Origin of the sequence: Arsenicicoccus sp. UBA6765, assembly GCF_002453335.1 — a bacterium.
In the GTDB taxonomy this organism is placed as follows: domain Bacteria; phylum Actinomycetota; class Actinomycetes; order Actinomycetales; family Dermatophilaceae; genus Arsenicicoccus; species Arsenicicoccus bolidensis.
Map to the genome: position 1 here is coordinate 112,768 of NZ_DKGR01000063.1, position 107,783 is coordinate 220,550.

Annotated in this window: 94 protein-coding genes, 4 tRNA genes, 2 pseudogenes and 2 riboswitches (1 of these 102 running past the window's edge); of the genes and pseudogenes, 33 read left to right on the forward strand and 67 right to left on the reverse strand. The window is 72.3% G+C overall.

The genetic code is table 11. From position 1 onward, the window contains the following. From B4K29_RS17475 to B4K29_RS17535, 13 genes are all read left to right on the forward strand, one after another. On the forward strand, window positions 1-458 hold the 3' portion of the coding sequence (locus B4K29_RS17475) for a peptidoglycan DD-metalloendopeptidase family protein (RefSeq protein WP_211346236.1). It extends 1,165 nt beyond the left edge of the window; the window shows 458 of its 1,623 coding nt (coding positions 1,166-1,623); its start codon lies off the left edge, out of view; it ends in the stop codon at window positions 456-458. Between the two features lie 2 nt (window positions 459-460). Then, entirely contained in the window at window positions 461-727 is a 267-nt protein-coding gene (locus tag B4K29_RS17480; protein ID WP_144317194.1) for a DUF6112 family protein, read from the forward strand. 78 nt (window positions 728-805) lie between these two features. Then, window positions 806-1,075 carry a DUF6112 family protein gene (locus B4K29_RS17485; RefSeq protein WP_062764860.1) on the forward strand — a complete coding sequence of 90 codons (270 nt, stop codon included), beginning with the start codon at window positions 806-808 and terminating at the stop codon, window positions 1,073-1,075. Between the two features lie 40 nt (window positions 1,076-1,115). Next, window positions 1,116-2,621, forward strand: coding sequence for a conjugal transfer protein TrbL (locus B4K29_RS17490; protein WP_286968377.1), 1,506 nt, complete (start codon window positions 1,116-1,118; stop codon window positions 2,619-2,621). 6 nt (window positions 2,622-2,627) lie between these two features. Then, entirely contained in the window at window positions 2,628-4,094 is a 1,467-nt protein-coding gene (locus B4K29_RS17495) for an SCO6880 family protein (RefSeq protein ID WP_144317196.1), read from the forward strand. Between the two features lie 52 nt (window positions 4,095-4,146). After that, complete coding sequence (locus B4K29_RS18485; protein WP_211346237.1) at window positions 4,147-5,340, forward strand: hypothetical protein; 1,194 nt, start codon at window positions 4,147-4,149, stop codon at window positions 5,338-5,340. Then, a complete protein-coding gene (locus B4K29_RS17505) occupies window positions 5,337-6,896 on the forward strand; it encodes an ATP-binding protein (RefSeq protein WP_259804122.1) in 1,560 nt (519 codons plus the stop codon). The genes B4K29_RS18485 and B4K29_RS17505 overlap by 4 nt, the downstream gene beginning before the upstream one ends. A 29-nt stretch (window positions 6,897-6,925) precedes the next feature. Further along, a complete protein-coding gene (locus tag B4K29_RS17510) occupies window positions 6,926-7,453 on the forward strand; it encodes a hypothetical protein (protein WP_144317198.1) in 528 nt (175 codons plus the stop codon). Continuing rightward, complete coding sequence (locus tag B4K29_RS17515; protein WP_144317199.1) at window positions 7,450-9,246, forward strand: type IV secretory system conjugative DNA transfer family protein; 1,797 nt, start codon at window positions 7,450-7,452, stop codon at window positions 9,244-9,246. The genes B4K29_RS17510 and B4K29_RS17515 overlap by 4 nt, the downstream gene beginning before the upstream one ends. A gap of 58 nt (window positions 9,247-9,304) precedes the next feature. Further along, window positions 9,305-9,760, forward strand: a complete 456-nt coding sequence (locus B4K29_RS17520) for a single-stranded DNA-binding protein (RefSeq protein WP_259804123.1) — start codon at window positions 9,305-9,307, stop codon at window positions 9,758-9,760. A gap of 12 nt (window positions 9,761-9,772) precedes the next feature. Next, window positions 9,773-10,357: a hypothetical protein gene (locus tag B4K29_RS17525; RefSeq protein ID WP_211346259.1), complete on the forward strand. Its 585-nt coding sequence runs from the start codon at window positions 9,773-9,775 to the stop codon at window positions 10,355-10,357. Then, window positions 10,357-10,575, forward strand: coding sequence for a hypothetical protein (locus B4K29_RS17530; protein WP_144317201.1), 219 nt, complete (start codon window positions 10,357-10,359; stop codon window positions 10,573-10,575). Before B4K29_RS17525 ends, B4K29_RS17530 begins: the two co-directional genes overlap by 1 nt. A gap of 182 nt (window positions 10,576-10,757) precedes the next feature. Then, window positions 10,758-12,461, forward strand: coding sequence for a recombinase family protein (locus tag B4K29_RS17535; protein WP_286968419.1), 1,704 nt, complete (start codon window positions 10,758-10,760; stop codon window positions 12,459-12,461). Here the strand turns inward: B4K29_RS17535 and B4K29_RS17540 are convergent. Then, window positions 12,421-12,493, reverse strand: a tRNA-Leu gene (locus tag B4K29_RS17540). The two genes, B4K29_RS17535 and B4K29_RS17540, sit on opposite strands and share 41 nt — an antisense overlap. 138 nt (window positions 12,494-12,631) lie before the next feature. After that, entirely contained in the window at window positions 12,632-14,311 is a 1,680-nt protein-coding gene (pgi, locus tag B4K29_RS17545; protein ID WP_286968378.1) for a glucose-6-phosphate isomerase, read from the reverse strand. A gap of 424 nt (window positions 14,312-14,735) precedes the next feature. On the opposite strand from pgi, the gene B4K29_RS17550 reads away from it, so the two are divergent. Then, window positions 14,736-16,166: a tyrosine phenol-lyase gene (locus tag B4K29_RS17550; protein WP_239264383.1), complete on the forward strand. Its 1,431-nt coding sequence runs from the start codon at window positions 14,736-14,738 to the stop codon at window positions 16,164-16,166. A gap of 62 nt (window positions 16,167-16,228) precedes the next feature. Here the strand turns inward: B4K29_RS17550 and B4K29_RS17555 are convergent, their stop codons facing one another. The 22 genes from B4K29_RS17555 to B4K29_RS17660 form a co-directional block, all read right to left on the reverse strand. Next, a complete protein-coding gene (locus B4K29_RS17555; protein ID WP_376786842.1) occupies window positions 16,229-16,927 on the reverse strand; it encodes a uracil-DNA glycosylase in 699 nt (232 codons plus the stop codon). Window positions 16,928-17,167: 240 nt separating this feature from the next. Continuing rightward, a complete protein-coding gene (locus tag B4K29_RS17560; protein WP_286959184.1) occupies window positions 17,168-17,884 on the reverse strand; it encodes a hypothetical protein in 717 nt (238 codons plus the stop codon). Further along, window positions 17,854-18,312, reverse strand: a complete 459-nt coding sequence (locus B4K29_RS17565) for an HAAS signaling domain-containing protein (RefSeq protein ID WP_286957886.1) — start codon at window positions 18,310-18,312, stop codon at window positions 17,854-17,856. The genes B4K29_RS17560 and B4K29_RS17565 overlap by 31 nt, the downstream gene beginning before the upstream one ends. Continuing rightward, window positions 18,309-18,641 (reverse strand): PadR family transcriptional regulator, encoded by a 333-nt coding sequence (locus tag B4K29_RS17570; RefSeq protein ID WP_019285481.1) that lies wholly within the window; start codon window positions 18,639-18,641, stop codon window positions 18,309-18,311. The genes B4K29_RS17565 and B4K29_RS17570 overlap by 4 nt, the downstream gene beginning before the upstream one ends. Before the next feature lie 233 nt (window positions 18,642-18,874). Further along, a complete protein-coding gene (locus B4K29_RS17575; protein ID WP_286968380.1) occupies window positions 18,875-19,366 on the reverse strand; it encodes a hypothetical protein in 492 nt (163 codons plus the stop codon). Next, window positions 19,335-20,396 carry an ABC transporter substrate-binding protein gene (locus tag B4K29_RS17580; RefSeq protein WP_029211345.1) on the reverse strand — a complete coding sequence of 354 codons (1,062 nt, stop codon included), beginning with the start codon at window positions 20,394-20,396 and terminating at the stop codon, window positions 19,335-19,337. The genes B4K29_RS17575 and B4K29_RS17580 overlap by 32 nt, the downstream gene beginning before the upstream one ends. 64 nt (window positions 20,397-20,460) lie before the next feature. Further along, window positions 20,461-21,240: an ABC transporter permease gene (locus B4K29_RS17585; protein ID WP_037213368.1), complete on the reverse strand. Its 780-nt coding sequence runs from the start codon at window positions 21,238-21,240 to the stop codon at window positions 20,461-20,463. A 127-nt stretch (window positions 21,241-21,367) separates the two neighbouring features. Further along, window positions 21,368-21,499: riboswitch (FMN riboswitch) on the reverse strand. A 37-nt stretch (window positions 21,500-21,536) separates the two neighbouring features. Beyond that, a complete protein-coding gene (locus B4K29_RS17590) occupies window positions 21,537-22,550 on the reverse strand; it encodes a Ppx/GppA phosphatase family protein (protein ID WP_286968383.1) in 1,014 nt (337 codons plus the stop codon). Next, complete coding sequence (locus B4K29_RS17595; RefSeq protein WP_019285477.1) at window positions 22,547-23,086, reverse strand: DUF501 domain-containing protein; 540 nt, start codon at window positions 23,084-23,086, stop codon at window positions 22,547-22,549. Before B4K29_RS17595 ends, B4K29_RS17590 begins: the two co-directional genes overlap by 4 nt. A gap of 47 nt (window positions 23,087-23,133) precedes the next feature. Then, complete coding sequence (locus B4K29_RS17600) at window positions 23,134-23,664, reverse strand: FtsB family cell division protein (RefSeq protein WP_286957876.1); 531 nt, start codon at window positions 23,662-23,664, stop codon at window positions 23,134-23,136. Between the two features lie 241 nt (window positions 23,665-23,905). After that, window positions 23,906-25,195 carry a phosphopyruvate hydratase gene (eno, locus tag B4K29_RS17605; protein WP_286957874.1) on the reverse strand — a complete coding sequence of 430 codons (1,290 nt, stop codon included), beginning with the start codon at window positions 25,193-25,195 and terminating at the stop codon, window positions 23,906-23,908. A 162-nt stretch (window positions 25,196-25,357) separates the two neighbouring features. After that, a complete protein-coding gene (locus tag B4K29_RS17610; protein ID WP_019285474.1) occupies window positions 25,358-26,020 on the reverse strand; it encodes a MazG family protein in 663 nt (220 codons plus the stop codon). 1 nt (window position 26,021) lies between these two features. Next, on the reverse strand, window positions 26,022-26,567 hold the full coding sequence (locus B4K29_RS17615; protein WP_286968386.1) for a hypothetical protein: 546 nt from the start codon (window positions 26,565-26,567) through the stop codon (window positions 26,022-26,024). A gap of 69 nt (window positions 26,568-26,636) precedes the next feature. Further along, window positions 26,637-28,985, reverse strand: a complete 2,349-nt coding sequence (locus B4K29_RS17620) for a glycosyl hydrolase 2 galactose-binding domain-containing protein (RefSeq protein WP_029211340.1) — start codon at window positions 28,983-28,985, stop codon at window positions 26,637-26,639. Then, the gene (locus tag B4K29_RS17625) at window positions 28,982-29,989 is read right to left on the reverse strand and encodes a DUF1839 family protein (RefSeq protein WP_286959180.1); all 1,008 of its coding nucleotides are present in this window, start codon (window positions 29,987-29,989) and stop codon (window positions 28,982-28,984) included. The genes B4K29_RS17620 and B4K29_RS17625 overlap by 4 nt, the downstream gene beginning before the upstream one ends. A 6-nt stretch (window positions 29,990-29,995) precedes the next feature. Further along, a complete protein-coding gene (locus B4K29_RS17630) occupies window positions 29,996-30,925 on the reverse strand; it encodes a hypothetical protein (protein ID WP_286957866.1) in 930 nt (309 codons plus the stop codon). Window positions 30,926-30,937: 12 nt separating this feature from the next. Then, the gene (locus B4K29_RS17635; RefSeq protein ID WP_029211338.1) at window positions 30,938-32,146 is read right to left on the reverse strand and encodes an acyl-CoA dehydrogenase family protein; all 1,209 of its coding nucleotides are present in this window, start codon (window positions 32,144-32,146) and stop codon (window positions 30,938-30,940) included. Further along, the gene (locus tag B4K29_RS17640; protein ID WP_019285468.1) at window positions 32,146-32,400 is read right to left on the reverse strand and encodes an acyl carrier protein; all 255 of its coding nucleotides are present in this window, start codon (window positions 32,398-32,400) and stop codon (window positions 32,146-32,148) included. Before B4K29_RS17640 ends, B4K29_RS17635 begins: the two co-directional genes overlap by 1 nt. Window positions 32,401-32,586: 186 nt before the next feature. Further along, window positions 32,587-36,186, reverse strand: coding sequence for a transcription-repair coupling factor (gene mfd / locus B4K29_RS17645; protein ID WP_286959178.1), 3,600 nt, complete (start codon window positions 36,184-36,186; stop codon window positions 32,587-32,589). A gap of 118 nt (window positions 36,187-36,304) precedes the next feature. After that, window positions 36,305-36,904, reverse strand: a complete 600-nt coding sequence (pth, locus tag B4K29_RS17650) for an aminoacyl-tRNA hydrolase (protein ID WP_286959176.1) — start codon at window positions 36,902-36,904, stop codon at window positions 36,305-36,307. A 117-nt stretch (window positions 36,905-37,021) separates the two neighbouring features. Continuing rightward, complete coding sequence (locus B4K29_RS17655) at window positions 37,022-37,717, reverse strand: 50S ribosomal protein L25/general stress protein Ctc (protein WP_019285465.1); 696 nt, start codon at window positions 37,715-37,717, stop codon at window positions 37,022-37,024. 206 nt (window positions 37,718-37,923) lie between these two features. After that, entirely contained in the window at window positions 37,924-39,264 is a 1,341-nt protein-coding gene (locus B4K29_RS17660) for a UDP-glucose dehydrogenase family protein (protein WP_037213343.1), read from the reverse strand. A gap of 218 nt (window positions 39,265-39,482) precedes the next feature. Between B4K29_RS17660 and B4K29_RS17665 the strand changes: the two genes are divergently transcribed. The 3 genes from B4K29_RS17665 to B4K29_RS17675 are packed head-to-tail and all read left to right on the forward strand — an operon-like array spanning window position 39,483 to window position 41,247. Further along, window positions 39,483-39,989: a holo-ACP synthase gene (locus tag B4K29_RS17665; RefSeq protein ID WP_029211333.1), complete on the forward strand. Its 507-nt coding sequence runs from the start codon at window positions 39,483-39,485 to the stop codon at window positions 39,987-39,989. Next, window positions 39,986-40,234 carry an acyl carrier protein gene (locus B4K29_RS17670; RefSeq protein ID WP_019285461.1) on the forward strand — a complete coding sequence of 83 codons (249 nt, stop codon included), beginning with the start codon at window positions 39,986-39,988 and terminating at the stop codon, window positions 40,232-40,234. The genes B4K29_RS17665 and B4K29_RS17670 overlap by 4 nt, the downstream gene beginning before the upstream one ends. After that, a complete protein-coding gene (locus B4K29_RS17675) occupies window positions 40,234-41,247 on the forward strand; it encodes a hypothetical protein (protein ID WP_286959174.1) in 1,014 nt (337 codons plus the stop codon). The genes B4K29_RS17670 and B4K29_RS17675 overlap by 1 nt, the downstream gene beginning before the upstream one ends. A 70-nt stretch (window positions 41,248-41,317) precedes the next feature. Here the strand turns inward: B4K29_RS17675 and B4K29_RS17680 are convergent, their stop codons facing one another. The 6 genes and pseudogenes from B4K29_RS17680 to B4K29_RS18380 form a co-directional block, all read right to left on the reverse strand. Continuing rightward, window positions 41,318-42,310 carry a ribose-phosphate diphosphokinase gene (locus B4K29_RS17680; RefSeq protein WP_019285459.1) on the reverse strand — a complete coding sequence of 331 codons (993 nt, stop codon included), beginning with the start codon at window positions 42,308-42,310 and terminating at the stop codon, window positions 41,318-41,320. Next, window positions 42,307-43,773 (reverse strand): bifunctional UDP-N-acetylglucosamine diphosphorylase/glucosamine-1-phosphate N-acetyltransferase GlmU, encoded by a 1,467-nt coding sequence (glmU, locus tag B4K29_RS17685; protein WP_286957859.1) that lies wholly within the window; start codon window positions 43,771-43,773, stop codon window positions 42,307-42,309. The genes B4K29_RS17680 and glmU overlap by 4 nt, the downstream gene beginning before the upstream one ends. Window positions 43,774-43,904: 131 nt before the next feature. Next, window positions 43,905-43,983, reverse strand: a tRNA-Gln gene (locus tag B4K29_RS17690). A gap of 25 nt (window positions 43,984-44,008) precedes the next feature. Then, on the reverse strand, window positions 44,009-44,494 hold the full coding sequence (locus tag B4K29_RS17695) for an HNH endonuclease signature motif containing protein (protein WP_286968389.1): 486 nt from the start codon (window positions 44,492-44,494) through the stop codon (window positions 44,009-44,011). A 44-nt stretch (window positions 44,495-44,538) separates the two neighbouring features. Then, window positions 44,539-45,477, reverse strand: a pseudogene (locus B4K29_RS18490) (DUF222 domain-containing protein); the annotation flags it as partial. A gap of 239 nt (window positions 45,478-45,716) precedes the next feature. Continuing rightward, on the reverse strand, window positions 45,717-46,886 hold the full coding sequence (locus B4K29_RS18380; protein ID WP_313535809.1) for a methyltransferase domain-containing protein: 1,170 nt from the start codon (window positions 46,884-46,886) through the stop codon (window positions 45,717-45,719). A 253-nt stretch (window positions 46,887-47,139) separates the two neighbouring features. On the opposite strand from B4K29_RS18380, the gene B4K29_RS17710 reads away from it, so the two are divergent. From B4K29_RS17710 to B4K29_RS17720, 3 genes are read left to right on the forward strand one after another with little or no spacing between them, the layout of a single operon-like run. After that, window positions 47,140-48,048 carry a shikimate dehydrogenase gene (locus B4K29_RS17710; RefSeq protein WP_286958137.1) on the forward strand — a complete coding sequence of 303 codons (909 nt, stop codon included), beginning with the start codon at window positions 47,140-47,142 and terminating at the stop codon, window positions 48,046-48,048. After that, window positions 48,048-49,931, forward strand: coding sequence for a bifunctional sugar phosphate isomerase/epimerase/4-hydroxyphenylpyruvate dioxygenase family protein (locus tag B4K29_RS17715; RefSeq protein WP_286958135.1), 1,884 nt, complete (start codon window positions 48,048-48,050; stop codon window positions 49,929-49,931). The genes B4K29_RS17710 and B4K29_RS17715 overlap by 1 nt, the downstream gene beginning before the upstream one ends. A 10-nt stretch (window positions 49,932-49,941) precedes the next feature. Then, a complete protein-coding gene (locus B4K29_RS17720) occupies window positions 49,942-50,802 on the forward strand; it encodes an IclR family transcriptional regulator domain-containing protein (protein ID WP_286958131.1) in 861 nt (286 codons plus the stop codon). A gap of 9 nt (window positions 50,803-50,811) precedes the next feature. Here B4K29_RS17720 and B4K29_RS17725 read toward each other — a convergent pair whose 3' ends face one another. Then, window positions 50,812-51,306 (reverse strand): MarR family winged helix-turn-helix transcriptional regulator, encoded by a 495-nt coding sequence (locus B4K29_RS17725; RefSeq protein ID WP_029212970.1) that lies wholly within the window; start codon window positions 51,304-51,306, stop codon window positions 50,812-50,814. 50 nt (window positions 51,307-51,356) lie between these two features. Continuing rightward, on the reverse strand, window positions 51,357-51,692 hold the full coding sequence (locus B4K29_RS17730) for a hypothetical protein (RefSeq protein WP_029212969.1): 336 nt from the start codon (window positions 51,690-51,692) through the stop codon (window positions 51,357-51,359). Window positions 51,693-52,058: 366 nt separating this feature from the next. On the opposite strand from B4K29_RS17730, the gene B4K29_RS17735 reads away from it, so the two are divergent. Further along, complete coding sequence (locus B4K29_RS17735; protein WP_156911480.1) at window positions 52,059-52,283, forward strand: hypothetical protein; 225 nt, start codon at window positions 52,059-52,061, stop codon at window positions 52,281-52,283. A 3-nt stretch (window positions 52,284-52,286) separates the two neighbouring features. Further along, window positions 52,287-52,877, forward strand: a complete 591-nt coding sequence (locus tag B4K29_RS17740) for a PadR family transcriptional regulator (RefSeq protein ID WP_029212967.1) — start codon at window positions 52,287-52,289, stop codon at window positions 52,875-52,877. Between the two features lie 327 nt (window positions 52,878-53,204). Here the strand turns inward: B4K29_RS17740 and B4K29_RS17745 are convergent, their stop codons facing one another. The 11 genes and pseudogenes from B4K29_RS17745 to B4K29_RS17795 form a co-directional block, all read right to left on the reverse strand. Beyond that, entirely contained in the window at window positions 53,205-55,031 is a 1,827-nt protein-coding gene (locus B4K29_RS17745; protein ID WP_286958119.1) for an ABC-F family ATP-binding cassette domain-containing protein, read from the reverse strand. 7 nt (window positions 55,032-55,038) lie between these two features. Beyond that, on the reverse strand, window positions 55,039-55,992 hold the full coding sequence (locus tag B4K29_RS17750) for a 4-(cytidine 5'-diphospho)-2-C-methyl-D-erythritol kinase (protein ID WP_286958116.1): 954 nt from the start codon (window positions 55,990-55,992) through the stop codon (window positions 55,039-55,041). Between the two features lie 48 nt (window positions 55,993-56,040). Next, a complete protein-coding gene (rsmA, locus tag B4K29_RS17755) occupies window positions 56,041-56,919 on the reverse strand; it encodes a 16S rRNA (adenine(1518)-N(6)/adenine(1519)-N(6))-dimethyltransferase RsmA (protein WP_286958111.1) in 879 nt (292 codons plus the stop codon). Continuing rightward, the gene (locus B4K29_RS17760) at window positions 56,916-57,785 is read right to left on the reverse strand and encodes a TatD family hydrolase (protein WP_286958107.1); all 870 of its coding nucleotides are present in this window, start codon (window positions 57,783-57,785) and stop codon (window positions 56,916-56,918) included. The genes rsmA and B4K29_RS17760 overlap by 4 nt, the downstream gene beginning before the upstream one ends. After that, window positions 57,782-59,698, reverse strand: coding sequence for a methionine--tRNA ligase (gene metG / locus B4K29_RS17765; protein WP_286958105.1), 1,917 nt, complete (start codon window positions 59,696-59,698; stop codon window positions 57,782-57,784). Before metG ends, B4K29_RS17760 begins: the two co-directional genes overlap by 4 nt. Window positions 59,699-59,782: 84 nt before the next feature. Beyond that, on the reverse strand, window positions 59,783-60,253 hold the full coding sequence (gene aroQ, locus B4K29_RS17770; protein WP_034253086.1) for a type II 3-dehydroquinate dehydratase: 471 nt from the start codon (window positions 60,251-60,253) through the stop codon (window positions 59,783-59,785). Window positions 60,254-60,673: 420 nt separating this feature from the next. Beyond that, complete coding sequence (locus tag B4K29_RS17775; RefSeq protein WP_029211868.1) at window positions 60,674-61,417, reverse strand: succinate dehydrogenase/fumarate reductase iron-sulfur subunit; 744 nt, start codon at window positions 61,415-61,417, stop codon at window positions 60,674-60,676. Next, the gene (locus tag B4K29_RS17780; RefSeq protein WP_029211869.1) at window positions 61,414-63,411 is read right to left on the reverse strand and encodes a fumarate reductase/succinate dehydrogenase flavoprotein subunit; all 1,998 of its coding nucleotides are present in this window, start codon (window positions 63,409-63,411) and stop codon (window positions 61,414-61,416) included. Before B4K29_RS17780 ends, B4K29_RS17775 begins: the two co-directional genes overlap by 4 nt. A 13-nt stretch (window positions 63,412-63,424) precedes the next feature. Continuing rightward, window positions 63,425-64,156 (reverse strand): succinate dehydrogenase cytochrome b subunit, encoded by a 732-nt coding sequence (locus tag B4K29_RS17785; protein ID WP_286958091.1) that lies wholly within the window; start codon window positions 64,154-64,156, stop codon window positions 63,425-63,427. A gap of 183 nt (window positions 64,157-64,339) precedes the next feature. Then, a pseudogene (gene rsmI, locus B4K29_RS17790) lies at window positions 64,340-65,203 on the reverse strand (16S rRNA (cytidine(1402)-2'-O)-methyltransferase); the annotation flags it as partial. Next, window positions 65,200-66,171 carry a cation diffusion facilitator family transporter gene (locus tag B4K29_RS17795; protein WP_286968392.1) on the reverse strand — a complete coding sequence of 324 codons (972 nt, stop codon included), beginning with the start codon at window positions 66,169-66,171 and terminating at the stop codon, window positions 65,200-65,202. The pseudogene rsmI and the gene B4K29_RS17795, both read right to left, overlap by 4 nt. A gap of 31 nt (window positions 66,172-66,202) precedes the next feature. Here B4K29_RS17795 and B4K29_RS17800 point away from each other — a divergent pair, with 31 nt between their 5' ends. Continuing rightward, window positions 66,203-67,786 (forward strand): dolichyl-phosphate-mannose--protein mannosyltransferase, encoded by a 1,584-nt coding sequence (locus tag B4K29_RS17800; RefSeq protein ID WP_376786841.1) that lies wholly within the window; start codon window positions 66,203-66,205, stop codon window positions 67,784-67,786. Window positions 67,787-67,837: 51 nt separating this feature from the next. Here B4K29_RS17800 and B4K29_RS17805 read toward each other — a convergent pair whose 3' ends face one another. From B4K29_RS17805 to B4K29_RS17825, 5 genes are all read right to left on the reverse strand, one after another. Further along, window positions 67,838-69,649: a PH domain-containing protein gene (locus tag B4K29_RS17805; protein WP_286968395.1), complete on the reverse strand. Its 1,812-nt coding sequence runs from the start codon at window positions 69,647-69,649 to the stop codon at window positions 67,838-67,840. Continuing rightward, window positions 69,646-70,164 (reverse strand): PH domain-containing protein, encoded by a 519-nt coding sequence (locus B4K29_RS17810; RefSeq protein ID WP_286968396.1) that lies wholly within the window; start codon window positions 70,162-70,164, stop codon window positions 69,646-69,648. Before B4K29_RS17810 ends, B4K29_RS17805 begins: the two co-directional genes overlap by 4 nt. A 106-nt stretch (window positions 70,165-70,270) precedes the next feature. Continuing rightward, the gene (gene glpK, locus B4K29_RS17815) at window positions 70,271-71,806 is read right to left on the reverse strand and encodes a glycerol kinase GlpK (protein WP_286959163.1); all 1,536 of its coding nucleotides are present in this window, start codon (window positions 71,804-71,806) and stop codon (window positions 70,271-70,273) included. A 45-nt stretch (window positions 71,807-71,851) separates the two neighbouring features. Then, entirely contained in the window at window positions 71,852-72,610 is a 759-nt protein-coding gene (locus B4K29_RS17820) for an MIP/aquaporin family protein (protein WP_051274127.1), read from the reverse strand. 149 nt (window positions 72,611-72,759) lie between these two features. Beyond that, a complete protein-coding gene (locus B4K29_RS17825; RefSeq protein ID WP_286961192.1) occupies window positions 72,760-74,493 on the reverse strand; it encodes a glycerol-3-phosphate dehydrogenase/oxidase in 1,734 nt (577 codons plus the stop codon). Window positions 74,494-74,654: 161 nt separating this feature from the next. Between B4K29_RS17825 and B4K29_RS17830 the strand changes: the two genes are divergently transcribed. Continuing rightward, a complete protein-coding gene (locus B4K29_RS17830; protein WP_029211879.1) occupies window positions 74,655-75,608 on the forward strand; it encodes a sugar-binding transcriptional regulator in 954 nt (317 codons plus the stop codon). 236 nt (window positions 75,609-75,844) lie between these two features. Here B4K29_RS17830 and B4K29_RS17835 read toward each other — a convergent pair whose 3' ends face one another. The 8 genes from B4K29_RS17835 to B4K29_RS17870 form a co-directional block, all read right to left on the reverse strand. Further along, entirely contained in the window at window positions 75,845-78,505 is a 2,661-nt protein-coding gene (locus B4K29_RS17835) for an excinuclease ABC subunit UvrA (protein ID WP_286968397.1), read from the reverse strand. A 386-nt stretch (window positions 78,506-78,891) separates the two neighbouring features. Further along, window positions 78,892-78,964 (reverse strand) — tRNA-Ala (locus B4K29_RS17840). 46 nt (window positions 78,965-79,010) lie between these two features. Beyond that, window positions 79,011-79,880: a hypothetical protein gene (locus B4K29_RS17845; RefSeq protein WP_286961199.1), complete on the reverse strand. Its 870-nt coding sequence runs from the start codon at window positions 79,878-79,880 to the stop codon at window positions 79,011-79,013. 71 nt (window positions 79,881-79,951) lie between these two features. Continuing rightward, window positions 79,952-80,554, reverse strand: a complete 603-nt coding sequence (locus tag B4K29_RS17850) for a GNAT family N-acetyltransferase (RefSeq protein ID WP_286960303.1) — start codon at window positions 80,552-80,554, stop codon at window positions 79,952-79,954. Beyond that, window positions 80,554-81,042 (reverse strand): MogA/MoaB family molybdenum cofactor biosynthesis protein, encoded by a 489-nt coding sequence (locus B4K29_RS17855; RefSeq protein ID WP_286960305.1) that lies wholly within the window; start codon window positions 81,040-81,042, stop codon window positions 80,554-80,556. The genes B4K29_RS17850 and B4K29_RS17855 overlap by 1 nt, the downstream gene beginning before the upstream one ends. Continuing rightward, window positions 81,039-81,464 (reverse strand): cyclic pyranopterin monophosphate synthase MoaC, encoded by a 426-nt coding sequence (gene moaC / locus B4K29_RS17860; protein ID WP_051274128.1) that lies wholly within the window; start codon window positions 81,462-81,464, stop codon window positions 81,039-81,041. The genes B4K29_RS17855 and moaC overlap by 4 nt, the downstream gene beginning before the upstream one ends. A gap of 62 nt (window positions 81,465-81,526) precedes the next feature. After that, the gene (gene glp / locus B4K29_RS17865) at window positions 81,527-82,795 is read right to left on the reverse strand and encodes a gephyrin-like molybdotransferase Glp (protein WP_286960306.1); all 1,269 of its coding nucleotides are present in this window, start codon (window positions 82,793-82,795) and stop codon (window positions 81,527-81,529) included. 10 nt (window positions 82,796-82,805) lie between these two features. Continuing rightward, window positions 82,806-84,704, reverse strand: coding sequence for a GGDEF domain-containing protein (locus tag B4K29_RS17870; RefSeq protein WP_286960307.1), 1,899 nt, complete (start codon window positions 84,702-84,704; stop codon window positions 82,806-82,808). Window positions 84,705-84,797: 93 nt separating this feature from the next. Between B4K29_RS17870 and B4K29_RS17875 the strand changes: the two genes are divergently transcribed. After that, window positions 84,798-85,385, forward strand: a complete 588-nt coding sequence (locus tag B4K29_RS17875) for a 5-formyltetrahydrofolate cyclo-ligase (RefSeq protein WP_286960308.1) — start codon at window positions 84,798-84,800, stop codon at window positions 85,383-85,385. Window positions 85,386-85,441: 56 nt separating this feature from the next. Here B4K29_RS17875 and B4K29_RS17880 read toward each other — a convergent pair whose 3' ends face one another. After that, the gene (locus B4K29_RS17880; RefSeq protein WP_286968399.1) at window positions 85,442-88,051 is read right to left on the reverse strand and encodes a penicillin acylase family protein; all 2,610 of its coding nucleotides are present in this window, start codon (window positions 88,049-88,051) and stop codon (window positions 85,442-85,444) included. 79 nt (window positions 88,052-88,130) lie between these two features. Between B4K29_RS17880 and B4K29_RS17885 the strand changes: the two genes are divergently transcribed. The 4 genes from B4K29_RS17885 (at window position 88,131) to mscL (ending at window position 91,856) form a co-directional block, all read left to right on the forward strand. Then, on the forward strand, window positions 88,131-89,708 hold the full coding sequence (locus tag B4K29_RS17885) for a potassium/proton antiporter (protein ID WP_286968401.1): 1,578 nt from the start codon (window positions 88,131-88,133) through the stop codon (window positions 89,706-89,708). A 68-nt stretch (window positions 89,709-89,776) separates the two neighbouring features. After that, complete coding sequence (locus B4K29_RS17890) at window positions 89,777-90,115, forward strand: FmdB family zinc ribbon protein (protein ID WP_239263403.1); 339 nt, start codon at window positions 89,777-89,779, stop codon at window positions 90,113-90,115. 520 nt (window positions 90,116-90,635) lie between these two features. Beyond that, entirely contained in the window at window positions 90,636-91,343 is a 708-nt protein-coding gene (locus B4K29_RS17895; protein WP_286968403.1) for an SAF domain-containing protein, read from the forward strand. A gap of 150 nt (window positions 91,344-91,493) precedes the next feature. Next, window positions 91,494-91,856, forward strand: a complete 363-nt coding sequence (gene mscL / locus B4K29_RS17900) for a large conductance mechanosensitive channel protein MscL (RefSeq protein ID WP_154592279.1) — start codon at window positions 91,494-91,496, stop codon at window positions 91,854-91,856. Window positions 91,857-92,273: 417 nt separating this feature from the next. Here mscL and B4K29_RS17905 read toward each other — a convergent pair whose 3' ends face one another. Beyond that, entirely contained in the window at window positions 92,274-95,894 is a 3,621-nt protein-coding gene (locus B4K29_RS17905) for an AAA domain-containing protein (protein WP_286968407.1), read from the reverse strand. Window positions 95,895-96,225: 331 nt separating this feature from the next. Between B4K29_RS17905 and B4K29_RS17910 the strand changes: the two genes are divergently transcribed. Further along, window positions 96,226-96,298: transfer RNA gene (locus B4K29_RS17910), tRNA-Arg, on the forward strand. Window positions 96,299-96,860: 562 nt separating this feature from the next. On the opposite strand, the gene B4K29_RS17915 is transcribed toward B4K29_RS17910, so the two are convergent. The 3 genes from B4K29_RS17915 to B4K29_RS17925 all read right to left on the reverse strand — a co-directional run bounded on the left by B4K29_RS17915 (window position 96,861) and on the right by B4K29_RS17925 (window position 99,570). Continuing rightward, window positions 96,861-97,694, reverse strand: coding sequence for a C40 family peptidase (locus tag B4K29_RS17915; protein WP_286960669.1), 834 nt, complete (start codon window positions 97,692-97,694; stop codon window positions 96,861-96,863). Next, window positions 97,695-97,839, reverse strand: a riboswitch (cyclic di-AMP (ydaO/yuaA leader). Between the two features lie 179 nt (window positions 97,840-98,018). Continuing rightward, window positions 98,019-98,729, reverse strand: coding sequence for a metal-dependent transcriptional regulator (locus B4K29_RS17920; protein ID WP_029211893.1), 711 nt, complete (start codon window positions 98,727-98,729; stop codon window positions 98,019-98,021). Between the two features lie 91 nt (window positions 98,730-98,820). Beyond that, the gene (locus B4K29_RS17925) at window positions 98,821-99,570 is read right to left on the reverse strand and encodes a pyridoxine/pyridoxamine 5'-phosphate oxidase (RefSeq protein ID WP_029211894.1); all 750 of its coding nucleotides are present in this window, start codon (window positions 99,568-99,570) and stop codon (window positions 98,821-98,823) included. Between the two features lie 48 nt (window positions 99,571-99,618). Between B4K29_RS17925 and B4K29_RS17930 the strand changes: the two genes are divergently transcribed. From B4K29_RS17930 to serC, 3 genes are all read left to right on the forward strand, one after another. Beyond that, a complete protein-coding gene (locus B4K29_RS17930) occupies window positions 99,619-99,993 on the forward strand; it encodes a hypothetical protein (RefSeq protein ID WP_286968409.1) in 375 nt (124 codons plus the stop codon). A gap of 7 nt (window positions 99,994-100,000) precedes the next feature. Continuing rightward, window positions 100,001-101,107 carry a citrate synthase 2 gene (locus B4K29_RS17935; protein ID WP_286968411.1) on the forward strand — a complete coding sequence of 369 codons (1,107 nt, stop codon included), beginning with the start codon at window positions 100,001-100,003 and terminating at the stop codon, window positions 101,105-101,107. 103 nt (window positions 101,108-101,210) lie between these two features. Then, entirely contained in the window at window positions 101,211-102,332 is a 1,122-nt protein-coding gene (gene serC / locus B4K29_RS17940; RefSeq protein ID WP_286961889.1) for a phosphoserine transaminase, read from the forward strand. A gap of 156 nt (window positions 102,333-102,488) precedes the next feature. On the opposite strand, the gene B4K29_RS17945 is transcribed toward serC, so the two are convergent. From B4K29_RS17945 to deoC, 6 genes are all read right to left on the reverse strand, one after another. Then, entirely contained in the window at window positions 102,489-103,787 is a 1,299-nt protein-coding gene (locus tag B4K29_RS17945) for an MFS transporter (protein WP_286968412.1), read from the reverse strand. Beyond that, on the reverse strand, window positions 103,784-104,233 hold the full coding sequence (locus B4K29_RS17950) for a MarR family winged helix-turn-helix transcriptional regulator (protein WP_029211899.1): 450 nt from the start codon (window positions 104,231-104,233) through the stop codon (window positions 103,784-103,786). Before B4K29_RS17950 ends, B4K29_RS17945 begins: the two co-directional genes overlap by 4 nt. A 67-nt stretch (window positions 104,234-104,300) precedes the next feature. Continuing rightward, complete coding sequence (gene soxR, locus B4K29_RS17955; protein WP_286961885.1) at window positions 104,301-104,750, reverse strand: redox-sensitive transcriptional activator SoxR; 450 nt, start codon at window positions 104,748-104,750, stop codon at window positions 104,301-104,303. Between the two features lie 55 nt (window positions 104,751-104,805). Next, window positions 104,806-105,450 (reverse strand): response regulator, encoded by a 645-nt coding sequence (locus B4K29_RS17960; protein ID WP_286968413.1) that lies wholly within the window; start codon window positions 105,448-105,450, stop codon window positions 104,806-104,808. After that, window positions 105,438-106,766 (reverse strand): sensor histidine kinase, encoded by a 1,329-nt coding sequence (locus B4K29_RS17965; protein ID WP_286968414.1) that lies wholly within the window; start codon window positions 106,764-106,766, stop codon window positions 105,438-105,440. The genes B4K29_RS17960 and B4K29_RS17965 overlap by 13 nt, the downstream gene beginning before the upstream one ends. 137 nt (window positions 106,767-106,903) lie before the next feature. Continuing rightward, the gene (gene deoC / locus B4K29_RS17970; RefSeq protein ID WP_286968416.1) at window positions 106,904-107,557 is read right to left on the reverse strand and encodes a deoxyribose-phosphate aldolase; all 654 of its coding nucleotides are present in this window, start codon (window positions 107,555-107,557) and stop codon (window positions 106,904-106,906) included. Between the last annotated feature and the right edge of the window lie 226 nt (window positions 107,558-107,783).

Consider the following 107,783-nt stretch of genomic DNA (forward strand, 5'->3'; position numbering starts at 1 on the left):
GGCCGAACATCGCCGCGCCAACACCGTACACAGGTACCGATCCTGACGAGCTTCGGGACGATCCGACGAGCGGCGGCCAGATCACTGCCCGCATGGAGCACCTGCTCACACAGACCCGGGCCGCGTTTCCCGACTCCGGCTGGGCCTGCTGGTCACCGCGACCCGGCACCTCGTCGGAACACCCGCTCGGCAGAGCGTGCGATGTGACCTTCGGGAACACCATCGGAACGGCCGCGACCGGCGCCGCCCTCGACACGGGGTGGGCGATGACGAACTGGCTGCAGGCCAACGCCGCCGCCCTCGGAGTCGAGTATCTCATCTGGCAAGGCAAGATCTGGTCGCTCGCTCGCGCCGACGAGGGCTGGCGGCCCTACAACGGCGGGGGCATGCACGACCCCTCGGACATCACAGGCGGGCACTACGACCACCTGCACATCACCGTCCGAGAAGGACGATGACCATGGATGTGTTCCCCGACTTCGGCGGCGTCGGCGGCGCCGCCGACCTCCGCGCCATCGTTGGCGCGCTGCTCATGTTCGTGCTCGTCACCGCCGTGCTCATGCTCATCGTCTGCGCCATCATCTGGGCGATCGCGTCATCCAGCGGCAACTATCAGGCGGCGACCAAGGCTCGCACGGGTCTGTTCGTCGCGGTCGGCGCCGCCGCTCTCGCCGGGGCCGGCGTCGCGTGGCTCAACTTCCTGCTGGACGTCGGCACCCAACTCTGACTACCTCCGCCGCCGCTGGGATCGCGGGGTGCACCTGACGGACGAGAACCCCTTCTCGTCAATAGTCAGGAGCACCCCGTGATCGACATCGACCCCAACTCATCCGGTCTTCCCGGCATCGAGCAACTGCGCATCATCGTCGGCGCCGTCATGACCGTCGGCCTCATCCTCTCCGTCCTCGCGCTCATCGTCAGCGCGATCGTGTGGGGCTTCGGCGCCAACTCCTCCAACCCGCACCTCGCGAGCAGGGGCAAGGTCGGCGTTCTCGTGAGCTGCGGGGCGGCGATCATCTGCGGTGCCGCGGTGACGCTGATCAACTTCTTCTGGGGCGTCGGGCAGGCCGTGTGATGACCACCCGACATGACTCCCGGCCGCGGGGGTGGCTGCGGTGAGCGTCTGCGATGTCCCAGTCATCTCCTCCGTCTGCGACGCCGTGGGCGAAGGCACCGCCTCCCTGATCGCCGCCCCGTTCGACTGGCTCGCCCAAGCGATGGCCGGTGCCGCCGCGTGGCTGTTCGAGGCGGTCTGGTGGGTCTTCGACACCACGACCCTCGTGGACGTCACCAGCGCCGAGTACATCGGCGTCTACAACGTCCTGTTCGGCGTCGCTGTCTTCATCATGCTCGTGTTCTTCTGCTTGCAGCTCATCACCGGGCTCATCCACCGCGACCCGACCGCCCTCAACCGTGCCGCCCTCGGTCTCGCCAAGAGCGTGCTCGGATCGTTCCTGGTCATCACGCTGACCGCGTTGCTGCTGGAAGTGACCGACCAGCTCGCGGTCGGGATCGTCCAGGCCACCGGCAACACGATGGAAGGGATGGGGACCCAGATCGGGCTCCTCGCCGCAGGCCTGGCCACCATCAACATCACCGCTCCCGGTGTCGGCGCGATCCTGACGATCTTCCTCGCCGGACTCGCTATCAGCGCGGCGGCGATCGTGTGGTTCTCGCTGCTCATCCGCAAAGCCCTGCTGCTGGTCGCCATCGTGTTCGGGCCGGTCGCCCTGGCCGGGGCGACATGGGATGCGACCAAGGGATGGTTCGCCAAATGGGCGACCTTCGTCATCGCCCTAACCTTCTCCAAGCTCGTCCTCGTCGTGATCTTCCTCGTCGCCATCGGCCAGGTCTCCGCCCCCATCGAGGCGGACCTGGCATCCATCTCCGACCCGATCGCCGGCGTCGCGCTGATGTTCATCGCGGCGTTCGCCCCGTACATCACGTACAAGTTCCTGTCCTTCGTCGGGTTCGACATGTACCACGCGATGTCGTCGGAGCAGGAGGCGAAGTCGGCGCTGAACCGGCCTGTCCCAGTGCCGTCTGCGCCGAAGGCTGACACGGCCAAGAAGGTACTCGACGGCAGCACCGACTCCGGCAGCGCACCCTCGAACGGTGGCGGAGGAGGCGGTAGTCCAACACCGCCGCCTACCTCCTCGTCGGCGGCGCCCACCAGTGCGGGAGCCGGCACAGCGGGCACAGGAGCCGCCGCTTCCTCGACAGGGGCAGGAGCGGGAGCTGGCACCGCCGCTGGTGCCGGGGCCGGGACAGCGGGCGCTGCGGGTGCTGGTGCAGCCGCCGGCCCTGTGGGTGCTGCGGTCGTCGTCGGCGGTGCGGTGGTCAAGGGCGCGGCGACCGCCGGCCCGAAGGCCGGCAATGCGGTCGGTGGAGCGGCCGACAGTCAGGCAGGCGCGGCCACGGAGCAGGCATCCCCGCCGCTGGTTCCACCATCGCAAGGCACCCCGCCGCAGCGTCCCGCACCGTCGACGCCGCCCCCGGCCGCTCCGTCCTCGGCGCCGCCGTCCGGGCCGTCCACCGGCTCGGCGGAGTCCTCGCCCGCGCCTCGGCGCCGGTCGGACCCGCCACCTCCGCCGTCGTCCAAGCCGACCGGGAAGGGGTGACCTGCGATGTCTACGAACACGCACGCGAACAGTGACTACCCGTTGGCGGCGGTGCAGTTCTCCCGGCTCACCAAGCGCGGGATCATGCTGGGCCTGTCGCTGCCGCAACTCATCGTCCTCGGCATCGCCGTGCTCACAGTCGTCTTCTCGCTCTACCTCGGCGGCGGCCTGGCCTTCGCCTGGACCGCCCCGGTATGGGCCACCGCAGCACTGCTCGCGGTGATCCCCGCGGGTGGGCGGAAGGTGATCGAGTGGGTGCCCATCGTGGCCCGCTGGATCGCCCGCACGTATCTGGGGCAGCTCATTTATCGGCGCCGCGTCATCAAGCCGAGACCTGCCGGGACGCTCGCGCTTCCGGGTGATGCGGCACCGTTGCGGGAATGGGAGGACCCCGAGACCGGGGCGGCGATGATCCAAGACCCGCACGCGCAGACGCTGACTGCGATCCTCGGCGTCTCGCATCCGGCGTTCGTGCTCCTCGATCCCGGTGAGCAGCAGCGCAGGGTCTCCGGGTGGGGGCGCGTCCTCGCCGCGGCCTGCCGTTCGGGGCGCATCGCCCGCATCCAGGTGTCGGAGCGGACGCTGCCGGACTCGGGAACGGGGTTGGCGGAGTGGTGGCGCACGCACGGCACCGACGACGGGTCCTGGGCCGCGACCACCTACGCCGAGCTGATCGAGCGCGCCGGCCCCGCCGGGGAACGCCACGCCACGACGATCAGCCTGGCGCTGGACATGAAGGCCGCGAGCCGGCAGATCAGGACTTCCGGTGGCGGGATGCGCGGTGCCGCCGCGGTGCTCCGGCAGGAGATGACCACGCTGACGACGGCGCTGCGCGCAGCGGAGCTCACCTCGACGGGGTGGCTCACGCCCGGCGAGGTCGCCGTCATCCTGCGTTCGGCGTACGACCCGGCCGCCGCTCCCGCGCTAGAACGGCATGGCGACCTCGGGCGGGATCTGGCGACGGCGGGCCCGGTAGCGGTGACCGAGACGTGGGATCGGTTGCGGTCGGACAGTGCGTTCCATGCGGTGTTGTGGATCAGTGAGTGGCCCCGCTCGCAGGTCTACCCAGGGTTCCTTGCCCCGCTCGTGCTGTCCAACGGCATCCTCCGCACCCTCGCCCTGCACTACACGCCGGTGCGCGCCGATCAGGCCGCGCGGGACCTGCGGAAGAAGAAGACCGAACTCATCAGCGACCAGGCGCAGCGGCGCAAGATCGGGCAGATCGAAGACGCCGCCACCAGCGCCGAACTGGACGACGTCCTCCAGCAAGAGGCGGACCTGACCGCCGGGCACGGCGTCCTGCGCGTCTCCGGCCTCGTGTCCGTCTCCGCGCCGACCGTCGATGAGCTCGACGCCGCGGTCGCCGCGGTCGAGCAGGCCGCGATCCAAGCCTCCTGCGAGACCCGCCGCCTCGTCGGCCAGCAAGCCCAGGCCTTCACCGCCGCTGCGCTGCCGCTGTGCCGGCCGGTCTGACCCGGCGCACCTGCCCACCAACCATCCGACGCTTCTGTGAGGAACAACGCTCATGCCTACCTTCGATAACCCCGTCGCGGACGCCACGGAGGCGTCCGCCGCGTTGCGGGGCCTGGCCCACGCAACCCGCCAGTTCACCGACCCGGCCGACACCTACCCAGTGATCGGTGACCTGCTGTCCGGAGTCCGGTCGCTGCGGCAGGTACTGGATCAGCTCGCCGCCGCCCATATCGCTCCCCGTGCCCGCGCGCACGACGACGCCGGGAACCAGGCCACCGGCGCGACCTCGGCCCTCGCGGCCGCGGACGAGCTGCACCAGGCCGGCACACTCCTGGACTCCGTGGCCTGGCGGCTCGACGCCGCCTCCCAGCACTCCGGGCGTATCGCCTGGCACCCCGCACCCGACCCCGCAGACGCGGGGGCGGGGCGTACGAGCGTGCAGGCCGGGACGCTCACGCTGACGGTGTGGCCGGACGAGCCGCTGGGCCAGCACCAGCGCTACGCCTACCTCATCGAGCACCGGGACAGCGGGCAGAGCATCCAAGGGCGGGATCTGTTTACCGGGGCCGGCGCGCCTGTCTCACCGGAGCGGGCGCTGCGTGACCTCGCCGCCTACCTGACCGCAGCAGGCGATGCGCACCAACACGCCACCGACAACGGCACGGCGTATGAGGGGCCGTTCGATGAGTGGACCGCCGACGTCGCCCGGCAGAACTCCGACGCCCTGACCGAGCTGGCCGACCGCGGCCCGCAGGGCCCTGCGCCCACCGTTGGGGAGGCGGCGGGCGTGCGGTGGATCAGCGTCGTGTTCCTCCAAGGCTCCGAGGCCTACGAGGTGCTGGACCTCATCGACCGGGAGGGCACGGACGCGGCGATCGAGCACCTGGCCGGGTTCGACTACGGCGAGGAGACCGTACAGACAGCGCTCGAGAACGGCTACGTCTACGACGAGCCCCCGACCGGTGCCCTCGACAAGGTAGCGACCCGAGACGTCTACACCCTCACCTACAACCCGTTCCTCGGCCACGTCTCGCTACTGCGCGAGCACGGCGCCCTGCCCGACCCGGCACTCCTCGGCATCGACACCCCGATTCCCGCGCCCGCGTCGACCGCGGCGTCGGCGCGCGTCGCACACCAGCCTGCACGCGCGAACACCCAGGCGGCGAACCGCGAGCGCGGCGCGGGCGACTGGTTCACTCGACGCCCCGGTGCCGCCACGGCGCAGGGCCGGGGGCTCGCGCTGTGACCGCGCAGGACGAGGGCCGCCTGCACACGGCCGTGCTCGTCGGCCCCGAAGGCGAACGACGCCGGGCCCGTAAGGACCGCCGGCAGGCTGCGACCCGAATCGAGACCACCGCCCGCAAGGCACGGAAGGCCGAGGCGAAGGCCCTGTGGGAGGCGGAGCAGGCCGAGCGGCGCGCGACGACCTACCTGCCCGCCGCTGGCGAGCCGGGGCCTGCGGCGTTGCGCACGCCGGGCCGGTTCCGTCTCCCCAAGCACCAGGACACGAGTGCGACGTTGGCTGGGCAGTACCCGTTCCTGGCCGAAGGCGGCCTCGGATCGGAGGGGATCTTCGTCGGGCAGGACCTCTACTCCGGCGGGTCGTTCGTCTACGACCCGTGGGTGCTCTACCGGCGCGGGATCATCACCGCCCCCAACGTCGTCCTGGCCGGCATCGTCGGCTCCGGCAAGTCGAGCCTGGCAAAGTCGCTCTACACGCGCTCGCTCCCGTTCGGACGACGCGTCTACGTCCCCGGCGACCCGAAGGGCGAGCACACCGCCGTCGCCGAAGCCGTCGGTGGACGCGCAATCATCCTCGGCCACGGCCTCTCCAACCGCCTCAACCCTCTCGATGAGGGCCATAGGCCATCCGCGGTGTCCGACAGCGAGTGGGCGATGCAGGTCGCCTCCCGCCGCCGCGACCTTATCGGCGCCCTCGCAGAGACCGTGCTGGACCGGGCGCTGACGCCGTTGGAGCACACCGCGATCGACCTCGCCCTCCAAGACGCGGTACGGAGCGCGGAGGTTCCGATCCTGCCGATGGTCGTCGACCGCATCCTTACCCCAACCTCGGCCGACGACGCGGATGGACGGCTCGCGGAAGACGGTCGGCTCGTCGGCCACGCCCTGCGCCGACTCGTCGCGGGCGACCTCCAAGGACTGTTCGACGGCCCGTCCACGGTCAGGTTCGACCCGTCCCTGCCAATGGTGTCCCTCGACCTGTCCCGGGTCGCGGAGAACAGCACCTTGATCTCGGTGCTGATGACGTGCTCGTCGGCGTGGATGGAGTCGGCCCTGTCCGACCCGGCAGGCGGGCAACGCTGGGTGATCTACGACGAAGCCTGGCGCCTGATGGCCTACCCGTCCCTCCTGCGGCGTATGGACGCCCAGTGGCGGCTCGCCCGGCACTTCGGAATCGCGAACATGCTGATCTTCCACAAGCTCTCCGACCTCGACAACGTCGGCGACCAGGGCTCCGCCATGCGCGCCCTCGCATCGTCGCTGCTGGCGAACGCGGAGACCAGGATCGTCTACCGGCAGGAAGCCGACCAGCTCGGCTCCACCGCAACAGCGCTCGGCCTCACGGGCACTGAGCAGAAGCTGCTTCCCGGCCTGGGGACCGGGCAGGGGCTGTGGCGCATCAAGGACCGCTCCTTCGTCGTGCAGCACCAACTCCACCCCGCCGAGTTCGCCGCCTTCGACACCACGAGCCGCATGATCGCAGAAACCGGGAAGTTCACCGTTGAGAATGACGAACCGTCGGCCTCGCTGACGGTTCCCGCCGCGGGCGGTGCGGCGTGATGGCCCGGCCCCGCTATAAGCGCACGATCATGCCCGCGTCTGTTCACCGTGACGAGGTCGAGGCTGTGCCGGTCGTTCTCCCGCTCGTGGTCATCACGATCACCGACGACGGACGCATGACGGTCACCGTCGACGGCGTGCCGTTCGAGCCGGAGCCGTTCGCGCCTCCGTGGCGACGAGAGGACTTCGCCGCCGTCCTCGACCAGCTCACCGAACAGCGCCGCTCGCCGGTGCGGGTCGAGGTGCGCGAAGCGGACGGAAGCACGTTCACCGACATCATCACTCCGACCAGACGCCGCCGCACCGAACCAAAACCCGCCCCCGCACCTGAGCCACCGGTCGCGAGTGCTCCGCCCGAACTCGTGGCGCTCCACGGCGAGGGGTTCGTGCCGGGCGAGGACGTGGCGATCGCCGTCGTCATCGCCCACGGCGATGCCGCCCCGGACGGCGCGATGCGCGGCCTGCTCACCGCCGACCAGCTCGCCGTGAGCCCGACCCGAGAGGTGATCCTGCTCGGCCGCGTCTCCGGGACGCTCACGATCGGGCACCCCGAATGACCACCCCGAGGCCGACGGGATCGCTCGGGGACGAGCTGAGCAACCTCGGCATCGGCCTCCTCATCGGCGCCGCGATCCTCGCCGCCATCCTCCGCGGCGCCGGCTCGGTCGCCGCGTGGATCACCGGGACCGGGCAACCCGCCGGCGGAGTCGAGGCCGGGTTGGGCGTGCTGCTCAACCCCGGCGACCCGGCGGCCGCGCTCGGCGCACCCGGTCTGAACGTCGTGGCGTACTGGATCACCGCCGCCGTCCTCATCCTCGCCGCCGCTGGCGCAGGGTGCTGGGGGTGGCGGTTCTTCCGCGAGCACGGCCGACAGGTCAAGAACGACCCCTACCGCATCCCCGGTATCGCCACCCGCACCGAGGTCACCAAGGCCGCCTCCGAGACCGCGCTGCTGCGCCGGGCCGGGCACCTGCGACCCTCGCTCCACAAGCCGACACCGGAGGACGTCGGCTACCGGATCGGCCAGTCGCGCGGCAAGAGCGTGTGGGCATCGGTGGAGGACAGCATCCTGCTGATCGGCCCGCCCCGGTCCGGGAAGGGCGCCCACATCGTCATCAACACCATCCTCGACGCACCCGGCGCAGTCGTCACCACCTCGACCCGGCCGGACAACCTCACCGCGACTCTCCGCGCCCGCGAGCGCATCGGCCCGGTCGCCGTGTTCGACCCACAGCACCTCGCCGAAGGCATCCCCGCAGGCCTCAGATGGTCACCCATCCGCGGGTGCGAGGACCCGCTGACCGCGATGATCCGCGCCACCGGACTCGCCGCCGGCACCGGCCTGTCCGCAGGCGGAGTCGAAGGCGGCGGGTTCTGGGAAGGCAAGACCCGCACCGCCCTCCAAGCCCTGCTCCACGCCGCTGCCCTCGACCGTCGCCCACCGGGTGAACTGTTCCGGTGGACCCTCGACCCATCCGCCGCCGCGGACGCAGTCGCGATCCTGACAGCGAACCCACGAGCGGCTGTCGGGTGGGCGGAGTCGCTACAGGCGATGATCGACTCCGACCCGAGAACCCGCGACTCCATCTGGCAAGGCGTCTCCCTCGCCCTCGCCGCCCTGGCGGACCCGCGCGTGCTCGACGCCGTGTCGCCGCGCGAAGGCGAGAACTTCGACCCCGAAGCCTTTCTCCGTGCCCGCGGAACGCTCTACCTGCTGGCGACCGGCGCCGGCGCCAACAACAGCGCGGCGTTGGTGGCGGCGTTCGTGGAAGACGTCGTGGAAGCCGCCCGCCGCATCGCCGCCGGAAGCCCCGGCGCGAGGCTCGACCCGCCCTTGCTGCTCGCCCTCGATGAGGTCGGCAACCTCGCCCCCTTACCGTCACTGCCCACGCTCATGGCCGAAGGCGGCGGCACCGGGATCACGACCATGCCCGTACTCCAAAGCCTCGCTCAGGCGCGGGAGAAATGGTCGGAGAACGCCGCCGGCGCGATCTGGGACGCCTCCATCGTCAAGATCATCCTCGGCGGCGCTTCCAACAGCCGCGACCTGCACGACCTGACCACGCTCATCGGCGAGCGCGACGAGGTGACCGACTCCACCACGGTCGGAGACCACGGCTCCCGCTCCGCGCAACGCTCCATCCGGCGCGTCCCGATCATGCCGCCCGACACGATCAGGACGTTGCCGTTCGGGACTGCGCTCGTGCTGCTGCGCTCCGCGCCGCCCATAGTCACGAGGATGCGGACCTGGCTCGACCGGCCGGATGCGAAGGAACTGCGGGCCGACCGGGCCGGCATCGAGGCGCTGCTGCAACGCCGTCCGCTGGAGGAGCCGGGCGCACCTGCCTGACACAAGGGCGGCCCCGGCTGTGGGGCCGCCCGTCGATGTCAGAAATGAGGACAGTCCGATGGCTCTCCACACGCAGGAATCCCTCTCCGGGTTTATCGCCTCCGACCCGCAGCTCACCTACACCGAGCGCGGCGACGCGCGCCTGTACGTCAAGATCGGCCAGGAACACTACCGCCGTGAGGAGGACGGGTCGTTCACGCAGACCGAGACGACCTTCCACGACCTCGTCGCGTTCAAGAAGACCGCCGAACGCGCGCACGACCGCCTCGCCAAGGGCGACAAGTTCGTCGCAGAGGGCTACGTCCGCGAGTACGACCACACCACGCCGGACGGCGAAGTCGTCAAAGCCGAGGAGTTCGTGGCGAAGAAGCTCGGCCACGACCTCGCCCGCACCCGCTACGAGGTCAAGCGGACCCGCCGCCAGCCCGCCGTCACGCGAGAAGCCGCGGGGCAGTCCGTCGATGCCGAGGCGCGCCGCGAGGCCCGCAACGCCGCACCGGCGCTCGGACTCTGACCGGCGGTGACCATGATGAACGAGAACGACAGCGACGCGCCGGACCTGGGTGACGAGCCCGACCTCGATGAGGCGCCCGAGGAGTTCGAGGGGTCGTTGCTGCCCGAGCCGCCGCACCCTATCAACTGGAACCTCCTGACGAGCGAGGAAGCCGAGGCCGAGTGGCTGGAGCTGAATAAGTGGGTCAACTGGCTCCGCACGACATATGGTCTGCCCGCATCGGTGGTGCCGCCGTTCTGGCACCGCCACCCCGAGCTCGTCTGGGAGCTCTCGGCCCTGCACCTGCACTGGCTGGCCGCCTACGACAGCGAGCAGAACGCCTCCGCGCCGCTGGGCTGGCACCGCGACTTCGCCGACGCCAGACAGCGGCTCAGGGATTGGGTCGCCGCCTGCGGCACCCGCCTCGACCGAGACCGCCCCACCCGGCAGACCGTCTGGCCCGGCGAGGACCCGGCAGAGCCCGTCGAGGACCGGATCATCGCCAACCGCGACGAGGACTTCGTGCAGTTCGTCCTCGATGACGTCGCCGCCCGCAAGCAGGCCGAGGACGAGTTCTACGCCGGCCTCGACCCTGCCACTGGGGAGTTGCGCGACTGATGGGCACCTACGTCAAGAAGACCGACCGGCGCCGCTATGAGGACCGTTCATTCTCCGTACGCGCGGTACATCGCGAGGACGCCGACTTGCACAAGCTCGCCGAGGTTCTGATCCGGCTGACCTTGCAGGAGACCGGCCGATCGCGCGCCGAGCGTCGCGCCGCCGCAATACCGGAGACCTACCGTCCGGCAATGGTCGCCGACCAGGCATCCGGGTAGAATCGAGCACAAGCAAGCCTCGCGTCGACGTGGTGTTGTGGTCCCAAACCCCGCTCCGGCGGGCAACGTTTACGTGGCCGTTCCGGCCTAGTCCTAGAGCTTTCGGGCTTCCTCTCACGATCAGCACCCCTCGGGCGTTCAGCCCGAGCGCGAGGGCCGAGATTTCGTGAGAGCAGGCCCCCATGAGTACCACGTCCGCGCGCACTCCAGACCCGGTGCGCAGTCTCATCGAACCGCCCCAGGGCACCGCACTCGCGGTGTCCTACCTGCGCGTCTCCACCAAGGAGCAAGCCGAGAAGGGCGGCACCGATGAAGGCTTCTCCATTCCCGCCCAGCGCGAGGCCAACCGCCGCAAGGCCGAACAGCTCGGCGCGGTCATCGTGAAGGAGTTCATCGACGCGGGCGAGTCCGCCCGCAAGGCCGACCGGCCCGAGCTGATGCGGATGATCCAGTACGTCAAGCGCAACCGTGTCGCGTACTGCATCGTCCACAAGGTCGACCGGCTCGCCCGCAACCGCGCCGACGACGTAACGATCCACCTCGCCTTGCAGGAGGCCGGGGTCATGCTCGTCTCCGCGACCGAGAACATTGACGAGACCCCCAGCGGGATGCTGCTGCACGGCATCATGTCCACGATCGCGGAGTTCTACTCCCGCAATCTCGCCACCGAGGTCATCAAGGGCATGACGCAGAAAGCCGCCACCGGCGGCACGGTCGGCAAGGCACCGATCGGCTACCTCAACATCCGTTCCCGCGACGAGCTCGGCCGCGAAGTTCGCACGGTGCAGCTCGACCCCGACCGGGCACCGCTGATTGAGTGGGCATACAAGGCATACGCCTCCGGGAACTGGACCGTCAGCCAGATCCACGACGAGCTGACGTCGCGAGGGCTGGTCAGTCTTCCCACCCCGAAGCGGCCCTCGAAACCGCTCGCTGTGTCCTCGGTACACCGAATGCTGACGAACCCGTACTACAAGGGCGACGTGATCTACCGCGGCGTCGCCTACAAGGGTGCGCACCAGCCGCTCGTCCCGGCCGAGGTCTGGTACCAGGTGCAGTCCGTCCTCACCGCGCACAAGAGCGCATCCGAGGCAACCCAGGTGCACGACCACTACCTGAAAGGCACCGTCTACTGCGGGGCCTGCGGGTCCCGCCTCATCGTGTCAAACGCGAAGAACCGACACGGCAACGTCTACCCCTACTTCGTCTGCTCAGGGCGGCACTCCAAGCGGACCGACTGCACGAGGCAGGCCATCCTCATCGAGGACGTCGAGCACTTGATCGAGAACTACTACCAGCGCGTGCAACTCACCCCCGCCCGACGCGAAGCTCTGGCCGGGATGCTGCACCACGAGTTCGACCGGCTGATGTCCGCCGAAGCCGACGAACTCGCCCAGCTCACCGCGAACCGCGACCGCCTGGAGCACGAGCAAGACCGGCTCATGCAGGCCCACTACGCCGACGCGATCCCGCTCGCCGTCCTCAAACGGGAACAAGACCGCATCGCCGGAGAACTCGACCAGGTGAACCGCCGCCTCGACGCCCACCACGGCGAGTACACCGACGCCCGCGCGCACCTGGACGACGCCCTGAACCTGTTGGAGAACTGCGCCGACATCTACGCCCGCTGCGACGACGCCAACCGGCGCCTGTGCAACCAGGCCTTCTTCACCAAGGTCTACATCGAGGAGGACGACGAACTGCGCGTCGAGAACAACCGGCCCTTCGAGATGCTGCTCGACCCCGAGGTCAACGCCGACGCGCTCACCTGGGCAGAGAACGCCGACAAGGCCCGAACCCCAGCCCTTGATTCCTCGGGCCAAGGTTCGAGCCTTGTGCGTTGGGTGCCCCCGACGGGACTCGAACCCGCACTCGAGCGATTTTAAGTCGCCTGCCTCTGCCGTTGGGCTACGAGGGCAGGCCCAGACTAGAGCGCGACCAGGTCGTATGCCGAGAAGCGGGCCGCCCCCTCGGGTCGGCCCGCTTCTCGTGGCTGCGGCGTGGTGCCGGAGCCAGGTCTGTGCCCCTCAGTCTGTGCCCCTCGGTCTGTGGCCCCTCAGCTGGTGCGGTGCTCGCGGTAGTACTCGATGAGCCCCTGCGTGGACGGGTCCTGCGCGGCCAGGGCGTCGGCGTCGCCCTCGATGGCCGGGCCGACCTCCTTGGCGAGCTTCTTGCCGAGCTCGACGCCCCACTGGTCGAACGAGTCGATGCCCCACACGACGCCCTCGACGAAGGTGATGTGCTCGTAGAGCGCGATCAGCTGGCCGAGGGTGGACGGGGTGAGGGCGGGCGCCATGATCGAGGTGGTGGGCCGGTTGCCCTCGAACACGCGGGCGGGGACGAGCGCCTCCTCAGTCCCCTCGGCGCGGACCTCCTCGGCGGTCTTGCCGAAGGCGAGCGCCGCGGTCTGGGCGAGGAAGTTGGCGAGGAACAGCTCATGGACGTCCTGGGCGCCGTCCTTGAGGGGGTGCGACGGGTTGGCGAACGCGATGAAGTCCGCCGGCACGAGGCGGGTGCCCTGGTGGATGAGCTGGTAGAACGCGTGCTGGCCGTTGGTGCCGGGCTCGCCCCACCAGATCTCGCCGGTCTCGGTCGTGACGGGCGTGCCGTCATACCGCACGCTCTTGCCGTTGGACTCCATGGTGAGCTGTTGGAGGTAGGCCGGGAAGCGGTGGAGGTACTGCGCGTAGGGCAGCACGGCGTGCGTGTGGGCGCCGAGGAAGTTGGAGTTCCAGATGTTGAGCAGGCCCATGACCGCGGGGACGTTGCGCTCCAGCGGGGTGGTGCGGAAGTGCTCGTCCATCGTGTGCATGCCGGCGAGGAGCTCGGCGAACCGCTCCGGCCCGATGGCCACGGCGAGCGAGGTGCCGATGGCGGAGTCCACGGAGTAGCGACCGCCCACCCAGTCCCAGAACCCGAAGGCGTTGGCCGGGTCGATCCCGAACTCGCTGACCTTGTCCAGCGCCGTCGACACGGCGACGAAGTGCTGCGCGATCGCCGAGAGCGCCTGGTCGCTGTCGCCCTCGCGGATGGCGCCGCGCTCGGCCAAGCCGTCCAGCAGCCACTTCTTGGCGAGGCGGGCGTTGGTGAGGGTCTCGAGCGTCGTGAAGGTCTTGGACGCGACGATGAACAGCGTCTCCTCGGGGTCGAGGTATGCGGTCTTCTCGTGGACGTCGGTGGGGTCGATGTTGGAGATGAAGCGCAGCTCCAGCCCCTCTTGCCCGAACGGCTTCAGCGCCTCGTAGGCCATGACCGGGCCGAGGTCCGAGCCACCGATGCCGATGTTGACGACGTTCTTGATGCGGCGACCCGTCACGCCGGTCCAGCGTCCCGAGCGCACCTCGTCGGCGAAGGCGTAGAGCTTGGCCAGCTCGGCGTGGACGTCCGGGACCACGTCGTGACCCTCGAGCTCGACGACCGTGCCCTCGGGTGCCCGCAGAGCGGTGTGCAGGACCGCACGCTTCTCGGTGACGTTGATGCGCTCGCCGCCGAACATCGCGTCGCGACGCTCGATCAGCCCCACCTGCTCGCCCAGGCGGACCAGCTCGGCGAGGATCCGGTCGTCGACGAGATTCTTGGACAGGTCGACGTGCAGGTCACCGGCGTCCAGGCTCAGGCGGCGCGCCCGGTCGGGGTCGGCGGCGAACCAGCCACGCAGGTCGGGCTCCAGGTCGTCGCGCGCGTCGGTGAGCTCGCGCCAGGCGTCGGTCGTCGTCGGATCGACAGGATGGGGCATGTGGTGCCTTCCTTGCGGTGATGGCGGACGTCAGGGTGTCGTGCGAGGACGCCGTTGTCATCGCTGCGCGGCCTGGGCCACGCACCTATGAATCTAATCACCTCCGCACCTGCCCGGAGCGGGACCCCCCGATCTTGTCGCAGGTCCACGCCGTGCGGTCACCCGCGATGAAACGTTTGAACGATTTAACGAATCCGCGCCGGAGGTCCCCTCGCGTCGCCTCCCGAAGACCCTGAGGTCGGCCGTCGCGGACTCGCTGTTGTCGACCGCGCGCCGTGACTTATGGTCATACTGCCCACGTCATACGGCTGATTGCTCGGCACATTGAACACTCTGTGCGCCCGGACCCGCCTGGGTTGCGTAGCGACTGCCCCAGGAGCAGCGTGGGCGGCACGCAACCAGGACGCAACCAGAGACGAGGAAGGTGAGCTCCGTGGTCAACGCCGAGCCGTATCGCATCAAGATGGTCGAGCCCCTGCACATGACGACCCGCGCCGAGCGCGAGGAGGCGATCCGGGCCGCCGGCCACAACACCTTCCTGCTCAAGAGCAAGGACTGCTACATCGACCTGCTCACCGACTCGGGCACCTCCGCGATGAGCGACGCGCAGTGGAGCGCCATGATGCTGGGCGACGAGGCCTATGCCGGGGCGCGGTCCTTCGACAACCTGTGGAACGCCGTCGAGGAGTTCTACGGGTTTCCCTACACCTGCCCCACCCACCAGGGCCGCGGCGCCGAGCACCTCATCTCCCAGATCCTCATCACGCCCGGCCAGCACGTGCCCGGCAACATGTACTTCACCACCACCCGCGCCCACCAGGAGCTGGCCGGCGCGACCTTCCACGACGTCATCATCGACGAGGCCCACGACCCGTCCGCCATCCACCCCTTCAAGGGCAACGTCGACCTCGACAAGCTCCGCGCCCTGATCGACGAGGTGGGTGCCGACCAGATCGCCTACATCAACGTCGCGGTCACCGTGAACATGGCCGGCGGCCAGCCCGTCTCCATGGCCAACATCAGGGCCGTCCGCGAGATCTGCGACGAGCACGGCATCATCATGTGGTCCGACGCGACCCGCCTCGCCGAGAACGCCTACTTCATCCAGCAGCGCGAGGAGGGCTACGCCGACACGCCCTGCGCGCAGATCGCCAAGGAGATGCTGTCCCACTTCGACGGCCTGACCATGTCCGGCAAGAAGGACTGCCTGGTCAACATCGGCGGCTTCCTCGCCATGCGCGACGAGGACATCCTGATCAAGGCCCGCGAGCTCGTCGTCCTCTACGAGGGCATGCCGACGTATGGCGGGCTGGCCGGTCGCGACCTGGAGGCCATGGCCGTCGGCCTGCGCGAGGCGCTGGACGACGACTACCTCGCCCACCGCATCGGCCAGGTGCGCTACCTCGGCGAGCGTCTGATCGAGGCGGGCATCCCCGTGGTGCAGCCCATCGGCGGCCACGCGGTGTTCCTCGACGCGCGTGCCTTCCTGCCCCACGTCCCCCAGGACGAGCTCCCGGCCCAGTCGCTCGCCGCCGAGATCTACGTCGAGTCCGGGGTGCGCGCCATGGAGCGCGGCATCGTCTCGGCCGGCCGCACCAAGACCGGCGAGCACAACCACCCCAAGCTCGAGCTCGTCCGGCTGACGATCCCCCGGCGCGTCTACACCAACGCCCACATGGACGTCGTCGCCGACGCCGTGATCGCCGTCTGGCAGCGGCGCGCATCGATCCGCGGTCTGCGGTTCGTCTACGAGTCTCCGACGCTGCGGTTCTTCACCTCGCGGTTCGAGCCGCTGCCGGTCTCGCCCCTCCCCGTCCACGAGGGCACGCAGGAGGAGCACGCCCTCGCCCACTGACCTGCTCGCCCATCCCCCGCTGCCCCCGGCCCCATCACCCGGGGGCAGCACCCTGCTCGGGGTCACAGCCGAGCGATCACCTCGTCGAGCATCGTCTCGGTCAGGCGGCCGGTGAAGGTGTTCTGCTGGCTGACGTGATAGCACCCCACGAGGCGGATCTCCTTGCCCCGCGCGGTGATCAGGGTGGCCTCGGCGCCGTGGCCGAACTTCGGCGCGGGACGCGGCACGGTCCAGCCGAGTCGTCTCGCGGCGCCGATCGCCTGCGCCCAGCCGATGCCGCCGAGGGCGAGCAGGCTCTCGAGATCGCGCTCCACGAGGGTGATCTCACGATCCAGCCACGGTGCGCAGGTGGCCTTCTCCAGGGTCGAGGGCTGGTTGTCCGGGGGCGCGCAGTGCACCGGGGCCGTGATGCGCACGCCGTGCAGCTGGAGGCCGTCTGCCGCGTGCACGCTGGTGGGCTGGCTGGCCAGGCCCGCGCGGTGGAGCGCGGCATACAGCCAGTCCCCGCTGCGGTCCCCGGTGAAGATCCGGCCGGTCCGGTTGGCCCCGTGGGCGGCGGGGGCGAGCCCGACGATCAGCGCGCGCGGGTGCGGGTCGCCCCACCCCGGCGCCGGGCGGCCCCAGTAGGGCTGGTCGGCGAACGCCGCCCGCTTGGTCTCCGCGACGCTCTCGCGCCACGCGACGAGCCGCGGGCAGGCCTGGCAGACAGCCACTCTCGCGTCGAGCTGGTCCAGGGTCCGGGCCGACCCGGCCAGCCGTATGACGTCCTCCGGGGCTGCGGCACGCGGGGTGCGGGGCCGCGAGGGATCCCCCGGTCAGCCGGTGCCCGGCGGCACCGGCGACGGGTGGAGGTCGCCGGTGCCGGGGTGCGGGAGGAGCAGGTCCATGCCCCGCAGGATGCCACCCCACCCCGCCGACCGGTCACTTACCGACCCACACCCCGCCCATGACCGACCACTCGGCGAGGAGGGACCCCGCCGAGTGGTCAGCTTCGGACGCGCTCAGGGGGTCGTCGTCCCGGTCGGGGTGGGCGTCGGGGCCGTGGCGGTCGACGTAGGTGCGGTCGAGGGCCCGGAGGTCATGGTCGGGCCGCCGCTCGGACCGCCCGGCCTGCTCGGGCTGGACGTCACACTCGGGCCAAGGGTCGCGCTCAGGCTTGACGTCGGGTTCGAACCGGCCGCCGAGCTGGCGCCGGGCGACGGGGTGGCGGTCGGCGCCGGCTGCACGGGCAGCAGCGGCGGCAGGGTGGCCGGCGGCCGCCAGGCGTACTCCTCGGCGTCGAGCTGTTCTTGGGTGGGGTGCCAGGCGTCGGTGCTCGGCAGGCTGCGGGGGACGACGTTGCGCTGCGCCTGCCCATAGCTGTCGACGGAGGCGATCCGGTCCTGCACGTCGTGCGGCCGCACGATCAAAGGGCTTCCGCCCTCGTCGAAGAGCCGGGCCCGCGGAACCGGGTTGCCCTGCTCGTCGTAGACGAAGACGTTGGCCACCTCGACACCTTCCCTGGACAGTCCGGACGGCGCCGCAGGCTGGGAGTACACGGCCGGCAGGTAGTTCCCGTCCCCGTAGAACCGCTCGACCAGCTGCGCCCCGAATACCAGCGAGGCGACCACGGCGATCGTGTTGGCCAGGCCGATCGCCAACCGAGCAGCCCTGGGCACCCCCCTGCCGCGCCAGCCGATCCACACGCTCAGGGGCACGGCGGCGAGGAGCAGCAGCACGCTCGCCACCTGCCCCAGGCCCAGCATCGCGTTGATGCACCACACGGCGAGGAAGCCCGCAGCAGCCACCACGCCGGGTGGAGCGTCCTGACATAGTCGCGCGGGTGACGCAGCCACGGATGCCGTTGCAGCGCAGCGTCATACGACTCCCGCACGGTAGCCGTGGCCTCCCGCATCCCCCTGGTGCGGGAGGCCACGGCGGATCGTGGGGGCAGGCCGGCAGCGGCGCGCAGCTCGGCGGCGTAGGTCTCGGGCTCGCCAAGGCGGGCGACGAGCGAGCCTGCCTCGGAACGGATCTCGGCCAGGTCGGCCTCCATGCCGGAGGTCAGCTCGTCGACGTCGTCGGCGCGCAGGTCGTCCAGCGCCCGCCTCACCCGCGCCACGTAGTCGCGGATCTCGTTGTCGCCCAGCACGATCGTGTCGCTCATGCCACTGCCTCCGCATCCTTGAGCAGGTCGTTCATGGTCCCGGCGAAGGTCCGCCAGGTCTTGCCCTGGCGCTCGAGGATCGCGCGCCCCTCGCCGGTGATGCCGTAGTACTTGCGGTGCGGGCCCTCGTCGCTCGGCACGACGTAGGACGTCAGCGCGCCGGCCGCGAAGAGCCGGCGAAGCGTGCCGTAGACGCTGGCCTCCCCCACGTCCTCGAGCCCCGCCGCCCGGATGCGCCGGACGACGTCGTAGCCGTAGCCGTCCTCGCGTGCCACCACCGCCAGGACAGCGAGATCCAGCACGCCCTTGACGAGCTGAGTGGTCTCCATGGGCACCCCCTTCTTCCACGTCGCACACTACCGCGCCATGCGCACTAGTGTCCACAGCGGGATAGGCACGGTCCGCTCTCGTGGCGTCGTTCGGCACCTGCACCTTCGTCGTCGGTATGCCGGACCGTCGGCGCATGACGAAGGGCCGCCCCGCGACGGCGGGACGGCCCTTCGTGACCGGGGCTGACTCGTGGCAGGCCGCCCGACGCTGTGGTCGGCGGCCGCCGGTCGGGTCAGGCGTGGGTGCGAAGGCGACGGGCTGCGGCCACCACCGCACCGGCCGCGGCCACCAGCCCCAGCCCCAGCCCCAGACCACCGGCCACCATCGGCGCGGGCGAGTCGGACGTCTGGGCTGACCTCTGCGCCGCGGGCTGCCCCGCCACGGGCTGGGCCGCTGCCGGCGCACCGCCCGCCGCGAATCCGCCTGCGTTGCCGGACCGGTCGTAGCCGGAGCCCGGCAGCTTGTCGGCGTACTTGGCGTGCACGGTGCGCTGGTAGTCGCGCAGCGCCATGCCGGCACCGACGGCTGCCCGCGCCTCGTCGTTGAGGGGCAGCACGCGATCGCCCTTGACGGCATACCAGGCGTTGATCTGCGGCTCGCGGAACAGCGAGCCACCGGAGGCCTTGCGGGCCAGCTGGGCCTCGAGGCCCCCACCGGCCGCGTTGACGGCCTCACGTCCGCGGCAGGTCGCGTCAGCGCGAGACGTAGCCCGCCGCCACCGCATCGGCGGCGGGGACGTCCTTGGCGATGAGGCCCTGCGAGCGCATGAACGCCGTCATCGACGCCCACTGCGCCGGGTCCAGCCGACCGCTGACCGCCCCGTCCTTGGTGAGCATCACCTTGACCGTGGCGTCCAGCGTGGCGCGGGCCGCGGTGGCGGCCTTGGCGTCCGCGAGGTTGGGCACGTGCCGCGACGAGTCCTTGATGGTCTGCTCCGGGTCGGAGGCCATCGTCTGGATGCCGTCGAGCATGCCGTCGGCCACCGCGCGCACCCGCGCCGGGTTGGCCTGAAGATATTTCCTCGTCGTGACGAGCGAGATGGACACGAGCGGGACCTCACCGGTCGCGGTGAGCGGGATCGAGCGCACGTCGAGCCCCGCGAGCCGCATCTGCACGGTGTCGTTGTTGGCATAGCCCATGACGGCGTCGACCTTGTCGGTCGCGAGCGCGGCCTGGCTGGTGTAGCCGATCTCGGTGACCCGCACGTCCTGGTCGGTGATCCCGGCGGCCTTGAACATCGCCAGGGCCCCGAGCCAGCTCTCGCCATACCGCCCGGGAACCCCGAGGGACCGGCCCTTGAGGTCGGCTGGCGTCTTGATCGGGGAGTCGGCCGGGACGATCAGCTCGACGGGGTACCGCCGGTAGTAGGAGGCGACCGCGACGAGGTCCAGGCCCTTGGCCCGCGCCTCGATCATCTCGTCGCCCCCCGCGATCACGAGGTCCTCCTGCCCGGAGGCGATCGCGGTGAACAGCCCCTCCTGCGCGCCGTGGTGCCGCACCGCGACGTCGGCCCCCCGCTTGCGGAAGTAGCCCTGCTCGATCCCCACGTAGAACGGCGCGAACTGGATGTTGGGGATGTAGGTCAGGCCCACCGTGGCCTTGCCACCCCCGGCGCTGCTGCCGGCGGGGGTGGCAGCGGTGGACGACCGGACCACCTGATCGCTGCCGCTGCCGCTGCCGCCGCCGCACGCGGCCAGCGCCAGCACCGAGGTGAGTCCGGCGGCGGTGAGCAGGGATCGGCGGGTGATGGTCACGGGGAGTGGTCCTCTCGAGGGGTGCTGCGGGGGGTGGCTGATGGGGGGTGGGGACGGTTCGAGGTCAGCCGCGCGGGGTCTCGCGGACGTCGGCGACGATCGAGGAGCGTCGCTCGACGACCAGGAGCAGGGTGTATGCCGAGGCCGCGATGGCGCACAGCATGACGATGACGGCGACCATGCCGGCGGTGTCGACGGCGTCGCGCTGCAGGGTGAGCAGGGTGCCGAGTCCCTCGCCGCCCATGACCATCTCGCCCACGACCGCCCCGGTCACCGACAGGGTGAAGCCGTTGCGCAGCCCGGCGAGGACGTTGGGGAGCGCCAGGGGTGCCTCGACGTGGCGCAGCAGGTCCCAGCTGCCGGCGCCGTCGATCCGGGCGGCGTCGACCACCTCGTGCGGCACGTGGGTGAGGCCGACGACCGAGGAGATGAGGATGGGAAAGAACACCATGAGCGAGCACAGCGCCACGATCGCGGTCAGGCCGTAGCCGACCCAGAGCACCAGCAGCGGCGCGAGCGCGATGGCGGGGATCGCCTGGGTGGCGCCGAGGAAGGGGGTGACGGCGGCACCGACCCAGCGCGAGCGGTGGATCAGCACGGCCAGCGGCAGCGCGACCGCCGCGCCGAGCGCGCAGCCCCCGAGGGCCTCGGCGAGGGTGAGCGCGACATAGGGCCACACCACGGGTCCACTGAGCATGCCCACCAGCCGCGTCGCCACGTCGACCGGGCCGGGCAGGAGGAAGGCGGGCAGACCGCCGTAGGCCGCGACCAGCTCCCAGACGGCCAGCAGGACCGCGCCGAGCGCCAGCGGCGCCAGCCAGGTGTGCCGCGCGTGTCGGGTCATCCTCACCTCCGGTCGACTCCCGTGCCGTTGCTGCGTGGCTGCGCCGGGGTCACCGTCGGTCGACGGACGTGCGCCAGGTGCGGCTCCGACCCGGTCGCGACGACCGGAGCGGGCGCCGACGAGGCGCCGCGTGCTGCCTCCCATCCGGACTTTCACCGTCGGTCCTGGAGTTCCACCAGGTCAACCGCCCACCTCGAGAGGTGGTCGGGTCGCGGACTGTCACCGCCGGCTCGGAATTGCACCGACCCCGGAGCACGTGCTCCCCCCAGTGTAGGCCCGTGGCCGGCCTCCCTCGGTCAGTCGACCGAACCCGCCAGGCGCAGGCAGACGCCGTCGAGGATGTCGTGCTCGGAGGAGACGACGAGGTCGTCGGCGCCCGCCCCCACGACGCGCTCGACGATCCGGCCCCAGATCAGGGCCCCGGGCCCGATGACGTCGACGCGGCCCGGGTGCATGAACGGCAGCGCCGCTCGGCTCGGTCGGTCCAGGTGCACCAGGTCCGCGCAGGCGGCGCGGACCACGTCGGCAGGGAGCCGGGACAGGTGGATGACCTCGGGGTCGTATGCCGCGAGCCCCATCGCGTGCGCGGTCACCGTCGTCACGGTGCCGGCGACGCCGACCAGCGTGCGCACGCCGGCGAGCTCGACCGTGCTGCAGGCCAGGTCGAGCTGCCGGTCGACCTCCGCCAGGGCGGCGGCGAGCTCGTCGGCCGTCGGCGGGTCGTGGTGCAGGTAGCGCTCGGCGTGCCGCACGCATCCCATGTCGACCGACCGCGCCGCCTCGACGGCACCCTCAGCCGTCCCGCGCACCAGCTCGGTGGACCCGCCGCCGAGGTCGACGACGAGGTAGGGGCCGGGGATACCGGCTGCCGCCAGGTCACCCGTCGCGCCGAGGAAGGACAGCTCGGCCTCCTCGTCGCCGGTGATCACCTCGGGGACGACGCCGTCGTGCCCGTGCTCGGCGAAGGCGGCTCTCACCCCGGCCGCGAAGTCTTCCGCGTTGCCGGCGTCGCGGGCGGCCGAGGTCGCCACGAAGCGCACGGCCGAGACGCTGAGGTCGGCGCACTGCTCGGCATACTCGCGCGACCGTCCGAGAGCCCGCTCCATGGCGGCCTCGGAGATGCGCCCGGTCCGGTCGACCCCCTCGCCGAGACGGACGACCTCCATGCGGCGGACCACGTCGTGCAGCGCGCCGACGGCAGGCGCCGCAGGCCCATCAGGCCCGGCGACCTCGACGTCCGCGACCAGCAGGCGGATGGAGTTGGTCCCGCAGTCCACGGCCGCGACGCGACGAACGGCCCCGTCGGTCACCGGCGCTCCCAGCCGTCCTCGGTGGGGGCGACGCAGGGTCCGGGGGCCCACCACTCCCCCACGGCCTCGACGGCCTCGTCCCCCAAGGGGTTGACGCCGGGCCCGGCGGCCAGCGCGTGACCGGCGAGGACGTGCAGGCACTTGACGCGGGTGGGCATGCCCCCGGCCGAGATGCCGTCGATCTCGGGGACCGAGCCCAGCTCGGCGCGGTCGGCGAGGTAGGCCTCGTGCGCCCGCCGGTAGGCGCCCGCCAGCGCCTCGTCGTCCCGGAGGCGTTCGCTCATCTCGCGCATCACGCCCTGCGCCTCGAGGGTCGACAGGGCACCGGTCAGCCGTGGGCAGGTGGCGTAGTAGGTGGTCGGGAACGGCGTGCCGTCCGGCAGCCTCGGCAGGGTGCGCAGGACGTCAGGACGTCCGCACGGGCAGCGGTGGGCGACCTCGACGACGCCGCGCGCCTCGCGCCCGAGCTGGGCGTGGACCGCTGCGGCGTCCTCGTCGGTGAGACCCGGTGCGGGCGTGGTGGACTCGTTGCTCATGCGGTGGCCTTGGCCTTCGGGAGGAGAGGTATGTCGGGAGCCCGGCGTCAGCGCGTGGGCGAGGCACCGGGCGAGGTGCGGCCGCCGGGGGCGCTGCCGGACGGGGTGGAGCCGGGGCGGGGGGTGTCCGAGATCGTGGGCTGCGGCGTGGGCGTCGGGCCACCCTCGGCCGGGGCCACCGTCGGGTCGAGGCCGAGGCGGTCCGCGCTGGACAGGGAGGTCCAGACCTTGGAGTACCACGGGACCTGCTGCGCCTCCAGGTCGACCCCGACCACCTGGGCGTCCACCGAGGTGCGCCGGCCCCTCTGCGGGTCGAGCACGGTGTACGACGTCTCGCCAGGCTTGACGAAGTGCAGCCGGGAGCGGATCTGCTGCTCGAGGAAGGCCTGGTCGTCCCACTTGGCGCGTTCGCGCATCAGGTCGTCGACCTGGCGCTGCTGCTCGACGATGGAGTGCTCGAGGGTCGCGATCTGGTCGCGCTGCTCGAGATAGCGACGCAGGGTGGGGACGAGCATGATCGCGAGCATCACGACGATGGCCGCGAGGCCCAGCAGGCGCCGCACCGTGGCCGGTCGCATCCGGCCGCGAGGCCCACCCGCTCCTCGTGAGCCACCGGTCCCTCGCGGGCCGCCCGGCCCGCCGGATCCCCCGACGCCGCCACCCTCACCGACGCGGCGACGAGGACCCTCCGCGGGCCGACGCTGCCGGTCGCCGGCACCGGCCGGGCGCCGGGACGAACCCGCGGCAGCACCGGAGGAGGGACGTCGCGCGGGGCGTGACGTCCCTCCTCGGGAGGTGCTGGATGGCATGTGCTCCAGACTAGGCGCTGGCGCCCTTGAAGCGCGGGAACGCGCCCGCACCGGCGTAGACGGCCGCGTCGTCGAGCTCCTCCTCGATGCGCAGGAGCTGGTTGTACTTGGCGACGCGCTCGGACCGGGCCGGGGCACCGGTCTTGATCTGGCCGCAGTTGGTGGCGACGGCCAGGTCGGCGATGGTGACGTCCTCGGTCTCGCCGGACCGGTGCGACATCATGCAGCGGTAGCCGTTGCGGTGGGCCAGGTCGACGGCGTCCAGCGTCTCGGTGAGCGAGCCGATCTGGTTGACCTTGACCAGCAGGGCGTTGGCGGTGTCGCTGGAGATGCCGCGCTGCAGCCGCTCGGGGTTGGTGACGAACAGGTCGTCGCCGACCAGCTGGACCTTGTCGCCGAGCTGCTCGGTGATGGACTTCCAGCCGTCCCAGTCGTCCTCGTTGAGCGGGTCCTCGATGGAGACGAGGGGGTAGGCCGCGACGAGCTCCGCGTAGTACGCGATCATCTCGTCGGCCGACTTGCTGCCGCCCTCGAAGGCGTAGGAACCGTCCTGGTAGAACTCGGACGCCGCGACGTCGAGCGCCAGGGCGATGTCCTTGCCGGGCTCGTAGCCCGCGGCACGGATCGCGTCGAGGATGAGGTCCAGCGCGGCGCGGTTGGACTCGAGGTTGGGGGCGAAGCCGCCCTCGTCGCCGAGACCGGTGGCCAGTCCACGCTCCTTGAGCACGGACTTGAGGGCGTGGTAGACCTCGGCGCCCCAGCGCAGGGCCTCCTTGAAGGAGGGCGCGCCGATGGGGGCGATCATGAACTCCTGGATGTCGACGTTGGAGTCGGCGTGCGACCCACCGTTGAGGATGTTCATCATCGGGACGGGCAGGACGTGGGCGTTGGGGCCGCCGACGTAGCGGAACAGCGGCAGACCGGCCGACTCGGCGGCGGCCTTGGCGACGGCGAGGGAGACGCCGAGGATCGCGTTGGCGCCGAGCGAGCCCTTGTTGTCGGTGCCGTCGAGGGACAGCATCTCGTTGTCGACGAGGCGCTGCTCGGTGGCCTCGTAGCCGAGGACGCGCGGGGCGATCTCGTCCAGCACGGCGTTGACGGCGTCCTCGACGCCCTTGCCGAGGTAGCGACCCTTGTCGCCGTCACGACGCTCCACGGCCTCGAACGCTCCGGTGGATGCGCCGGACGGGACGGCGGCACGCGCGATGGTGCCGTCCTCCAGGGCGACCTCGACCTCGACGGTGGGGTTGCCACGCGAGTCGAGGATCTCGCGTGCGCCTACTGCTTCGATGTTGGCCACAAGTACTCTCCTGATCGATGGTGAGCGGTGCGGCTCGAGCCTATCCCGTGCGCCGCAGGGGGCGCGCCGGGGTCTGCGGCCAACCGTGCCGTCGTCCGAGCGGTGGACAGGCACCTGCCGTATGCCGTCCGGTCAGCCCCTCGCCGGCCTCTCGCAGGGCGCTCAGGCGTCGCCGTCGGCCGTCGCGGCGAGGCGCAGGACGGTGCCCCGCAGGGCCTGCTCGGCGTCGATGCCCCGACCCCGGGCGTCGAGGACGAGGGCCAGCAGGGCGGCCCCGACGTCGTCAGGCTGCGGCGCAGCGGCGGCGGCGAGCAGCTCGCCCCGTCCGGTCCGCTCGAGCCGCGAGGCCGTCTTGGCCGCCAGGGCGAGCGCCGGCAGGGACGCGGGGATGCCGTCGAGCAGGCCGGTCCGGTCGGGCTTCTCGAGGGCCTTGATGGCCTCCCAGCCGGCCTCGACGTCGGCGGCACCCGACACCACCGCGTCCGCGAAGACGTGGGGGTGGCGCCGTTGGAGCTTGGTGATGATCGCGTCCGCGACGTCGTCCACGTCGAACGGCTCGGTGGCGTGCTCCTGACCGACCCTGGCGTGGAAGGCCACCTGGAGCAGCACGTCCCCCAGCTCCTCGACCAGGTGCTCACGGTCGCCGGAGGCGATGGCGTCGGCGAGCTCGTGCGCCTCCTCCACGGCATACGGCGCGAGGCTCTCGTGGGTCTGCTCGGCGTCCCACGGGCAGCCGCCCGGGGAGCGGAGCCGGTCCATGACGGCCACGAGGTCGAGCAACCGCTCGCCGGGGCGGGGCCGCTCGACCTCGTCGGTCGTCGTCATGTCAGGGTGCGGGAGCCGGGGTCGGCGCGGGGCTGGGCGCACCGGCCGCGTCCGCCACGAGCCAGTTGCGGGTCTCGGGCCCGATCTGCAGGGTCTTGCGGTCGAGCGAGCCGTAGCGCGGGTTGAGCTCGATGTCGGCCTGCTTCAGCTGCTGGACGACCTTCTCCTCGGTGGCGGGGTCCATGCTGTTGAGGGCGAGCGCCGTGCGGACGAAGTCGAGCGTGGACCGGGACGGGTTCTCGACCTTGTCCAGCAGCTTCCTGGCGGCGTCGTCGGACACGCCCTTGCCGGACTGCTGCACGGCGGGCAGGACGTAGCGGCCGAAGGTCAGCAGGCTGACGACGTTGGCGGGCTGCACCGGCTGCGTGACCTGCGAGGATCCGCCGTTGAACTCGCGGGCCGCGGTCTGCACGTCGGACTCGAGGATGGGCTGGCCGTCGACGATCGCCGCGGCGCGGGACTGGGAGCCCTGGTCGCACCCGGTGAGGAGTCCGGTGGCCGCGACCACGGCGGCCAGCGTCCCGGTGAGCACGCGCTTGGAAGCCAACACCATCAAGTCCTCTCGGCAAAGGGTCTGCATCGTCCGCCTCGGGGACCGTGGCGACGCGGTCCCAGCCTAGTCGGTGGTCGTGGGTGCCACGACCGGGGTGGGGATCGTCGGCGTGGGGATCGTCGGCGGGAGCAGCGGCCGCGTCGCCCGGACCTCACCCGCCCCGTCGGTCACCCAGCGGGCGCGGACCGCCGAGTAGGCCGGGGCGGACGCGAAGCGCCAGGCCCAGCCGAGGTCGCGGAAGCCCCCGAGCGCCTCCTCGACCTCGACCTGCGCGTGCCCCCGGGCCGGGACGGCGAGCTCGAGCTCCGCGTCGAGGACGGCGTCGCCCTCGAGGTCCAGGGCCTCCAGCCGGAGCGTCCCTCGCACCGGGCGCCCCGTGTCGTTGACCGCCTCGAGCAGCACCCCGTCCAGACCACGATCGAGGAGCAGCAGCGCCACCGGCGCGAGCACCTCGGGCAGCGCGAGCAGCGGCGCCTTGGGCGCGCCGATCACGTCGATCAGCCCCCACCCCGGGCCTGGTGCGAGGTCGCGGTGGGCCAGGACGATCGCGCCGCCGGTCGGGGTGGGCGAGCTGCGCCACCAGGCGAAGCTCTCGGTCATGACCCGGGCGACGGTCCGGCGCTGCAGGTCCTCCCAGCCCTCCGTGGTGAGCTGCCTGGCGGCTGCGTCGACGTCGGTGTCGACGCCGGTGTCGCCGTTGTCGGCGCCGGCGGGGTAGCGACCGATCCACGCCCGCACGTAGTGGTCGGTGACGTCCACGAAGTCCCACGACGTCCCCCGGTCGTGCGGGGCGGCCCGGCGCCACGCGGATCCTCTGCCCCGGTCGTCGGGGGCCGGCAGCAGGCCCAGGTCGTCCAGCTCCGCCATGGTCGACGGCTCGGGCGGTATGGCGAACGTCAGCGCCTCGGACGCGAAGGACACGCGCGCGGTGCGGGCGTCCTCGAGCGGCCGCAGGTAGGCCCCGACGCCGAAGTAGTGGCTCACGCCGTGCTCGATGCTGACCGGGCGGGGCCCGCCGGACGGGCTCGAGGTCACGTGGATCGCTCCGGGCACGAGCTCGTCCGCGAGGCGCGGGAGCAGGTCGTGCAGGGCCGTCATCCGCCGTCGCTCGGGGGGCAGACCCATGAGGGTGGGCTGCTGCTCGGTCTCGGTGCCGCCGCAGACGACGGCGAGGTGCGGCCAGCCGCCCCAGGCGCCGAGCTGGTCCCGGAGCTCGGCCTCGAGCTCGGCGAGCCAGGCCTCGTCCTCGGGCGGGTCGAAGGTCGCGAGCATGGCGTCCTGCCACACGAGCAGACCGCGTTCGGCGGCGAGCTCGCGCAGGACCTGGTCGGCATAGGTGCCCGTGCCAGGGATGCGGACGAGGTTGATGCCGGCGGCGACGAGGGCGTCCAGGTCGCGGGCCACCTCGGCCGGGTCGCTGGTCCAGCCGAGCGGGTCGGTGGTGGCCCAGACGACCCCCCGGACGAAGACGTCGACGCCGTTGACGGCGATCGCGAAGCGGTCGTCCTCGCGGCGGGCCCTGATGTGGGAGAAGCCGATCCGCCGGTCCAGGACCGTCTCGCCCCCGACCCGGACGTGCAGGCGGCGCAGCCGAGGCAGCCCGTGGGTGTGCGGCCACCACAGGGTCGCGCCGTCGTCGCCGGACACGACGCCCACGTCGTGCGACAGGCGCAGGTGCCATGCCCCGTCGTCCTCGAGGGTGGGCTCGGCGGTCAGCCGCTCCCCGTCCAGGGTCACCTCGACCGGGAGCGGTTCCGCGGCCCGCACGTGCAGCGCGAGCCGGGCGGTCCAGCCGTCGGGTGCCGGCTCGACCTGCGTGCGGATCGACACGACCTCCGCGCGGGGACGGGCGCGCAGGCCGGCCTCCCCGAGGATGCCGACCGGGGGCAGGACGCCCTCCCAGGTGGGGATGCGCCCGAGCAGCGGGGTCCGCCGCCACCGCAGGCTCGGGTCGGGCAGGAGCGAGCTGCGCCAGCGGGGACGGGGCTTGCGGGGCACGGGCGTCTCGCCGAAGGACGCAATCCGCACGGCGATCTCGTGCGGTCCGGCCGTGAGCGCGCCGAGATCGATGACGTGACGGCGGAAGGCGTTGTCGCTGCGCAGGATCCGCTGACCGTCGAGGTAGACGTCGGCGTGCGTGGCGATCCGGTCCAGCACCAGCCGGGCGCGCGGGAGCGGCTGGTCGAGGATGACGTTGCCGCGCAGCCACCAGGTGCTGTGGTCGGCCTCCGCGAGCGCCGGGACGCCATACGCCTCGACCACGGCGGCCGAGGCCGCGAGGGACCCGGGCACGACCGCCGCGACCCAGCCGTCCTGCGGCCAGGAGCCAGGCCCTGGCTGCTCGCCCGGATCGAACCGCCTCACCTGCCAACGGATCTCGACGGGGTCCGCACCGGCGGCGAGGACGGTCATCCCAGCTGGGCGGCGACGCGGTCGATGGCGCTCCCCCACCGCTCGGTGGCGCGCTGCAGGGTGGGCTCGAGGTCGCGCGCGCGGCCGCCCGTGATGCGGGCGAGGGCGAACTGGAGGTTCTTCATCTCCTGCGAGACGACGTCGAAGTCGTCTGCGGCCGTGCGCAGCTCGTCGGCATCGAGACCAGGCTGCGAGTCGCGGTCGGGGTCGTCGCCGTCGGCAGCACCGTCGGCGAGCCAGCGGGTCGCGTCCGCCGCAGCCTGGGCGGTGAGCCCCAGCTGCCGGGTGGCGGTGAAGGAGTAGAGGTGGAAGAACGCGAAGCCCCGATCGGGCAGCGTCGGCGCGACCTCGCGGACCGAGTCGCACAGGTCGGCCACCGGGTTGCCGGCGGGTCGGCGCGCGAGGTGACGGGCAGCGAGCGCCGTTGCCCGGCGGCGGATCTCGGCCTCGTCCCTGACCAGCCCGTCGAGCCGGACGCGCTCGACGTAGGGCTGCGGAGCGCACGTCGGCAGGTCGCGCAGGGCCAGCGCGCCGTCGTAGTCGTCTCCCTGCAGCGCGTAGAGGCCGGAGTTGTGGAAGTAGGTCATCGCGCGCGCCTCGGGGTCCACGCGGACGGGCACGATCGTCGTCTTGACGCGCTCGGCGCCGTAGGACACGCCATCGGTGTCCGGCAGGTAGTAGGCGTCCGACTCCACGGTCAGCAGCTCACCGGCCCCGAGGTGGTCCAGCACGTGCTCCTCAACCGTGCGCCACAGGTTGATCTCGGCGACCTCGATGCCGTAGAGGTCGCGCAGGTCGTCGGTCTGCGCCTTGAGGAAGGCCCACGCCCCGGGGACGGTGCCTGCGCTGTAGGCGCACACGCCCAGCGGCTCGGGCGGGAGCCCGAGGGCGGCGGCGATCTCGATCCAGATGTCGAGGTAGCAGTTGGTCTGGGTCCAGACCCGGTCGTCGCGGTGCAGCGGGTGGGGCGTGAAGGTGTCGGCCCGCAGGTGGTCGAGCGGCATCCTCGGTCAGGCCTGCGCGTCGAGCCCCAGCCGGGCCCGCACCTCGGTCGGCCAGGACGGGACGTCCATGCCGTGCGTCGCGAACAGCGCGACAGTGACCCGCTCCAGGCCGAAGCCGATGCAGGAGCTGTGGGCGAGCTGCCCGTCGGCCGTCGTGATGTCGAAGTCCAGCCCGAAGTGGTCGTTGTGGTAGTTGGACGAGCCGAGGGCGGTGCCGGAGTGCTCCTCGCCGTAGACCTTGCACTCGAACTCGACCTTGAGGCCGGCGTCCAGCTGGCCGGCGGCAAAGATCTTGGCGGCGCGGCCGAAGAAGGGGTCGTTGGCCGGCACCTCCTCGATCTGCAGCCCGATGGAGGTCAGCAGCTCGGGGCCGACGCGACGCCCGATCTCACGGTGGGCCTGGGCCTGCTCCGGCGTGCCGATGCAGACCTTCTCGCGCATGCGGAAGGACACGAGCCGCATGGGGTCGTCGGACGGCTCGTGCCGGAAGCAGCGGTTGCCGGTCTCGTAGGTCACGCCCCGCTCCAGGCGCGTGCCCGCGTGCAGCGGGTAGGTCTGGTGGCAGGGCGCGGACAGCAGGTCCAGGCGCGCGGGGACGAGGTGCGTCGTCCAGTCCTCACCGGCGTTCTTGTCGACCACCATCGCCTTGTGCGCCTTGGTGTCGCCGGTGAACACGTCGACCGAGCCGATGAGCTGGGGGAACGAGTCGAGGTAGCCGGTCTTCTCGAACACCGGCTGCGTGAGCAGCGGGGGGAAGGAGATGACCGTCACGTCCTCGGTGGGCTGCATCTCGTGGACGAGTCGCTCCACCCCGGCCAGGACGTCCTCGAAGGTGCCGGTGAACGCGGACAGCCCGCGCAGCGGCAGCTCGACCATGTGGCCGGCCTCGACGAGGTCCCGGCGCAGGGCCAGCTCGCGGTCGTGACGTGAGGTCATGTGGGTCTCCTGTCAGCCCTTGTAGATGAGCTCGAGCTGGGCGGTGTTGCCGAGGATCCGGTCGTTGTTGACCATCAGCTGAGCGCCGTAGGCGTCCCGCAGCTGGCGATCCAGGCTCACCGCCCCCGTCCGACGATAGCCCGCGATACCCACGATCAGCAGGGCTTTGGCCACGATGTCCACGACCGTCTCGGCGCTGTAGACCTTGAGGGTGTTGTAGCCGATCGCCCGGCCCATCAGCGTCGCGGCCTGGGACGTGGGGTCGACCTCGAGGTAGCCGGCCGTGGCGCCGTGCACGCGGGCCCGGAAGGTCTCGAGCACGACCTCCAGCTCGGCCATCCGCAGGCCCGTCACCGGCTGCAGCTGCCCCGACCGGCGGGCGGCCTGCCGGACCACGCCACGTGCCGTCGCCGTCGCGCCCTCGGCGAGCCCCAGCCAGCAGGAGGACCACAGGGAGTGCGCGACCGGCAGCATCGTGCGGGCCGACAGGTCGGCGTAGTCGTCGGGAAAGATCCGGTCCTGGTGGGAGCGGGCCGTGAGCACGAAGCCGGGGCTGCAGGTGCCGCGGAAGCCCATCGTGTCCCAGTCGCCCAGGGGTTCCAGCGTCAGGTCGGCCTTGTCGCACACGACGAGGACCTGGTCGCTCTCGACCGCCTCCGCGTCCTTGCGGGCGGTCACGAAGATGAGGTCGGCCTCGACGCCGTAGGAGATGACGGGAGCCTTCTTGACCAGCTCGAAGGTGCCGTCGTCGGCGCGGTCGACGTGGCACAGGCTCCGTCGGACGTCACCGCCGATGCCCATCTCGGTGGTGGCGGAGCCGACGAGCAGCTGGTCGGCGGCGATGCGCCGCATCAGCTCCTGGAGGTAGGGGGTGCGACCGTGGTGCACCAGGCACCCCACCTGGATCTGGTGCATCGCAAAGATCATGGCGGTCGAGGCGCAGCCCTTGGCGAGCTCCTCGCAGGCGAGCCCGATCTGCACCACGTCGGCCCCGAGGCCGCCGAGGTCGGTGGGGATCCAGGCCCCGAGCAGGCCCGCCTCGCGCAGCGCCGTCATGGCCTCGCGCGGGAAGCGGGCGTCGCGGTCGACGTCGGGGGCGTGGACGGCGGCCACCTCGGTGGCGATGCGCCGGGCCTCCGCGACGACGTCCGTGGCGGTGGCTGCGGCGGAGCCGACGGAGCCGGTGCCCGTGGTGCTGGTGCTGGTGGCGCTGCCCGTCATCAGTCCTCCACCAGCGGCGCGAGCGCGGCCTGGAGGGCGTCGACGGACGCGAAGGTGCTCTTGACGAGCAGCTCGTCCGGGATCTCGATGTCGAGGGTGTCCTCGAGCTCGAGGACCACGTTGACGGTCGCGTGGGAGGTCAGCCCGGCGGAGTAGAGGTCGGCGTCGGCGCCGATCTGGTGGGCATCAACCTTGAGCCGGCCGGCCTCGGCCAGGGCGTCACGGATGGTGGTGGTCAGCGAGTCGACAGACATGGAGCCCTCTGGTGCGCGGGTGACGATGACATGGCACGAGCGACCACAGGTTCCCCCTCGGGTCGCTCGTCCTTGAGCCTAGTGCGGACCCCTGGCGTCCACCTCTCGTTCGCCCTGTTGCCCAACGTGCGTCACCACATTGCGTCGAACCCTGACGTCCGGTGACATCGGGGTGACGCTGTGCGGTCAGCTGCGGCCCTGCACCCCGGCCGCCGTCGCGATGTCATCCAGGAGCACCGACTGCATGAGATCGCTGGCCCAGCGCAGGATCTCGTCGTCGCGCAGCACCTTGCCGCCGACCTTGGCCGTCATGGGCGCCGGCACCAGGAGCTGCCGCTGCGGCTCCTTGACCAGGGTGCCGGGATAGAGCCGCATCAGCCGCATCTGCTGGGACTCGCGCAGCTCCACCGGGCCGAACCGGACGAACTTGCCCTGCACCCCGATGTCGTTGACCTTGGCCCGGCGGGCGACGGTGCGCAGCCGGGCCACCTCGATGAGGTTGTCGACGGCCGGCGGCGGCGTGCCGTAGCGGTCGGTGAGCTCCGCGACGATGTCGGCCAGGGCAGCCTCGTCCTCGACGACGGCGAGCTTCTTGTAGGCCTCCAGGCGCAGCCGCTCCCCCGGGACGTACTCGTGCGGGAGGTGGGCGTCGACGGGGAGCTCGATCTTGATCTCCATCGGCTGGGCCGCGGAGTCGTCGCCCCGGAAGTCGGCGACGGCCTCGCCGACCATGCGGACGTAGAGGTCGAACCCGACGCCCGCGATGTGGCCCGACTGCTCGCCGCCGAGGAGGTTGCCGGCGCCCCGGATCTCGAGGTCCTTCATGGCGACCTGCATGCCGGCGCCGAGGTCGGTATGGCTGGCGATGGTCTGCAGCCGGTCGTGGGCGGTCTCGGTGAGCGGCTTCTCGGGGGGGTAGAGGAAGTAGGCGTAGGCGCGCTCGCGGCCACGCCCCACCCGCCCGCGCAGCTGGTGGAGCTGGGACAGGCCGAGCATGTCGGCGCGCTCGACGATGAGGGTGTTGGCGTTGGAGATGTCCAGGCCGGTCTCGACGATCGTCGTGCAGACGAGCACGTCGAACTTCTTCTCCCAGAAGTCCAGCACGACCTGCTCGAGCCGGTGCTCGCCCATCTGCCCGTGCGCGGTCTCGATGCGCGCCTCGGGGATGATCTCGCGCAGCCGGGAGGCGGCCCGCTCGATCGAGGACACCTTGTTGTGGACGAGGAAGACCTGGCCCTCGCGCAGCAGCTCGCGCCGGATGGCCGCGACCACCTGCTTCTCGTCATACGCACCGACGTAGGTGAGCACCGGGTGACGCTCCTCGGGCGGGGTCGCCAGGGTGGACATCTCGCGGATGCCGGTGACGGCCATCTCCAGGGTGCGCGGGATCGGGGTCGCGCTCATCGCGAGCACGTCCACCGAGGTGCGCAGCGCCTTGAGCTGCTCCTTGTGCTCGACCCCGAAGCGCTGCTCCTCGTCGATGATGACCAGGCCGATGTCCTTGAACGCGATCTCCTTGGACAGGAGCCGGTGCGTGCCGATGACGAGGTCGACGCTGCCGTCCTTGAGCCCGGCGACGACCTCGCGCGCGTCCTTGTCGGACTGGAAGCGGGACAGCGCCTTGACCACCACGGGGAACTGCGAGTAGCGCTCGGAGAAGGTGTTGTAGTGCTGCTGGACGAGCAGGGTCGTCGGCACCAGCACGGCGACCTGCTTGCCCTCCTGGATGGCCTTGAAGGCGGCGCGCACCGCGATCTCGGTCTTGCCGTAGCCGACGTCGCCGCAGATGAGGCGGTCCATGGGCACGGGCTTCTCCATGTCCGCCTTGACCTCGTCGATGCTGGACAGCTGGTCCGGCGTCTCGACGTAGGCGAAGGCGTCCTCGAGCTCGCGCTGCCAGGGGGTGTCCGGCCCGAAGGAGTGCCCCGTGGTCGCCATGCGGGCGCTGTAGAGCCGGATGAGCTCCCCCGCGATCTGCTTGACGAACTTCTTGGCGCGGCTCTTGGTCTTCTGCCAGTCGGAGCCGCCCATCTTGGACAGCGTCGGCTGCTCGCCGCCCACGTAGCGCGTGACCTGGTCGAGCTGGTCGGTGGGGACGAAGAGCTGGTCGGCCGGCTGCCCGCGCCGGGAGGAGGCGTACTCCAGCACGAGGTACTCGCGCGTGGCGCCGCCGACGGTGCGCTGCATCATCTCGACGAACCGGCCCACGCCGTGCTGCTCGTGCACGACGAAGTCGCCGGGGCGCAGCTGCAGCGGGTCGACCTGGTTGCGGCGCCGCGAGGGCAGCCGGCGCATGTCCTTGGTGCTGGTGCCCTGGCCCGACGTGCCGGTCAGGTCGGCCTCGGTCAGGACGACGAGATCGACGCTCTCGCAGGCGAACCCGCGGCCCAGCCGGCCGGTGGTGATGGACGCGACCCCGCCCTCGATCTCGGCGCCGTCGGCGAGCAGCCGAGCGGGCAGGCCGCCCTCGCCGAGCAGCTCGACGAGGCGCTTGGCGAGGCCCTGCCCCTCGGTGACCATCAGGACCCGCCGCTGGTCGTGCAGCCAGCCCTGCAGGTCGGCGAGCACGGCGTCCCGGTCCCCGCGGTAGGCCGGCGTCTCGACGGTCGGCACCGTGAAGGTGAGCGCGTCGTCATCGCCGCTCTCCATCAGCTCGGCGAGGTCCTCGTCGGCGGCGAAGGGCGTCAGGGTCCACCACGGCCGGGAGGTGGCGAGTGCGTGCTCGCGGACGTCCCCGAGCTGCCAGTAGGACGCGGTGCCGAGCACGCTCTCGAGGTCGACGGGCACCGCGTTGCCGGCGGCGGCGTTGGCCCAGCTCGCCTCGAGGAACTCGGCGCTCGTCGCCACCAGGTCGCGGGCCCGGGTGCGCACCCGCTCGGGGTCGCACACGACGACGTGGGCACCCGCGGGGAGGGTGTCGAGCAGGCTCTCCATGCCGTCGACCAGGGCCGGGCCGAGGGACTCCATGCCCTCGACGGCGATCCCCTCGGCGACCTTGTCGAGCAGGTCGCGGACGCCGGGCAGCTGCTCGGCCAGCGCGCGCGCCCGGTCGCGGACCGCGTCGGTCAGCAGGATCTCGCGGCAGGGGGGCGCCCACAGCCCGTGCTCGGCGACCTCGAGGCTGCGCTGGTCGGCGACCCGGAACCACCGGATCTCCTCGATCGTGTCGCCCCACAGCTCGACGCGCAGCGGGTGCTCCTCGGTCGGTGGGAACACGTCGAGGATGCCGCCGCGGACGGCGAACTCGCCGCGCCGCTCGACCAGGTCGGTGCGCGTGTAGGCCGCGCCCACCAGCGCCTCGACGATGTCCTCGAGGGGGCGCTCGTCGCCGGCGACCAGGGCCACCGGCTCGAGCTCGCCGAGGCCCGTCGCGATCGGCTGGATCAGGGCCCGCACGGAGACCACGAGCACGGAGATCGGGCCGTATGCCGGGTCCTCGGCGGACGGGTGCGCGAGCCGCCGGAGCACGGCCAGGCGCCGCCCGACGGTGTCGCTGCGGGGGCTGAGGCGCTCGTGCGGCAGGGTCTCCCAGCTGGGGAACTCCGCCACGGCGTCGTGCGGCAGGAAGCAGCGCAGCGCCGCGGCCAGGTCGTCGGCCTCGCGCCCGGTCGCCGTGACAGCCAGGACGGGTGTGCCGCCACGGTGCTGGGCCAGCAGCGCGATCAGCGGGGCGCGCGAGCCGCCGGCCGCGGCCACGTCGACGAGCTGCTCGACGCCGACGGACTCCAGGACACGACGCACCGTGGCGTCGCGACCGAGGACGTCGAGGAGGGCAGGCAGCGCCATGAGCAGTCTCGCTTCCGGGGGAGGTGGCGTCCGAGGAGGATCTGGGCCGCGGGCCAGCCTACGCCGCAGCACCGACACACCCGCTCCCTGCGGGAGCGCGAGGGCGTCGGCTCCGAGGTCAGCGGGCGTTCCAGCGGTCCTGGGCGTAGGTGAGGCCCTGGGTCAGCAGGTCCTCCACGACGTCGGCAGCGTCCTCGAGGAGCACGCCCACGTCGGCCCGCTCGCCCGAGGCGAAGTCCTTGAGCACGAAGTCGGCCGGGTCCTGACGTCCCGGGGGGCGGCCGATGCCGATGCGCACCCGCACGTAGTCCTTGGTGCCGACGCTCTTGCTGATGGACCGCAGGCCGTTGTGCCCGCCCTCTCCCCCGCCGAGCTTGACCCGGGAGGACGCGAAGGGGATGTCGAGCTCGTCGTGGATCACCACGAGCTGGCGCGGCGGCACCTTGTAGAAGGAGGTCAGCGCCTTGACCGGGCCGCCGGACTCGTTCATCCACGAAGACGGGACGGCGAGCACCGCGCGCGGGCCGGGGGCCCCGCCCGGCAGGACGCCCACGCGCACCTCGGCGGCGGCGGCTCGCGCCTTGTGGCGCTTCAGCGTCGCCCCCGCCCGCGCCGCGAGCACGTCGACCGCCATGGCACCGACGTTGTGCCGGTTCCTGGAGTACTGCGTCCCGGGGTTGCCGAGGCCCACGACGAGCCAGGTGTCCGAGGTGGTCATGTCAGGAAGTCTCCCAGAGCGAGGGGGTGGCACGACGCCGCGGCGCCCAGGTCCTGCCTGGGCGCCGCGGCGTCATACGGGTCGTGCTGCGGGACGGGCCCGCGGGAGGGGCGAGGCTCAGGCCTCGTCGCCCTCGGGCTTGGCCTCGTCGCCCTCGGCGGCGTCGGTGCCCTCGGCGGACTCGCCCTCGGCGGCCTCGTCCTCGGACTCCTCGTGCTCGATGCCGGCCTCGGCCTCGGCCTCGGCGAGCTCGGCCTCCAGCGCCTCCGCGGAGACCTGCTGGGTGATGTTGACGACGAGCAGCTCCTCGTCGGACACCAGCGTGGAGCCGGCGGGCAGCTCGATCTCCTTGGCCAGGATCTGCGTGCCGGCGGCCAGGCCCTCGACGGAGACCTCGACACCCTCGGGGATGTGGGTGGCCTCGGCCTCGACGGAGATGACGGGGTTCTCGAGCTGGACGACGGTCTCGCTGGCGGCCTCGCCCGTGAGGGAGACGGAGATGTCGACGGTGACCTTCTCGCCGCGGCGGACGACGACGAGGTCGACGTGCTCGATGACGACGGTGCGGATCGGGTCGCGCTGCACGTCGCGGGCCAGGGCGTACTGCTCCTGGCCGTCGACGACGATGGTCAGCAGCGCGTTGGGGTTCTTGAGCGCCAGCAGCGTGTCGTGACCCGGGAGGGTGACGTGCACGGGGGCGGCGCCGTGGCCGTACATGACGGCGGGGATCTTGCCCGCGCGGCGGATGCGGCGGGCAGCGCCCTTGCCGAACTCGGAACGGGCCTCGGCCTGCAGGACGGTGGCGTCGGACATGTCGACTCCTCGGGGGGTGGTGGGGAGATATCGGTCGGGCCTCGACGCGGGACACGGCGCGGACGCGACGACGCGTCAGCAGGAGGCGACTCCCACCACCGCGTCGATCACGGACCTGGTCGGTGCTGCGCACCGTGCCCTGTCCCTCGCCGAGGCAACCGCACCAGCATAGCCGAGCCCGGCCGTATGCCGGAACCGCCCCGTGGTCACCAGGTCGTGCTGGCGCGGCCCATCCCGCGGTAGGACCAACCCGCAGCCTCCCACCGCCCCGGGTCCAGGGCGTTGCGGCCGTCGATGATCGCCCGCTCCTTGACCACCGAGCCCAGCTGGTCCGGCTCCAGGCTCGTGAAGTCGCTCCACTCGGTCAGCAGCATCACCAGCTCCGCGTCCACGCACGCCGCCCGCGCGTTCGGCGCCGTCTGGATGTGCGGGTAGCGCGCGTGCAGGCCCGGCAACGCGATCGGGTCGGTCACCACCACGTCCGCGCCCTGCCCCACCAACCTGGTCGCGACGTACAACGCCGGCGAGTCCCGCAGGTCGTCGCTGTCCGGCTTGAACGCCGCCCCCAGGATCGCGATCCGCCGACGCTCCACGCTCCCCCCGAAGTGCCGTTCAGCCAACGCCACCGCGTGCTGACGACGACGCTGGTTGATCGCGTCCACCTCCCGCAAGAACGTCAACGCCTGGTCCACCCCCAGCTCACCGGCCCGCGCCATGAACGCCCGGATGTCCTTGGGCAGGCACCCACCCCCGAAACCCACCCCCGCCCGCAGGAACTTCGGACCGATCCGCTCGTCGTGCCCGAGCGCCTCCGCCAGCCGCGTCACGTCCGCCCCCGTCGCCTCGCACAGCTCCGCGATCGCGTTGATGAAGCTGATCTTGGTCGCCAGGAAGGAGTTAGCCGCCACCTTCACCAGCTCCGCCGTCTGGTAGTTGGTCACCAGCCGCGGCATCCCGTGCGACAGCACCCCCGCATACACCTCGTCCAGCAGGTCACGCGCCGCCTCCCCCGCCACCCGGTCCTCCGGCAGGCCGTACACCACCCGGTCCGGGGTCAACGTGTCCTGCACCGCGTACCCCTCGCGCAGGAACTCCGGGTTCCACACCACCGTCGCGTCCACACCCTCGCGCGCGCACCAGTCCGCCAGCCGCGCCGCCGTCCCCACCGGCACCGTCGACTTGCCCACCACCAGCGCCCCCGCCACCGGGTGCTCACCCATCACCGCCAGCAAGGACCCCATCGCCGCGTCCAGGTGCGACAGGTCCGCGGCATACCCCGACTCCCGCTGCGGTGTCCCCACCCCCACGAAGTGCACCCGCGCCCCCGCCACGTCCCCCATCTCCGTCGTGAAGCGCAACCGCCCCCCGTCCACCCCCCGACGCAACAGCTCCGCGAACCCCGGCTCGTAGAACGGCGCCTCACCCCTCGACAACCGGGCCACCCGCTCGACGTCCACGTCGACCCCCACCACCTCGTGCCCCAGCTCAGCCATGCTGGCCGCGTGCACCGCACCGAGATATCCACATCCGATCACCGAGAGCTTCACGGGCCCGAAGATAGGCGCTCGGCAAGCCGAACGGGGCGTCGCGCGGTCGACGAGTCGCCGAACGCCCTGTGAACGTTCGGCCACCCGCCTCGTGCGGGGCCCTCGAGTTCTGGCCAACCGCCCCCCACGCCGGGGGGCCACCACCTAGGATCGGGCTGTTGACCGGCAGGAACGCCGCCGGGGGAAGCCGACGAGCAAGGGGCACGGACGGGGTGGACATGAGCGAGGGCTGCGTCGCCGAGCGTCCGTCGACGCGGGGCGCACAGGTCGCTGCCGTGGGCGTGGACACCGCCGACGTCGGCGAGGTCGGCCGATCCCTGGACGCGTACGCCGACCGCTACCGCGACTTCCTCCTCTCCCCCCGCGAGCGGGCCGAGCAGGCGGGCCTGACCGGCCGCGCGCTCGTCCTCGACACCGCCCGGCGCTGGGCGGCCAAGGAGGCCGTCACCAAGGTGCTCGGCCCCAGCGACGCGGACCCCTGGCCGTGGCGACACATCGAGGTGGTCGGCGACGCCCGACGACCGACGGTCCGGCTGCACGGGCGCCCGCGCGAGCTGGCCGACCGGCTCGAGATCCACGAGCTCGTGGTCGAGGCGCCCGTCGAGGCGCCCGACCTCCCCCGTCGCAGCACCTACCTGACCGACACCATCACCGTGACCGCGGTGGGGCTGCGCCCCGCCCGCACCGCAGACCAGCCGACACCACCGCAGGAAGGGACACCATGAGCACCGACACCATCGAGGCCGTCCGCACCGTCGTCGCCGCGCACGCCGGCCTGGAGCGCGACGCCTCCGAGCTGGCGCCCGACGACGACCTGTTCGACGCCGGCATGACCTCGCACCGCAGCGTCAACCTCATGATGGCGCTCGAGGACGACCTGGACGTCGAGTTCCCCGACGACCTCCTGACCCGCGAGACCTTCACCTCGCTGCGCTCCATCAGCGACGTCGTCGAGCGGATACGCGGCTGATGAGCCTCGTGGGGGTGCAGCCGGGGGGCCGGCACGTCGAGCTCGAGCAGGACGCGACGAAGCACGTCGTGCCGGAGCCGACCACGCCGGAGCCGACCACGCCGGCGCAGCTCGCGCCGGAGCACGTCGAGTTCCGTCGGGCCCTGGTCGAGGCGGGCCACCTGCTCCCCCTGCGGCAGCAGGGCACGTGGGGCCGGGGCGCGGACCTGGAGCGCGTCGTGCTCGGCTTCGTCGGGCGGCTGGACGCGATGTACTCCGACCGGCCGCAGACGGCCTACCACTTCGGGCCGCTCATGCCGCAGGGATGCTTCCAGCTCACCGGCTACGTCAGCTCCCAGCCCCACCTCGTCGGCAGCGTCGACATCTTTCGCGGCGGGGACTCCGAGCACCGCGAGCTGCTGGCCGAGTGCGAGGCGGGCGAGGACTGGACCCACCGGCTCGAGCCCGCCGGCCTGATGCTCGGCTCGGCCGCGTGCCACCCCCTGTATGCCGCGCTGGCGGGTCAGCAGGTCAGCGGTTCCTACCTGATCTACGGCCACGCGTTCCGCCACGAGCCGTCCGACGATCCCTTCCGCTCGATCACCTTCCGCCAGAAGGAGTCCGTGCACGTCGGGACGCACGAGGACTGCGCCGAGCACCGCGACCACTACTTCGGCCGGGCCCGTGACCTGCTCACCTCCCTCGGCCTCGAGGTGGAGGGCGAGGTCGCCAACGACCCCTTCTTCGGTCGCGCCGGCCGGCTGATGGCCCGCGGCCAGCGCGCCGCCGAGCTCAAGCGCGAGCTGTCGGTCCAGGCCTACGGACCCGGGCCCCCCCGCACCGCGCTCGCCTCGGCCAACCTGCACGGCCCCCACTTCGCCCAGGCCTTCGACATCACCCTGCCCGACGGGTCGCCGGCCGAGACGGCGTGCATGGGCTTCGGCGTGGAGCGGGTCGCCCTGGCGCTGCTGCGCGCCCACGGCCTGGACGTGCGCGAGTGGCCCGCCGAGGTGCGCCGGGAGCTCGCGCTCTGACCGTATGACGCCCGCACGCCGCCTCGGGGTGACCCCGTGAGGCGGCGTGCGTCCGGCATACGGCCGGTCGTCAGTGAGCGCGCTCCGACGCGTGGTCGAAGAGCGAGGTGACCGACCCGTCCTCGAACACCTCACGGATCGCGTCGCCGATCAGCGGGGCGATCGACAGCTCCGTCAGCTTGTCGAAGCGCTTCTCCTCGGGGATGGGCAGGGTGTTGGTCAGGACGACCTCCCGCGCCACGGACGCCTTGAGCCGCTCGACGGCGGGGTCGGACAGGATGCCGTGGGTCGCGACGATGACCACGCCGCTCGCGCCCGCCGCCATGATGGCGTCGGCGGCCTGGCAGATCGTGCCGCCGGAGTCGATCATGTCGTCGACCAGGATGCACATGCGGCCCTCGACGTCACCGACCACGCGGTTGGCGACGGACTGGTTGGCCTTGTGGGGGTCGCGGGTCTTGTGGATGAACGCCAGCGGGGTGCCGCCGAGGCGGTTGGCCCACTTCTCGGCGACCTTGATCCGCCCGGCGTCCGGGGACACCACGCACAGGTTGTGGTGGTGGTACTTGTCGTAGACGTACTCCGACAGGATCGGGATGGCCTGCAGGTGGTCGACCGGCCCGTCGAAGAAGCCGGAGATCTGCTCGGTGTGCAGGTCGACCGCGATGAGCCGGTCCGCGCCCGCGGTCTTGAACAGGTCGGCCATGAGCCGGGCCGAGATGGGCTCGCGACCGAGGTGCTTCTTGTCCTGGCGGGCGTAGCCGTAGAAGGGCATGACCGTCGTGATGCGCTTGGCGCTGGCCCGCTTGAGCGCGTCGATCATGATGAGGTTCTCCATGATCCACTCGTTGATCGGGGCCGTGTGGCTCTGGATCACGAAGGCGTCGGAGCCGCGGACGGACTCCTGGAAGCGCACGTAGATCTCGGAGTTGGCGAAGGTGCGGAAGTCGGTCGGGACCACCTGGGTCTCGAGCTGGTAGGCCACCTCCTCGGCGAGCGCGGGGTGCGCCCGGCCGCTGAAGATCATGAGGTTCTTCTCGTTGGTGCGCTTCACACCGGTCATCGGGTGGTGCCCTCCTGCTTGCTGTCGTCGCCCTGCTGGGCCGTGGCGGCGGCTGCTGCCTCGGCGGCCTTGGTGCCCGGGCGCCGCTTGGCGATGTAGCCCGGGATGTTGCGCTGACGGCCACGCGCGACGGCCAGGTCGCCGGCGCCGACCGGCTGGTTGATGGCGGAGCCCGCCGCGACGAAGGCGCCGTCACCGATCTCGGCCGGGGCCACGAGCACCGAGTTGGAGCCGATGAAGACGTGCTTGCCGAGGGTGCTGCGGTGCTTCTGCTCGCCGTCGTAGTTGGCGAAGATCGTGCCGGCGCCGACGTTGGTGCCCTCCCCGATCGTCGCGTCGCCGCAGTAGGTCAGGTGCGGGACCTTGGCGCCGTCGCCGATCTGGGCGTTCTTGGTCTCGACGAAGCCGCCGACCTTGGCCTTGACGCCGAGCGTCGTGCCGGGGCGCAGGTAGGAGAACGGACCGACGGTGGCCTGCGGGCCGATCTCGGCCAGGAGGGTCTGGGACCGGATGACGCTCGCGCCGTCCCCCACCTGCGTGTCCTGGAGCGTGGTGTCGGGACCGATCTCCGCGTCGGTGCCGATCGTGGTGGCGCCGAGCAGCTGGGTGCCCGGGCGGATGGTGGTGTCGCGGCCGATCGAGACGTCCGCGTCGATCCACGTGGTGGCCGGGTCGACGACGGTGACGCCCTCGCGCATCCACCGCTCGACGATGCGGCGGTTGAGCTCCTTGCCGAGCGTGGCGAGCTGGACGCGGTCGTTGACGCCCTCGGTCTGCCACAGGTCGTCGACGACGTGGGCGCCGACCGTGAGGCCCTGACCCTTGGCGATGGCCAGGACGTCGGTGAGGTACTTCTCGCCCTGGGCGTTGTCGGTGCCCACCTGGGCGAGGGCGCTGCGCAGCACCTGGGCATCGAAGGCGTAGAGACCCGAGTTGATCTCGGTGATCTCCCGCTGCTGCGGCGTCGCGTCCTTCTGCTCCACGATGGCGGCGACCGAGCCGTCGGCGTCGCGCACGATGCGGCCGTAGCCCGTGGGGTCCGTGAGGTGCGCGGTGACGACCGTGACGGCGCTGCCGGTGGCGTCGTGCTGCTCCAGCAGGGCCGTGAGGGTGACCGACTCGAGCAGCGGCACGTCGCCATACGTCACGACCACGGTGCCGGACAGGTCGCCCGGCAGCTGCTCGAGGCCGCACTCCACGGCCCGGCCCGTGCCCTTGACCTCGTCCTGGTCGGCGATCACCGCGTCGGGGGCGATCTCGGCGACGTGCGCCGCCACCCGCTCCCGCTCGTGACGCACCACGACCGCCAGGTGCAGCGGCTCGACGCCCTCGGCCGCCCTGATCGCGTGGCCCACGAGGCTGCGGCCTCCGATGGTGTGCAGCACCTTGGGGGTGGCGGACTTCATCCGGGTGCCCTCGCCTGCGGCGAGGACGATGACGGCGGCAGGACGAACTGCGGTCACTGGGGGTCTCCAGCCTGGCGGGGACAGGGCTCGTGCGCGCTGACGGCGCACGCCGTGAACTCTACCGGTCCACCAGGTGACGGCCGTCGGGTGCGCGCGTCCGTGGACGTCGCCGTCTCACGCGCGCCGGGCTCCCCGGGTAGGAATCGAACCTACGTCGCTTGTCCTGATTCAAAGTCAGGCGGGCCCTGCCAGCAGACCAACCGGGGAACGTCGCCTGAGCGACCGCCCAAGCCTAGTCGACCGGGTCGGCGGGTCGGCGCGGGTGGCTGCCGACGGGTCCCCAGATGGAGGGGATCAGGGGTGGGGGCGTGGTGGTGTGCTGACTGCCGTCGGGGTAGCGGTAGGTGATCGCTGGTGGCGGGTCCCAGCCGGTGTCGTCTGGCCGGTGCTGGAGGCCGTGTGCGGTGTGGCCGGCCGCTTCGTGGGCGTAGTTGTGGGCCTCGCACACCCCGACGCCGTTGCTCGCGCTGGTGGGCCCGCCGTCCCGCCACGCCTGGACGTGGTCGACGTGACGGATGGGCGAGTCGCAGCCCGGGGCCCGGCAGGTCCCGTCGCGCCACACGATCAACCGGCGCAACGCGCCGTCGAAGGTGCGACCTCGCGCGTCCAGGGCGACCAGCTGCCCGGTGTCGGGGTGGGTGTACAAGCGGCGCAGGAACACGTCCGCCGCCCGCGCCAGCACGGCCGGGTCGTCCCCGTCGACCCCCTCACCCGGCACGTACCCCGGCGAAGTGTCACCGTCCCTGAGGACGTGCCCATCCCCATCACCACAGCCGTTCTCGGGGTGGCTGCCGTGGTGGCGTTCGTCCTGCCCGCGCAGCAGACGGCGCGCGACGGGGGCCGGGACCGGGCCGTAGCCAGGCAGCCACGCCGCGGTGTCCCCGGTCCCGAACGCTGCACCAGCAGGTCCGCGCGCAGCTGCGACACGCTGCGGGCGTCCCCGGCCGCCTTCGCGGCCTGCGCACCCCGACCCAACGACGCCAGGCAGGCCACGCCCTCCACCAACGGCAGCAACGCCGACAAGCGCATCATCCCGCCCGGGACCGGGCGACCCGACACGTGCCGGTCCGCCACGACACGGTCATGGGCCGCGGTCGCCGCGCCCGGGTCCAGCTCGTAGGCGATCGCCCGGGCCCGGGCCTCCAGCTCCCGCACCGTCCACCCCGCCGCGTGCGGCGCGACCTCCTCGTCCACGGTCAACCGGTCATCCCGCCCGACCTCGATCGTGGCCGCCGCGACCGCCCGCACGTGATCGACCGACACCAGCCCCCGCCGATGCAGACCCGCCAGGCGGGGCAGCTCCCGGTCCGCGACCCGCGCCAACCCCAACCGGAACCCCGCCGCCGACGCCGAGCACCCCAACGCCGCCCCGACCTGCGCCGCGACCCCCGGCGCCGAGGAACCCCGGTCCGACGCCCGCCCCGACGCCTGCTCGCGCTGGTCGTGGCGGTCCTCGTCCAGGGCCAGCATCACCCGCAGCTGCGCGGCCTGCGCCGCCCGCTCCAAACGCTGCAAGGACGCCAGCAACGCGGTCCGATCCGCGTCGGTCAGGGTCTCGTCCAGCACCACCAACCGGTCCACGACCGCGTCCACCCCACCCGCCGACAGCGTCCCAGTCGCGGCCTCGGACAGGGGGGTCAGGTGGCGGCGTGCCGGACCCGCGTCGGGCTGGTGAGCCTCGCGGAGCGGCGCCGTCGTCATACGAACATGATAGCGAAAAGCATGACCGTAAACCACCCTTGACCAGCAGAAAAACCCATCCGCCGAGACCCTCACCGACCGTCAGCACCAGTCGCCAGGAGTGGCTGCGACGAGCCCCTTCGCTCCCCCCCGGAAGCCCGGCAGCCGCCCCACGCTCACCCGACGAGCCTCCCCCTCACGGGAGTCACAGATCTTCGGGTTGGAACCCGAAGATGTTGCACGAGGGTGAGCGGAGGGGCTCAGGCCTGCTGGACCTCGACCCGGTTGCCCATGCCGTCATGGGTGTGCAGCCGCCGCACGCCCGGGATCGCGTCGTCCCACGTGACGTCGTGTCCGGCAGCCTCGAGCCGGCGCGCCACCTCATCAAGGTCACCGGCAAGCAGGCAGGGGTGCGCCTTGCGGGCCGGGGCGAAGTCCGGCTCGACCCCGACGTGCACCACCGCCGACCCGGAACGGAACCAGCAGCCGCCGCGTGCCGCAAGGACGGGCGGCTTGGGGAGCTCCTCCATGCCGAGCAGCTCCCCGTAGAACGCACGCGCCAGCGCTTCGTCGCCGGGTGCGCAGGACACCTGGACGTGGTCGAGGCCGACGACCAGCGGGGCGATGTCGTCACGCGGGCGTGGACGGCGACCCACAGCGAAGACGCGGTGGAAAGGGAACGAAACGCCATACGGCTCACGGGGATAGGCCCGGCGCAGCCGCTCGCGATAAGGCGCGAGGAAGGACTCGGCGTCGTCGCCCAGCACCTCGAGGACCGGGCGCAGGCCGGTGCCGCGCACCCACTCGAGGACCGGATCCTCCTGCGTCCCAGCAGGATCCAGGACGTGCAGGTATGTCGTCTCCCACGCGTCCGCCTCGAGCCCGGACGCCGCCAGCAGCCGCAGGTAGTCCGTGGCCGCCCCTGACGCCCGGGCGCGGTCCAGCACGGCCCGCAGCTCCGCGGCACGGGGGTGACCGGCCGCCACCTCGCGCATCAGCGCATGGCTCGGGGCGTCGAAGTTGGCGGGCACCTGCATCGCGAACCACCCTGCGGCGGAGAGGTGCTCGAGCCAGCGCGGGACCAGGTCTCGGTGCGTGGGGACCCACTGCAGGGTGGCATTGGTGACGAGGACGTCGATGGGGGCGCCGAGCGCGGACGGGTCCCACTCCTCGGCGCGGGCCTGCACCCACTCGACCCGCCCGTCGGGGTCGAGCTCCCGCGCACGAGAGAGCATCTCGGGGCTGGCGTCGACGCCGACGACGCGGGCCCGCGGCCAGCGGCGGGCGAGCTCCAGCGTGAGCGGGCCGTCGCCGCAGCCGAGGTCGACGACAAGCTCGGGATCGTGCGTCGGTTGGATGCGCGCCGTGAGGTCCCGGAAGGGGCGGCTCCGGTGGTCGGCGAAGCGGGCGTACAACGTCGGGTCCCACATGGCGGCGCCTCCTGCGATCGGGGGGAACGACATACTTATCTTGACATCAAAATATCTGGCGTCAAGACCCCCAAGCCGTCATCCCGTCAACGTGAGGGTTTCGTCCAACATTCTTGGAGGAAACCCTCACGATCTTGGGAGGAGGGAGGCTGGGCGAGCGGGAGGTGGCGTGCGGGATGTGAACGGTGGTCCTGTGTGCGAACCACTCATACTGGCTGGGCCACCTAGACCACACGTGACGGAAGGCCAGCCCGTGAGCACACGCCAGGAGTCCTACCTCGCCGGACTGATCGGGGACGGCGTCCTGCCGTCGCTCACTCCCCCGATGCACGAGCGCGAGGCCGAGCACCACGGGCTGCGCTGCGTCTATCGCCCCGTCGACCTGCACGTCCTCGGCCTGGGCGCCGACGCGGTCGGGCCGCTGCTGCGGGCGGGACGGGACCTGGGGTTCAACGGGTTCAACATCACCCACCCGTGCAAGCAGGTCGTCATCGCCGAGCTCGACGAGGTCGTGCCGGACGCCGCGCGCCTGGGGGCGGTCAACACCGTCGTGGTCACCGAGGACGGTCGCCTCGTCGGGCACAACACGGACGCAACTGGATTCGCGTGGGGGTTCACGCGCGCCCTGCCCGACGTGGCCCGCGAGCACGTCGTGCAGATCGGCACGGGTGGCGCCGGCTCGGCCGTCGCCCACGCCCTCCTGCGCAGCGGCGTCCGCCACCTCCACCTCGTCGACCTGGACGTGGCCCGCGCCGCCGCCCTGGCCGCCCTGCTCACCACGGCCCAGGGTGGCGAGCCTGGCGACGAGCACGCCGACGAGCACGCCCCCACCGTCACGGCCCACGGGCCGGCGGACGTGCCCGACCTCATCGTCGGCGCCGACGGGCTGGTCAACTGCACCCCCGTCGGGATGCACCAGCACCCCGGCACGCCGCTCGACCTCGCCCTCCTGCACCCACGCCTGTGGGTGGCCGACGTCATCTATCGCCCCATGCGGACCCAGCTGGTGGAGGCCGCCGACGCCCTCGGCTGCCGGGTCATGGAGGGCGGCTGGATGGCGGTCGGCCAGGCGGTCGACGCCTTCACGATCCTCACCGGGCGCCAGGCCGACGAGCAGCGGATGCGCGACCACTTCCGTGAGCTCGTCGAGGCGGGTCGCTGATGCGCACGTCCATCGCCACCGTCTGCCTGTCCGGCACCCTCGAGGACAAGCTCGACGCCTGTGCCGCAGCGGGATTCGACGGGGTCGAGATCTTCGAGCAGGACCTCGTGGTCAGCCCGTCGAGCCCCCGCGAGATCCGGGCCCGCTGCGCCGACCTGGGGCTGACGATCGACCTCTACCAGCCCTTCCGCGACGCCGAGGGGACCGACGAGGCGACCTTCGCCGCCACCGAGCGCCGGCTCGAGCACAAGCTCCGCCTCATGGCCGAGCTCGGTGCCGACACCCTGCTCGTGTGCAGCAACGTCGGCACCGCGACGATCGACGACGACGACCTCGCCGCCGAGCAGCTGCACCGCCTCGCCGAGCGAGCGGGGCAGCACGGCGCCCGCCTCGCCTACGAGGCCCTCGCGTGGGGGCGGTTCGTGTCGACATACGACCACGCCTGGGACCTGGTGCGCCGGGCCGACCACCCGGCGCTCGGGACCTGCCTGGACACCTTCCACATCCTCAGCCGGGGCAGCGACCCCGCCGGGATCGAGCAGATCCCGGGCGACAAGATCTTCTTCGTCCAGCTCGCCGACGCGCCCGCGCTGTCCATGGACGTCCTGTCCTGGAGCCGGCACCACCGCGTGTTTCCGGGTCAGGGCGCCTGGGACCTGCCGGGATTTGCTGCGCACGTGCTGCGGGCGGGCTACACGGGGCCGATGTCGCTCGAGATCTTCAACGACGTCTTCCGCCAGGCCAACGAGGAGCGCACGGCGGTCGACGCGCGCCGCTCGCTCACCTCGCTCGAGGAGCGCACCGCACAGCGCCTGGAGCACGACGGCGGTGCGACCACCGTGCCGCTCGCGACCCTCCCCCGCGTCGACGACCCGACGGGGTTCAACTTCGCCGAGATCCGGGCCGGGGACGACGCCGGGGTCGCGGCGACCGAGTCCCTGCTCGCCGCACTGGGATTCACGGCCCGTGACACGCACCGCAGCAAGGCCGTCGACCTGTGGACCCTCGGCCGGGCGGCCGTCGTGGTCAACCGCGAGCGGGGGTATGCCGCAGGCCCGCACGTGGCCGCCCTCGGCTTCGACGTCGCCGATCCCGTGCTCGCGGCCAGCCGCGCCCTGCAGCTCGGCACGCACCTCGTCCCCCGGCGCACGCAGGCCGGTGAGGAGGTCCTGCAGGGCGTCGAGGCCCCCGACGGCACCGAGATCTTCTTCTGCGCCGCCCCGCACGGCCCCGACACGGGCAGCGGCTGGTGGCGGGAGTTCGGTGACGGGCAGGTGGAGCGCGAGACGTCCACCGGCACGGTCGTCGACCACGTCAACCTCGCCCAGCCGTGGCAGTCCTTCGACGAGAGCGTGCTCTTCCTCGCCAGCGTCCTGTCGCTGGACCCCGCGCCCTCGGTCGACGTCGCGAGCCCGCAGGGCCTGGTCCGCAGCCAGGTCATGCGCACCAGCGACGGCTGCGTCCGGGTCGCCCTCAACGTCGCCCCACCCATCGTCGAGCAGGAGCGCGACCGCCTGAGGCAGGCCCAGCACGTGGCGTTCTCGTGCGACGACCTCGTGTCCTTCGCCCGCCAGGCACGGGACCGGGGGCTGCGGTTCCTGCGCATCCCGGCCAACTACTACGACGACCTCGCGGCCCGCTTCGACCTCGACGCCGAGCTGCTGGCGACGCTGCGCGAGCTCGACCTCCTCTACGACCGCGACGACCAGGGCGGGGAGTTCCTGCACTTCTACACCGCGACCGTGGGGTCGGTGTTCTTCGAGGTCGTCGAGCGGCGGGGAGGCTATGACGGGTATGGCGCTCCCAACGCCCCCGTGCGCCTCGCCACCCAGCACGCCCGCCTGCACGGGACCCTCCGCGAGGCGACCGGGCCGGATCGCTAGGATCGAGGCCATGACCAGCACGGATGCCGCCACCGACGCCACCCCCGACGACCCCGGCACGCCTGGCACCCCCGGCACGTCTGGTGCTCTCGGTGTGGCCGCGGGGCAGGTGCCCGGTGACGGCTACGTGCAGTCGCTGGCCCGCGGGCTCGCCGTGATCCGAGCCTTCGACGAGGAGCACCCGGAGATGACGCTGTCCGACGTGGCGCGCCGCACCGACCTGTCCCGCGCCGCGGCCCGACGGTTCCTGCTCACCCTGGCGGCCCTGGGGTACGTCCGCAGCGACGGCCGGACCTTCAGCCTCACCCCGCAGGTGCTGCGGCTGGGCTTCGCCTACCTCGCCAGCCAGACCCTGCCCGACGTCGCGCAGCCGCACCTGCAGGACCTCTCGGAGCGGATCCACGAGTCGACGTCCGTGGCGGTCCTCGACGGCGACGACATCGTCTACGTCGCCCGCCGCGCCACCACCCGCATCATGACGGTGTCCATCCGGGTGGGCACGCGCTTCCCGGCGTACGCGACCTCGATGGGACGGGTGCTGCTCGCGGGGCTGCCCGACGACCAGCGGCAGGCCTATCTCGAGGGTGTCCGGCTCGAGCGACTCACCCCGCAGACCGTCGCGTCCGTCGAGGCGCTGCGCCGCTCGCTCGACGAGGTGCGCGAGACCGGCTGGTGCGTGCTCGACCAGGAGCTGGAGCTCGGCCTGCGCTCGCTCGCCGTGCCGATCCACGACCCGCGCGGTCAGGTCGTGGCCGCCGCCAACGTGTCGACCAAGGTCATGTCGACCGAGCGCGGCCAGCTGCAGGGCTATCTCGACGCGCTGCGCGACACCGCGCGGGCGATCGAGGAGGACCTGCGCGTGCAGGGCTGAGCGGCGACCTCAACCCTCGAAGGACAGCAGCAGCCGCCGCAGCGTCCCCGCCAGCTCGGCGCGGTCGGCGGCGGACAGCTCGGCCAGCAGCGCTCGCTCGCGCCCCAGCAGGTCCGCGAACGCCGCGTCGACCACCGCGCGCCCCTCGTCGGTCAGCGCCACGATCACCCCGCGGCGGTCGTGCGGGTCGGGCGAGCGACGCACGAATCCCCGTGCGGTGAGCCGGTCCACGCGGTTGGTCATGGTGCCGCTGGTCACCAGCGTCTGGTGCACGAGAGCCCCCGGGGACAGCTCGTATGGCGCCCCGGCCCGTCGCAGCGCAGCCAGGACGTCGAACTCCCACCCGTCGAGCCCGTGCTGGGCGAACGCCTCACCCCGCGCCAGGTCGAGGTGCCGGGCCAGGCGCGAGACGCGCGACAGGACGTGCAGGGGCCCGAGATCGAGGTCGGGCCGCTCGCGTCCCCACGCCTCGACGATGCCGTCGACGTCGTCAGAGGTGCTCATGGGGACAGGCTACTCCCGTCAAGTTTCTCGACGTCGAGCGACCTGCCTGCTCAGGAGACGTCGCCGCGGATCCAGCGGGTCACCCGCTCCCCCAGCGGGGTCAGCGTGTCCCGGGCGTCGGCGTGCTCCGTCAGCAGCTCCCACCCGTGGCCGGCCTCCAGCCAGACGAAGGCCTTGTGCTGGGACGGCGCCGCCTGCACCATCGCCTCCACGGGGGCGCGGTCGCCGGAGTCCTGCGCCGACATCGCCGCGAGCACCGGCATGGTCAGCGTGGGGGCGGCCTGGGCGGCTGTCGGAGCCTCGTGCCACTGGCCCGGACCGGACAGGTCGACCACGGCGTCCGCGCCGAGGGCCTTGGCGAAGCCGGCCGCCATGGACCCACCCATGGACGCGCCGACCAGCGTGACGCGCTTGGCCCCCGCTTGCGCGCCTCCTGCACCACCGCGCGCAGCTGGCCCTGGCGGTCGCCGTAGAACGGTGTCCCCGGCTCGCAGCGGGCGCCGGCATACCCGCAGAGGTTGACGAGGTAGCCCGTGAACCCCGGCGTGGGCAGTGTCGACAGGTAGGGCCAGAACCCGCAGAAGCCCTCGTCCGACTGGTGCACGAACACCGCCGCGTTCGTCCCCGAGCCCACGACCGCCCCACTCAGCGTGGCCCCGCCCGGACCGGCGTAGGTGATCGGCTTGGCGCCCGGCACGCGCGCCTGGGTGCGGGCGCAGGTGAGGTCCAGACCGGTCGGCTCGGAGGTGGGGGTGGCCGACGCAGCGCTGGACGTGCTGGCGGCGCTGGACGGGCTTGACGTGCTGGCGGTGCTCGACGCGCTCGAGGCGGACTGGCTGGAACCCGACGAGCCCGACGAGCTCTGTGCGGTCGACTCGCTGCCGGCCTGCGTGCCGCCACCCCCGCCGCAGGCGACGAGCAGCAGGGCGACGGGCGCGGCGATCAACATCTTCGGTGATCTCATATGTCAACATTGACATATGAGTGGACGTACGGACAAGACCTCCGACCTCGGGCATGCGCTGCTGGGGCTGCTCGCGCGGCGCGAGGCGACCGGCTACGACCTCAGCGCGCGGCTGGCCGCACCGCTCGGCTACTTCTGGACGGCCAGCCACAGCCAGGTCTATCCCGAGCTGGCGCGCCTCGAGGCGGCCGGTCTCGTGACGCACGAGGAGATCCCCGGGCGGGGACCGCGACCGACCAAGCGGTATGCCGTGACCGCGGCCGGGCGATCCGCGCTCGCCGCCTGGGTGGTCACCGACCCCGGCGAGCAGGCGGATCGCGACGTGCTGGTGCTGCGGGCGTACTCGCTCTGGCTCGCCGACCCCGCCGCCGCCGCGGCCATGCTGCGGGGCCTGCGCGAGCGCCACGCCGCGCGGCTCGAGGAGTACCTCCAGCACGAGCGCGAGATCCGGGCCGAGGGAGGCGAGATCGCCTGGGACGACCCGCGCTTCGCGGCGCTGGCGAGGGTGAGGGCGGGCATCGGCTACGAGCGCCACCGTCTCGCCTGGGTGGACTGGGTGGTGTCCGCCCTGACGACCGGCCACGCCCCCACGGACGACGCGAACTGAGCTCCCAGCTCACAAAGCGCCGCCCACGCGCGCTCCGGACGACCGTTCGTGAGCTCCCAGCTCACAAAGTGCCGCCCACGCGCGCTCCGGACGACCGTTCGTGAGCTCCCAGCTCACAAAGTGCCGCCCACGCGCCCTCCGGACGACCGTTCGTGAGCTCCCAGCTCACAAAGTGCCGCCCACGCACCCTCCGGACGACCGTTCGTGAGCTCCCAGCTCACAAATCGCCGCCCGCGCACCTCCGGACGACCCGAACTGAGCTCCCAGCTCACGAACGCTGACGCGTGGACGGGCGGGATCCCCGCGCCGGTGGTGGAGGGGTGGTGGTCAGTCGGCGATCTCGGCGGCCTCGAGCCAGGCCATCTCGAGCTCCTCGCGCTGGTCGACGACCTCGCGCAGCCGGATGTCGAGCTCACGCACCGCTGACGCGTCGGTGGCGCGGGCCACCATGTCGTCGTGGAGCCGGGTCTGCTCGGACTCGAGCCGCGCGATCTGGCGCTCGAGGCGGCCCATCTCCTTGCGCGCCTCGCGGACCTCGGCGGCGGAGTAGGCCGACCCGCCGCCGCCGTCGTGGGAGACCGCGCCCGTCGGGGTCGCCGGGTTGGCCGGTCCCCGCGAGCGGGCGGCCTGCTGGGCGGCATACAGCTCAAGGTATTGCTCGACGCCGCCGGGCAGCTCACGGAGGCGACCGTCGCCGAGCAGCGCGATCTGCTGGTCGCACATGCGCTCCAGCAGGTAGCGGTCGTGGGAGACGACGAGCAGGGTGCCGGCCCAGCCGTCGAGGACGTCCTCCAGGGACTGGAGGGTCTCGATGTCGAGGTCGTTGGTGGGCTCGTCGAGGAGCAGGACGTTGGGCTCGGCCATGAGCAGGCGCAGCAGCTGCAGGCGGCGGCGCTCGCCTCCGGACAGGGAGGCGACGCGGGTCTGCTGGCGCTGACCGGTGAAGCCGAGCTGCTTGGCGAGAGACGAGGCGCTGACCTCCTTGCCGCCGAGCATCGTGAACTTCTTGACGTCCTCGATCGCCTCGATGACCCGCCAGTCGGCGAACCGCTCGAGCTCGCGCACCTCCTGGGACAGGAAGGCCATCGCGACGGTCTTGCCCTGCTTGCGGCGTCCCGCGTCCAGGGGCAGGTCGCCGGTGACGACGCGCAGCAGGGTCGACTTGCCGGCGCCGTTGACGCCGACGATGCCGATGCGGTCGCCCGGTCCGAGGCGCCAGGTCACGTCGTCGAGGATCTGCTTGTCCCCCAGCCGGACCGACGCGTCCTCGAGGTCGATGACGTCCTTGCCGAGCCGTGTCGTGGCGAAGCGCATGAGGGAGACGTCGTCGCGGGGCGGCGGCTCGTTCTCGATCAGCTGGTTGGCCGCCTCGATCCGGAAGCGCGGCTTGGAGGTGCGGGCCGGCGCACCGCGGCGCAGCCAGGCCAGCTCCTTGCGGAGCAGGTTGTTGCGGCGCTCCTCGGTGACGGCGGCGACGCGCGAGCGCTCGGCCTTGGCGAGGACGAAGGCCGCGTAGCCACCCTCGTAGGCGTTGACGGTGCCGTCGACGACCTCCCACGTGTCGGTGGCCACGGCGTCGAGGAACCACCGGTCGTGGGTGATGGTGACGAGCGCGCTGTCGGCGCGGGTGCGACGGGTCGACAGGTGTCGGGCGAGCCAGGCGACGCCCTCGACGTCGAGGTGGTTGGTCGGCTCGTCCAGCATGAGCAGGTCGGGGTCGGCGACGAGCAGGGCGGCCAGGGCCAGGCGGCGACGCTCGCCACCGGACATCGGGCCGACGATCGCGTCCAGGCCACCGACGTTGGTCGCCGCGACGCCGCCGAGCAGCCCGTCGAGGACGTCCCGGACGCGCGCGTCGCCCGCCCACTCGTGCTCGGCCAGGCCCCCGAGCACGGCCTCGCGCACGGTGTGCGTCGGGTCCAGGGTGTCGTCCTGGCTCAGCATCCCGACGGTCAGGCCACCGGTGTGGGCCACCCGACCGTCGTCGACGGGCAGACGTCCGGCGAGCACCTTGAGCAGGGTGGACTTGCCGCCGCCGTTGCGGCCGACGATGCCGATGCGCGTGCCGGAGCTGACGCCGAGGGACACGTCGTCGAGGACGAGCGTCGTGCCGAGCGCGAGGGTCGCGTGCTCGACGGAGACGAGGTTGGCCACCTGCTGGTCACTGCTCCTTGCCGGGGTGGATGAGTCGGGCACCGGGGACCGGGCCCTGGGCGCGGCGCACGTCGGAGGCCACGCCCGACGCGGTCAGCGCGACGGCCAGGTCGAGCGCGTGCTCGTGCGAGGCCGCGAGGAAGGCGCAGGTCGGGCCGCTGCCGCTGACGATGCCGCCGAGGGCGCCGCACTCCTGGCCGATGGCGAGGGTGTCGACGAGGCGGGGCTGCAGGGACAGCGCGGCCTCCTGCAGGTCGTTGTGCATGGCCTGGCCAACGGCCTCGGCGTCGCCGGAGAGCAGCGCGGTCATCATCGCGGTGGAGACCTCCGGCTCGGGCTGCTGCTGAGCCGGCGCTGACGCGTCCTCGCCCCGCTCGGCGCGCAGCCGATCGAGCTCGGCGAACACCCGCGGCGTGGAGAGTCCCTCGTCGCTGAACGCGAAGACCCAGTGATAGCTGCCGCGCGCCATGGCCGGCGCCAGCTCGTCGCCGCGCCCCGTGCCGATGGCCGTGCCCCCGAGGACCGAGAACGGCACGTCCGCCCCGAGACCGGCGGCCAGCCGGTGCAGCTCGGTGCGGCTGAGGCCCACGCCCCACAGCGCGTCGGCGGCGACGAGGGCCGCGGCGCCGTCGGCCGACCCGCCCGCCATACCCCCGGCCACCGGGATGTCCTTGGCGATCGAGATGGCGACGGGCCCCGCCACGGGGTGCCCCTCGCCGACCGCGATGACGGCGCGCCAGGCGAGGTTGGACTCGTCGGTGGGCACGTGCTCGGCGTCGCGCCCGGCCACGGTCAGCGAGCAGCGCCGGGCGCGGCGGACGGTGACGTCGTCATACAGGTTCACGGCCTGAAAGACCGTCGCGAGGGCGTGGTAGCCCGAGGCGTCGCGCGGACCGACCAGCAGCTCGAGGTTGACCTTGGCTGCGGCGCGCACGGTGACGGCTTCGGGCAGGGACGGCATGTCTCGCACCCTACCCACACCCGGGCCGGACGCGCAGGTGACGGCGGATCACGCGGGGACCGTGCGGGCGGCCGCCGCGACGCGGGTGAATGCCTCGATGTCGAGCGCCTCGCCGCGGGCCTGGGGGTCGACGCCGGCGGCGCGCAGGATCGCCTCGGAGCGTGCCGTGGAGCCGGCCCACCCGCCGAGGGCCGCGCGCAGCGTCTTGCGGCGCTGCAGGAAGGCCGCGTCGATCACGCGGAACACGTCCCTGCGCTCGGGCTGGTCGCCCTCGATGACCGGCGTCGGGCGGCGGACCAGCTCGACCAGGCCGCTGTCGACATTGGGGGCGGGCCAGAAGACCGTGCGGCCGACGGTGCCGACGAGGCGGACGTCGGCGTACCAGGACGCCTTGAGCGAGGGGACGCCGAAGGTCTTGGACCCCGGCCCGGCCGCGAGACGCTCGGCGACCTCGAGCTGCACCATGACGAGCACGCGCTCGAGCGTCGGGAAGGCCTCGAGGAAGCTCAGGACCACGGGCACCGACACGTTGTAGGGCAGGTTGGCCACGAGCGCCGTCGGCTGCGGGTCGGGCAGCGACCGGACCGTGAGGGCGTCGGCCTGCACCAGCGAGAGCTTGTGCGCGACAGCGGGGTTGGTGGCGGCGACGGTGTCCGGCAGGGCCGCGGCGAGCGCCGGGTCGACCTCGATCGCGACGACCTGGCGCACCTCGGGCAGCAGCGCGAGGGTCAGCGACCCGAGGCCCGGCCCGACCTCGACGACGACGTCGTCCGGCCCCACCCCGGCGAGCCGCACGATGCGCCGGACGGTGTTGGCGTCGAGCACGAAGTTCTGGCCCCACTGCTTGGTGGGGCGCACCCCGAGCCGGGTGGCGAGCTCGCGGATCTGGACCGGCCCGAGCAGGCCGGAGGCGGGGGCGTCGGTCACGACCAGCCTCCGTAGATGCGCTCGGCGTTGTCCGACACGGCGCGGCACAGGGTCGGCACGTCGACGTTGAGCGTGGTCGCCATCGAGCGGAGCGTGACCGGGACGAGGTAGGGCGCGTTGGTCGCGCCGCGGTGCGGGTGCGGCGTGAGGTAGGGCGCGTCGGTCTCGACCAGCACCTGCGACAGCGGCACGATCGACAGGGCGTCGCGCAGCGACTTGGCGGACTTGAAGGTCACGGTGCCCGCGAACGACAGGTAGTAGCCGCGCTCGACGCACTCGCGCGCCATCGTGATGTCGCCGGAGAAGCAGTGCATCACCGTCACCGGCGGTGCGCCCTCCTCGGCGAGGATCCGCAGCACGTCCTCGTGGCTGTCGCGGTCGTGGATCTGCAGCGCCTTGCCGAGCCGCTTGGCGAGATCGATGTGCCAGCGGAAGGACTCGTGCTGCACGCCCTGCCCCTCCGGGCCCGTGCGGAAGTAGTCGAGACCCGTCTCGCCCACCACCCGCACCCGCGGGTGCTGAGCCAGTCGCTCGATCTCGGCGTATGCCGAAGCCAGGTCGCCCCGCGCCGCGAGGGGCGGGACCTCGTTGGGGTGCAGCGCGACGCCACCGATGACCGCGGGGTGGGTCACCGCGGTCTCGACCGTCCAGCGCGCCGCCGCGAGGTCGCACCCGATCTGCACGAGGCGGTCGACGCCGACGCTGCGCGCCTGGCGGATCACCTCGGTGAGGTCGGGGCGGTCACCGCCGTCGCGGGCGATGTCGACGTGGGTGTGGTTGTCGACGACGGGCAGCGGCAGCGGGTCGGGCAGGGGCGGCGGGGCGCCGCGGTCCTGCCCGGCGCCGTGGCCGCTGCCGTCCGTCATGCCTGGGCCCCGCCCTGCGCCGGGGCGGCCGCGACGTCACCGGTCGCGTCGGCGGCGGTCGTGTCGGCGCCGGAGGCGCCCGTCATACGGGCCATCTCCTCCTCGACCACGCAGGGGTCGAGCTTGACGAAGACCGGGGTGGGCTTGGCCACCGGGGCGCCGACCGTGACAGGACGCCGCTCCCAGCGCGGGGTCGAGGAGTACTCGCCCGTGATGATCGGGTAGACGCGGAGCTCGTCGGAGGCGATCGAGGGGTCGACCGCCGCCGTGGTGACCGGCCCGAGGTCCTCGACGTGCTCGATCCGCGGCATGGGCATGAACTCGCCCTCGCCGCCGAAGGTCGCCCACACGCGGTTGGACGCGTGCGGCAGGAACGGCGCGAGGATCGTGTTGCAGTCGTGGACGCACTGGGCCAGCGTGTGCAGGACGGTCCCGAGGCGCTCGCGCTGGTCCTCGCCCTTGAGCTTGAACGGCTCGGTCCGCGAGACATAGGTGTTGACCTCGCCGACGATCCGCATGGCCTCGGCGATGCCGGCCTTCTGGCGGTGGTGGGCGATGAGGTCCCCGACCGTGTCGAACCCGCGCGCGACCTCGTCGAGGATGTCCTGGTCGACCGGCTCCAGCGGCCCCGGCGCCGGGATCTCGCCGAAGCTCTTGGCGATCATGCTGGCCGTGCGGTTGACCAGGTTGCCCCAGCCGGCGACGAGCTCGGAGTTGGTGCGCTGCACGAACTCCGCCCAGGTGAAGTCGCTGTCCTGGTTCTCCGGGCCGGCGGCGCAGATGAAGTAGCGCAGCGCGTCCGGCTGGTAGCGGCTGAGCATGTCCCCGACGTAGATCACGACGCCGCGCGAGGACGAGAACTGCTTGCCCTCCATCGTCATGAACTCGCTGGCGACGACCTCGGTGGGGAGGGTGGGGGTGCCGAACACGCCGGGCTCGCCGCCCTTGGCGCCCCGACCGGCGTAGGCCAGCAGCTCGGCCGGCCAGATCTGGGAGTGGAAGGTGATGTTGTCCTTGCCCTGGAAGTAGTAGGAGCGGGCGTCGGACTCCTCGCTCCACCACTCGCGCCAGCGCTCCTCGTCGCCCACGCGCCGCGCCCACTCGATGCTCGCCGACAGGTAGCCGATGACCGCGTCGAACCAGACGTAGAGCCGCTTGGTGCGCTGGTCGCGCCAGCCGTCCAGCGGCACCGGGATGCCCCAGTCGATGTCGCGCGTCATCGCGCGGGGACGGACGTCCTTGAGGAGGTTCTGGGAGAACTTGATGACGTTGGGGCGCCAGGTGCCGGTCGCCTCGCGGTCGTCGAGCCAGACCTTGAGCGCCTCGGCCAGCGACGGCAGGTCGAGGAAGAAGTGCTGCGTCTCCACGAACTGCGGCGTCTCGCCGTTGATCTTGGACCGCGGGTCGATCAGCTCGGTCGGGTCGAGCTGGTTGCCGCAGTTGTCGCACTGGTCGCCCCGCGCGTCGGGGAAGCCGCAGATCGGGCAGGTGCCCTCGACGTAGCGGTCGGGCAGGGTGCGGCCCGTGCTCGGGGAGATCGCGCCCTTGGTGGTCTCCTCGACCATGTAGCCGTTGGCGTGGCAGACGCGGAACAGCTCCTGCACGACGGAGTAGTGGTTGCGCGTCGTGGTGCGGGTGAACAGGTCGTAGGACAGGCCCAGGTCGACGAGGTCCTGCACGATGACCGCGTTGTTCTTGTCGGCCAGCTCCTGCGCCGTGACCCCGGCGTTGTCGGCGGCCACCAGGATCGGGGTGCCGTGCTCGTCGGTGCCGGACACCATCAGCACGTCGTGGCCCGCCATCCGCATGTAGCGGCTGAAGACGTCGGAGGGGACACCGAAGCCCGCGACGTGACCGATGTGACGGGGGCCGTTGGCGTACGGCCAGGCAACTGCTGACAGGACCTTGCTCATGAGGCACGAGTCTAGTGGTCGCGCCGGTGCCGCTCTCACCGTCGCCCGCTGGTCAGGACCCATGCGTGGGGCCGGGGCGGGACGTCATACGGGCTGGTCGGTCTGATCCCCGGCCAGCCGGGCGACCAGGTCGATCGCCTCCTCGTAGCCCGCGATCCCGTGGCCGGCGATCTGCGCGGCGGCGACCTGCTCGACGTAGGAGTGGTGGCGGAACTCCTCGCGCGCGTGGATGTCGCTGATGTGCACCTCGATGACCGGCGCCTCGACCGTCTCGAGGGCGTCGCGCAGGGCCACGCTCGTGTGGGTGTAGCCGCCCGCGTTGATGATCAGCCCGATGCAGCTCGTGCGGAGCTCGTGGACCCAGTCGATGAGGACGCCCTCGTGGTTGGACTGGCGGCAGTCGGCGACCAGGCCGTATGACGCTGCCCGCTCCTCGCACCGCCGCTCGACGTCGGCGAGGGTGTCGCGGCCGTAGACCTCGGGGTTGCGGGTGCCGAGGAGGTTGAGGTTGGGGCCGTTGAGCACCGCGACGACGGACCTGCCCGAGGTAGTCACGTCAGCCTGGGGTGCGAAGGCCGGTCGATGTGACTGCCTCGGGTAGGTCTGGTCCATGGGCGCAACCGTAGTCCGCCGAGCGGCAGCCGGCACGAGCGGGCGAGGGGCGAGGGGCGAGGGCGCGCCGCACGTGCTGCCCTGCGGGTCGGGTTGTGCACCGGCCAGGACGGCCTGCGCCAGCGGTGTCGACCGTCGTCCGTGGCGCCGCACCTCCCCGGTGGGTCCGGCCGGTGTCCGTGGTGAGCTGCAGCATGCCACGGGCGCTGGCGGCTGCCACCGGCGCTCGCGGGCGCCACCGGCGCCGGAACGCCGACGGCCCGCCGCTCCCCCGGCAGGGGGAGGACGGGCCGTCGGGCGTGTGCCGTCCCGGTGGCTACCGGGGGGACGACGCACGCGGTGGTGCGGGCGAGGCGCGCGTGGTCAGCGCTTGCCGCCCTTGCTCTTGCGGAAGTCCGCGTTGAGCGTCGAGATGACGTCCTGCGGGATCTCCTTGGGACAGGCCGCGGAGCACTCGCCGATGTTGGTGCAGCCGCCGAAGCCCTCGGCGTCGTGCTGCTTGACCATCGCGGCGACGCGGGACCAGCGCTCGGGCTGGCCCTGCGGCAGCTCGCCGAGGTGCGTGACCTTGGCGCCCATGAAGAGCATGCCGGAGGCGTTGGGGCAGGCCGCGACGCAGGCGCCGCACCCGATGCACGCCGCCGCCTCGAACGCCCGGTCGGCCTTGCGCTTCTGGACCGGCACCGAGTGGGCCTCGGGGGCCGACCCGGTGTTGGCGCCGATGAAGCCGCCCGCCTGGATGATCCGGTCGAACGCCGAGCGGTCCACGACGAGGTCGCGGATCACGGGGAAGGCCGTGGCGCGCCACGGCTCGACCGTCAGCTCGGCGCCGTCGGAGAAGGACCGCATGTGCAGCTGGCAGGAGGTGGTGACCTCCGGGCCGTGGGGCTGGCCGTTGATGACCACGCCGCACTGCCCGCAGATGCCCTCGCGACAGTCGCTGTCGAAGGCAACCGGCTCCTCGCCGGAGGCGATCAGGGTCTCGTTGAGCACGTCGAGCACCTCGAGGAAGGACATGTCCTCGGAGATGTCGTCGAGCTGATAGGTCGCCAGCGCGCCCTTGGCGGCGGGGCCCGCCTGGCGCCAGATCTTCAGGGTGATTCTCACTTGTAGCTCCGCTGCTTCAGCTCGATGAACTCGTACACGAGGTCTTCCTTGTGCAGGGTCGGGGCGCCGTCCTGGCCGCCCCACTCCCACGCGCCGACGTAGGCGAACTCGTCGTCGTGGCGCAGGGCCTCGCCCTCCTCGGTCTGCGACTCCTCGCGGAAGTGACCACCGCAGGACTCGCGCCGGTGCAGGGCGTCGATGCACATGAGCTCACCGAGCTCCAGGAAGTCGGCCACGCGGCCGGCCTTCTCGAGCTCCTGGTTGAGCCGGTCGCCCTCGCCGAGGACCCGCACGTCGCGCCAGAACTCGGCGCGCAGGTCGCGGATCATGCCGATGGCCTTCTTGAGGCCCTCCTCGGTGCGGGACATGCCGCAGTACTCCCACATGATCGAGCCCAGCGCGCGGTGGAAGGAGTCCACCGACCGCGTGCCGTTGATCGTGAGGAAGTGCTCGATGCGGTCCCTGACGGAGCGCTCGGCCTCGGCCACGGCGCTGTCGTCGGCGTCGACCTTGGGGAACGGGCCGGCCGCGAGGTAGTCGCGGATCGTGTTGGGCAGGACGAAGTAGCCGTCCGACAGGCCCTGCATGAGCGCCGAGGCGCCCAGGCGGTTGGCGCCGTGGTCGGAGAAGTTGGCCTCGCCGGCCACGAACAGGCCCGGGATGTTGGACTGCAGGTCGTAGTCGACCCACAGGCCACCCATCGTGTAGTGCACGGCCGGGTAGATGCGCATCGGCGTCTCGTAGGGGTTGTCCCCCGTGATCCGCGCGTACATGTCGAACAGGTTGCCGTACTTGGAGGACACCGCGTCCTGGCCCATGCGCGAGATCGCCTCGGCGAAGTCGAGGTAGACGCCGCGGCGCACCTGGCGCTCCTCGCCGTCCGGACCGACCTCGGCGATGGCCGGGCCCACGCCACGACCCTCGTCGCACATGTTCTTGGCCTGGCGGGAGGCGATGTCGCGAGGCACCAGGTTGCCGAAGGAGGGGTAGATCCGCTCCAGGTAGTAGTCGCGGTCCTCCTCGGGGATCTGGCGCGGGTCCTTGTCGCAGTCCTCGGCGCGCTTGGGCACCCAGATGCGGCCGTCGTTGCGCAGGGACTCCGACATCAGCGTCAGCTTGGACTGCTTGTCGCCGTGCTGCGGGATGCAGGTCGGGTGGATCTGCGTGTAGCAGGGGTTGGCGAACAGCGCGCCCTTGCGGTGCGCGCGCCAGGTCGCCGTGACGTTGCAGCCCATGGCGTTGGTCGACAGGAAGAAGACGTTGCCGTAGCCGCCGGAGGCCAGGACCACCGCGTCGGCCAGGTGGGTCTCGAGCTCGCCGGTGACCATGTCGCGGGCGATGATCCCGCGGGCGCGGCCGTCGACGACGATCAGCTCGACCATCTCGTGGCGGGTGAACTGCTTGACCGCGCCGGCGGCGACCTGACGCTCGAGCGCCTGGTAGGCGCCGATCAGCAGCTGCTGGCCGGTCTGGCCGCGGGCGTAGAAGGTGCGGGACACCTGCACGCCACCGAAGGAGCGGTTGTCCAGCAGGCCGCCGTACTCGCGGGCGAAGGGCACGCCCTGGGCCACGCACTGGTCGATGATGGCCGCCGACACCTCGGCCAGGCGGTAGACGTTGGACTCGCGGGAGCGGTAGTCACCACCCTTGACCGTGTCGTAGAAGAGGCGGTACACGGAGTCGCCGTCCTCCTTGTAGTTCTTGGCGGCGTTGATGCCACCCTGCGCGGCGATCGAGTGGGCCCGGCGCGGGCTGTCCTGGTAGCAGAACGCCTTGACGTTGTAGCCGGCCTCGCCGAGCGTGGCGGCGGCGGCGCCGCCGGCCAGGCCGGTGCCGACGATGATCACGTCGAGCTTGCGGCGGTTGGCCGGGTTGACGAGCTTGGTCTCGAACTTGTGGCGGGTCCAGCGCGACTCGATCGGGCCCTTGGGCGCCGCCGTGTCCTGGATCGGCTCGCCCTCGCGGTAGATGCCGTGGATCAGGTTGTCAGTCATGGGTCTTCAGGTCCTACTTCCCGATGATGCCGAGGACGATGGCCAGCGGCGGCACGGCGAACCCGACGGCGATCACCAGCGCGAGGGCGATCGCGACGAGGTTGGCGGTGCGGTTGGCCTTCTTGGTGTTGGTGCCGCCCAGCGTCTGGATCGAGCTGTAGATCCCGTGACGCAGGTGCATCCCCAGCGCGACCATGGCGAGGAGGTAGAGCAGCGTCATCCACCAGGTGCTGAACGCGGCGAACGTCAGCAGGAACGGGCTCTCGTGGCCACCGACCATGAGGTCGGCCTCGGAGTAGCCGCTGTTGACGTTGATCTTGGCGATCGTGAAGTGCAGCAGGTGCCAGACGATGAAGACGACGAGGGCCACGCCGCCCCAGCGCATCGTGCGGGACGCCAGCGTCGCGCGGACGGTGCGCTTGACGGCATACCGGTCCTTGCGCGCCGCGTGGGCCCGGCCGGTCAGCTGGATCGCGGCCCAGACGTGCGCCACGACGGCGACGAGCAGGGTGAGCCGGAGGATCCACAGGAAGCCCGAGTGCGGGAGGATCGGCATGAACATCGTGCGCAGGTGGTGCGCGTACTCGTCGAAGGCCGCCTGGCCCGCGAACAGCTTGAGGTTGCCGTACATGTGAAAGAGGACGAAGAACACGAGGAACAGACCCGAGATCGCCATGATGACCTTCATGGTGATGCTGCTGCGCCGCGACGTGTCCTGCCTCGCGGGAAGTGTCGAAGTAGCCACGGGTGAAACTTACCCCTTCGCCGCAGCACGGGCCCGACCGGGGCGCGCCCTGATAGAGCACGGATCGGGAACGATCGCGGTGCACGCTGCGTTGACGTCTCCCCTGCTTAGGGTGCCCTTCGTGACCCACCTCACCGAGGCCCCGGACGGCAGGTCTCGCCCCGTGGGACTACGGTCCGTATGCCGGGCGCGCAGCGCCTCGTCGTAGAGCGCCTTCTTGGCCGCGCCGGTCTGCGCGGCGACCGCGGTGCACGCGTCCTTGAGGCGCTCGCCGGCGGCCACGCGCTCGAGCACCAGCGCCACCGCGTCCTCGGCCCGCACGGCCACGGCCGGCGCGCCCTCGACGACCACGGTGATCTCGCCGCGCACCTCGCCGCGCGCCCACTCGACCAGCTCGTCGAGGGGGCCGCGGACGACCTCCTCGTAGGTCTTGGTCAGCTCGCGGCACACCGCCGCGCGCCGGTCGCCGCCGAAGGCCTCGGCCATGGCCGCGAGGCTGGCGTCGAGCCGGTGCGGGGCCTCGAAGAAGATCATCGTGCGGCGCTCGCCGACGAGCTCGGCCAGGTGACGGGCGCGCTCCCCGGCCTTGCGGGCGAGGAAGCCCTCGAAGCAGAACCGGTCGACGGGCAGCCCGGACACGGCCAGGGCCATCAGCACCGCGCTCGGTCCCGGCACGCAGGTCACGCGGACGTCCGCCTCGACCGCGGCCGCCACCAGCCGGTAGCCGGGGTCGGACACCGACGGCATGCCCGCGTCGGTCACCACGAGCACCCGCTCCCCCGCCTCGAGCCGGGCCAGCAGGTCGGGCGTGCGGGACGCCTCGTTGTGCTCGTGATAGCTGAGGACGGAACCGCGCGGCTGGACGCCGAGGGCCGTGCACAGGCGGTGCAGGCGGCGGGTGTCCTCCGCGGCCACGACGTCGGCGTCGGTCAGCTCGGCGGCCAGGCGCGGGGCGGCGTCGCGCGGGTCGCCGATCGGGGTGGCGGCGAGGACGAGCACCCCGTCCCCGGCGGAACCGCTGCGAGGGGAGGCGGCTGCGGGCGTCATACGAACCGCTCCCGCCCCAGGTCGGTCCGCCGCCCGGGCTCCTCGAGCAGCTCGGGCAGCTCCACCGGCATGCCGTCGTAGGACCGCGGGTCCTCGAGGGGCTCGAGGTGGATGACGACCCGCAGCTCGGGCATCGTCGCGCGCAGGCGCTGCTCGACGTCCTCGGTGAGGTCGTGGCCGCGCCGCACGGTCCAGTGGCCGGGCACGAGCAGGTGCAGCTCGGCGAACTCGTGGTGACCGGACTTGCGGGTGCGGAGTCCGTGGAAGTCGACCTCCTCGGACGCGAACGGCAGCAGGGCCGAGGCGATCTCGCGGTGCCGCTCCTCCGGCAGCGCCGTGTCCATCAGGCCGCCGACGGACTCGCGCAGCAGGCGCACCCCGGTCAGGACGATGTTGATGCCGACGAGGAAGGCGACGATCGGGTCCAGGCGCTGCCACCCCGTCAGGGCGACGAGCAGGACACCCGCCACCACCCCGACGGAGGTCCACACGTCGGTCAGCAGGTGCTGGCCGTCGGCGCGCAGGGTGATCGAGTCGTGCTTGCGACCGGCCCGCACCAGCACCATCGCCACGAGCCCGTTGATCACCGAGGCCACGACCGAGACGGCCAGGCCGACCCCGACGTTGTCGATCGGCTGCGGGTGCAGGAAGCGCTCGACCGCGGTCACGAGGATCACCGCGGCGGCGACGAAGATCATCAGGCCCTCGACGGCCGCCGAGAAGTACTCCGCCTTGGCGTGCCCGAAGTGGTGGTCGTCGTCGGCCGGCCGCCCCGCCACCGTGAGGGCGACGAGCGCGACCACGGCGGCGACGAGGTTGACGATGGACTCGGCGGCGTCCGACAGCAGACCCACGGAGCCGGTGAGCAACCAGGCTCCGGACTTGAGGGTGATGGTCGCGATGGCCGCTGCGATCGAGAGCCAGGCGAAACGACGGAGGTCGCGCGTGGGGTCGGCTGAAGGTGTCACGCATCGATCATCGCACCCTCGTGCACCTACGATGAGGCGCGTGACGCCACCGACCGACCTCGCCCTGCGGCTGCGGGAGCGACTCCTCGGCCGGCCGCTCACCGACACCCTCCGCGCCTGGCTGCTCATCGGCCTCGTCACCGTGGTCGGAGGCGTGCTGCGCTTCTGGGACGTCGGCCGTCCGCACGAGCTGATCTTCGACGAGACGTACTACGTCAAGGACGGGGTCGGCCTGCTCAAGGGCGGCGTGGAGCTGACGCCCAAGTCCTCGATCACCAGCCACGACGTGCCGTTCACCAACGGCACCACCGACGTCTTCGGCACCGCCGGCAACTTCGTCGTGCACCCGCCCCTCGGCAAGTGGTGCATCGCCCTCGGCGAGATGATCTTCGGCCCCACCAGCTCCTTCGGGTGGCGCTTCACCGTCGCGCTGATGGGCACCCTGTCGATCCTCATGATCGGGCTGGTCGCCCGCCGGATGTTCCGCTCCACCCTGCTCGGGGTGGTCGCGGCGATCCTGCTGGCCACCGAGGGCCACCACTTCGTGCACTCGCGGACCTCGCTGCTCGACATGATCCTGTCCTTCTGGGTGCTGGCGGCGTTCTGCGCGCTGGTGGCGGATCGCGAGCACTCCCGCCGCCGGCTCGCCGACCGGGCGGCCGCCCTGGTCGCCCAGGGGCGTGACGTCACCTACGGACGCATCGGCCTCGGCATACGGCCGTGGCGGCTCGTGGCCGCCCTCTGCCTCGGGCTGGCCATCGGGACCAAGTGGTCCGGCGGGTTCTACTTCGCGGCGTTCGGCCTGCTCACCGTCGCCTGGGACCTGTCGGCGCGGCGGGCGATCGGCGAGGTCAACTGGGCCCGCAACGGGATCCTCGTCGACGGGGTGACCGCGTTCTTCTCCATGACGACGATCATCGTCAGCACCTACCTCGCGGGCTGGACCGGCTGGCTCCGCAGCGACAACGGCTACGGCCGGCACTGGGCCGACACGCACCCCGCCGACCCGCTGTGGAGCTGGGTGCCCGGGGCGCTGCGCTCGCTGCTGCACTACCACCAGGACATGTTCACGTCGGCGCGCTCGATCACCGCCTCCCACCCCTACATGTCCAACCCCTGGTCGTGGCTCCTGCAGGGCCGACCGACGTCCTTCTACTGGCAGAACCCCAAGCGCGGCGAGCAGGGCTGCACCGTCGACTCCTGCGCCAAGGCGATCACGTCGGTCGGCACGCCCCTGCTGTGGTGGACGGCGGTCGCGGCCCTGGTCGTGCTGATCGTGATGTGGCTGCTGCGGCGCGACTGGCGGGCCGGCGCGATCGTCGTGTCGGTGGCGGCGGGCTACCTGCCGTGGTTCCTGTACCAGGACCGCACGATCTTCACGTTCTACGCCGTGGTGTTCGTGCCCTATCTCGTGCTGGCCGTGACCTATCTGCTGGGCCTCGTGATCGGGCGGCCGGAGGCCTCGGACGCGCGGCGGCGCACCGGCCTGACCGTCGCGGGGACCTTCGTGGCGCTGTGCGTGGCGTGCTTCGTGTTCTTCTGGCCGGTCTACACCGCCCAGGTGATCCCGTACGCCGACTGGCAGCTCCGCATGTGGTTCCCCTCCTGGATCTGACCTACCCCCGGTAGAGGCATCGACCGGCCTTCGTTCGCCAGGCTGATGCCTTTACCCCCGGCGGGTCTGGTCCAGGCCGAGCGGCAGCTCGTCCGTCACGATCTCCCACGCCCGGTCCGTCGGCACGTCCACCACGTCGTAGTGCTGCGACCCCGCCGCCGTCGCCGCCACCAGCGTCGCGACCCCCACCCGCCGCTGCCAGAAGGTCTCGCGCACCGTCCACCCGATGATGCCGTCGGCGTCGAGCGCGACCGTGCGCCGGTGCAGGCTGCCCATGCGCGTGACCAGCTGCCGCGGCTCGCCCGGCCGGCCGAGGACGGCGTGCCCCAGGTTGTGCCAGCGGTCCTCGGCGAGCCCGGGAGCCAGGAGCAGAGGTATGGCGAACGGGGCCACCCACCACCACGACCACCCCAGCCACAGCACCAGCACGAGCGACGGCAGGATCAGCGCGACGCCCGCCTGCAGGGCCCGGCTCCAGCGGCGGCGCCGAGCGGCCGGACCGTGGCTGCGCAGCGGGACGCCGAGCCGGTCCTCGCCCAGCAGCCGGGTCGCGAGCTCGTGCACGTCGCGGCGGGGCGCCGGGGGCAGCAGGCCGGAGCCCGAGCTCGAGCCGACGCCCTCGTCAGCCCCATCCCCGCCGATGCCGGTGGTCACGGCCTTGAGACTGGCGCCCCGGGCCGCCCGGATCAGCAGGCTCTCCCCCATGGCGACGCCCCGCAGCCGGCCGAGATCCAGCGTCGTCGACCGCACGGTGAGCAGGCCGCGCGTGATGTGCAGCCGGTCGCCCTCGCGCGTCACCGTGTGCCCCCAGTAGGCGAGGACGTAGGCCACCACCGCGCAGACCAGCACGAACACCACCGCCACGGCGGCCGCAGCCGCCACGAGCGCCACCACGCCGTAGCGCTCCGACGCGCTCGTCACCTGCGCCACGATCTCGTCGCTCAGCACCTGCCCGCTCAGCTGCCCGGCGAAGCCGATGATGGCCAGGGCGATCAGCAGCCCGCTGGTCGACAGCGGCGCGTAGCGCACCCACCGGGCGTCGAAGCGCGACAGCACCTCGGGCTCGGGCGCGACGGGCACGCCCTGGGTGCCGGGCAGCGCGTCGGGCGCTGACGGCACGCCGCCTGGCTCGCCATCGGTGACGTGAGTCGTCGTCCCGTCCGCCGTCGACCCTGCGGATGACGGTCCCGCGGCCCTGCCTCCCTCGACGGCCGCCCCGGCGGCAGCCGCCTCCGTCTCCTGGATCGAGCCGCGGTGCACCAGCAGCTCGGCGCGCAGCGTCGCGGCCTCGGCGGACGTCAGGCCGTCGAGGACCAGCGGCTTGCCCCCCGCCACCCCCGTGCCGACCCGCGCGGTCGACAGCCCGAGGATCCGGTGCAGCGGCGACGCCTGCAGGTCCACCGACCGCACCCGGTCGATGGGCACCGTGAGGGTCTCGCGCTTGAGCAGCCCCTTGCGCTGCTGCACGCGTCCGTCGGCGATGCGGTAGCGCGTGGTCGCCCAGGTGATGACGGCGATGAGGAGCACGAGGGCGCCGATGCCAAGGTTCCACCAATGGTTGCCGCCGTCGGACCGCGTGTTGCCGACGATCAAGGCCGGCAGCACGGCGGGGAGCAGCTCCTTGAGGCTGCGCAGCGGGTGGATCAGCAGCATCCGCGCGCTCAGCCGACGCCACGGGATCTCGGGCGGCCCGCCCTGCAGATCGGTCTCGGCGCGCTCGGTCTCGACGCGCTCGGTCTCGACGCGCTCGGTCGGCGTGCGCTCGACAGGCTCGGTCCGCTCGGTCGGCGTGCGCTCGACAGGCTCGGTCCGCTCGGTCGGCGTGCGCTCGACAGGCTCGGTCCGCTCGGTCGGGTCGCTCACGTCGCGTCCCCCGGCGTCTGGTCGGTGATGCGGGTCAGGTCGGCCACCACGCGCTCCGCCGTCGCCAGGTCCAGCCCCTCCAGCTCGACCGCCCCCGCGGAGGATGCCGTGGTCACCGTCACGGTGGCCAGCCCGAGCATCCGCGCGATCGGTCCGCGCTCGAGGTCGACGGTCTGCACCCGCGAGATGGGGGCGACGCGGCGTTCCTGCGTCCACCACCCCGTGCGAGTGAACACCGCGGTCGGGCTGCACTCCCAGCGGTGCACGGCGTAGCGCCAGCGCGGGACGACCACCATGTCGACGAGGGTGATCACCGCCAGCGCGACCAGTGCCCACGTCGACCAGGTGCGGCGCTCCTCGTCGAACCACCACCACGCGCCCACCGCCACCAGGAACGGCACCGATCCCAGCACCGAGTGGATCAGCCACAGCACCTTGGCCCGCGGGCTCGGCCGGTGCTCCGGCTCCCTCAGCGCGGCGGCCAGGTCGGTCGGTTCGTCGATCATCTCCCCCATGGGGCCACCCTGCCAGACACACCCCTCGTATGCCGGGAGGGCCCCACCGCCTCGTGGGGTGGGGCCCTCCCGGCATACGGCCGGAGCCGGATCGCGAGACGCTCGGTCAGCGCACGTCGTCGTCGACCCAGTCGAAGGTCCGGGTCACGGCCTTCTTCCACAGGCGATAGGTGCGCTCGCGCTCGTCCTCGTCGACCTGGGGCTCCCACCGCACGTCCTCGGCCCAGTTGTCGATGACGTCCTGCTCGCCGTCCCAGTAGCCCACGGCGATCCCGGCCGCGTAGGCCGCACCGAGGGCAGTCGTCTCCGACACCTGCGGCCGGACGACGGCCACGCCGAGCTGGTCGGCCTGGAACTGCATGAGGGTCTCGTTGGCCGTCATCCCGCCATCGACCTTGAGCTCGGTGAGCTCGATGTCGGCGTCTTTGGCGTCGGCAGCCATCGCCTCGGCGACCTCACGGGTCTGGAACGCCGTGGACTCGATCACGGCGCGGGCGATGTGCCCCTTGTTGACGTAGCGCGTCAGGCCCACGAGGGCGCCGCGGGCGTCGTCCTTCCAGTACGGCGCGAACAGCCCCGAGAACGCCGGGACGAAGTACGCGCCGCCGTTGTCGTCGACGGTGGTGGCGAGCGTCTCGATCTCGGCGGCATCCTTGATCAGCCCGAGGTTGTCACGGACCCACTGCACGAGCGAGCCGGCCACGGCGATCGACCCCTCGAGGGCGTAGACGGGCTTGTTGTCGCCGATCTTGTAGCAGACGGTGGTCAGCAGGCCGTTGCGCGAGTGGATGACCTCCTCGCCGGTGTTCATGAGCATGAAGCAGCCGGTGCCGTAGGTGTTCTTGGCCATGCCGCGCTCGAAGCACGCCTGCCCGAAGGTCGCCGCCTGCTGGTCCCCGAGGATGCCGGCGATCGGCACGCCGACGAGGAAGCCGCCCTCGCGACCCTCGCCGTAGACCTCCGAGGAGCTCTTGATCTCGGGGAGCATCGACATGGGGATGCCCATCTCGGCGCAGATGTCCTCGTTCCAGTCGAGGGTGTCGAGGTTCATCAGCATCGTGCGGCTGGCGTTGGTGACGTCGGTGACGTGGATGCCGCCCTCGACGCCGCCGGTCATGTTCCACACCACCCAGGAGTCGGTGGTGCCGAGCAGCAGGTCGCCGCGCTCGGCCTTGTCACGGGCGCCGTCGACGTTGTCGAGGATCCACCTGACCTTGGGCCCCGCGAAGTAGGTCGCCAGCGGCAGGCCGCACCGCTCCTTGAAGCGGTCGTCGTCGCCCTGGGCGAGCTCGTCGCAGATCTTGTCGGTGCGGGTGTCCTGCCAGACGATCGCGTTGTAGACGGGCTCGCCGGTGGTCTTGTCCCACACGACCGCCGTCTCGCGCTGGTTGGTGATGCCGACGGCGGCGATGTTGCTGCTGTTGATGTCCTTGGAGGCGGCGAGGCACTGGGCCACGGCCTGCCGGACGTTGCGCCAGATCTCCTTGGGGTCGTGCTCCACCCACCCGGCCCGGGGGAAGATCTGCTCGTGCTCGAGCTGGCCGGTGCTCACGATCTGGCCCGAGTGGTCGAAGAGGATGGCGCGCGAGCTGGTCGTGCCCTGGTCGATCGCCATGACGTACTTTTGGGTGTTGGGGCTCATGAGTTGTCCTTCACGTCCTTGTGAGTTGGGTTGACTGTATGTCGATCAGCCGACGAACGCCGTGGCGGCGACACCGGCGAGGACGCCGCCGAGCACGGGTCCGAGGATAGGGACCCAGGCATAGGCCCAGTCGCTGCCACCCTTGCCCTTGATCGGGAGCAGGGCGTGGGCGATGCGGGGGCCGAGGTCGCGGGCGGGGTTGATGGCGTAGCCGGTGGGCCCGCCGAGGCTCGCGCCGATGCCGATGACCAGCAGGGTGACGGGCAGCGGACCGAGCTGGGCGGGGTTCTGCCCGAAGGTGACGATGACGAAGACGAGCACGAAGGTCGCGATGACCTCGGTGATCAGGTTGTTGCCATAGCTGCGGATGGCCGGGCCGGTCGAGAAGATCGCGAGCTTGTCGCCGGCGGGGGCCTCCCGGTCGAAGTGGTCGCGATAGGCCAGCCATGCCAGGACCGCGCCGAGGAAGGCCCCGAGGACCTGCGCGGCGATGTAGACGAGCGCGGTCGTGGCGCCGGCCGGGACGCCGGGGGCGAAGTCGGCGCCGTTGGCCCACAGGCCGAGGGTCACCGCGGGGTTGAGGTGCCCGCCCGACTTGAAGGCGACGTAGACGCCGGCCATCACGCCGATGCCCCACCCGACGTTGATCATCAGGTTGCCGCCGCCCTTGCCCTTGGAGTCGGGCAGCAGGGCGTTGGCAACCACCCCCGCGCCGAGCACGATGAGGATCATCGTCCCCAGCAGCTCGTGGGCGAAGACCGTACCGAGCGGCACGGGCTCGGTGGGGGGTGCGGCGATCGCCATCTCGGAGAGGGCAGCGGTGAGCGAGATGGGCATGGGTGACTCCTTGGTGAACGTCGTTGTCCTGCAGTCGCCCCGGCCGGGACGGTGATGGCGCCCGGGGGGTGGGTTGTTCTAGCGGTCGAGCGGGTCGGTCAGGCCGAGCGGGTCGCTCAGGACGAGGCCGGCAGCGCCTCGCCGGTGACCTGGGCGCGGGCCGCGGAGGCGGCGGCGTCGGTCCGCTCCTGCTCCGCCGCGGCCTCGCCCGCCACGCGGGTGCGGTAGGCCGCCTGCTCCCGCGCGAGGTCGTCCTCATCCCAGCCGAGCAGCGGTGCGGCGATCGAGCCGATCTCTTCGAGAGCGCTGACGCCCCGGTCGCGGGTCTCGTAGTGCAGCCGGATGCGGTGCATGAGGATGTCCTCGAGGTGCAGGGCGCCCTCGTGGGTGACGGCGAACGCCGCCTCCACCCGCAGGTAGGCGGGCGCGGTCGTGAGCGGCTCCCCCAGGGAGGCGTCGGCGTCGACGAGGGCCAGCAGGGCCGGGAGCTCTGCGCCGTAGCGGGACAGCAGGTGCTCGACCTGCTCGGCGCTCCACCCGTAGGCGGCGGCGATGCGCGGCGCCTGGTGGCGGTAGGCGTCGAACCCGGCCGCGCCGACCAGCGGCGTGTGCTCGGTGACGGACGGGTTGGCCTCGGCCGCCTCCTCGCCCAGCGCGACGTCGACGGCGTCCTCGGCCATGACGCGATAGGTCGTCAGCTTGCCGCCGGCGATCGACCACAGCCCCGGGGCGACCTCGGCCACGGTGTGCTCGCGGGACACCTTGGTGGAGGACCCGCCGCTGCCGCGGTGGGGCTGCAGGAGGGGGCGCAGCCCGGCATACGTGCCGATGATGTCGTCGCGGGTCAGGGGACGGGCCAGCACCGAGTTGGCCTGCTCGAGGACGTAGTCGATGTCCTCGGCGGTGGCCACCGGGTTGCGCAGGTCCTGCTCCCACGGGGTGTCGGTCGTGCCGATGACCCAGTAGCGCTCCCAGGGGATGACGAACAGCACGGACTTCTCGGTGCGCAGGAACAGCCCGGTCTCCCCCTGGATCCGCTCCTTGGGCACGACGATGTGGATCCCCTTGGACGCCAGCACCTTCAGGCCCTGGTCGGAGCCCGACATCGCCTCGACGTCCTCGGTCCAGACGCCGGCGGCGGCGACCACCCGGTGCGCGCGGATCGTCAGGTCGCGGTCGCCCTCGGCGTCGTGCACCTCGGCACCCACGACCCGTCCCGTGTCGTCCTTGACGAAGGAGGTGACTCGCGTGCGGGTGGCCGCGAGCGCGCCATACCCGGCGGCGGTGCGGACCAGGTCGATGACCAGGCGGGCGTCGTCGACGCGGGCGTCGTAGAAGCGGATCGCGCCGGTCAGCGCGTCGTCGCGGATGTCGGGGAAGAGCTCCTGGGCGCCCTGGCGCGTGTAGTGCTTCTGCAGCGGGACGGTCTTGGTGCCCTTGGCCCCGACGAGCGCGAGGGCGTCGTACATCCCCACCCCCACGGCGCTGTAGGACCGCTCGACGACCGGCAGCTTGAGGGGCCACAGGAAGGGCTGGGCCTTGACCAGGTGCGGGGCGAGGGTCGTGAGCAGCAGGCCGCGCTCCTTGAGGGCCTCGGCCACGAGGGCGAAGTTGAGCTGGTAGAGGTAGCGCAGGCCGCCGTGGACCAGCTTGGAGGACCACTGGGAGGTGCCGGAGGCCCAGTCCTCGGCCTCGACGATGCCGACGCGCAGGCCCCGGCTCGCGGCGTCCAGCACGATGCCCGCGCCGGTGACGCCGCCGCCGACGACGAGCAGGTCCAGGGGCTCGCCGGTCGTCATCGCCTCGAGGGCATCGGCGCGGCTCGTCGCGGACAGTGCGGTGGAGGTCATCGGTGTGGCGGCCATGGTCCTCACGACCCTTTCTGTGCCGGTGTCGACCGGCGGCTCGGTGGGTGCACCCCGTGGTGCATCTTGGTCTCTGCATCGAGCATGCGTCGCCCTGCACGTATGCTCAAGCGGTCTGCACGAACGTGCAGGAGGGGGCGAGGCTCGTGAACGATCGTGAATCCGCTTACCGAGCAGCGCAGCTGTACTACCTGCAGGACCAGACCATGGACATGATCGCCGGTGACCTCGGCGTCTCGCGGTCGACCGTCTCGCGGCTGCTGCGCTGGGCCCGGGACGAGGGGATCGTGCGCATCACGGTCGCGGCGCCCGACGGGCCGACCGACCACACCGCGCGCACCCTCCTCGACGCCTTCGGGGTGCAGGCGCACGTCGTGCCCGTGTCGTCCTCGGCCAGTGATCCCCAGCGGCTCGAGGCCGTGGCCCGGCGCGCCGCCGGCCTGCTGGACTCGTGGATGGGCGACGACATGACCCTCGCGGTCGCGTGGGGCACGACCACATCCGCCATCGCGGGGCATCTCGCGCCGCACCCCACCACCGGGTCGGTGGTCGTGCAGCTCAACGGCGCGGCCAACGCCCGCACCTCCGGGGTCCGCTACACCACCGAGCTGCTCGATCGCTTCGCGAGCGCCTACGACACCGAGCTCTACTACTTCCCCGCCCCGGCGTTCTTCGACTTCGCCGAGACCAAGGAGGCGCTGTGGCGTGAGGGATCCGTGCGCCGGATCCTCGAGCTGCGGCGCACCTGCGACATCGCGGTGTTCAGCGTCGGGGCCTTCCGCGGGCGGCTGCTCAGCCAGGTCTACTCCACCGGCTACCTGCGCCCCGAGGAGGTGCGCGAGCTCGCCGACCAGCACGTCGTCGGCGACGTCGCCACGCACTTCCTGCGGGTGGACGGGTCGTATGCCGGGATCGCGCTCAACCGCCGGGCCTCCGGGCCCTCCCCCGCAGAGCTGCGGCGTGTGAACCGCAGGCTGTGCGCGGTGGCGGGTGACAACAAGATCCAGGGGACGCTGGGGGCGCTGCGCGCGGGCGTGGTGTCGGACCTGGTGATCGACGAACGCACGGCAGGTGGCCTGATCGCCCTGCTGTCCTCGTGAGGGCCCGGTGGTGCGGTGGCCCGGGCACGCCGTCGGCCAGCTGCGCCACCGAGCTGACGAGAGGCCCGGATCAGGGATCCGAGCATCTCGTCATGCTCGGTGGCGATGGAGCGTGCGGGGTCAGAGCCTGCGGGGTCAGAGCGTCCGGACGAGCTTCTGGGACTGCTGAAGGTTCCAACCCCGACCTCGTCGAGTGTGTCGCTGTGCGATGTTCATATCGCACAGCGACACACTCGTCACAATGGGGTCACGTTGGTAGCTGCCTGCAGTGCGGCGGCAAGGTAGCCCGCGGAAGCACCGACGCCCTTGTCCGCGACGTAGGCGGGCGTACCCGCTGCAACCACGGTCCCGCCGGCGTCGCCCGCGCCGGGTCCAAGATCGATCACGTGATCGGCCACCGCGACAACGCGCATGTCCAGCTCCGCGGCGACGACCGTGTTGCCCGCATCGACCAGCGTCTGCAGATGCGCGACCAGACGATCCGTGTCGGCGCAGTGGAGCCCGGACGTCGGCTCGTCCAATACGTACAGCGTGTCCCCACGCTGCGCACGCTGCAGCTCGGCCGCCAGCTTGACGCGCTGGGCCTCACCCCCCGAGAGTTCCGTTGCCGGTTGACCCAGTCGGAGGTAATCGAGTCCAACGTCCGACAAAGCGGCCAGGGATCGAGTGATCTCCTCATCGCCCACGAAGAACAGGTTCGCCTCCTCCACGCTCATCGACAACACGTCAGCGATCGTGCGCCCCCGCCACGTGACCTCGAGCGTTGACGCCTCGTATCGGGCGCCGTGGCAGTCGGGGCATTCGGTGTACACGGAAGGCAGGAAGAGGAGCTCGACCATCACCGATCCCTCGCCCTCGCAGGTCGGGCAGCGCCCGCCGGCGACATTGAAGGAGAATCGGCCGGGCTTGTACCCGCGTGAACGAGCTTCCGGGGTATCTGCGAATCGACGACGTACGTGGTCGAACAGCCCGGTGTAGGTGGCGACGTTCGACCGCGGCGTCCGGCCGATGGGCCGCTGGTCGATGACGATCAGCCGGCGTACACCGGTGACGGGCCCGGCGACGCGTCCATCGAGACGTCCCGGCGCATCCGCGAGGAGTGACTCGTAGCTGACCGGCTCGTCATCGGCCGGGACGGCCCGGCCAAGGCGATCGCCAAGCAGCGACGGAAGCGCCTGGGTGACCAGACTCGACTTGCCGGACCCGGACACGCCCGTGACCACGGTGAAGACACCCAATGGGATATCGACTGTGAGGTCGTGCAGGTTGTTCCGCGTCACGTTCTCCAGGCACAGCCAACTGCGTGCCTCACGGGGTGTGCGAAGAGGGAGACCGCGGCCACCGAAGAGGTACCCGCGTGTCACGGACTCCTCGATATCGGCGAGCCCGTCGGGCGGGCCGCTGTAGAGCACTCGGCCGCCGTGTTCACCGGCGCCCGGGCCGATGTCGACCAACCAGTCCGCGTGCCGCATCACGGCCACGGAGTGCTCGACGATGAACAGGCTGTTCCCTTTCCCCTTGAGTCCGTCGAGGATCCCGAGGAGCGCCGTCACGTCCTGCGGATGCAGCCCCGCCGAGGGTTCGTCGAGGACGTAGACCACCCCGAAGAGATCAGAGCTGAGTTGCGTCGCGAGCCGTAGCCGCTGCAGCTCGCCGCCCGACAGCGTCGGCGTCGTCCGGCTCAACGACAGGTAGCCCAGCCCCAGATCGACCAGTGGACGAAGTCGCTGCAGCACCCCTGATGCGAGCTGGACCGCAGCGGCACGCTTCTCTGGCGCTCGGCTCAGGGTGGGTCGCACATCGGGCGCGGCGGCAGGCGAGGAACCGCCAGCAGCGACATGCTCCTGCGATGCCGCCCGCGGAGAGGCAGCGCCGGAAGAAGCGGCTCCGAGCTCCTCCAGGCGTGCAACGACTCCCGAGAGGATCGTGGCAAGTTCCCGAAGCGGCAGTCGGGAGAATTCGGCGATGTCGAATCCTTCGAACGTGACGGACAGCGCCTCGGGCTTCAGCCGCTTGCCATCACAGACCGGGCAGATGGCAGCGATGAGAAACTGCGCGACGCGCCGCTTCATCGAGGCGCTTTTCGTGTTCGCGAACGTGTCCAGAATGTACCGACGAGCCCCGACGAACGTGCCCGAGTAGCTCGGCTCCACGCCTGCCTCGATCGCAGCTCTGGACTCAGAGAGGGTGAGCCGGGAGTGGACCGGAACGAAGGGGGTCTCATCGGTGTAGAGGATCCAGTCCCGGTCCTCTTTCGGCAGGTCCCGCCACGGCACATCGACGTCGTAACCAAGAGCAACCAGTACGTCGCGCAGCTGATGGCCGTGCCACGCGGTCGGCCAGGAAGCTATGGCGCGTTCGCGGATGGTGAGCGATGGGTCCGGGACCATCTGCTGCTCGTTCACCGTGTACACGCGGCCGATGCCGTGGCATTCCGAGCAGGCCCCTTGGACCGTGTTCGCGGAGAAGTCCTCCGCATACAACATCGGCTGCCCATCCGGATAGTCCCCGGCCCTCGAGTACAGCATTCGTATCAAGCTCGACAACGTGGTGATGCTGCCCACGGTCGATCGTGCGTTGCCGGCACCGCGCTGCTGCTGCAGGGCGACCGCCGGCGGCATCCCCGCGATCGAGTCGACATCGGGCACTCCCGCCTGATCGATCAGGCGGCGGGCGTAGGGTGCGACCGATTCCAGATAGCGTCGCTGCGACTCGGCGTACAGCGTCCCGAACGCCAGCGAGGACTTTCCCGAGCCAGACACACCGGTGAAGACGACTGTTGCATCGCGCGGCACCGTGAGGTCGACATCCTGCAGATTGTGTTCGCGGGCGCCGAGAACGCGAACGTCGGGCTGCACGGAGAGCTTCGGAGACCCGAACGCAGAAGATTCAACCATGGTCGCATGTTAACTACGTACGGAACGGTCGGACGATCTCCGTCCGGAGGAGAGGGTTTCCGCACCCATGAGGGCCGACACACCACTTGTCCAGTTGAGCGCACGAGTGATCAGCCCTCTTCGAGGGGCGAACGACCTGCTCGGATAGAGCCCCGTCGAGTGGTGGGCTTTGAGGTGATGCTCGTTGCCTACCGGCCGCTCTTTTCAAGGGCGACGGTCTCAGTATCGCGGGTTGGGAAGAGCTCGCGTCGAGCACAACCGGCCCTTCGAAATGCTCCTCGATCCGCAGGTCGACGTCACGCCTTGACCTGGGCCGCAGACGCACACAAGGCCCGAACCTCAACCAACGTTTGCCTTTGGCAAGGGTTCGAGCCTTGTGCGTGCGGTGGAGCTGAGGGGATTCGAACCCCTGGCCTTCTCATTGCGAACGAGACGCGCTACCAACTGCGCCACAGCCCCTGGCGAGGACCGACTGTACCACCGAGGCGGTGCGTCGGCCCAATCCTCACCCGCCGACGGCGCTGCGCAACGGCACTGCGGCGTCGAGGAACTCGTCCTCGACCTCGATGGGGGCGAACACGTCGTCGTCGACCGGCAGCGGGGCCGGGGTGGCCCGCGGCGCGGCGGGCTTCATGGTGTAGGTCGGACGAGGCACCGGCGTCGGACGCCACTGCCCGGGCTCGAGCGGCTCGAGGGCGACCTCGACCGGCGCGGGCGCCGCGTCGACGGTGTCGAACTGGCGCACGTCGAAGGGAGCGTCGACCCGGGTGGCACCCACGGGGGCCACTGCGGGCTCGGGGCTCTCCTCCACGACCGGCGCCTCAGGAGCGGAGACCGGGGACGCGGTCGGGACGGTGGACGCGACCGGAGCTGCGGGCCCGACGGGGGCGGCCGAGGCGACCGGGGCCGTGCGACGCAGCTCGAGGCGCGGCTGGCGACGCCGGGCGCTGTGGCGCAGCCAGGCCAGGTCGGCGGTGACGAGCGCCAGGCCGACGACCGGGGTCCAGACGGGCACCAGTCGCAGGACGGTGACCACGACGAGCGCGACCAGCACGGCCACGGCGACCCCGAGAGAGGCTCCCCGCAGGCGGTGGGCGAGCCGGCCGGGGGCGGCGTCCTCGGCCACGTGCGTGGCACGCGTCGCGCCGGTCGGCGCGGTGGCGGTGGCGCCGGCCCGCAGCGGGCTGACGGCATACGACCGGGCGGTGGTGGGCTCGGCGAGGACCGGGCGCCGCTCGAGGACCCGGAGGGCCTCGGCGTAGCGCTCGATGGATCGGGCGGTCTGCAGGTGCTCCCGACGACGCATCCACGACTGGGTCAGATAGGCAGCCCACAACCCGATGACGACGACGAAGACGAGGCTGGAGGGCTGCACGTCCCCGACGTTAGAGGGGGGACGGGTGATGAACGCTCAACCGCGCGGGTGTGTCGGCGGATTGCCCTGGATCATGCCCTCCTGAGCCGGTCCGTGAAGGTCGCTCCGCGGAGGTCCTCGGTCGTCAGGGCGAAGGTCCGGTGGTCGCGCCAGGCGCCGTCGATGTGCAGGTAGTGCTCGCGCAGCCCCTCGTCGCGGAACCCGAGCTTGCGCACGACGGCGAGCGACTTGGTGTTGTCGGGGCGGATGTTGACCTCGATGCGGTGCAGGCCGCGCTCCCCCACGGCGTAGTCGCAGGCGGTGGCCAGGGCCAGCGGCACGATGCCCCGGCCGGCGTGGGTGGGCGCGCACCAGTAGCCCGCCGTGGCGCCCCACAGCGCGCCCTCCATGATCTGGGAGAGGTTGACCGCACCGCAGAGCCGACCGTCCACCTCGACCGCGAACGGGAGCTGCCGGCCGGCGCGCGCCTCGCGGGCCTGGTGGCGGACGTACTCGGGAAAGGGCTTGGCCTCCTGGCCCGCTCGCGGGAAGGTCGGCTCCCACTCCTTGAGCCAGTCCCAGCTGGCGCGCCGCAGCTCGAGCCACTCCGCGCGGTCGCGGCGACGCAGGCCGCGCAGCACGAGCGCTCCCCCGTCGGGCAGGCTCGCCTCGAGCCGCACCGGCCACGCCGCCATCAGTGATCGCCCCCGCCCACCTGGTCGAGGGCGTGCGGCACGACCTGCTCCAGCACGCCCAGCCCGTCGGCGACCCCGCCGCGGGACCCGGGGAGGTTGACGACCAGGGTCGTGCCGGCGAGGCCGGCGAGGCCGCGGGACAGCGAGGCGGTGGGGATGCCCTGCGCCAGCCCGGCGCCGCGGATGGCCTCGGCGATGCCGGGCACCTCGCGGTCGATCACCGCCCGGGTCACCTCGGGGGTGCGGTCGGTCGGCGACAGGCCCGTCCCGCCTGTGGTGACGACGAGGTCGACTCCGTCGTCGACGGCGGACCGTATGGCGTCCCCCACGGGGTCACCGTCAGGGACGACCACCGGGTCCGGGGTGTCCAGGCCCCACGCGCGCAGGGCCTCGACGATGACTGGTCCCGTGCGGTCGGCGTAGGTGCCGGCGGCGGCCCGCGTGGACGCCGTCACGACGACGGCCCGCCGCCGCGAGGGGGAGGTCACTCGGACCAGTCCCCGGAGCGGCCGCCGGACTTGGCGGTGACGCGCACGTCGGTGATGCGGGCGTGCTTGTCGACCGCCTTGACCATGTCGATGAGGGCCAGGGCGCCGACGGCGACGGCGGTCAGCGCCTCCATCTCGATGCCGGTGCGGTCGGCGGTGCGGACGGTCGCCGTGAGGTCGACGCCGTCGTCGGCCACCTCGAGGTCCAGCTCGACCCCGTGCACGGCGATGGGGTGGGCCAGCGGGATCAGGTCGGGGGTGCGCTTGACCGCCTGGATCCCGGCGATGCGGGCCACGGCGAGGGCGTCGCCCTTGGGCACGGTGCCGTCCCGCAGGGCGGCGACGGCGGGGGCGGCGAGCAGGACCCGGCCGCGGGCGGTCGCCGAGCGGGCCGTGACGGCCTTGGCGGAGACGTCGACCATGTGCGCGCTGCCGTCGGCCCGCACGTGCGTCAGGCGGGGCGGCTCAGGGGTGGGGGTGGAGGTCACGCGAGGGACTCCTTGCCGGGGAGGGGACGGAGGAGCAGACAGGTGAGGCGCATGCCGGGGACGACCTCGTCGACCTCGGCGGGCACGACGGCCAGGGCGTCGGCGTGAGCGAGGGCACCGAGCACGTGCGACCCCTGGCCGCCCGCGAGGGTGGCGTGCGGGCCGTCGGCCTCGGTGCGCAGGCGGACGCGGGCCAGCTGGGTGCGGCCGGCCGAGGTGCGCCAGCCGTCGTCGGCCACCGCCTCGATGCCCGCGAGCCCCTCGGCGGGGCGGCCGGCGAGCAGGCGCAGCGCCGGGGCCGCGAAGACCTGGTAGGACACCATCGAGCTGACGGGGTTGCCGGGCAGAGTGAAGACGGGCACGTGTCGCCCGTCGCCGGCCCGCACCAGGCCGAAGCCCTGGGGCTTGCCGGGCTGCATCGCCACCCCGCGGAACGCGACCTCGCCGTCACGGGCGAGCACGGCCTTGACCGTGTCGTAGGCGCCGGCGGAGACGCCGCCGGTGGTGATGACGGCGTCGTGGGTCAGCAGCACCTCGTCGAGCCGGGCGCGGAAGCCCTGCTCGTCGTCGGCCACCGCGCGCACCCGCTCGGCCGTGAAGCCGTGCTCGCGCAGAACGGCCACGAGCATCGGGCCGTTGCTGTCGACGACCGTGCCGTGCCCGGCCGTGCCGCCCGGCTCGACCAGCTCGTCGCCGGTGGAGAGGACGACGACCCGGGGCGGCACGACGACCTCGACCAGAGGATGCCCGAGGGACACGAGCAGCGCGAGGACCCGGGCGTCCACGAACGTGCCTGCGGCCAGGGCAAGCTCGCCGCGGGACAGGTCGTCGCCGGCGGGGCGGACGTGGGCGCCGACCTGCGGCTGCTGGCGCAGGGTGACCCGCTCGGTGCCGCCGTCGGTGAGCTCGACGGGGACAACGGCGTCGGCGCCGTCGGGCAGGGCGGCGCCGGTCATGATGCGCATCGTCGTGCCCGGCACGAGGGTGACCCGGTCGGTGCGTCCGGCGGGGATGTCGCCCGCAACGGGCAGGACCACGGGGCGGTCACCGGCCCCCACGAGCTCGGCGGCCCGGACGGCATACCCGTCCATCGCCGAGTTGGTGAACGCCGGGACGTCGACGGCGCTGCGCACGTCCTGGGCCAGGACGCAGCCGTGCGCCTCGGCCACCGGGACCTCGGACGTGCGGCGGGGCACGGTGGCGCAGGCCTCGAGGAGGAGGCGCAGGTGCTCGTCGACCGGCATCAGCCGGGGTGCGTCGGACATGTTGCGGACACTAGTCGACGGGTCCGACATGCCTCGAGGCCACCGCCCGGTCACGCCCGGCGCGCTTGGCGGCGTTCATCGCGGCGTCGGCGGCCGACACGAGCTCGGGTGCCGTGGCGGCGTCCTGTGGCCAGGTGGCGATCCCCACGCTGCAGGTGATGGGGATCTCGCGGTCGTCGACCTGCAGCGGACGGGAGCGCAGGTCACCGACGATCCGCTCGGCGAGCCGCAGGCACTCCTCCTCGCCGCGCTCGGGGCAGACGACGGCCATCTCCTCCCCGCCGTAGCGCGCGACGACGTCGACGGGCGGGACCAGCTCGACGATGCGGGCCGCCAGCGCAGCCAGGACCCCGTCGCCGACGGAGTGCCCGTGCTCGTCGTTGACCTGCCGGAACCGATCGATGTCCACGATCAGGAGCGACACCTGACGCCCGAACGACCGCGCCCGCTCGACCTCGCGGCCCAGCGTGGTCGTGAGCATGCGCAGGTTGCCGACCCCGGTGAGCGGGTCGATCACGGACTGGCGCTGCGCCCGGCGGTGCAGGATCGCGTTGTCGATGGCGACCCCGGCCGGCCCGGCCACGAGGTCGAGCAGCTCCCCGGTCGTGTCGTCGTATGCCGTCGCGCCGGCCGCCCGCTCGACGACCAGCGCACCGATCACGTCGTCGCCGGACACGAGCGGCGCGGCGCACAGCCGGCCGCGCAGGACCGCGCCGGGCTCGTCCCCCGCGTCGTCGAGCACGACCACGCGGCGGTCACGGACGACCTCGCCGACGGCGCTCTCGGCCGCGCGGATCCGGCCGGTGCCGGGACGGCGGGTGCCGATGGGGTGCACGACGCGCGCGCGCAGGCCGCTGCCCTCGCGCATCCACACGACGGCGCAGGTGGACCCGGTCGTCGTCTCCGCGAGGGCGCACAGCGCCGCCAGCAGGCCGTCGAGGTCGTGGGTGCGCTGCAGGGTGGCCGCGATCCGTCGGACGGTGTCCTGCAGGGTCTCTCGGCTCGACGTCAGCTCGGCCATGCGCTGGTCCAGCTCGACCGCCATCGCGTTGAACTCCCGCGACAGCTGGCCGATCTCGTCGTCGCGTCCCTCCGGCAGACGCACGGTCAGGTCGCCGTCCGCGATGCGGCGGGTGCCCTCGGTGAGGGCGAGCAGCGGCGCGGTGAGCTCCCGGGCCAGCCAGCGGAGCAGACCGACGGCCGCCGCCAGCACCAGCAGGATGAGCAGGAGGGGCATCCAGGCCCTCGCCCCACCGACCGGATCGGCGGCCGAGCCCTGCACCGCGCAGGGACGCCCGGGCCCGGCGGCGGCGGTCCGCGCGATGGCCCCCTGGCCGCGGTCCGAGCTCGGGTGGACCTCGACGCCGCCCGCGCACTGGAGGATCGTGCGCACGTCCCCGGCCGCGGCCTGACGGGTGAGCGCGTCCAGCCGCCCTGCGGTGAGGGGCTCGACGACGTGGACCGTCAGCGTCCCCTGGGTGGTGGTGAGGTCGACCCGCTCCGCGAGGTGGGCGCCGGCGGGCTCGCTCACGGTCGAGCAGCGCGTGGTGGGCAGCTTGGTGGGCGTGGGTCGCGGCGCCGAGGACGAGGCCGCCAGCACGGCGCCCCCGCGCAGCACCACGGCATAGCCCCGCTCCGCCCCCAGTCCGCCGCGGGTCTCCTCCGCGAGGACCGTGGCCGGCGGGCGCCCGTTGGCGATCGACAGGGCGATGACCTCGGCCCGGTCGCCCAGCGCCCAGCACTCGGACGCCATGGCCGTCGCGACGGCGACGGTGGCGCGGTCGACGTCACGGCGCTGACCGTCCACGAGCGCACGCGGCAGCAGGACCCCCGCCACGAGCCCGGCCACGAGCAGGACCGGCAGGACCACGGCGGCGAGCACGATCGCCAGGCGGGTCCGGATGGACACGGGTCCTCCTCGAGGTGGGTGGGTCGGCCCATCGTGGCACGAGACCGATCCGCCCCTCCTCCTCACGGGTCCGTGCCTGACAGAATCCGTGGCATGGACACCCCGCTCACGACCCCCGTCGAGGCCAAGCGCGCCCTGCGGGCCCGCCTCTGGGCCGCCCGCAAGCAGCGGTATGCCGACACCTCGCGCGCCGAGCGTGAGACGCAGGCCCAGGCTCTGGCGGACCACGCCCTGCGGGTCGTCGCCGACCTGGTGGCCCCGGGGGGCACCGTGACGTCATACGAGTCGTGGCCGACCGAGCCCGGGACCGAGCCGCTCAACGAGGCTCTGGTCGCCGCCGGTTATCGCGTCCTGGTGCCGGTGACCCTGCCGGGGCTCGACCTCGACTGGCGCCCGCTCGGCAGCGACGAGCTGGACGAGGCGGCGCGGCTCGGGCTGGAGGCGATCGGCCAGGCGGACCTGGTGCTGACGCCGGGCACGGCCGTGGACCGACGGGGCGTGCGCCTCGGGCAGGGTGGAGGGTGCTACGACCGGGCGCTCCCCCGGCGTCGCGACGGCGTCCGGGTCGTGACGCTGCTGCACCCCCAGGAGCTGGTGGACGAGGACCTGCCCGCGGCCGAGCACGACCAGCGCGTCGACGCCGTGGTGACGGTGGACGGGATCACCTGGCTGCGTCGCTGATCCGCTGGCCGCTCGCTCGGGCCCGACGTCAGCTGACCCGCCCTGACGCCCGCGGCTCAGCCGTTGTCGCGCGGCGCGAGCGTGAGCTGGTCACGGGTCGCGCCCTCGACGGCCTGCCGGCTGAACGGCCACGCGAAGGGCTCGTTGCGCAGCCAGCGCCCCGTCTGGTCGTCGTAGTGGTCGCTCGTGGGGTGCCCGGACACGCCCGTGGACTGGACCCAGGTGCTCGAGTCAAGAGTGCCGAGGTCGACCACCATGCGCATGGACGGCCCCCAGTCGGCGGCGTAGCCCAGCTGCAGGTCGTAGCCGAGGGCGTTGGGAGCGAGCGGGTTGCCCGGCGCCGGCTGCGGACCGCGGTCGAGCAGGGACCGCAGCATGCCGGGTGCCGCCGCGCTGAGCGGGTGGCGCAGGGTCAGCGTGTGCAGCCGCCCGTAGTCCCAGGCCTTGACGTCCTTGCCGGTGAGCCGGGTCAGCTCGAGACGCGCGTCGACCTGGGCCTGGCGCAGGATGTCGTCGCGGGTCTCGATCCGCAGGGTCTTCTGGTTGTCCCACCAGGGAGACCGGGGGTCGGCGAGCAGCTGCTTGACGACCGCGGGCCAGCGCGAGCCGCCATCGGGCCGCAGACCGGTGGGCAGGTCGTCGTCGAAGGTCCGGTGGAGCAGCGCGGACCACGCCGCCGTGTAGTAGGCCGCCGCGCGGGACGAGTGGCTGTCACCCGTCACGAACCGGCCGTCCCAGCCCTCGAGCGTCGCCTGACCCTCCCGGGTGAAGCCGTCGCCGCTCAGGTCGACGCCCCGCAGCGCCGCGGTCAGCACGGGCTGGAAACCGTCGTTGACGTCGCCCTGGATGTCGCGCATGCGCTGGGGCGAGACGGTCGGCTGGGCGGTGAGGAGCTGACGGATGCGGGTGGAGCGCCAGCCGTGGGTCCAGTCCGTCGTCAGGAAGGGGGTCGTCGCCGCCGTGACGGCCTGGTTGGCGGTCACCAGGAAGCCCTCGGCGGGGTCCAGGGTGTGCGGCAGCTGCTCGAAGGGGACGTAGCCGGTCCAGTCGTAGCGCGAGTCCCAGCCCGGTGCCGGCAGGTAGCCGGGGGGTGCCCCCGCCGTCCCGGACCGGCGGACGGGCACGCGGCCGGGTGCCTGGTAGCCGATGTGGCCGTCGACGTCCGCGTAGATCGCGTTCTGAGAGGGCGCGGCGAACGAGGACAGGGCGGCGCGGAAGGTCTCGAAGGACGTGGCGCGGTTCATCCGGAAGATCGCGTCGGCGGTCTGCGTGACCTCCAGCCCCGTCCACCGCAGCGCGATCGCCAGGGACTCTCCCTCGGCGGGGGTCGCCGGCGACGCGGTGGTCGCTGCCGTGGGCACGGCCGCGGCGTCCTTGACGGCAGCGTCGACGTCGGACATCAGCGGGCCGTGCGAGGTGGACCGGACAGTGATGGTGCGGTCGGCGCCACCCGCGACGCGGATCCGCTCGGTGCGGGTGGTCAGGGGCTGGTAGCGCCCGTCCTTGAGCACGGTGCCGGCCTTGACCCGCTCGAGGTAGAAGTCGCTCACGTCGGGGTCGAGGTTGGTGAAGCCCCACGCGATGCGCTGGTTGTGCCCGATCACCACGCCGGGGAAGCCCGCGAACGCGAAGCCGCTCACGTTGTAGGGGCACGCCTGGGACACCGTGCGGCAGTGCAGCGCGGTCTGGTGCCAGACGCCCGGCTGGCCGAGCGCGAGGTGCGGGTCGTTGGCCAGCAGGGGCTTGCCGGTCGAGGACCGGGACGGCCCGACCACCCACGAGTTGGAGCCGACGCCCTCGCCGCGCCCGACCAGGGGCGCGACCGCGGAGACGGCCCGCGCGGCCCGGCCCAGCGCCGCGTCGCTCTCCGGATCGGGGGCGGGGCCGGCACCCTGCCGTATGCCGGCCGCCGGCGCCTTGGACCGGCCGCCGTGCACGCCAGAGGGCGACCACGCCGACGGGGAGAGGATCGGGGGCTGGGCCTTGGCGTCATAGCTGGGATACAGCTCACGCACCTCGTCGAGCGAGCGACCCTGCGCCATCAGCCGGGCGCGGGCGAGCTCGTCGGCGTAGTTGCCGTGCAGGTCCCAGGCCATCGCCTTGAGCCAGGCCAGCGAGTCGACCGGGCCCCACGGCTCGATGCGGTACCCGGGGAAGCGGACGCTGAGCATGAGGTACTCCGGCGCCACGCGGGTCGCGTCGCCGGTGGTGTCGAGGTAGGCGTTGACCCCGTCGGCATACGCCGCGAGGTAGCGTCGGGTGTCGGCCGACAGCGTGGGAAGCTCCTGCTCGGCGACGCGGCGCCAGCCCATGGTGCGCACGCTGATGTCCGACGCCACCCCGGCCTCGCCGACGAGCTCGGCCAGCCGCCCTGCCGTGGCGTGGCGGCGCAGATCCATCTCGAAGAACCGGTCCTGGGCCGCGACATAGCCCTGGGCCCGGAACAGGTCCTCGGGGGTGTCGGCGTAGATGTGGGCGACCCCCTGGCCGTCTCGCCGGACGTCCACCTCGCCCGACAGCCCGGTGAGCCGCGCCGTGCCGGTGACGGTGGGGTCGGTGCGGCGGACGGCGCCGTAGACGACGCCGGCGACGATGAGGGCGGCCACGAGGAGCAGGACGACGACCGAGACGGTCGTCCGTCGGGCGATCAGAGCGGCGCGGGACACGTGAGCGAGACTAGGCCACGGCACCGACAGGCCGGCGGACGACGCGAGGGGCGGGTGCGGCATACGAGAGGATGGGGCCATGGACACGGGCGCGGGCTTCGGGATCGAGGACCTGCGTTCCGTCCTCCTCCTCGGATCCGCCGTCCTGCTGCTGGCCGTCGTCGCCGTCCGCATCAGCGCCCGCTCCGGCCTGCCGTCCCTGCTCCTCTACCTGCTGATCGGCGTCGGGCTGGGTGAGTCGGGGCTCGGCATCCAGTTCGACGGAGGCCGCCTGACCCAGGCCCTCGGCTACATCGCCCTCGTCCTGATCCTGGCCGAGGGCGGGCTCTCGACCTCGTGGAAGCACATCAGACCGTCGGTGGCCCCGGCCGCCCTGCTCTCGACCGTCGGCGTCATGGTGTCCGTCGGGGTGGTCGGCGTCGCCGCGAGGTTCGTCCTCGACCTCGACTGGGTCTCGGCGCTGCTGGTGGGGGCCGTCCTCAGCTCGACCGACGCGGCGGCCGTGTTCTCCGTGCTGCGCAGCGTGCCCCTCCCGCGGCGGCTGACCAGCCTGCTCGAGGCGGAGTCCGGCTTCAACGACGCACCGGTCGTCCTCCTCGTCACGGCCCTGGCCTCGGTCGCCGCTGGTGACTCCGACGCCGGTCCGCTCTTCCTCGCCGGGCTCGCGGTCTACGAGCTGGTCGTGGGCGCCCTGCTCGGCATCGCCGTCGGCTGGCTCGGGACCAAGCTGCTGCGCCGGTATGCCGACACCTCGTCCGCCCTGTTCTCGATCGGCGTGATGGCGGTGCCGACGATGGCCTACTGCGTCGCCACCTACGCCCACGGCAGCGGCTTCCTCGCCGTCTACGTCGCCGCGCTCGTCGTCGGCAACAGCTCCCTGCCGCACAAGGCCGCGACGCGGGGCTTCGCGACCGCGATGGGCTGGCTCGCCCAGATCGGCCTGTTCGTCCTGCTGGGCCTGCTGGCCTCCCCCTCCGAGCTGGGGCGCTGGATCGTCCCCGCCATCGTCATGGGTCTCGTCCTGCTGCTCGTCGCCCGGCCGCTGTCGGTGGTGGTGTCCGCGACGCCTTTCGGCATCGGGTGGCGCGAGCAGGCCTTCCTGTCCTGGGCGGGGCTGCGCGGCGCCGTCCCCGTCGTCCTCGCGACCGTGCCCGAGACCAGCGGAGCCTCGTCGCTCGCCTGGTTGTTCGACCTCGTCTTCATGCTCGTCGTGATCTTCACGGTCGTGCAGGGGCCGACCATGCCCTGGGTCGCGCGCAGGCTCGGCGTCATCGACGCGGGCGCCACGATGGACCTGCAGCTGGAGTCCACCCCGCTCGAACGCCTCAACACCGAGGTCGTGGAGGTGCAGATCGGGGACGAGTCGCGGATGGCGGGGGTCGAGGTCTACGAGCTGCGGCTGCCCAAGGGCGCCAGCGTCGCCCTCGTGCTGCGCGGCGAGCGGTCGTTCGTGCCGGAGCGGTCCACGGTGCTGCGGCGCGGGGACTCGCTCATGGTCGTGGTGCCCGCGGAGCTGCGGGACGCCGCGGAGGAGCGGCTGCGCGCGGTGTCCCAGCAGGGCCGCCTGGCCGGGTGGCTCGAGCCCGGGCACCGCCCGCCGGTCGCCCGCACGGTCCGCGAACGCGGTCAGCGACGCCGCGACGGCTCGCTAGACTGAGCGATCGCACGCCCAGGTCGACGTCGACCGCCGGCGTCCCTCACCCGCTCGTCCCCTCCGGAGGCACCGTGCCCACCTACTCCTACCGCTGCGCCGACTGCGGCGAGGCCTTCGACATCGTGCAGTCGTTCAGCGACGACGCGCTCACCGTATGCCCGCGCTGCGAGGGGCTGCTGCGCAAGGTCTACAACAGCGTCGGCGTCGTCTTCAAGGGCTCCGGCTTCTACCGCACGGACTCACGCGGCAAGGACGCCAAGGCGACCAAGAGCACCTCGGCCTCCCCGAGCGAGTCCTCCTTGAGCACCTCCGGCACCAGCGCCTCGTCCGGCTCCAACGGGTCCGCGAGCGGGTCCGGGACCTCGTCCAGCAGCTCCAGCACCTCGACCAGCTCGGCCGCCGCCAGCTGACCCGCCCTCCTGCACCGCGCTCCCGCGAGCCTCTCCGCCGACAGGCCTGAGAGGGCAAAAGCGGCTGCTCGGCCTGCGTCCGAGGGACCACCTGCGCCCTCTCACCGAGGCTTCACGGCCCGTATGCCGGAGCCACCGCTCGCGCCGGTGCCCTCCCGCCGGCCGGTCGCTCCAGAGTGGTCGCAGAACCGACACCAGACCAGGCCAGACGTCGCATCTGCGACCACTCTGATCTTGGCCCGTCTCCCGAGAGGTCATGAACGGCCGCTCGGACTGCGTCCCAGGGACCACGTGCGCCCTCTCACCACGGCCGCACCCACGCATCCACGCCGAGTCCTCGTTTCGGTGCTCGGGCGTCGGGACGACCAGCTCGTATGACGACGCAGCCCGCCCACTCGCACACCAGCGGGACGCGCCGGCCGCGGCGTGTCGTCCACAGCTCGTCGCGTCGTCCCTCGCCTTGTCCACAGGCGACCTCCGAGCCCTCCCGCGTCGCTGGTCTGCTCCTTAGCCTCGCGGCATGACTGCCCTCCCCCGCCCTGGCAACCGAGGCGGGCGCCCCGCACCGCTGCGCCGGTCGTGGCGCGCTCGCCTGCGCAGCCGCCGCGTGTCCTGGCACCTGCGCCTCGCCCGCCGCGTCCTGGCCGCCCTCTGCGTGGGGCTGGCCGTCACCGGCGCGCTGCGCCTGGCCTTCCCTGCCCCGCCTCCCGCCGGGACCGTCGTGCTCAGTGCCGCCCACGACCTGCCCGCCGGGCACGTCCTGGGCGAGGCCGACCTCGTCGGCCGCCGATGGCCCGGCCGGGACGCTCCCAGTGGCTGGCCCGCAGCCGACGCACTGGTCGGACGGAGACTGGCGAGCGCGGTGGCCGCCGGCGACCCGCTCACGTCACGTGCGGTGACCGGCTCGACCAGGCTCACCGGTCTGCCCAACGGGTCAGCCGCGCTGGCCGTGCCGGTGGTGGAGCCCGTCGTGGCCGATCTCCTGCGAGCCGGGGACCGGGTCCAGGTGTGGGCCGGTGCCCGACTCGTCGCCCCCGCCGCGGTGGTCCTGCAGACACCGGTCCCCGAGTCCGCCGGACCAGGGCTTGCGGGAGGCGCGACCGGCTCGTCCGGTCGCACGGTCCTGGTGTCCCTCAACGAGTCTCAGACCCGCGCGCTGCACACGGGACGCAGCGCAGGGCCCGACGCGGAGGCGTTGCACCTGATGCTCACGGCCGATTCCCAGTGAGCGCATCGCGTCAACGTTTTGGTCACCTATGAACGATCAAGTATCGTCCTCGCGTAACTCAGCGTCATACGGTGGCGCCATGCGGCGGGGTCGCCGCCCCGAGCCCGAGCGGGCTCGCTCCCATCTCCCCAGAACAGAGAGAGAACAGTCATGCTCAAGGGCTTCAAGGACTTCCTCATGCGCGGCAACGTCGTCGACCTCGCGGTCGCCGTCGTCATCGGTGCCGCCTTCGGCAAGGTCATCGACAGCTTCGTCGCGATCCTGATGAACCTCATCGGCAAGCTGGGCGGCCAGCCCAACTTCAATTCTTTCAACCCCGGCGACGTGCCTGTTGGCGCGTTCCTGACCGCGCTCATCAGCTTCCTGATCATCGCGGCTGCCATCTACTTCATGGTCGTGGCCCCGATGAACGCCATCGCCGCCCGCCGCAAGGCCGGGGTCGAGGAGACTGAGGCCCCCTCCGAGGAGGCGTCCATCCTCATGGAGATCCGCGACGAGCTGCGTCGCCGCTGACCCACCCCCGCACCTCACGAAGGGCCCCGCCGTCTGGCGGGGCCCTTCGTCGTTCGCTCACGCACCCAGCCGTCCACGGCATCGACAGCAAGGCCGGGAGGGATGCGCTCGCGGTCCTGGTCAGCACCTGACTCTGTTACTCCCAGTGCGGGGGACGCTGCTCGCGCAGCCACCGGTCTCGCTCGTCCTCGCGGGGGGCACTGCCACCGCGGCGAGGCTCCGCGCCCGACGGAGCCGTCAAGCCGGCGGCAGGTGCCATGCTCGGCCCCGCCTCCCCCGGGCGTCGCTGGGTGCCGCGCAGGCGCTCGGACTCCTCCGGGCGACGCCCGGTCGACCCCAGACGCGGCTCCGGTGCCCCCAAGGGCGTGGCCGCAGCGGACCCCGTGCCGGGCGCGTCCACGCGGCGGTGGCGTCGGGTCATCGCGGCGACCCGGCCGAGGCGTCGCCGCGCGGGTCGCTCGCGCCACGCTCACCGCGCCGCAGACCCTCGGCGCGCCCGTGGGCCGCGTCGACGATCCGGGCGACCACGCGTTCGGGCGCGGTGAACAGGTCGGGCGTCCACACGCGCAGCGGCTCCCAGCCTGCACGCCGCAGCAGCGCGGGCCGTCGGACGTCACGGTCGATCGGTCCGGCACCGGTGGCGTAGTCCGCGCCGTCGGACTCCACCGCCACGGCGACGCCCCGCACGGCTCGAGGATCCCGGACGGCCAGCTCGACGCCGCCGGAGCCGGCGCCACGACCCGCGCGCTCGGTCACCGAGAGCCCGGCGAGCCGCAGCCGGCCGGCGAGCTCGCCCGTGACCGGGTCGGTCAGGTCCCCCTGCGAGGGGACGGGTCCGGCAGGCGTGCCGGCGAGGTGCAGGACCTCGGCGAGCAGCTCGACCCCGGCACTCCCCGCCCCCACCTGGTGCAGCCGCTCCGCCGACACGGTGGAGACGAGGACGAGCCGGTGGCGGGCACGGGTGACCGCGAGGGCCGCGCGCCGGTCCCCCGCCCCCAGCGCCAGGGCGCCGAACCGGTGCCCCGCCTGGCCGGCCCCGTCCAGCGCATAGCCGAGGGAGACGATGACGTCGTCGCGGGTCTGACCCTGCACCTGGTCGACCGGCTTGATCCACCACGGTTCTCGCGCCGAGCCCTCGAAGAACCGCCGTGACGTGTCACCGCGGTCGAGCGTCGCCAGCTGCTGCCGCAGCCCGGCCGTGATGGCGTCCGCGTGCGCGGGGTGGAAGGTGACGACGCCCAGCGAGCGCTCGGGGGTGCTGCGGGCGTGCGCCAGGACGAGCCGGACCACGCGGTCCACCTCGGCCGTGGTCGTGACGGGGGCCTCGCCGCGGGGCGGTTGCGGCATACCGTCCTGGTCCACCAGCTCGAGCTGCAGCCGGGGCGCGGTGGACGCGGCCGGCACGACCACCAGGTCCTGGCCGTGCAGGCGGCGGTCGAGCGCCGCCGTGATGCGGTCGTCGACGGCGCGGTGGACGGTCCGGAGGGTGTGCACGGGCAGGATCTCGGCGAGGGCGCAGAGCACGGACGGCGCGCGCTGGTCGGCCTGCACGTCGTCACCGCGACGAGCGGGGTCGGGGACGGTGACGCTGACGTCGCCGGGCGGCAGCTGGTGCGGGTCGCCGCAGACCACGACCTGCCGGCCACGGCTGAGGGCCGAGACCGCCTGGGAGACGGACAGCTGCGAGGCCTCGAGCACGATGACGGTGTCCACGCCGGCACCAGGACGCACCAGCGACCCGACCTCGTGGGGGCTGACCGCCCAGCAGGGCCGCGCCTCCCCGACCACCTCGGCGACGGCTGCGGCCCGTTCCCGCAGGGCGACCGCGTCGAGCCGGCGCAGCTCCTCCGCGGCGGCGTCCAGCGCCCTCCCGTCGTGCGCTCCATAGCGAGGATCGGTGCGGCGCACCTCGTCGAGGAACGAGCTCCACCAGACGTGCCGCACCTCGGACGCCACCTGGCTCGCAGGCACGCGACGCGCGGCGAGGTCCTCGACGAGCGGCCCCAGCCCCTGGGCGCGCAGCCCGTCGAGGGTCGTGGTGACCAGGGGCAGGACCGCGAGACGCCGACGGGAGCGCAGCAGCTCCCGCACCCGCGCGAGCACGTCCTCGACGGGTCGGTCGAGCATCCCGGCGCCGTCGGCGGTGGTGGCGAGGACGGGTTCGAGGAGATCGAGGTCGGCGACCACGGCGTGGTGCGCCGCGCGCGCCTCGTCGATGCCGTGCGGGACGGCAGGACGGCTCGCGGCACCGGCCCGGTCGCGCCAGCGGGTGGCCTGGTCGTGGGCCCTCGCCAGCCCGTCGTGCAGGGCGGCGGGGCCGGGTCCGGGGCGCAGGAGGCGCTTGGCGTCGCGCCGCAGGCCCTGCCGCCGCCACGGTCCGACGCCGGTGTCGTGCTCCGTGCGGTATGCCGTCGACGTGGCCGCCAGCATCTCGGGCAGCGGCGCGTCGAAGACCTCGGGCACGAAGACGTCGAGCGTGGCGCGCACACCCGACACGAGGTCCAGGTCATGACCCATGTCCCGCACCGAGGCGGCAGGGGGCAGCCCGACCTCGCGACCGAGCGCGTCGACCAGGCTGCGCAGGCGGATGAGGCCGCGATCGCCCTCCAGGCGTTCGCACGCGACGAGGGCGGCGTCCGCCTCGGCCGGCGTGGTGACCCGGGCCGCGCGCCACGGGTCCTCGCCCTTGTGCGTGAGCCAGGCGCCGTCCTCGGCGACCTGCACGAGCTCGCGGGTGGCGACGTCGAGGCGTTGCGGGGTCAGCGCGGCGAGGTCGTCGAGGGCGAGCCGCACGCGGGAGCGCGGCGGCGGATCGACCTGGCTCAGCTCGACCATGGCCCCCTGCGCCTGGAACGCGCTGACGCCCCACGGGTGTCGGGCCTGGTGGAGGGCGACGAGGTGCCCCTGCAGCCGCTCGGTGACGGCGTGGTGGTCGCGGGTCGTCGCGGCCGTCGCCTGCACGGGCTCGGCCGGCGTCGCGGCCGTGAGCGGCCCGTGCTCGTGCCGCAGGTCGGGTCCGTCGTGCGCCTCGGTGACCAGGTCGAGCCCGACCTCGGCGAGACGCTCCTGCACGGCCTCGATCGCCGCTCGCGCGTGCGACACGAGCAGGACGCTGCGGCCTTGTGCGGCCAGCCCCGCGACGGCCGCCGCGACGACCTGGGTCATCCCGGTGCCGGGCGCCCCCTGCACCACGACGTCGTCACCAGCACCGATCGCGTCGAGGGCGGCCCGCTGGTGCTCGTCGGCGGGCAGGACCAGCGGCATCGGGGCCGGCTCGGCGGTCGGCGGACGCAGCGAGGTGGGCAGGCCGCCAACTGCGCGCACCACCGGGTGCTCGGTGAGGGTGGCGCCGGCGAGGTCGGCCACCATCCCCAGCTTGGCGTAGGGATAGAGCCCGATCCCGAGGCGTCGCTCGATCGTGAAGCCGGGCAGACCCGAGCACTGCCGGATCAGCTCGCGATAGGCCGCCTCGGGGTCGAACCCGTTACGCCCCCAGGAGGACTCGGCCAGTCGGCGTCCGTCGAGCTCCACCCCGAGCTCGGCGCGGACCAGCTCGACCAGCGCGGGGTTGAGCTCGGCGGTGCGGCTGACGACGAGGTCGAAGTCGGTCTGGGCCAGGTCGCGGGGCCGCAGCTCGCACGGGCGCAGGAAGACGGGGGCGCTGGGCACTCGCCCGGCCCCGCCGGAGGTCTGCCAGGTCGCCATACCGGCAGCCAGGAAGCAGGTGGCGAGCCCACGGTCCTGCCAGAGGTCCTCGGCGGTCGCGCGGATCCGCCGGGCCACGACCACGGCCTCGGCCAGCGCCCGCGGCTCGCGGTGCAGGTCGGACAGCTTGGCGTCGCGCCCGGACAGGAAGATCGCGAGCCCCGCCGGGTGGCCGTGCGTCAGCTCGAGCCGCCCGCGCGCGTCGGCCGGGCGCCAGAGCAAGGAGTTGGGTCCACCCGCCTCGACGAGCTCGCGCCGCCAGTGGGCGACGGCCGCGACCGCCGGGTCCTGCGCATCGGTGGGGCGGCTGGCGGCGGGCGGTGCTGGGGTCACCGGCCAAGGATAGCGAGGCCGGGATGCCCCGGGCGGACATGGTGGCGGCGCGCATGATGCAGGGGGAGGGAACCATGCGCGCCGCTCGTTGAATGATCAGCAATGAGCCGCCAAAGGTCAAGACTGGCGAGTAACCACGGGCCAGGTTCGCCCTGTTGACACACCCCATCGGTGCGGATCTCACCCTCCGTGTCCATCTCGGCGGCCGACGGGTTGGATCGATCCACACCCTGCGGTCGCGCCCGTATGACGAACCACGCCGGTCGCTGTCATCGCTGCGCCCGCCGCCATGACAAGATAGGTGCCCGTGGTCGGCGCAGCCGCCACCCCCGCCCTCGTAGCTCAGGGGATAGAGCACCGCTCTCCTAAAGCGGGTGTCGATGGTTCGAATCCATTCGGGGGCACAGCACATCACCGCAGTTGTTGAGGCGCAGCGGACCACCCATGGGCGCGAATCACAAGAATCTGCTCGTCGAGCCTGACGATCACGCGGTCCGTCGTTCCCGCGGGGGCCTGTCGCCCAAGGTCCACCAGCTCTGCGCCGGCAACGGTCTGCCGATCGTGGTGCTCCTCGGTCCGGGCAAAGGCAGCGACTCACGGATGCTCACGAACCTGCTTGACGCGGTCAGGGTCCCGCGCGTCGGGCCCGGACGGCCCCGGACCACCCTGGCCGCGGTCATGGCCGACAAGGCCTCGAGCCCGGCCGGCCGGAGCAGCGCTCGTCCTCAGAGGTCGCCGGAGCCTACGACCTGGGTCGTAGGCGAGTCCCGACCAAAGATTGATGCGCGCCCGCGCTCGGCCCGGCAGACTGGTGGCTGCACGGCAGGGGCCGGGCACGCTGCGCCGGGGGGACGCAGCGTGCCCGGCGCCTCCGGCGCCGACAAGGGGGGGATCGGCGCGCAGCACGACGAAGCCCCCTCCGAGGCGGAGGGGGCTTCGTCGTGCTGCTCGAGAGGGCTCGACCGATCAGGCGCGGCCGTAGCTCACGTTCTTGCTCCAGATCTTGTGCAGGCCCGTGGTGCGGCCGGTGCGCGGCGAGTCGTACATCATGCCGCCGCCGGCGTAGATGCCCACGTGGAAGGCCGGGGAGCCGAAGAACACGAGGTCGCCGGGCTGCGGGGAGGACACGCGACGGGTCGCGCGCTGCTGAGCGGCAGCGGTGCGCGGGATGGACTTGCCGTTGGCGCGGAAGACATAGCTCGTGAAGCCCGAGCAGTCGAAGCCGGCCCTGGTGGTGCCGCCGTAGCGGTAGTAGATGCCGGACAGGCTCGCGGCGGTGCGGAGCACGCCACCGCCGGCGACGGCGCGCGGAGCTGGGTTGGCGGCCTTCTTGACGACCTTGCGCGCGACGGTGCGGCGCACGGCGGTGCGGGAGGCGCGGGTGTAGGTGCGGTTGACGCGTCGCACCGCGGTGCGACGGTAGGTGCGCGAGGTGCGGGTGTACTTGCGCTTGGTCGTGTAGCGCTTACGCTTGACCGTGGCCTTCTTGCGCTTGACGGTGGTGCGCTTCTTGACGGTCCCGCGGACCCTCTTGAGCTTGGACTTCTTGACGCCGGTGAGCGATACGCGGCCGAGCTGGCCGACGGCGGCGACGGAGGGAGCAGCAACGCTGGCGGGAGCAGCGGCAGCGGCCGGGGCGGCCGTGGCGGGCATCGACGCGGCGATGACCATGCCACCGGTGGCGGCGACGACACCCGCGACCTTGGTGGCCGGCGCGGCGGCGTGCTTGGCCGCCTTGATCAGGAGACTGGCGGAGGAGACGTCGGCAGCGCGGTGCCGACCGGGGGTGCTAATGGACACAGTTGACCTCTCGAACGCCTACGAAGTTAGCTGTCGGGTTCGGGCGGAAAGGTATGGCCCGGCCACTCTCGTGGCTTCACCCCGGGACGCTTGCGCGCCAAGGTGGGTCCCCCGCTCCTGTCAGCGGAATAAGCAGAACAGCAGAAGTGACAGGACTCGGCGTCTCCTGCTGCAGCCCCTCCAGGGGGAGAAGGGCCGTGAAAGAAGGTAACGGACACCCCCGGGATTGTCACGTTCAGATCACAGGCAGGTGAATCACAGGCGCCCTCCGTGGGTACGGCTGCTAGTGCCCGCACCGGACACACATGCGTGCGATAACCACTCTCAGTCGGACGTCACGGTGTCCACGAACACATGGCTCGCCACATCCACCGGGAGCGAAACCCCCTGCGAGTCAGTGGAATTCACGCCCACGACGATCACCCGGTCGCCCTCCGAGGTCACCCGAACCCGGCCACCGGGCAGCGCTCCAGCGGCCGTCAGCAGGCCGAGAGCCTCGTGATCCACCTGCACCGGCTCGCCGATCCGACGGACCGTGACTGTGACGGAGGTCACGGAACCATCCACGACGGAGTGCAGCGGGACCAGTCCGGGGTCCTTGCCGTCCGTGCCGACCGACCCCAGCTCGTCCAGACCGGGGATCGGGTTGCCGTACGGCGAGACGTGGTCGTCGCCGATGAGGCCGAGGATCTTGCGCTCGACCCGCTCGCTCATCACGTGCTCCCAGCGGCAGGCCTCGTCGTGGACGTGCTCCCACTCCAGGCCGATCACGTCCAGGAGCAGGCGCTCGGCGAGGCGGTGCTTGCGCATCACGCGCATCGCCCGAAGCCGACCGTCGGCGGACAGCTCGATCTCGCGGCTGCCGGCCACGTGCAGCAGACCGTCCCGCTCCATGCGGGCGACCGTCTGGGACACCGTCGGCCCGGCGTGACCGAGTCGCTCGGCGATGCGGGCGCGCAGGGGCTTCACGCCCTCTTCCTCCAGCTCGTAGATCGTGCGGAGGTACATCTCGGTCGTGTCGATCAGGTCAGTCACGGGTCAAGCCTGCCACGCGCGCCTGTGGACTTGCTTTGCGCCGCGCACGACGCAGCGCCGCCCGGCACGAGGACGGGCAGGATCGGGCAGATCAGGGCATCTTGCGGTGCCGCCGCCAGGACGCGGCGTCGTCGAGGTCGCCCTCCCCCACCCTCTCGTAGGCGATGCGGTCGTGCAGGCGCGACGGCTGACCGGCCCAGAACTCGATCTGGTCGCACGCGATCCGCCAGCCGCAGAAGGACGGCGGCATCGGGATCTCGGCCTCCTCACCGTCACGGGTGAAGCGGGCGGCCTGCTCGGCATACCGCCGCTGCAGCTCCTCCCGGCCGTCGACCGGCGAGGACTGCTCGGACGCCCAGGCGCTGACCTGGGAGCCCCAGGGCCGGGTGCGCCAGTAGCCCTCGAGCTCGTCCCCGTCCAGCGGCACCGCCCGACCCCGGAACCTGATGACGCGGTAGAGCGCGGACCAGCGCAGCGTCGCCGCCACCCGCGGCTGCTCGCCGATCTGGCGCGCCTTGGTGGAGCCGCTGTCGGTGATGAACCCCGGACCGGCGGGCGTGAAGAACTTCATCAGGACGGGACGCACGTCCGGGAGGCCGTCCGCGCCGACCGTGGCCAGGTCGAGGCAGTCGGGCTCGGTGTGCCCGCCGCTGGACGCGTCGTGGGCGACGGCCTCCGCGAGCCAGGTCGACGCGAGCGACCAGGGGCTGTCCCCCAGCGTCGCCTCGTCCAGACCCGTGCCGGCGTAGTCGACCCGCCGGATGCCCTGCACCCCCGCGCCGCGGGCGTCGTCGCCCTGCTCGCCCGTCACCCGCGGGTCGGTCACGTCGTTCTGCGTCATACCCCGAGACTAGGCTGACCCGGTCACCGCGTCCTGAGGAGGTCCGTCATGGCACGAGGCAAGGTCGGCGCCGTCAACAACCTGGTCAAGCTCGGCGTCAAGTACGGCCCGATCGTCTACGAGGCGGTCAAGCACGGCAAGGAGCCCGCGCGCGAGCTCGCCGAGCGGCAGGTGGCGCGCAGCAACGCTCGCCGGCGCGCCCTCGAGCACGCCCACCACCTCGTCGACGGCTCGGTGCTCACCGTCTTCGACGGGGACCAGCGGCACTTCGTCGTGTTCAACGGGGACACGCCCGTCGCGTCGCACCCCACGAGCAAGAAGAAGACGTTGCAGGCCCTGATCGAGGGGTACGACCTCGACAAGCGGGTCCGCCCGGCCCCCAGACGCCGTATGACGCCGCGGGTCAAGCGCACGGGTGGGTGACCGCGAGGTGGGCGGCACAGCCGACTTCGTCACCGAGATCGCGGAGGCCGATCGCGACAGCGGGATCCTGCGCTATCGCGGGGTCGACCTGCGCGAGCTCGTCGGCCACGTGCCGTTCGAGCAGGTGTGGGGGCTGCTCGTCGACGAGGCGCTGCACCCCGGCCTGCCGCCCGCCGAGCCCTTCCCGCTGCCGGTGCGCACCGGTGACGTGCGGGTCGACGTGCAGAGCGCCCTCGCCCAGCTCGCCCCCGTCTGGGGCTTCCTCCCGCTGCTCGACATCGACGCGACGCAGGCCCGCGAGGACCTCGCCCGGGCGTCGGTGATGGCCATGTCCTTCATCGCGCAGTCCGCGCGGGGCGAGGACCTGCCCGCCGTCCCTCAGCGCGAGGTCGACCGCGGCCGCTCGATCGCCGAGCGGTTCATGATCCGGTGGCGCGGCGACCCCGACCCGCGGCACGTGGGGGCGGTCGACAGCTACTGGGTCACGGTGGCCGAGCACGGCCTCAACCCCTCGGCGCTGACCGCCCGGGTCATCGCCTCCACGGGCGCCGACGCGGCGGCCTGCCTGTCCGGAGCCGTCGGGGCCATGAGCGGCCCCCTCCACGGCGGCGCGCCACGCCGGGTCATGTGGATGCTCGAGGACGTCGAGGCCGGCGAGCCCGCCGCGCGGATCGTCGAGCAGGTCCTCGCCGAGGGCGGTCGGATCATGGGCTTCGGCCACAGCGTCTATCGCGGCACCGACCCCCGCGCCGACGTCCTCAAGACCGCCTGCCGCCGCCTCGGCGCCCCGCGCTACGCCGCGGCCTGCGAGCTCGAGGCCACGGCCCTGGTGGCGCTCGCCGAGCGCAACCCCGAGCGCGTGATCGCGACCAACGTGGAGTTCTGGGCGGCCGTGCTGCTCGACCTGGCCGAGGTCCCGGCCCCGATCGTCACCCCGATGTTCGTGTGCGGGCGCACCGCGGGCTGGTCGGCCCACGTGCTCGAGCAGCAGCGGGCCCGGCGGATGATCAGGCCCACGGCCCGGTATGCCGGACCGCCCCCACGACGCCTCGCCGACGTCGGTCCGACCGGCGACGCACCCGACGCCACGCGCGCCGCGGGCGACCCCGCCTGACCGACCCTGCCTCACAGACCCAGGGACCGACCCCGCCTGACGGGCCCGTCCGGATCGCGGCAGGCTCGCCGCGCTCCCGGCATACGGCTGGGAGGATGAGCAGGTGACCTCCGAGATCCTGCTGCCCCCCGACCTGCTGCCCTCCGACGGGCGCTTCGGCTCCGGACCGAGCAAGGTGCGCGCGGCGCAGGTCCAGCGGCTCGTCACCGGCGCCACCACCTGGCTCGGCACCTCCCACCGGCAGGCGCCCGTCCGCGACGTGGTGGGCTCGCTGCGTCGGGGGCTGGCGGAGCTGTTCGCGCTGCCCGAGGGCTACGAGGTGGTGCTGGGCAACGGCGGGTCCACGGCGTTCTGGGACGTCGCCGCGTGCGGCCTGGTGCGCGAGCGGGCGCAGCACGTGGTGGTCGGCGAGTTCTCGAGCAAGTTCGCGCAGGTCACGCGGGAGGCGCCGCACCTGGCGGAGCCGTCGGTCCGCGAGTCCGCCCCGGGCACGCGCACGGCGGCGGCGGCCGAGGCCGGCGTCGACGTCTATGCCTGGCCCCACAACGAGACCTCCACCGGCGTGATGCTGCCCGTCGAGCGCGTGGCGGGGGCGGACGACGACGCGCTCGTGCTGGTCGACGCCACGTCCGGCGCCGGCGGGCTTCCGGTCGACGTGTCCCAGGCCGACGTCTACTACTTCGCCCCGCAGAAGTCCTTCGGCTCGGACGGTGGGCTGTGGGTGGCGGTGCTGTCCCCCCGCGCGGTCGAGCGTGCCCACGAGCTGGCCACCACCGACCGGTGGATCCCCGCCTCGCTGTCGCTGACGACCGCGATCGAGAGCTCGCGCAAGGACCAGACCTACAACACCCCCGCCCTCGCGACCATCGCCATGATGGAGGAGCAGGTCCGGTGGTTCCTCGCGCAGGGCGGCCTGCCGTGGGCCGCGGGACGCACTGCCGACAGCTCCTCGCGGCTCTACGCGTGGGCCGAGCGCACGCCGTGGGCGACGCCGTTCGTGGCGGACCCGGCCGCCCGTTCGCAGGTCGTCGGCACCATCGACCTGGACGAGACCGTCGACGCCGCCCGCGTGTCAGCGGTGCTGCGCGCCAACGGGATCGTCGACACCGACCCCTACCGCAAGCTCGGGCGCAACCAGCTGCGGATCGCGATGTTCCCGGCGGTCGAGCCGGACGACGTCGAGATCCTCATGCGCGCGATCGAGCACGTCGTCGAGCGCCTCTGACGGGAGCGCCCGACGGGTCCGGGAGGAGCGGCGGGGCTCAGCGGACCGGCGGGTCTCACCGGACCGACCGGGCTCAGCGGACCAGCGAGCCGTAGGCCGCCAGGGCCAGGCACACGGCGATCACGATCAGCGTCGCCACGCGGCGGAAGCGCGGGGTCATCGGGTCACCACCTCGGCCAGGTCGTGGACGTGGGGCTCGAGCTGCTCGGGGTGCACGACCTCGAGCCGCCGGCTCCCGGGGCGACGACGCAGCCGCACGCCGTCCGACACCATGATGTAGGCCACGGCCGCGATGCACGCGATCCCGGTGGCCACGGCCCCGACGCCGATCGTCCAGCGGGCGCCGAAGGTGTCGCCGATCCAGCCGATGAACGGCGCCCCGAGCGGCGTGCCGCCCATGAAGATCGCCATGTAGAGCGCCATCACGCGACCCCGCATCTCCGGGTCGACGGACAGCTGCACCGACGCGTTGGCGGTCGTCATGACGGTGAGCGCGGTCAGCCCGCACGGGATCAGCAGGAGGGCGAAGGCGACATACGTCGGGGCGGCGGCAGCCGCGGCACTGGCGAGGGTGAAGCCGCCGAGCGCGAGCAGCAGCACGCGCAGCCGCGGCTGGGCCCGACGGGCCGACAGCAGGGCCGCCGACAGCGAGCCGATGGCCATGATCGAGCCGAGCAGGCCGTACTCCTCGGCGCCGCGTCCGAACACCGTGGTGGCCATGAGCGCCATCGTGAGCTGGAAGTTCATGCCGAAGGTGCCGAGCATGAACACGATGAACATGAGCAGCATGATGTCCGGTCGTCGCCGGACATAGCCGATCCCCTCCCGTATGGCGCCGCCGCCCCGTCGCAGGGGCGCCGGGTGGAGCTCGGCGACGCGCAGCCGGGTCAGGCTGAGGATGACCGCCGCGAAGGACAGGGCGTTGACGCCGAACGCGGGTCCCGTGCCCCAGGCGCCGATGACGACGCCGGCGACGGCGGGGCCGATCAGGCGGGCGGCGTTGAACGACGCGCTGTTGAGGCCGACGGCGTTGCCGATCAGGTCGGGACCGACGAGCTCGGAGGCGAATGCCTGCCGCGTCGGGTTGTCGAGCGCCGCGGCGGCGCCCTGGGCGAGCGCGAGCAGATAGATCATCCACAGCTCGGCGCTGCCGGTCACGACCAGGAGCCAGGTCAGCGCGGCGGTGATGCCGAGGGCGGCCTGGGTGCACAGCAGGATGGTGCGCTTGGGGAAGCGGTCGGCGGCGGCCCCGGCCCACGGGGCCAGGAGCACCACCGGCGCGAACTGCAGGCCGGTCACGACGCCGAGCGCCGACGCCGAGTGGTCGGTCAGCTGGGTGAGGACGAGCCAGTCCTGGGCGACGCGGCCCATCCAGGTGCCGACGTTGGAGACGAGCCCGCCGAAGAAGTAGGTGCGGTAGTTGGGGACGCGCAGCGAGGCGAAGGTGGCACTCATCGTCCGGCCACCTCCAGCAGCAGCGGGGCGGCCTCGGCGAGGACGGCACGCTGCTCGGGGCTCAGCCCCTCGAGCCGGCTGGCCATCCACGAGTCGCGGCGGCGACGGATCGCCTGGGCCAGCGACTCGCCCTCGGCGGTGAGCGACACGACCACCTGGCGGCCGTCGGTGGGGTGCGGGTCACGACGGACCAGGCCGGCGTCGACGAGGCACCCGACGGTGCGGGTCATGCTGGGGGCGCTGACGCGCTCGATCTCGGCGAGCTCCCCTGGCGTGCGCGGGGTCTCGAGCCGGAAGAGGACGCTGGCCTGGTGGGGCGCGACGTCGTGGGTGCCCTCGTAGCGGATGCGGCGGCTGATGCGCTGGCACGCGAGGCGCAGGTCGTTGGCGAGGTGGGCGAGGTCGTCGGCCTCGGCGGGGTGATCGGTGAGGGTGTCCTGGGTCATCGTTTCCTTAGCCTAGTTCATTACCTTGGCTAACGATGACCTGTCGTCGTTGATTCCCCAGCCAGCCCTACTGCGGCAGCAGCCGCTGCGCCCCCTGTCCCCCACCCTCGCCGAGGGTGTCCTGCGGGTTGTAGAGCGAGCACTGCCGCATCGACAGGCACCCGCACCCAATGCAGCCCGCGAGGTTGTCACGCACCTGCTCAAGCTCGCGGATCCGCCGGTCCAGCAAGGGTGCCCACGACCTCGAAATGCGCGCCCACTGCTGCCGGGTCGGCGCCTTGTCCGGCGCCAGCGACTCGAAGGACGCCCGGATCTCCTCCAGGGTCAGCCCCACCCGCTGACCGGCCCGCACGACGGCCAGCCGCCGCAGCACCGACCGTTGGTAGAGCCGCCGGTCCCCCGCCGTGCGGGTGCTCGCGATCAGCCCCAGGGTCTCGTAGTGCCGCAGCGCCGACGGTGCCAGGCCGCTGCGGCGCGCGACCTCGCCGATCTGCATCAGGTCGTGCGTCCTCAGCATGTCCTCACCTCGACCCGGCTCGACGTCCCCGGACCACGATCATGGACCATGCCGGTCAGCCGCGCAGGAAGGTCAGGACCGCAGCCACCCGCCGGTGCTGGCCGTCGTCCGGGCCGAGCCCGAGCTTGGCGAAGATCCGCTGGGTGTGCTTCTCCACGGCTCCCTCCGTCACGACGAGCCGGGCGGCGACGGCGGCGTTGGTGCAGCCCTCGGCCATCAGGCCCAGCACCTCACGCTCGCGCGGCGTCAGCTGCGCGAGCGGCCCGGGTCCGCCAGGTCGTGCCATGAGCTGCCTCACCACCTGCGGATCGATGACCGTGGAGCCGGCCCGCACCTGGTCCAGCGCCCCGAGGAAGCCGTCGATGTCGCTGACCCGGTCCTTGAGCAGGTAGCCGACGCCTCCGGTGCCGCTGGCGAGCAGGTCGTCGGCGTAGGACCGCTCGACGTACTGCGACAGGACGAGCACCGCTGCGCCGGGCCAGGATCGCCGCACCTCGACCGCTGCGCGCAGCCCCTCGTCGGAGTGGGTCGGCGGCATACGGACGTCGACGATCCCCAGGTCGGGCCGGTGCTCGTGCATGGCCGCGACCCACGACGGACCGTCGCCGACGGTGGCCACCACCTCGTGGCCGTCGTCGGCGAGCAGGAGCTGCAGACCCTCGCGCAGCAGCACGGAGTCGTCTCCGATCACGACACGCACGGCACCTCCGCCCGTATGACGGTGGGCCCGCCCTGCGGCGAGGTCACCGTCAGGTGGCCCCCGAGACCTGCCAGGCGCCGGTCCAGGCCCGCGAGGCCGGTGCCCTTGCCGAGGTGCGCACCCCCGACGCCGTCGTCCTCGACCTCCGCCACGACCCAGGGGCCGTCCACGTGGACGCGGACGTCGACGCGGGTGGCGCTCGCGTGCTTCGCGGCGTTGGCGAGGGCCTCGGTGACGCAGAAGTAGAGCGCGGTCTCGTAGCCGAGGTTGACCCGCGGCACGTCCACGCTGAGGCGCGCGGGGATGGCGGCGCGGCCGGCGAGCTCGTCCAGGGCGGCGGCGAGACCGCGGTCGAGCAGGACGGGCGGCGCGATGCCCCGGGTGGCGGCCCGCAGGTCGTCGAGGGCGCCGTGCGCCTGCTCGGTGGCCGAGGCGAGCAGGCCGCGAGCGGCCTCGGGGTCGCGGTCCCACTGCCGCTCGGCCCGGGCGAGGTCCATCTGCAGCCGGACGAGCCGCTGCTGCGCGCCGTCGTGGATGTCCCGCTCGAGCCGCTGCAGCGAGCCCAGCTCGGCCTCGTGGGTGTCGGCGAGCTGCCGGCGATGGGCCTGCTCCAGCCGCAAGGTCCGGGTCGGCGCCTCGAGGAGCCAGCCGTTGACGCCGGCCTGGGCACGAGACAGGCCCCGCATCGCGATCGGCGCCAGGGCCAGCAGCATCAGGCCGAGCGCGACGTTGCACAGGGCGTGAGCCCAGTACTCGTCCGGCAGGTTGAGCCACGTGGCCATGCCGTCGCCCAGCTGGTCCTCGGGCAGGTAGCGCTGCCAGGCGGGATAGGACAGCCCGGCCAGGATCGTCACCCACCAGGAGAGCGCCACCGACCAGAAGACGCAGGTGGGTGCCCACGCCAGCAGCGAGAACACCGCGTCGCCCCACCGCTGCCGGTCGCGGAACAGCGAGGTGACCTGTCCCACGACGCCCGGGTCGCGGGGGTGGGCCACCACAACGGGCTCGGGGAGCCTGGCGCCGAGGAGCGACCGCTGCAGGGCCCGCTCGACGGCGGCCGTGCCCTGCGCGAGGACGAGCCCGGCAATGACCACGGGCACCCCCACCGCCAGGATCATGGTCGCGCCGCCCACGGCGAGCAGGACGACGATCGGGATGAAGGCGGCGAGATAGAGCGGGAAGCCCACCAGCAGGTAGGCACTGTCGGCGATGAGCCGGGTCGGCGACCAGGTCCAGGTCTGCGAGGTGGACGTGGCGGACGTGGCGGACGTGCTGGGCGACGTCTCGCGGCGAGCAGGTGAGGTGTCTGTCGTCATGTCGTCCACGCTACGAACCCCCTGGTCAGAGCCCCATCCCGCTGCCTGGCGTCCTATGTGTCGGGCTGGCCCGACGTCCGGTTCAGCCGGGCTGGCCCGAAGTCTGGCTCAGCCGGGCTGGCCCGTCGTCCGGCTCGCTACTCCGGGAAGCCGTCGAGGACGGCCGCGGTGCCCGACAGGCCGAGGCGCGAGGCCCCCGCCTCGATCATCTCGCGCGCCGCCTCGGCCGTGCGGATGCCGCCGGACGCCTTGACGCCGAGCCGGTCGCCGACGGTCTCGCGCATGATCCGGACGGCGTGCGCCGAGGCGCCACCGCTGGGGTGGAACCCGGTCGACGTCTTGACGAAGTCCGCGCCGGCCGCCTCGGCCGCCTGGCACGCCCCCACGACCTGCTCGTCGGTCAGGGCGGCGGACTCGATGATGACCTTGAGCACGGCGCCGCGGGTGGCCTCGCGGACGGCGGCGATGTCACGCTCGACCGCGTCGAAGTCTCCCGCCACGGCCGCACCCACGTCGATGACCATGTCCACCTCTGCGGCACCGAGACGCACGGACTCGGCAGCCTCCGCAGCCTTGACCGCGGACGTGTGCTTGCCGCTGGGGAAGCCGCACACCACGGCCACCGCCACGGAGGTCGACAGCGGCAGCATCGACGGCGAGACGCACACGGAGTAGACCCCGAGCCGCTCGCCGTCGGCCACGAGCTCGCGGACGTCGTCGGCGGTGGCCTCGGGCTTGAGCAGGGTGTGGTCCACCATCTGCGCGACCTGGGGGCGAGTCAGCTGCGTCATACGGCTCACCCTAGTGGGAGAGGTGAGCAGGTATGCCGACCCGCCCGCCACCCCGTCTCCGCGCCACCCCATCGGCGCCCACCCCGCTCGTCGCCCACCGCTCACGTCGCCCACCCCGCTCACCGCTCACCGCTCACACGCCATTGGTCACCAATCGCGTCCCGGAGGCGATATGAACGTTCCAAAAGATCAGTGGTGACCAATTGAGGTTGCCCCCGTTCGACGG

Excerpts from the sequence above, each read along its gene's own strand:
- B4K29_RS17480 (WP_144317194.1), top strand. The coding sequence starts at position 461 with ATGGATGTGTTCCCCGACTTCGGCGGCGTCGGCGGCGCCGCCGACCTC.
- B4K29_RS17495 (WP_144317196.1), top strand. The coding sequence starts at position 2,628 with ATGTCTACGAACACGCACGCGAACAGTGACTACCCGTTGGCGGCGGTG.
- B4K29_RS18485 (WP_211346237.1), top strand. The coding sequence starts at position 4,147 with ATGCCTACCTTCGATAACCCCGTCGCGGACGCCACGGAGGCGTCCGCC.
- B4K29_RS17510 (WP_144317198.1), top strand. The coding sequence starts at position 6,926 with ATGCCCGCGTCTGTTCACCGTGACGAGGTCGAGGCTGTGCCGGTCGTT.
- B4K29_RS17515 (WP_144317199.1), top strand. The coding sequence starts at position 7,450 with ATGACCACCCCGAGGCCGACGGGATCGCTCGGGGACGAGCTGAGCAAC.
- B4K29_RS17520 (WP_259804123.1), top strand. The coding sequence starts at position 9,305 with ATGGCTCTCCACACGCAGGAATCCCTCTCCGGGTTTATCGCCTCCGAC.
- B4K29_RS17525 (WP_211346259.1), top strand. The coding sequence starts at position 9,773 with ATGATGAACGAGAACGACAGCGACGCGCCGGACCTGGGTGACGAGCCC.
- B4K29_RS17530 (WP_144317201.1), top strand. The coding sequence starts at position 10,357 with ATGGGCACCTACGTCAAGAAGACCGACCGGCGCCGCTATGAGGACCGT.
- B4K29_RS17535 (WP_286968419.1), top strand. The coding sequence starts at position 10,758 with ATGAGTACCACGTCCGCGCGCACTCCAGACCCGGTGCGCAGTCTCATC.
- pgi (WP_286968378.1), bottom strand. The coding sequence starts at position 14,311 with ATGCCCCATCCTGTCGATCCGACGACGACCGACGCCTGGCGCGAGCTC.
- B4K29_RS17565 (WP_286957886.1), bottom strand. The coding sequence starts at position 18,312 with ATGAGCGACACGATCGTGCTGGGCGACAACGAGATCCGCGACTACGTG.
- B4K29_RS17570 (WP_019285481.1), bottom strand. The coding sequence starts at position 18,641 with ATGGAGACCACTCAGCTCGTCAAGGGCGTGCTGGATCTCGCTGTCCTG.
- B4K29_RS17575 (WP_286968380.1), bottom strand. The coding sequence starts at position 19,366 with ATGCGGTGGCGGCGGGCTACGTCTCGCGCTGACGCGACCTGCCGCGGA.
- B4K29_RS17585 (WP_037213368.1), bottom strand. The coding sequence starts at position 21,240 with ATGACCCGACACGCGCGGCACACCTGGCTGGCGCCGCTGGCGCTCGGC.
- B4K29_RS17595 (WP_019285477.1), bottom strand. The coding sequence starts at position 23,086 with ATGAGCAACGAGTCCACCACGCCCGCACCGGGTCTCACCGACGAGGAC.
- B4K29_RS17600 (WP_286957876.1), bottom strand. The coding sequence starts at position 23,664 with ATGCGACCGGCCACGGTGCGGCGCCTGCTGGGCCTCGCGGCCATCGTC.
- B4K29_RS17610 (WP_019285474.1), bottom strand. The coding sequence starts at position 26,020 with ATGACGACGACCGACGAGGTCGAGCGGCCCCGCCCCGGCGAGCGGTTG.
- B4K29_RS17620 (WP_029211340.1), bottom strand. The coding sequence starts at position 28,985 with ATGACCGTCCTCGCCGCCGGTGCGGACCCCGTCGAGATCCGTTGGCAG.
- B4K29_RS17625 (WP_286959180.1), bottom strand. The coding sequence starts at position 29,989 with ATGCCGCTCGACCACCTGCGGGCCGACACCTTCACGCCCCACCCGCTG.
- B4K29_RS17630 (WP_286957866.1), bottom strand. The coding sequence starts at position 30,925 with ATGACCTCACGTCACGACCGCGAGCTGGCCCTGCGCCGGGACCTCGTC.
- B4K29_RS17635 (WP_029211338.1), bottom strand. The coding sequence starts at position 32,146 with ATGACGGGCAGCGCCACCAGCACCAGCACCACGGGCACCGGCTCCGTC.
- B4K29_RS17640 (WP_019285468.1), bottom strand. The coding sequence starts at position 32,400 with ATGTCTGTCGACTCGCTGACCACCACCATCCGTGACGCCCTGGCCGAG.
- mfd (WP_286959178.1), bottom strand. The coding sequence starts at position 36,186 with ATGGCGCTGCCTGCCCTCCTCGACGTCCTCGGTCGCGACGCCACGGTG.
- pth (WP_286959176.1), bottom strand. The coding sequence starts at position 36,904 with ATGACCACCTCGGACACCTGGCTCGTCGTGGGCCTCGGCAACCCCGGG.
- B4K29_RS17655 (WP_019285465.1), bottom strand. The coding sequence starts at position 37,717 with ATGTCCGACGCCACCGTCCTGCAGGCCGAGGCCCGTTCCGAGTTCGGC.
- B4K29_RS17665 (WP_029211333.1), top strand. The coding sequence starts at position 39,483 with ATGAGCGAGGGCTGCGTCGCCGAGCGTCCGTCGACGCGGGGCGCACAG.
- B4K29_RS17670 (WP_019285461.1), top strand. The coding sequence starts at position 39,986 with ATGAGCACCGACACCATCGAGGCCGTCCGCACCGTCGTCGCCGCGCAC.
- B4K29_RS17675 (WP_286959174.1), top strand. The coding sequence starts at position 40,234 with ATGAGCCTCGTGGGGGTGCAGCCGGGGGGCCGGCACGTCGAGCTCGAG.
- B4K29_RS17680 (WP_019285459.1), bottom strand. The coding sequence starts at position 42,310 with ATGACCGGTGTGAAGCGCACCAACGAGAAGAACCTCATGATCTTCAGC.
- B4K29_RS18380 (WP_313535809.1), bottom strand. The coding sequence starts at position 46,886 with ATGTGGGACCCGACGTTGTACGCCCGCTTCGCCGACCACCGGAGCCGC.
- B4K29_RS17715 (WP_286958135.1), top strand. The coding sequence starts at position 48,048 with ATGCGCACGTCCATCGCCACCGTCTGCCTGTCCGGCACCCTCGAGGAC.
- B4K29_RS17720 (WP_286958131.1), top strand. The coding sequence starts at position 49,942 with ATGACCAGCACGGATGCCGCCACCGACGCCACCCCCGACGACCCCGGC.
- B4K29_RS17725 (WP_029212970.1), bottom strand. The coding sequence starts at position 51,306 with ATGAGCACCTCTGACGACGTCGACGGCATCGTCGAGGCGTGGGGACGC.
- B4K29_RS17730 (WP_029212969.1), bottom strand. The coding sequence starts at position 51,692 with ATGGGTGGGTCCATGGCGGCCGGCTTCGCCAAGGCCCTCGGCGCGGAC.
- B4K29_RS17740 (WP_029212967.1), top strand. The coding sequence starts at position 52,287 with ATGAGTGGACGTACGGACAAGACCTCCGACCTCGGGCATGCGCTGCTG.
- B4K29_RS17750 (WP_286958116.1), bottom strand. The coding sequence starts at position 55,992 with ATGCCGTCCCTGCCCGAAGCCGTCACCGTGCGCGCCGCAGCCAAGGTC.
- B4K29_RS17760 (WP_286958107.1), bottom strand. The coding sequence starts at position 57,785 with ATGACGGACGGCAGCGGCCACGGCGCCGGGCAGGACCGCGGCGCCCCG.
- metG (WP_286958105.1), bottom strand. The coding sequence starts at position 59,698 with ATGAGCAAGGTCCTGTCAGCAGTTGCCTGGCCGTACGCCAACGGCCCC.
- B4K29_RS17780 (WP_029211869.1), bottom strand. The coding sequence starts at position 63,411 with ATGACTGACAACCTGATCCACGGCATCTACCGCGAGGGCGAGCCGATC.
- B4K29_RS17800 (WP_376786841.1), top strand. The coding sequence starts at position 66,203 with ATGAGGCGCGTGACGCCACCGACCGACCTCGCCCTGCGGCTGCGGGAG.
- B4K29_RS17810 (WP_286968396.1), bottom strand. The coding sequence starts at position 70,164 with ATGGGGGAGATGATCGACGAACCGACCGACCTGGCCGCCGCGCTGAGG.
- glpK (WP_286959163.1), bottom strand. The coding sequence starts at position 71,806 with ATGAGCCCCAACACCCAAAAGTACGTCATGGCGATCGACCAGGGCACG.
- B4K29_RS17820 (WP_051274127.1), bottom strand. The coding sequence starts at position 72,610 with ATGGCGATCGCCGCACCCCCCACCGAGCCCGTGCCGCTCGGTACGGTC.
- B4K29_RS17825 (WP_286961192.1), bottom strand. The coding sequence starts at position 74,493 with ATGACCTCCACCGCACTGTCCGCGACGAGCCGCGCCGATGCCCTCGAG.
- B4K29_RS17835 (WP_286968397.1), bottom strand. The coding sequence starts at position 78,505 with ATGGTTGAATCTTCTGCGTTCGGGTCTCCGAAGCTCTCCGTGCAGCCC.
- B4K29_RS17850 (WP_286960303.1), bottom strand. The coding sequence starts at position 80,554 with ATGGCGGCGTGGCCGGTGCGGCTCGAGGCGAGCCTGCCCGACGGGGGA.
- moaC (WP_051274128.1), bottom strand. The coding sequence starts at position 81,464 with ATGGTCGACGTCTCCGCCAAGGCCGTCACGGCCCGCTCGGCGACCGCC.
- glp (WP_286960306.1), bottom strand. The coding sequence starts at position 82,795 with ATGTCCGACGCACCCCGGCTGATGCCGGTCGACGAGCACCTGCGCCTC.
- B4K29_RS17875 (WP_286960308.1), top strand. The coding sequence starts at position 84,798 with ATGGACACCCCGCTCACGACCCCCGTCGAGGCCAAGCGCGCCCTGCGG.
- B4K29_RS17885 (WP_286968401.1), top strand. The coding sequence starts at position 88,131 with ATGGACACGGGCGCGGGCTTCGGGATCGAGGACCTGCGTTCCGTCCTC.
- B4K29_RS17895 (WP_286968403.1), top strand. The coding sequence starts at position 90,636 with ATGACTGCCCTCCCCCGCCCTGGCAACCGAGGCGGGCGCCCCGCACCG.
- mscL (WP_154592279.1), top strand. The coding sequence starts at position 91,494 with ATGCTCAAGGGCTTCAAGGACTTCCTCATGCGCGGCAACGTCGTCGAC.
- B4K29_RS17925 (WP_029211894.1), bottom strand. The coding sequence starts at position 99,570 with ATGACGCAGAACGACGTGACCGACCCGCGGGTGACGGGCGAGCAGGGC.
- B4K29_RS17930 (WP_286968409.1), top strand. The coding sequence starts at position 99,619 with ATGGCACGAGGCAAGGTCGGCGCCGTCAACAACCTGGTCAAGCTCGGC.
- B4K29_RS17945 (WP_286968412.1), bottom strand. The coding sequence starts at position 103,787 with ATGAGTGCCACCTTCGCCTCGCTGCGCGTCCCCAACTACCGCACCTAC.
- B4K29_RS17950 (WP_029211899.1), bottom strand. The coding sequence starts at position 104,233 with ATGACCCAGGACACCCTCACCGATCACCCCGCCGAGGCCGACGACCTC.
- soxR (WP_286961885.1), bottom strand. The coding sequence starts at position 104,750 with ATGCTGAGGACGCACGACCTGATGCAGATCGGCGAGGTCGCGCGCCGC.
- B4K29_RS17965 (WP_286968414.1), bottom strand. The coding sequence starts at position 106,766 with ATGACGACAGACACCTCACCTGCTCGCCGCGAGACGTCGCCCAGCACG.
- deoC (WP_286968416.1), bottom strand. The coding sequence starts at position 107,557 with ATGACGCAGCTGACTCGCCCCCAGGTCGCGCAGATGGTGGACCACACC.